The sequence below is a fragment of the Streptomyces sp. NPDC048523 genome (genome assembly GCF_043199815.1).
GTDB lineage: Bacteria > Actinomycetota > Actinomycetes > Streptomycetales > Streptomycetaceae > Streptomyces.
Genome location: NZ_JBICWQ010000002.1, coordinates 57,672 through 169,578 on the forward strand (window position 1 = coordinate 57,672; position 111,907 = coordinate 169,578).

General features: G+C 71.0%; 108 protein-coding genes and 1 tRNA gene (2 of these 109 only partly in view). 48 read left to right on the forward strand and 61 right to left on the reverse strand.

The window, feature by feature from the left end; translation table 11 throughout:
- On the forward strand, positions 1–58 hold the 3' end of the coding sequence (locus ACGFWE_RS09190; RefSeq protein ID WP_393599029.1) for a glutamate synthase subunit beta. It extends 1,430 nt beyond the left edge of the window; 58 of the gene's 1,488 nt are visible here — the last part of the coding sequence; the start codon falls outside the window, past its left edge; it ends in the stop codon at positions 56–58.
- A 78-nt stretch (positions 59–136) separates the two neighbouring features.
- Here ACGFWE_RS09190 and ACGFWE_RS09195 read toward each other — a convergent pair whose 3' ends face one another.
- Positions 137–616 (reverse strand): carboxymuconolactone decarboxylase family protein, encoded by a 480-nt coding sequence (locus tag ACGFWE_RS09195; protein WP_393599031.1) that lies wholly within the window; start codon positions 614–616, stop codon positions 137–139.
- Between the two features lie 46 nt (positions 617–662).
- Here ACGFWE_RS09195 and ACGFWE_RS09200 point away from each other — a divergent pair, with 46 nt between their 5' ends.
- A complete protein-coding gene (locus ACGFWE_RS09200; protein WP_393599033.1) occupies positions 663–2,087 on the forward strand; it encodes a PLP-dependent aminotransferase family protein in 1,425 nt (474 codons plus the stop codon).
- 98 nt (positions 2,088–2,185) lie between these two features.
- On the opposite strand, the gene ACGFWE_RS09205 is transcribed toward ACGFWE_RS09200, so the two are convergent.
- On the reverse strand, positions 2,186–2,440 hold the full coding sequence (locus ACGFWE_RS09205; protein WP_352382659.1) for a DUF397 domain-containing protein: 255 nt from the start codon (positions 2,438–2,440) through the stop codon (positions 2,186–2,188).
- The gene (locus ACGFWE_RS09210) at positions 2,441–3,301 is read right to left on the reverse strand and encodes a helix-turn-helix transcriptional regulator (RefSeq protein WP_352382661.1); all 861 of its coding nucleotides are present in this window, start codon (positions 3,299–3,301) and stop codon (positions 2,441–2,443) included.
- 269 nt (positions 3,302–3,570) lie between these two features.
- On the opposite strand from ACGFWE_RS09210, the gene ACGFWE_RS09215 reads away from it, so the two are divergent.
- The 3 genes from ACGFWE_RS09215 to ACGFWE_RS09225 all read left to right on the forward strand — a co-directional run bounded on the left by ACGFWE_RS09215 (position 3,571) and on the right by ACGFWE_RS09225 (position 6,802).
- Complete coding sequence (locus tag ACGFWE_RS09215) at positions 3,571–4,230, forward strand: ATP-binding protein (protein WP_393599035.1); 660 nt, start codon at positions 3,571–3,573, stop codon at positions 4,228–4,230.
- Positions 4,221–4,676, forward strand: a complete 456-nt coding sequence (locus ACGFWE_RS09220; RefSeq protein WP_393599037.1) for a hypothetical protein — start codon at positions 4,221–4,223, stop codon at positions 4,674–4,676. The genes ACGFWE_RS09215 and ACGFWE_RS09220 overlap by 10 nt, the downstream gene beginning before the upstream one ends.
- 182 nt (positions 4,677–4,858) lie before the next feature.
- The gene (locus ACGFWE_RS09225; RefSeq protein ID WP_352382666.1) at positions 4,859–6,802 is read left to right on the forward strand and encodes an ABC transporter ATP-binding protein; all 1,944 of its coding nucleotides are present in this window, start codon (positions 4,859–4,861) and stop codon (positions 6,800–6,802) included.
- Positions 6,803–6,804: 2 nt separating this feature from the next.
- On the opposite strand, the gene ACGFWE_RS09230 is transcribed toward ACGFWE_RS09225, so the two are convergent.
- The 3 genes from ACGFWE_RS09230 to ACGFWE_RS09240 form a co-directional block, all read right to left on the reverse strand.
- On the reverse strand, positions 6,805–6,990 hold the full coding sequence (locus ACGFWE_RS09230) for a hypothetical protein (protein WP_079141074.1): 186 nt from the start codon (positions 6,988–6,990) through the stop codon (positions 6,805–6,807).
- A 172-nt stretch (positions 6,991–7,162) separates the two neighbouring features.
- Positions 7,163–7,852, reverse strand: coding sequence for a DUF899 domain-containing protein (locus ACGFWE_RS09235; RefSeq protein ID WP_393599040.1), 690 nt, complete (start codon positions 7,850–7,852; stop codon positions 7,163–7,165).
- Between the two features lie 393 nt (positions 7,853–8,245).
- The gene (locus ACGFWE_RS09240) at positions 8,246–9,598 is read right to left on the reverse strand and encodes an amidohydrolase (RefSeq protein WP_393599042.1); all 1,353 of its coding nucleotides are present in this window, start codon (positions 9,596–9,598) and stop codon (positions 8,246–8,248) included.
- 136 nt (positions 9,599–9,734) lie between these two features.
- Here ACGFWE_RS09240 and ACGFWE_RS09245 point away from each other — a divergent pair, with 136 nt between their 5' ends.
- A complete protein-coding gene (locus tag ACGFWE_RS09245; protein WP_393599044.1) occupies positions 9,735–10,715 on the forward strand; it encodes an endonuclease/exonuclease/phosphatase family protein in 981 nt (326 codons plus the stop codon).
- A gap of 3 nt (positions 10,716–10,718) precedes the next feature.
- Here the strand turns inward: ACGFWE_RS09245 and ACGFWE_RS09250 are convergent, their stop codons facing one another.
- Together ACGFWE_RS09250 and ACGFWE_RS09255 are read right to left on the reverse strand one after the other, a co-directional pair.
- On the reverse strand, positions 10,719–12,650 hold the full coding sequence (locus tag ACGFWE_RS09250) for an FUSC family protein (protein ID WP_393600184.1): 1,932 nt from the start codon (positions 12,648–12,650) through the stop codon (positions 10,719–10,721).
- Positions 12,651–12,869: 219 nt separating this feature from the next.
- Positions 12,870–13,634, reverse strand: a complete 765-nt coding sequence (locus ACGFWE_RS09255; protein WP_352382674.1) for a nucleotidyltransferase domain-containing protein — start codon at positions 13,632–13,634, stop codon at positions 12,870–12,872.
- Positions 13,635–13,733: 99 nt separating this feature from the next.
- Between ACGFWE_RS09255 and ACGFWE_RS09260 the strand changes: the two genes are divergently transcribed.
- The 4 genes from ACGFWE_RS09260 (at position 13,734) to ACGFWE_RS09275 (ending at position 15,205) form a co-directional block, all read left to right on the forward strand.
- Positions 13,734–13,934 (forward strand): hypothetical protein, encoded by a 201-nt coding sequence (locus tag ACGFWE_RS09260; RefSeq protein WP_393599046.1) that lies wholly within the window; start codon positions 13,734–13,736, stop codon positions 13,932–13,934.
- Positions 13,935–13,969: 35 nt separating this feature from the next.
- Positions 13,970–14,254, forward strand: a complete 285-nt coding sequence (locus ACGFWE_RS09265; protein WP_393599048.1) for a hypothetical protein — start codon at positions 13,970–13,972, stop codon at positions 14,252–14,254.
- An 85-nt stretch (positions 14,255–14,339) separates the two neighbouring features.
- Complete coding sequence (locus ACGFWE_RS09270) at positions 14,340–14,753, forward strand: RidA family protein (protein WP_393599050.1); 414 nt, start codon at positions 14,340–14,342, stop codon at positions 14,751–14,753.
- Positions 14,750–15,205, forward strand: coding sequence for a GNAT family N-acetyltransferase (locus tag ACGFWE_RS09275; RefSeq protein ID WP_393599052.1), 456 nt, complete (start codon positions 14,750–14,752; stop codon positions 15,203–15,205). The genes ACGFWE_RS09270 and ACGFWE_RS09275 overlap by 4 nt, the downstream gene beginning before the upstream one ends.
- Positions 15,206–15,213: 8 nt before the next feature.
- Here the strand turns inward: ACGFWE_RS09275 and ACGFWE_RS09280 are convergent, their stop codons facing one another.
- Positions 15,214–15,933, reverse strand: a complete 720-nt coding sequence (locus ACGFWE_RS09280; protein WP_393599054.1) for an aspartate/glutamate racemase family protein — start codon at positions 15,931–15,933, stop codon at positions 15,214–15,216.
- A 5-nt stretch (positions 15,934–15,938) separates the two neighbouring features.
- Complete coding sequence (locus ACGFWE_RS09285; RefSeq protein WP_352382683.1) at positions 15,939–17,402, reverse strand: NCS1 family nucleobase:cation symporter-1; 1,464 nt, start codon at positions 17,400–17,402, stop codon at positions 15,939–15,941.
- A 175-nt stretch (positions 17,403–17,577) separates the two neighbouring features.
- Between ACGFWE_RS09285 and ACGFWE_RS09290 the strand changes: the two genes are divergently transcribed.
- Positions 17,578–18,246 carry a GntR family transcriptional regulator gene (locus tag ACGFWE_RS09290; protein WP_393599056.1) on the forward strand — a complete coding sequence of 223 codons (669 nt, stop codon included), beginning with the start codon at positions 17,578–17,580 and terminating at the stop codon, positions 18,244–18,246.
- On the opposite strand, the gene pip is transcribed toward ACGFWE_RS09290, so the two are convergent.
- Positions 18,243–19,211, reverse strand: a complete 969-nt coding sequence (gene pip, locus ACGFWE_RS09295; protein ID WP_393599058.1) for a prolyl aminopeptidase — start codon at positions 19,209–19,211, stop codon at positions 18,243–18,245. The two genes, ACGFWE_RS09290 and pip, sit on opposite strands and share 4 nt — an antisense overlap.
- Positions 19,212–19,220: 9 nt before the next feature.
- Positions 19,221–19,952 carry a uracil-DNA glycosylase gene (locus ACGFWE_RS09300; protein ID WP_393599060.1) on the reverse strand — a complete coding sequence of 244 codons (732 nt, stop codon included), beginning with the start codon at positions 19,950–19,952 and terminating at the stop codon, positions 19,221–19,223.
- 146 nt (positions 19,953–20,098) lie between these two features.
- On the opposite strand from ACGFWE_RS09300, the gene ACGFWE_RS09305 reads away from it, so the two are divergent.
- Positions 20,099–20,782, forward strand: coding sequence for an RNA-binding S4 domain-containing protein (locus tag ACGFWE_RS09305; RefSeq protein WP_352382689.1), 684 nt, complete (start codon positions 20,099–20,101; stop codon positions 20,780–20,782).
- Positions 20,783–20,912: 130 nt separating this feature from the next.
- On the opposite strand, the gene ACGFWE_RS09310 is transcribed toward ACGFWE_RS09305, so the two are convergent.
- The 3 genes from ACGFWE_RS09310 to ACGFWE_RS09320 all read right to left on the reverse strand — a co-directional run bounded on the left by ACGFWE_RS09310 (position 20,913) and on the right by ACGFWE_RS09320 (position 23,166).
- On the reverse strand, positions 20,913–21,380 hold the full coding sequence (locus ACGFWE_RS09310; protein ID WP_352382691.1) for a DoxX family protein: 468 nt from the start codon (positions 21,378–21,380) through the stop codon (positions 20,913–20,915).
- 110 nt (positions 21,381–21,490) lie between these two features.
- Positions 21,491–22,204, reverse strand: coding sequence for a class I SAM-dependent methyltransferase (locus tag ACGFWE_RS09315; RefSeq protein ID WP_393599063.1), 714 nt, complete (start codon positions 22,202–22,204; stop codon positions 21,491–21,493).
- Between the two features lie 62 nt (positions 22,205–22,266).
- Positions 22,267–23,166: an acyltransferase domain-containing protein gene (locus ACGFWE_RS09320; protein WP_352382695.1), complete on the reverse strand. Its 900-nt coding sequence runs from the start codon at positions 23,164–23,166 to the stop codon at positions 22,267–22,269.
- Between the two features lie 75 nt (positions 23,167–23,241).
- On the opposite strand from ACGFWE_RS09320, the gene ACGFWE_RS09325 reads away from it, so the two are divergent.
- Positions 23,242–23,508, forward strand: a complete 267-nt coding sequence (locus ACGFWE_RS09325; RefSeq protein ID WP_352384304.1) for a DUF6343 family protein — start codon at positions 23,242–23,244, stop codon at positions 23,506–23,508.
- A 149-nt stretch (positions 23,509–23,657) separates the two neighbouring features.
- Here ACGFWE_RS09325 and ACGFWE_RS09330 read toward each other — a convergent pair whose 3' ends face one another.
- The 4 genes from ACGFWE_RS09330 to rpsA form a co-directional block, all read right to left on the reverse strand.
- On the reverse strand, positions 23,658–24,038 hold the full coding sequence (locus tag ACGFWE_RS09330; RefSeq protein ID WP_352382696.1) for a tetratricopeptide repeat protein: 381 nt from the start codon (positions 24,036–24,038) through the stop codon (positions 23,658–23,660).
- A 50-nt stretch (positions 24,039–24,088) separates the two neighbouring features.
- Entirely contained in the window at positions 24,089–24,706 is a 618-nt protein-coding gene (gene coaE / locus ACGFWE_RS09335; protein WP_393599065.1) for a dephospho-CoA kinase, read from the reverse strand.
- 28 nt (positions 24,707–24,734) lie between these two features.
- Positions 24,735–25,673 carry a PAC2 family protein gene (locus ACGFWE_RS09340; protein WP_393599067.1) on the reverse strand — a complete coding sequence of 313 codons (939 nt, stop codon included), beginning with the start codon at positions 25,671–25,673 and terminating at the stop codon, positions 24,735–24,737.
- A 181-nt stretch (positions 25,674–25,854) separates the two neighbouring features.
- Entirely contained in the window at positions 25,855–27,366 is a 1,512-nt protein-coding gene (gene rpsA / locus ACGFWE_RS09345; protein WP_352382701.1) for a 30S ribosomal protein S1, read from the reverse strand.
- A 314-nt stretch (positions 27,367–27,680) separates the two neighbouring features.
- Between rpsA and ACGFWE_RS09350 the strand changes: the two genes are divergently transcribed.
- Together ACGFWE_RS09350 and hrpB are read left to right on the forward strand one after the other, a co-directional pair.
- Positions 27,681–28,574, forward strand: coding sequence for a class I SAM-dependent methyltransferase (locus ACGFWE_RS09350; RefSeq protein WP_352382703.1), 894 nt, complete (start codon positions 27,681–27,683; stop codon positions 28,572–28,574).
- 31 nt (positions 28,575–28,605) lie between these two features.
- Positions 28,606–31,080 carry an ATP-dependent helicase HrpB gene (gene hrpB / locus ACGFWE_RS09355; RefSeq protein WP_352382705.1) on the forward strand — a complete coding sequence of 825 codons (2,475 nt, stop codon included), beginning with the start codon at positions 28,606–28,608 and terminating at the stop codon, positions 31,078–31,080.
- On the opposite strand, the gene ACGFWE_RS09360 is transcribed toward hrpB, so the two are convergent.
- The 3 genes from ACGFWE_RS09360 to ACGFWE_RS09370 form a co-directional block, all read right to left on the reverse strand.
- Complete coding sequence (locus ACGFWE_RS09360; protein ID WP_393599070.1) at positions 31,070–32,056, reverse strand: DUF3068 domain-containing protein; 987 nt, start codon at positions 32,054–32,056, stop codon at positions 31,070–31,072. The two genes, hrpB and ACGFWE_RS09360, sit on opposite strands and share 11 nt — an antisense overlap.
- Positions 32,057–32,077: 21 nt before the next feature.
- Positions 32,078–32,212 (reverse strand): SPW_0924 family protein, encoded by a 135-nt coding sequence (locus ACGFWE_RS09365; protein WP_352382709.1) that lies wholly within the window; start codon positions 32,210–32,212, stop codon positions 32,078–32,080.
- A gap of 148 nt (positions 32,213–32,360) precedes the next feature.
- The gene (locus ACGFWE_RS09370) at positions 32,361–34,118 is read right to left on the reverse strand and encodes a lytic transglycosylase domain-containing protein (RefSeq protein ID WP_393599073.1); all 1,758 of its coding nucleotides are present in this window, start codon (positions 34,116–34,118) and stop codon (positions 32,361–32,363) included.
- 308 nt (positions 34,119–34,426) lie between these two features.
- Here ACGFWE_RS09370 and ACGFWE_RS09375 point away from each other — a divergent pair, with 308 nt between their 5' ends.
- A complete protein-coding gene (locus ACGFWE_RS09375; RefSeq protein WP_393599075.1) occupies positions 34,427–35,272 on the forward strand; it encodes a DUF4184 family protein in 846 nt (281 codons plus the stop codon).
- 722 nt (positions 35,273–35,994) lie between these two features.
- Here ACGFWE_RS09375 and polA read toward each other — a convergent pair.
- A complete protein-coding gene (polA, locus tag ACGFWE_RS09380) occupies positions 35,995–38,724 on the reverse strand; it encodes a DNA polymerase I (protein WP_393599077.1) in 2,730 nt (909 codons plus the stop codon).
- Positions 38,725–38,892: 168 nt separating this feature from the next.
- Between polA and ACGFWE_RS09385 the strand changes: the two genes are divergently transcribed.
- The 8 genes from ACGFWE_RS09385 to ACGFWE_RS09420 all read left to right on the forward strand — a co-directional run bounded on the left by ACGFWE_RS09385 (position 38,893) and on the right by ACGFWE_RS09420 (position 48,288).
- Positions 38,893–41,172: an FdhF/YdeP family oxidoreductase gene (locus tag ACGFWE_RS09385; protein ID WP_393599079.1), complete on the forward strand. Its 2,280-nt coding sequence runs from the start codon at positions 38,893–38,895 to the stop codon at positions 41,170–41,172.
- A 66-nt stretch (positions 41,173–41,238) separates the two neighbouring features.
- A complete protein-coding gene (locus ACGFWE_RS09390; RefSeq protein ID WP_352382721.1) occupies positions 41,239–41,700 on the forward strand; it encodes a hotdog fold thioesterase in 462 nt (153 codons plus the stop codon).
- A 67-nt stretch (positions 41,701–41,767) separates the two neighbouring features.
- Positions 41,768–42,574, forward strand: a complete 807-nt coding sequence (locus tag ACGFWE_RS09395; protein WP_393599081.1) for a hypothetical protein — start codon at positions 41,768–41,770, stop codon at positions 42,572–42,574.
- Between the two features lie 106 nt (positions 42,575–42,680).
- Positions 42,681–43,907 carry a branched-chain amino acid ABC transporter substrate-binding protein gene (locus tag ACGFWE_RS09400; protein ID WP_352384306.1) on the forward strand — a complete coding sequence of 409 codons (1,227 nt, stop codon included), beginning with the start codon at positions 42,681–42,683 and terminating at the stop codon, positions 43,905–43,907.
- Between the two features lie 133 nt (positions 43,908–44,040).
- The gene (locus ACGFWE_RS09405; RefSeq protein WP_352382725.1) at positions 44,041–44,970 is read left to right on the forward strand and encodes a branched-chain amino acid ABC transporter permease; all 930 of its coding nucleotides are present in this window, start codon (positions 44,041–44,043) and stop codon (positions 44,968–44,970) included.
- Positions 44,971–44,975: 5 nt separating this feature from the next.
- The gene (locus tag ACGFWE_RS09410; RefSeq protein ID WP_393599084.1) at positions 44,976–46,745 is read left to right on the forward strand and encodes a branched-chain amino acid ABC transporter permease; all 1,770 of its coding nucleotides are present in this window, start codon (positions 44,976–44,978) and stop codon (positions 46,743–46,745) included.
- A gap of 5 nt (positions 46,746–46,750) precedes the next feature.
- Entirely contained in the window at positions 46,751–47,575 is an 825-nt protein-coding gene (locus ACGFWE_RS09415; protein WP_352382727.1) for an ABC transporter ATP-binding protein, read from the forward strand.
- Positions 47,572–48,288 carry an ABC transporter ATP-binding protein gene (locus ACGFWE_RS09420; protein ID WP_352382729.1) on the forward strand — a complete coding sequence of 239 codons (717 nt, stop codon included), beginning with the start codon at positions 47,572–47,574 and terminating at the stop codon, positions 48,286–48,288. Before ACGFWE_RS09415 ends, ACGFWE_RS09420 begins: the two co-directional genes overlap by 4 nt.
- A 73-nt stretch (positions 48,289–48,361) precedes the next feature.
- Here ACGFWE_RS09420 and ACGFWE_RS09425 read toward each other — a convergent pair whose 3' ends face one another.
- The gene (locus ACGFWE_RS09425) at positions 48,362–49,018 is read right to left on the reverse strand and encodes an ANTAR domain-containing response regulator (protein WP_031041938.1); all 657 of its coding nucleotides are present in this window, start codon (positions 49,016–49,018) and stop codon (positions 48,362–48,364) included.
- A 96-nt stretch (positions 49,019–49,114) separates the two neighbouring features.
- Between ACGFWE_RS09425 and ACGFWE_RS09430 the strand changes: the two genes are divergently transcribed.
- Together ACGFWE_RS09430 and ACGFWE_RS09435 are read left to right on the forward strand one after the other, a co-directional pair.
- Positions 49,115–49,197: transfer RNA gene (locus ACGFWE_RS09430), tRNA-Leu, on the forward strand.
- Between the two features lie 87 nt (positions 49,198–49,284).
- A complete protein-coding gene (locus ACGFWE_RS09435; RefSeq protein WP_393599087.1) occupies positions 49,285–50,058 on the forward strand; it encodes a transcriptional regulator in 774 nt (257 codons plus the stop codon).
- Between the two features lie 6 nt (positions 50,059–50,064).
- Here the strand turns inward: ACGFWE_RS09435 and pyk are convergent, their stop codons facing one another.
- Together pyk and ACGFWE_RS09445 are read right to left on the reverse strand one after the other, a co-directional pair.
- Positions 50,065–51,501, reverse strand: a complete 1,437-nt coding sequence (pyk, locus tag ACGFWE_RS09440; RefSeq protein WP_393599088.1) for a pyruvate kinase — start codon at positions 51,499–51,501, stop codon at positions 50,065–50,067.
- 145 nt (positions 51,502–51,646) lie between these two features.
- Positions 51,647–52,342 carry an SIMPL domain-containing protein gene (locus tag ACGFWE_RS09445; RefSeq protein WP_393599089.1) on the reverse strand — a complete coding sequence of 232 codons (696 nt, stop codon included), beginning with the start codon at positions 52,340–52,342 and terminating at the stop codon, positions 51,647–51,649.
- A 127-nt stretch (positions 52,343–52,469) separates the two neighbouring features.
- Between ACGFWE_RS09445 and ACGFWE_RS09450 the strand changes: the two genes are divergently transcribed.
- The gene (locus ACGFWE_RS09450; protein WP_393599090.1) at positions 52,470–54,269 is read left to right on the forward strand and encodes a bifunctional metallophosphatase/5'-nucleotidase; all 1,800 of its coding nucleotides are present in this window, start codon (positions 52,470–52,472) and stop codon (positions 54,267–54,269) included.
- On the opposite strand, the gene ACGFWE_RS09455 is transcribed toward ACGFWE_RS09450, so the two are convergent.
- The 7 genes from ACGFWE_RS09455 to ACGFWE_RS09485 all read right to left on the reverse strand — a co-directional run bounded on the left by ACGFWE_RS09455 (position 54,266) and on the right by ACGFWE_RS09485 (position 62,208).
- Positions 54,266–54,415, reverse strand: coding sequence for a hypothetical protein (locus ACGFWE_RS09455; protein ID WP_393599092.1), 150 nt, complete (start codon positions 54,413–54,415; stop codon positions 54,266–54,268). The two genes, ACGFWE_RS09450 and ACGFWE_RS09455, sit on opposite strands and share 4 nt — an antisense overlap.
- Before the next feature lie 300 nt (positions 54,416–54,715).
- Positions 54,716–56,140 (reverse strand): SidA/IucD/PvdA family monooxygenase, encoded by a 1,425-nt coding sequence (locus tag ACGFWE_RS09460; protein WP_352382741.1) that lies wholly within the window; start codon positions 56,138–56,140, stop codon positions 54,716–54,718.
- Complete coding sequence (locus ACGFWE_RS09465; RefSeq protein WP_352382743.1) at positions 56,137–57,528, reverse strand: pyridoxal-dependent decarboxylase; 1,392 nt, start codon at positions 57,526–57,528, stop codon at positions 56,137–56,139. The genes ACGFWE_RS09460 and ACGFWE_RS09465 overlap by 4 nt, the downstream gene beginning before the upstream one ends.
- Positions 57,529–57,644: 116 nt before the next feature.
- Positions 57,645–60,131 (reverse strand): aminopeptidase N, encoded by a 2,487-nt coding sequence (gene pepN, locus ACGFWE_RS09470; RefSeq protein WP_393599095.1) that lies wholly within the window; start codon positions 60,129–60,131, stop codon positions 57,645–57,647.
- Between the two features lie 56 nt (positions 60,132–60,187).
- Entirely contained in the window at positions 60,188–60,742 is a 555-nt protein-coding gene (locus ACGFWE_RS09475; protein WP_352382750.1) for a response regulator, read from the reverse strand.
- A 138-nt stretch (positions 60,743–60,880) separates the two neighbouring features.
- On the reverse strand, positions 60,881–61,231 hold the full coding sequence (locus ACGFWE_RS09480) for a chorismate mutase (RefSeq protein WP_053852438.1): 351 nt from the start codon (positions 61,229–61,231) through the stop codon (positions 60,881–60,883).
- A gap of 104 nt (positions 61,232–61,335) precedes the next feature.
- A complete protein-coding gene (locus ACGFWE_RS09485) occupies positions 61,336–62,208 on the reverse strand; it encodes an AraC family transcriptional regulator (RefSeq protein WP_352382752.1) in 873 nt (290 codons plus the stop codon).
- A 98-nt stretch (positions 62,209–62,306) separates the two neighbouring features.
- Here ACGFWE_RS09485 and ACGFWE_RS09490 point away from each other — a divergent pair, with 98 nt between their 5' ends.
- The gene (locus ACGFWE_RS09490; protein ID WP_393599097.1) at positions 62,307–64,076 is read left to right on the forward strand and encodes a beta-galactosidase family protein; all 1,770 of its coding nucleotides are present in this window, start codon (positions 62,307–62,309) and stop codon (positions 64,074–64,076) included.
- 37 nt (positions 64,077–64,113) lie between these two features.
- On the forward strand, positions 64,114–64,995 hold the full coding sequence (locus ACGFWE_RS09495; RefSeq protein WP_352382755.1) for a hypothetical protein: 882 nt from the start codon (positions 64,114–64,116) through the stop codon (positions 64,993–64,995).
- A 28-nt stretch (positions 64,996–65,023) separates the two neighbouring features.
- Here the strand turns inward: ACGFWE_RS09495 and ACGFWE_RS09500 are convergent, their stop codons facing one another.
- Positions 65,024–65,929 (reverse strand): SDR family oxidoreductase, encoded by a 906-nt coding sequence (locus ACGFWE_RS09500; protein ID WP_393599099.1) that lies wholly within the window; start codon positions 65,927–65,929, stop codon positions 65,024–65,026.
- A 1-nt stretch (position 65,930) separates the two neighbouring features.
- Positions 65,931–66,680, reverse strand: a complete 750-nt coding sequence (locus tag ACGFWE_RS09505; protein ID WP_393599101.1) for an SDR family oxidoreductase — start codon at positions 66,678–66,680, stop codon at positions 65,931–65,933.
- Positions 66,681–66,734: 54 nt separating this feature from the next.
- On the opposite strand from ACGFWE_RS09505, the gene ACGFWE_RS09510 reads away from it, so the two are divergent.
- The 4 genes from ACGFWE_RS09510 to ACGFWE_RS09525 are packed head-to-tail and all read left to right on the forward strand — an operon-like array spanning position 66,735 to position 70,042.
- Positions 66,735–67,478 (forward strand): enoyl-CoA hydratase family protein, encoded by a 744-nt coding sequence (locus tag ACGFWE_RS09510; protein ID WP_393599103.1) that lies wholly within the window; start codon positions 66,735–66,737, stop codon positions 67,476–67,478.
- The gene (locus ACGFWE_RS09515; RefSeq protein WP_393599105.1) at positions 67,475–68,296 is read left to right on the forward strand and encodes a CoA transferase subunit A; all 822 of its coding nucleotides are present in this window, start codon (positions 67,475–67,477) and stop codon (positions 68,294–68,296) included. Before ACGFWE_RS09510 ends, ACGFWE_RS09515 begins: the two co-directional genes overlap by 4 nt.
- Entirely contained in the window at positions 68,277–68,993 is a 717-nt protein-coding gene (locus ACGFWE_RS09520) for a CoA-transferase subunit beta (RefSeq protein WP_393599107.1), read from the forward strand. Before ACGFWE_RS09515 ends, ACGFWE_RS09520 begins: the two co-directional genes overlap by 20 nt.
- The gene (locus ACGFWE_RS09525) at positions 68,993–70,042 is read left to right on the forward strand and encodes an NAD(P)H-dependent flavin oxidoreductase (RefSeq protein WP_393599109.1); all 1,050 of its coding nucleotides are present in this window, start codon (positions 68,993–68,995) and stop codon (positions 70,040–70,042) included. The genes ACGFWE_RS09520 and ACGFWE_RS09525 overlap by 1 nt, the downstream gene beginning before the upstream one ends.
- A gap of 141 nt (positions 70,043–70,183) precedes the next feature.
- On the opposite strand, the gene ACGFWE_RS09530 is transcribed toward ACGFWE_RS09525, so the two are convergent.
- Genes ACGFWE_RS09530 through ACGFWE_RS09540 form a run of 3 tightly spaced genes read right to left on the reverse strand, consistent with a single transcriptional unit; the run spans position 70,184 to position 72,783 of the window.
- The gene (locus ACGFWE_RS09530) at positions 70,184–71,341 is read right to left on the reverse strand and encodes an acetyl-CoA C-acetyltransferase (protein ID WP_352382769.1); all 1,158 of its coding nucleotides are present in this window, start codon (positions 71,339–71,341) and stop codon (positions 70,184–70,186) included.
- A gap of 17 nt (positions 71,342–71,358) precedes the next feature.
- Positions 71,359–71,982, reverse strand: coding sequence for a TetR/AcrR family transcriptional regulator (locus tag ACGFWE_RS09535; protein WP_352382771.1), 624 nt, complete (start codon positions 71,980–71,982; stop codon positions 71,359–71,361).
- Positions 71,983–71,997: 15 nt separating this feature from the next.
- Positions 71,998–72,783 (reverse strand): SDR family oxidoreductase, encoded by a 786-nt coding sequence (locus tag ACGFWE_RS09540; protein ID WP_352382773.1) that lies wholly within the window; start codon positions 72,781–72,783, stop codon positions 71,998–72,000.
- A 48-nt stretch (positions 72,784–72,831) separates the two neighbouring features.
- On the opposite strand from ACGFWE_RS09540, the gene ACGFWE_RS09545 reads away from it, so the two are divergent.
- From ACGFWE_RS09545 to ACGFWE_RS09560, 4 genes are all read left to right on the forward strand, one after another.
- Entirely contained in the window at positions 72,832–73,971 is a 1,140-nt protein-coding gene (locus tag ACGFWE_RS09545) for an acyl-CoA dehydrogenase family protein (protein WP_393599112.1), read from the forward strand.
- Complete coding sequence (locus ACGFWE_RS09550; RefSeq protein WP_393599114.1) at positions 73,971–74,936, forward strand: acyl-CoA dehydrogenase family protein; 966 nt, start codon at positions 73,971–73,973, stop codon at positions 74,934–74,936. Before ACGFWE_RS09545 ends, ACGFWE_RS09550 begins: the two co-directional genes overlap by 1 nt.
- Positions 74,937–75,081: 145 nt before the next feature.
- Positions 75,082–75,999, forward strand: coding sequence for a rhomboid family intramembrane serine protease (locus ACGFWE_RS09555; RefSeq protein ID WP_393599116.1), 918 nt, complete (start codon positions 75,082–75,084; stop codon positions 75,997–75,999).
- Entirely contained in the window at positions 75,996–76,937 is a 942-nt protein-coding gene (locus ACGFWE_RS09560) for a chitosanase (RefSeq protein ID WP_393599118.1), read from the forward strand. The genes ACGFWE_RS09555 and ACGFWE_RS09560 overlap by 4 nt, the downstream gene beginning before the upstream one ends.
- 102 nt (positions 76,938–77,039) lie before the next feature.
- On the opposite strand, the gene ACGFWE_RS09565 is transcribed toward ACGFWE_RS09560, so the two are convergent.
- From ACGFWE_RS09565 to ACGFWE_RS09575, 3 genes are all read right to left on the reverse strand, one after another.
- On the reverse strand, positions 77,040–78,500 hold the full coding sequence (locus ACGFWE_RS09565) for a glutamate synthase subunit beta (RefSeq protein WP_352382783.1): 1,461 nt from the start codon (positions 78,498–78,500) through the stop codon (positions 77,040–77,042).
- Positions 78,493–83,100 carry a glutamate synthase large subunit gene (gltB, locus tag ACGFWE_RS09570; protein WP_393599119.1) on the reverse strand — a complete coding sequence of 1,536 codons (4,608 nt, stop codon included), beginning with the start codon at positions 83,098–83,100 and terminating at the stop codon, positions 78,493–78,495. The genes ACGFWE_RS09565 and gltB overlap by 8 nt, the downstream gene beginning before the upstream one ends.
- A gap of 378 nt (positions 83,101–83,478) precedes the next feature.
- Positions 83,479–84,210: a VIT1/CCC1 transporter family protein gene (locus ACGFWE_RS09575; protein WP_393599121.1), complete on the reverse strand. Its 732-nt coding sequence runs from the start codon at positions 84,208–84,210 to the stop codon at positions 83,479–83,481.
- Between the two features lie 285 nt (positions 84,211–84,495).
- Between ACGFWE_RS09575 and ACGFWE_RS09580 the strand changes: the two genes are divergently transcribed.
- The 6 genes from ACGFWE_RS09580 to ACGFWE_RS09605 are packed head-to-tail and all read left to right on the forward strand — an operon-like array spanning position 84,496 to position 91,599.
- On the forward strand, positions 84,496–85,593 hold the full coding sequence (locus ACGFWE_RS09580) for an ADP-ribosylglycohydrolase family protein (protein ID WP_352382788.1): 1,098 nt from the start codon (positions 84,496–84,498) through the stop codon (positions 85,591–85,593).
- Positions 85,590–87,053, forward strand: coding sequence for an ADP-ribosylglycohydrolase family protein (locus ACGFWE_RS09585; RefSeq protein ID WP_393599123.1), 1,464 nt, complete (start codon positions 85,590–85,592; stop codon positions 87,051–87,053). Before ACGFWE_RS09580 ends, ACGFWE_RS09585 begins: the two co-directional genes overlap by 4 nt.
- Positions 87,054–87,060: 7 nt before the next feature.
- A complete protein-coding gene (locus ACGFWE_RS09590) occupies positions 87,061–88,227 on the forward strand; it encodes an ADP-ribosylglycohydrolase family protein (protein WP_393599125.1) in 1,167 nt (388 codons plus the stop codon).
- On the forward strand, positions 88,215–89,573 hold the full coding sequence (locus ACGFWE_RS09595; RefSeq protein ID WP_352382794.1) for an ADP-ribosylglycohydrolase family protein: 1,359 nt from the start codon (positions 88,215–88,217) through the stop codon (positions 89,571–89,573). Before ACGFWE_RS09590 ends, ACGFWE_RS09595 begins: the two co-directional genes overlap by 13 nt.
- A gap of 8 nt (positions 89,574–89,581) precedes the next feature.
- Entirely contained in the window at positions 89,582–90,772 is a 1,191-nt protein-coding gene (locus ACGFWE_RS09600) for a CoA transferase (RefSeq protein WP_352382795.1), read from the forward strand.
- Positions 90,769–91,599, forward strand: a complete 831-nt coding sequence (locus tag ACGFWE_RS09605; RefSeq protein ID WP_352382797.1) for a CoA ester lyase — start codon at positions 90,769–90,771, stop codon at positions 91,597–91,599. Before ACGFWE_RS09600 ends, ACGFWE_RS09605 begins: the two co-directional genes overlap by 4 nt.
- A 57-nt stretch (positions 91,600–91,656) precedes the next feature.
- Here the strand turns inward: ACGFWE_RS09605 and lgt are convergent, their stop codons facing one another.
- From lgt to hisI, 11 genes are all read right to left on the reverse strand, one after another.
- On the reverse strand, positions 91,657–92,610 hold the full coding sequence (gene lgt, locus ACGFWE_RS09610) for a prolipoprotein diacylglyceryl transferase (protein WP_352382799.1): 954 nt from the start codon (positions 92,608–92,610) through the stop codon (positions 91,657–91,659).
- A gap of 82 nt (positions 92,611–92,692) precedes the next feature.
- Positions 92,693–93,469, reverse strand: a complete 777-nt coding sequence (locus ACGFWE_RS09615; protein ID WP_352382801.1) for a thioredoxin domain-containing protein — start codon at positions 93,467–93,469, stop codon at positions 92,693–92,695.
- 105 nt (positions 93,470–93,574) lie between these two features.
- Complete coding sequence (trpA, locus tag ACGFWE_RS09620) at positions 93,575–94,399, reverse strand: tryptophan synthase subunit alpha (RefSeq protein ID WP_352382803.1); 825 nt, start codon at positions 94,397–94,399, stop codon at positions 93,575–93,577.
- A complete protein-coding gene (gene trpB, locus ACGFWE_RS09625) occupies positions 94,396–95,682 on the reverse strand; it encodes a tryptophan synthase subunit beta (protein ID WP_352382805.1) in 1,287 nt (428 codons plus the stop codon). The genes trpA and trpB overlap by 4 nt, the downstream gene beginning before the upstream one ends.
- A 115-nt stretch (positions 95,683–95,797) precedes the next feature.
- Positions 95,798–95,983, reverse strand: coding sequence for a tryptophan biosynthesis modulator TrpM (gene trpM / locus ACGFWE_RS09630; RefSeq protein ID WP_393599129.1), 186 nt, complete (start codon positions 95,981–95,983; stop codon positions 95,798–95,800).
- 22 nt (positions 95,984–96,005) lie between these two features.
- On the reverse strand, positions 96,006–96,815 hold the full coding sequence (gene trpC, locus ACGFWE_RS09635; RefSeq protein WP_352382807.1) for an indole-3-glycerol phosphate synthase TrpC: 810 nt from the start codon (positions 96,813–96,815) through the stop codon (positions 96,006–96,008).
- A 138-nt stretch (positions 96,816–96,953) separates the two neighbouring features.
- Complete coding sequence (locus ACGFWE_RS09640; protein ID WP_393599131.1) at positions 96,954–97,382, reverse strand: DUF2752 domain-containing protein; 429 nt, start codon at positions 97,380–97,382, stop codon at positions 96,954–96,956.
- Between the two features lie 83 nt (positions 97,383–97,465).
- The gene (locus ACGFWE_RS09645) at positions 97,466–97,723 is read right to left on the reverse strand and encodes an HGxxPAAW family protein (protein WP_352382810.1); all 258 of its coding nucleotides are present in this window, start codon (positions 97,721–97,723) and stop codon (positions 97,466–97,468) included.
- Positions 97,724–97,828: 105 nt separating this feature from the next.
- Positions 97,829–98,470, reverse strand: coding sequence for a TIGR02234 family membrane protein (locus ACGFWE_RS09650; RefSeq protein WP_352382811.1), 642 nt, complete (start codon positions 98,468–98,470; stop codon positions 97,829–97,831).
- 71 nt (positions 98,471–98,541) lie between these two features.
- Positions 98,542–100,020, reverse strand: a complete 1,479-nt coding sequence (locus ACGFWE_RS09655) for an anthranilate synthase component I (RefSeq protein ID WP_352382813.1) — start codon at positions 100,018–100,020, stop codon at positions 98,542–98,544.
- Positions 100,021–100,031: 11 nt separating this feature from the next.
- Complete coding sequence (hisI, locus tag ACGFWE_RS09660) at positions 100,032–100,427, reverse strand: phosphoribosyl-AMP cyclohydrolase (protein WP_352382815.1); 396 nt, start codon at positions 100,425–100,427, stop codon at positions 100,032–100,034.
- A gap of 82 nt (positions 100,428–100,509) precedes the next feature.
- Between hisI and ACGFWE_RS09665 the strand changes: the two genes are divergently transcribed.
- Positions 100,510–101,145 carry a TIGR03085 family metal-binding protein gene (locus ACGFWE_RS09665; protein WP_352382817.1) on the forward strand — a complete coding sequence of 212 codons (636 nt, stop codon included), beginning with the start codon at positions 100,510–100,512 and terminating at the stop codon, positions 101,143–101,145.
- A gap of 356 nt (positions 101,146–101,501) precedes the next feature.
- Here the strand turns inward: ACGFWE_RS09665 and hisF are convergent, their stop codons facing one another.
- Genes hisF through hisD form a run of 8 tightly spaced genes read right to left on the reverse strand, consistent with a single transcriptional unit; the run spans position 101,502 to position 107,221 of the window.
- Positions 101,502–102,257 carry an imidazole glycerol phosphate synthase subunit HisF gene (hisF, locus tag ACGFWE_RS09670; RefSeq protein WP_352382819.1) on the reverse strand — a complete coding sequence of 252 codons (756 nt, stop codon included), beginning with the start codon at positions 102,255–102,257 and terminating at the stop codon, positions 101,502–101,504.
- The gene (locus tag ACGFWE_RS09675) at positions 102,254–102,652 is read right to left on the reverse strand and encodes a RidA family protein (protein ID WP_352382820.1); all 399 of its coding nucleotides are present in this window, start codon (positions 102,650–102,652) and stop codon (positions 102,254–102,256) included. Before ACGFWE_RS09675 ends, hisF begins: the two co-directional genes overlap by 4 nt.
- Positions 102,649–103,377, reverse strand: a complete 729-nt coding sequence (priA, locus tag ACGFWE_RS09680; RefSeq protein WP_352382822.1) for a bifunctional 1-(5-phosphoribosyl)-5-((5-phosphoribosylamino)methylideneamino)imidazole-4-carboxamide isomerase/phosphoribosylanthranilate isomerase PriA — start codon at positions 103,375–103,377, stop codon at positions 102,649–102,651. The genes ACGFWE_RS09675 and priA overlap by 4 nt, the downstream gene beginning before the upstream one ends.
- On the reverse strand, positions 103,377–104,024 hold the full coding sequence (gene hisH, locus ACGFWE_RS09685; RefSeq protein ID WP_393599136.1) for an imidazole glycerol phosphate synthase subunit HisH: 648 nt from the start codon (positions 104,022–104,024) through the stop codon (positions 103,377–103,379). Before hisH ends, priA begins: the two co-directional genes overlap by 1 nt.
- Entirely contained in the window at positions 104,021–104,185 is a 165-nt protein-coding gene (locus ACGFWE_RS09690) for a hypothetical protein (RefSeq protein WP_007381382.1), read from the reverse strand. The genes hisH and ACGFWE_RS09690 overlap by 4 nt, the downstream gene beginning before the upstream one ends.
- A complete protein-coding gene (gene hisB, locus ACGFWE_RS09695) occupies positions 104,182–104,784 on the reverse strand; it encodes an imidazoleglycerol-phosphate dehydratase HisB (RefSeq protein WP_393599138.1) in 603 nt (200 codons plus the stop codon). Before hisB ends, ACGFWE_RS09690 begins: the two co-directional genes overlap by 4 nt.
- A complete protein-coding gene (locus ACGFWE_RS09700) occupies positions 104,781–105,899 on the reverse strand; it encodes a histidinol-phosphate transaminase (protein WP_352382827.1) in 1,119 nt (372 codons plus the stop codon). Before ACGFWE_RS09700 ends, hisB begins: the two co-directional genes overlap by 4 nt.
- Entirely contained in the window at positions 105,896–107,221 is a 1,326-nt protein-coding gene (gene hisD, locus ACGFWE_RS09705; RefSeq protein WP_393599140.1) for a histidinol dehydrogenase, read from the reverse strand. Before hisD ends, ACGFWE_RS09700 begins: the two co-directional genes overlap by 4 nt.
- Before the next feature lie 160 nt (positions 107,222–107,381).
- On the opposite strand from hisD, the gene ACGFWE_RS09710 reads away from it, so the two are divergent.
- From ACGFWE_RS09710 to ybaK, 4 genes are all read left to right on the forward strand, one after another.
- Positions 107,382–108,959, forward strand: a complete 1,578-nt coding sequence (locus ACGFWE_RS09710; RefSeq protein WP_352382830.1) for an oxidoreductase — start codon at positions 107,382–107,384, stop codon at positions 108,957–108,959.
- Positions 108,960–109,122: 163 nt separating this feature from the next.
- Positions 109,123–110,133, forward strand: a complete 1,011-nt coding sequence (locus tag ACGFWE_RS09715) for a hypothetical protein (protein WP_393599143.1) — start codon at positions 109,123–109,125, stop codon at positions 110,131–110,133.
- 11 nt (positions 110,134–110,144) lie between these two features.
- Entirely contained in the window at positions 110,145–110,885 is a 741-nt protein-coding gene (locus ACGFWE_RS09720) for an LON peptidase substrate-binding domain-containing protein (protein WP_352382832.1), read from the forward strand.
- A gap of 16 nt (positions 110,886–110,901) precedes the next feature.
- The gene (ybaK, locus tag ACGFWE_RS09725; RefSeq protein WP_393599145.1) at positions 110,902–111,402 is read left to right on the forward strand and encodes a Cys-tRNA(Pro) deacylase; all 501 of its coding nucleotides are present in this window, start codon (positions 110,902–110,904) and stop codon (positions 111,400–111,402) included.
- Between the two features lie 204 nt (positions 111,403–111,606).
- Here ybaK and ACGFWE_RS09730 read toward each other — a convergent pair whose 3' ends face one another.
- Positions 111,607–111,907, reverse strand: partial view of an AAA family ATPase gene (locus tag ACGFWE_RS09730; protein WP_393599147.1) — the end only. 377 nt of this gene lie beyond the right edge of the window; the window shows 301 of its 678 coding nt (coding positions 378–678); the start codon falls outside the window, past its right edge; it ends in the stop codon at positions 111,607–111,609.

A 111,907-nucleotide genomic window follows, 5' to 3' on the forward strand; every position in this document is an offset into this window, starting at 1 on the left:
GGGGAGTTCACGACTGCCGGCGCCGATCGGGCCGTACGACCGGCCGATGACGGTGTAGGGCGGCGCGCGAGGATCCCGTGCAAGGAAGCTCCATACGCCGCCCCCACCCACCGAACCCACCGAACTCCCCTCCCACTCACCCCCGCTCGTCCGTCCCCGCCACCTTCGCCGTCGCCAGGGCCACCCGGTTCCACGTGTTGATCGTGAGGATCAGGGACAGTACGTGGGCCAGTTCCTGCTCGTCGAAAACGGTCGCGGCCTGCGCGTAGACCGTGTCGGGGACTCCCCCGTCGGCCACCAGCGTCACCGCCTCCGTGAGGGCGAGAGCCGCCTGCTCCTTCTCCGTGAAGAAATGGCGGGCCTCGCGCCAGACCGGGACCATGTGGAGGCGGTCCTCCGACTCGCCGGCCTTGCGTGCGTCGTTGGTGTGCATGTGGAGGCAGTACGCGCAGTGGTTGAGGTGGGAGGCGCGGATCTGGATCAGCTCGACGAGAGCGGGATCGAGGCCCTCACGGGCCGCCGTGTCGAAGCCGACCAGAGCCCGGAACACCTTCGGGGCGGCCTTGGCGAGGTTCAGTCGAGCCGTACCTGTCACGTGCGTGTTCGTCGTGGTCATGCACTCAACCTACGGGGCGGAAAGACCGGCTGTAGGGTGCATTTCCGTGGCGGAATCATGGGTCAATTACGCGGAGCGGATCGGCTCCGACCTGCACCTGGAGCTCTCCGGTCCGGGGAGCAGACGGGCCGCGCTCATCGGCGCGCTGCGTGACGCCGTACGCAGCGGGCGGCTCGCCCCGGGGACCCGGCTGCCGCCCTACCGCTCGCTCGCCGCCGATCTCGGTGTCGCCCGCAACACGGTGGCCGACGCCTACGCCGAACTCGTCGCCGAGGGCTGGCTCACCGCCCGCCAGGGCTCCGGCACCCGCGTCGCCGAACGGACCGGGGCGCTCCAGCCGGCCGTACGCGGGACGGAGCCCGTGCACCGGCCCCGTGCGCGTTCCGCCCGCCACGACCTCCGGCAAGGCACCCCCGACGTCTCCGGCTTCCCCCGGTCCGCCTGGCTCGCCTCCTACCGCCGGGCCCTCAACCGGGCACCCAACGAGGTCTTCGGTCCCGGCGACCCCGCAGGACGGCCGGAGCTGAGGGCGGCTCTCGCGGCATACCTCGCCCGCGCGCGTGGAGTGCGGACGGAGCCGAACCGGATCGTCATCTGCTCCGGGTTCGCGCACGCCCTGCGACTGCTCTTCGGGGTGCTGCTCGGTCCGCTCGCCGTGGAGGCGTACGGACTGCCCTTCCACCGGGAGCTGCTCGCGGCCGAGGGTGTACGGACCGTGCCGCTCCCCCTCGACGAACACGGCGCGCGGGTGGACCGGTTGGCCCGCGAGCGGGCCGTGCTGCTCACGCCGGCCCACCAGTTCCCCACCGGGGGTCCGCTGCACGCGGAGCGCCGGGCCGCGGTGGTCGACTGGGCACGCGCGCGTGGCGCGGTGGTGCTGGAGGACGACTACGACGGGGAGTTCCGCTACGACCGCAAGCCCGTCGGCGCCCTGCAGAGCCTCGATCCCGAGCGGGTGATTCTGATCGGCTCGGTCAGCAAGAGCCTGTCGCCCGCGGTGCGGCTGGGGTGGATGGTGCTGCCCGAGCGGTACGTCGGCGACGTACTCGCGGCCAAGGGCGAGCGGGAGGCCTGGGCGAGCGTGCTCGACCAGCTGGCCCTCGCCGACCTGATCGTCTCCGGGTCCTACGACCGTCACGTACGGCGGATGCGACAGCGCTACCGGAGCCGCCGGGACCGGCTCGTCGCCGCGCTGGCCGAGCGCGCGCCGCACATCGAGGTCAGCGGGGTCGCGGCGGGGCTGCACGCGGTGCTGCGGCTGCCGCCGGGCAGCGAACGGTCCGCCGTCGAGGCCGCGGTCCGCCAAGGGGTCGCCCTCGACGGGCTCGCGGAGTTCCGCCACCCGGACACGGACATGCCGGCCCACGACGGTCTGGTCGTGGGGTACGCGACACCTTCCGAGCACGCCTACGGAGCGGCGCTGGAGGCGCTGTGCGGGGCACTGGCGCCGGGTGGGCCGTCAAGGGTGTGAGTGTGCCTCCGAGCTATGAGTCGTACATCCGCGCGGGATGTGGCTTGATGGTGTCCATCTCAATCTTTAAGTGACTACCGATCAATTCAGCACTGGGGTCAGGAGAGCAGGAAGTCGGCCACCCCCGCCTTCGCGCCCTCGATGAACGCGGTCATCTCGTCGGTGGTGTAGATCAGCGCCGGTCCGTCCGGATCGGTGGACTGGCGCACGGCGATCCGGCCGTCGGCGAGCTTCATCGCCTCCAGGCAGTTGCCGCCGTTGCCGCCGCTCCACGGCTTGTGCCAGCCCTCGCTCCCCAGCTCCCGGGCGGGCATGCCGTTGTAGACGGCGAGGCGTGGCTTGATGCGGTTCATTCACAGCTCCTTGCGGAGGTCCCGGAGGATCTCCTTCGTGCGATGTGCCGTAGCGGCCTGTGCCGCCATGCGGTCCATGACCTCGAGGTGGGTCGCCACCTCGACGCGCGCGTCCAGATAGATCGCGCCGGTCAGGTACTCGCTGTAGACCATGTCCGGAAGTTCGGGCACGGCGAATCGGAAGAGCACGAAGGGCCCGTACGTGCCGGGGTGCGGCCCGTTGGCGAACGGGGCGACCTGGAGCGTCACATTGGGCAGCTTCGTTGCCTCGAGCAGTTTGTCGATCTGCGCACGCATCACCTCCGGGCCGCCGACGGGGCGGCGCAGCACGGTCTCGTCCATGACCACCCACAACCGGGGCGCGTTCTGACGGGTGAGCAGTCCCTGCCGTTCCATGCGCAGGGCCACATGGCGTTCGATGTCCTCGGGGCTGGTCTGGCCGATGGCGCCCGAGCGCAGGACGCCACGCGCGTAGTCCTCGGTCTGGAGCAGACCGGGCACGAAGTGCGGCTCGTACTCGCGGATGAGCGCGGCCGCTCCCTCCAGGCTGACGTGCATCGAGAACCAGCCGGGCAGCACGTCGTGGAAGCGCTGCCACCAGCCGGGACGGTTGGCGTCCTCGGCGAGCTGGACGAAGTCCTCGGCCTCCTGGTCGGAGACGCCGTAGGCCTTCAGCAGCAGCTGGAGGTAGGGGATCTTGAGCCCCACCTCGGCCATCTCCATACGGCGGACGGTGGCGGGGGCGACACGGAGGATGCGGGCGGCCTCCTCGCGCTTGAGCCCGGCGCGTTCCCGCAGGTCCAGCAGGCGCCGACCGAGGACGACCTGGCCGACCGTCGGCGCGGACCGCGGTTCGCTCACGCTCCACCTCCACTGAGTCATGTACGGGCGTCGACGTCATGTACGGGCATCACGGCCACCAGCATGCTGACAGCCCAGCGGCGCCATTCGAAGACCTGATTCGAAGATTTGTACGGGTGCGAAATACCGCTGCGTACGGATCTCCGGTGATCCCAACTGGCGCCGCTCAACATGCTGTTGCGAGCAGTGTGCCACGGCCCTTCACCGCGTCACACAGCACTCTGCATTTTTCAGAGTGACACTTGCCAAGTGTTCACGACGGGGCGATAGTGGCAAGCGTGATTCCGTCCCCGCCCTTAGGAACAGACGCTACCGAAGGCCACCCCCAGGGTCTCGGTGTCGCGGGACCGGGGCCCGACAGGGCCGCCGCCCGGCGCCGGTTCCGTTTCGAGCTGGCCGCGCATCCGGGTTCTCCCGCGCAGGCCAGACGCCTGACGAGGGCGCGGCTGACCCATTGGTCGGTCTGTGAGGACACCTGCGACTCGGCCGCCCTGGTGGTCTCCGAGCTGGTGACCAACGCCATCGTGCACACCGCGAGCAGCCGTGTGGTGTGCGAGCTGCACGACAACGACGACCTGGTGCGGATAGCCGTACGTGACGAGGGCTGCGCGCCGGGTCAAGCGCACCCGTCCCCGCAGCGCGGCGAAGAGGAGCACGGGAGGGGACTGCTCCTCGTCGACTCCCTCTGTCACGCGTGGGGCGCCCATGAGCACGGCCCGGGTCTGCTGGTCTGGGCGGAGCTGCCGCGCAAGGCGGACGTGCCCCGCGAGGACCCCGGCCCGCGCAACGACCTTGGCTGGGGGGCCCGCCCCAAGCCGGTTCCCTCCGGGGAGCCGGGCCAGGGGGACGAGGCCGAGGAGCATCACAGAGCCCTCCCCGAGGGGGAAGCTCGCGAGCACGGAGCCGGGGGCGCGGGCGGATGGGCGTGAGGAGCGGCTCCGGCGGCCAGGTGCTGACCCTGGACACGCTGGTCCGCCTCGGACGCGGACTGCGGACGCCGGGGACGCCGGGGACGCCTCACAAGCTGGCCGTGCCGGAGGGGATGACGGTGCCGCTGGGCTGCGACGCCGTGGGAGTGCCGGTACTGCTGGCCGAGCAGCTGGTGTCCCGGTTGCCGCGGGTCGGGTGCGTGTACGCCGATGCCACGCACTGGTGGTGGCTCGTCCCCGCCGACTCCGACTACGCGCTCGAGTGGCCCGCGCCTGCCCAGTACGCCACCGGGGCGGTTGTTCCGGACGCCCCGGTGGTGCCCTCTCTCGTGCGTCGGGGCGAGGGGACGCTGCCGTACACGTCGCCGATACCGTTGTACTTGGCGTTGTGCCGGCTGACGGGGACCACCCCTGTCTGGTCCCGGCCGGTCAGTTCTGCTGGTTAGGTCGTCTTTCGAGTGCGGCCGAGTGGGGGCTTGTCGCGCAGTTCCCCGCGCCCCTGAGTGGGTCACCGCACCCGGCGCTCGAAAGTGTGCGCCCGCGCGTGCTGCGAAACCTTCCTCTGCGCCCTCCCTCCCCGCCGCCCACCCCGCCATAGTTGCCCCGTCCACGATCGGGGAGGTCCGCGGTGGGGAAACGGCGTGGCACCGAGCAGCCCGGGGTCTCCGAGTCGGAGCGGCTGCTCTTCGGGGGGCCGTTGCGGTACGACGCGGGGTGGAACTCGCACTCCGACGCCTTTCTGGAGCTGGGGTTCCGGGCCATGGTGGGGCGGTTGCCGTCCCTGCTGTCGGGGAGTCTCCGGCTGGCCTGGCAGGCCGACCGGCAGGCCGCGCGGATCGTGCTGGTCGCCGAGGTCGGCCGGGGACTGACGCAGGCCGTGAGCCTGCTCGCCGTCAACAGTGTGCTGGGGCGGCTGATCGGCACGGGTGCGCTGGAGGACCGGCTGCGGGGTGCCGTGCCCGCGCTGGTGACGATGGCCGCCGTCCTGCTCGTGGGGGCACTGCTGCGGGCGGCGTCCACGTACGCCACGGGACGCCTTGAGCCCAAGGTCGAGCGAGTGGCGACCGAGCGGTATCTGGAGCGGGCGGCCACCGTGGAGCTGGCCGCGATCGAGGACCACGCCTTCCACAAGCTGCTGGACACCGCGCAGTACGGCGCCACGTCGGCCCGCCGGATGATCTCGTTCGCGACACGCGTGGTGAACGGGATGATCTCGCTGATCGCGGCGGCGGGCGTGCTGACCGTGCTGCACCCCGCGCTGCTGCCGCTGCTGGTCACGATGACGATCCCGAGCGGCTGGGGCGCGCTGACGATCGCGCGCCGCCAGTACGAGTCCTTCCACACCTGGGTGCAGCACGTGCGGGCGGGCCGGCTGCTCGGCGCCCTGCTGATCGAGCCGGAGTCGGCGCCGGAGATCCGGGTCCACGGCGTCGGCCCGTTCCTGCTCAGGCACTACCGCGCGATGGCGGAGACGGCGGAGACGGAGCAGGCCCGGCTGGCCCGGCTCGCGGCCCGCACCGGACTGATCGCGGCGGCCTGGACGGGCCTGGCGACGGTGGCGACGTACGCGACCCTGGGCGGGCTGCTACTGGGGGGCGCGATGGCCCTGTCGGTGGCCGGAACGGCCGTGATCGCCGTGCGCACCGGCTCACAGAGTCTGAACACCCTGGTCATCGAGATGAACACGCTGCACGAGGAGGCCCTGTTCGTCGGCGACCTCCAGCGGCTCCACGAGGAGGGCGCCAAGTGGGCGATCCCGGCGGGCGGGGCCGCGCTCCCGGACGATCCGCGCGAGATCCGCTTCGAGAACGTCACCTTCGGCTACCCGGGTGACACGACCCGCCCCGCGCTCGACGACGTGACGCTCACCCTGCCGCTCGGCAAGATCGTCGCACTGGTCGGTGAGAACGGCTCCGGCAAGACCACCCTGGTGAAGCTGCTCGCGGGGCTGTACACCCCGGACCGGGGCCGCATCCTGTGGGACGACGTGGACGCGGCGCACGCGGACCGGCAGCTGCTCGCCGAGCGGGTGGCGATGGTCGCCCAGGACTTCAAGCGGTGGCCGTTCACCGCCCGCGTCAATGTGGCGGTGGGCCGTTCGTCGGTGCCGCTGACCGACGAACGGGTGTCCGGCGCGGTCGTGGAGGCCGGGGCCGGGGAGGTGCTGGCCGATCTGCCGCGCGGCCTGGACACGCTGCTGGCCCGCAACTTCAGCGGCGGACACGAGCTGTCGGGCGGGCAGTGGCAGCGGCTCGGGATCGCCCGGGCCGCGTACCGGCGCGGTCGCATCCTGATCGTGGACGAGCCGACGGCCGCCCTGGACGCCCGGGCCGAACTGGAGGTCTTCGACAAGATCCGCGCCCTGGCCGGCACCGGTCAGACGGTCGTCCTGATCACCCACCGGCTGGCGTCCGTACGCCACGCGGATCTGGTGCACGTCCTGGAGCAGGGGCGGCTCGTGGAGTCGGGCACGCCCGACGAGCTCCTGGCCTCCGGTGGTGTCTACGCGGAGCTGTATACGCTCCAGGCCGAACAGTTCGCGGCAAAGGTGCCCGCCCAGGAGGCGGGCTGACCTCATGCGACAGCGTCGATCGCTGCCTCTCCGCTGCGGACGATCACCAGGAACGTGTCGGTCGCGAGGTCCATGACAACCTCGGCCGGCAGTCCTTCGAGACGCCTCGCCTGCGCGAACTCCTCCGCCGGCCACGATCCACGCGGCCCGCCAGCGGGAAAGCGTTCGAGCACTGTTCGCCCGTTCACCACCCTGCACCTCCAGAAAGCGTTGCGCTCCCCGTAGGAGCGCTTGTAGGAGTTAACGCCTTCCGGGGCCGAAAAGCCTCGGTGAGTTGCCGTACTGAGACGTAGTTGACACGAGTTCAGCGCGAAGCGTGAGAGTTTGATTACTCAACGGTCACTTTGCTGACTCAATGTGTCAGTCCTCGTACTCATCGTGATAACGGATGCGTGCGCTCCCCGCAGGCGCCCCCAGAGCAGAGGCACGCCCCTTGGGTTCCTCCCACTCCTCCTGCCGTCCCAGCGCGGTGAGATCGAGGAAGCTGGTGGTCGAGCCGAGACCGTCGAGGCCGCGGTCGTGGGTCGAGTAGGTGTGGAAGACCCGGTCGCGGTCGCGCAGGAAGCAGCTGATGCCGGGCCGCTCGGCCGGCTCCCCCTCGATGTCCACGGTGGCCTCGAAGTCGCGGTTGAAGTCGCTGCCGCAGGACGAGTACCAGGGCACGGTCCATCCCATCCGCGCCTTGAACGGCAGGATCTTCGTGTACGGCGCTCTCGACACGGCCGCGAACGTCGTCCCCCTCGCCTTCAGATGGGCCAAATGCCCGATCTGGTCCAGGAAGGCGGAGCAGCTGCGGCAGCCCGCGTCCCACTCCGGCGCGAACATGAAGTGGTGGACGACGAGCTGGGCGCGCCCCTCGAACAGGTCGAGCAGGGTGGCCTTGCCGTCGCCGCCCTCGAAGACGTACTCCTCCTCCACCTCGACCATGGGCAGTCTGCGCCGCTCGGCATTGAGTGCGTCCCGCGCACGCGTGGCCGCCTTCTCTCTGACCAGCAGCTCCTCGCGCGCCGCGCGCCATTCGTCCCGCGAGACGATCTCCGGAAACGCCATGGGGTCCCTCCTGTGCAACGGTCCGTCAGGGGTGGTGACCGTGGGGAGGGGCGGAACTCATCGCTGTCGGGGAGATTTCTTCCGAACGACAGGATGCGGAAGCCGAGCATCCCCACGACCGCTTCCCCGACGACCCACGCACGATGAGGTCGGTCATCCATGGTCGCCGAGCGCACCGGGGAAGCGAGAGTGACAATCCAGGCGGGCGGGCACACGTCGTACGGCTGGCCGGGACGGCCCTCAGCAGGGCCCATTCGCATCTGCCCGGTGCCGACGCGATCACGGACTGCCCGACGCCGTGACCCCCTGCGCAAGTTGACCGACGACGTCCAGGACGCCCTGGCCGAAGGCGGACCGTCAGTTGGCACCAGAGTGCTCTTCCGGGGCCGGATTTCAGGTGTTGTAGTCCTGGATCCGTCTGCCGTGACTCCGGTCCAGCAGCGTGGGCATCCGCTCGCCCAACTCCCTTGCCACCGCGCCCACGTCGATGGTCAGCAGCTGCCGGTCCCGCATCAGTACACGGCCGTCGACGATCGTCGTGCGGACGTCGGAGGAGCGGGCGCTGTGGACGAGGGTCGCGGCGAGGTCGTGGACGGGCTGGGTGTGCGGGCCGGTGAGGTCGACCAGGATGATGTCGGCTCGGCGGCCGGGCGCGATGCTGCCGATCGCGTCACCGAGTCCGACCGCGCGGGCGCTCTGGAGACTCGCGTGGTGCAGTGCCTGGCGGGAGGTCAGCCAACGTGGGTCGCCGGTGGTGGACTTCTGGATCAGTGCCGTGAGCGCCATCGACTCCCATACGTCGAGGGAGTTGTTGGAGGCGGCGCCGTCCGTGGCGAGTCCCACGGGGATGCCGAGGTCGCGCAGGGCGCGGACGGGCGTGGTCGTGGGCCAGGCGAACTTGAGGTAGCCGCGGGGCGCGGTCGCAACAGCCGTACGGCCGGGGGCACTTGAGAGGATCGGCAGGTCGCGGTCGAGGATGCCGGTGCCGTGCGCGATCAGGACGTCCGTGTCGAGGATCCCGGTGCGCCGCAGCACCTCGATGGGCGTGACACCGTGCCGGGAGAGGCTCGTCTCGGCCTGGTCGCGGTTCTCGGCGGCGTGGAGGTGGACGGGGAGCCCGTGCTCCCGGGCGAGCGAGGCGGTCGCGGCGAGGTCGGTGTCGTCGACCGTGTAGGGCGCGTGCGGGGCGAGCGCCGTGGTGATGCGGCCACCGGCACCGCCGCGGTGCCGCAGCGCGAACTCCAGGGACTTCTCCCGCCCTTGGGGCCCCTGCGAGGAGAAGAACGCCTCCCCGAGGTGCGCCCGGATCCCGCACTCCTCGACCACCGCGGCGACGGCGTCCATCGAGAAGTAGTGGTCGGCGAAGCAGGTGACCCCGCCCCGGATCATCTCCGCGCAGGCCAGCCGGGCCCCCAACTCCACCATCTTCTCGGTGAGGTTGGACTCGATCGGCCAGACGACGTCGTTGAACCACTCCTCGGTCGGCAGGTCCTCGGCGATCCCGCGCAGGGCGACCATGGGCGCGTGGGTGTGGCAGTTGACGAGCCCGTGAAGGGCGATCTGCCCGCGCGCGTCGATGCGCTCCGCCGCGGGCAGTTCCTCGGCCTCCGCGCTGCTGGTCACCGACCCGATGACACCGTCCCGTACGACGATCGCGGCGTCGTGCACGAACTCGACCCGCTCTTGATCGTCGTGCGTGAGCACCGTGCACGGGGAGATGATGAGACCTGCGGGAGAAGGCGTCATACAGGCACCGTACGACGCGGTCGTGCCCTCGCAGTGGGTGAAGCGCGCATCCCGTCGCCGCCCTGCCGCGGCGGCGCCGGCGCGTGCACCCTGGCCTCACCACCGCTCGTCGTACGCCTTTTGGAAGGGGTCCGGCATGCTCGTCGGCACCTGGAATCTGGAGAATCTGATGCTGCCGCGCAGCGGCGACGGCGCCCCCAGGAGCGAGGCCGAGTACGAGGCGAAAGTGGAGGCCCTCGCCTCCGTGATCACCGCGCTCGACCCGACGCTGCTGGGCGTCCAGGAGGTCGGGCAGGAGGAGACACTCGCCGACCTCGTCAAAGCGATCGGCGGGCAGTGGCACACCGCGCTGTCCCGGCACGCCGACCACCGGGGCATCCGCGTCGGCTTCCTCAGCCGTACCCCGCTGCGGATACGGCGGGACATCCATGCGTTCGCGGACGGGCTGCGCCCAGTTCAGGTCAACGACCCCGACGAGCAGGAGGTGCAGGTACAGGAGACCAGCCGCGGCTTCCTCGCCGTGGAGACCGACGCAGGCGACGGGGTGCTCCAGGTCGCGGTCGCCCATTTGAAGTCGAAGCTGCTGTCGTATCCGGGCCGCGAGGGCAGGAGCCGCTTCCAGCCGGACGACGAGGCCGAACGGGCCCGCTACGGCGCGTACGCCCTCTACCGGCGGTCGGCCGAGGCGACGACCCTGCGCACCCTCGCGGACTTCCTGCTCGAAGGCGAAGGGACCGAACGGGACGTGATCGTCCTCGGTGACATGAACGACGTGGTGAACGCCGCCACCACACAGATCCTGCTCGGCCCGCCCGGCTCGGAGCTCGACAGACCGCGCGCGTTCCACCAGCCCGACGCGGGTGATCCATTCCGGCTGTGGGACATCGCGCCCTGCATACCCGAGGAACGGCGCTTCTCCCGGGTCAACTTCGGACGCGCCGAGCTGATCGACCACGTCCTGGTGAGCCACCGTCTGGCCCGCCGCATCACGGAGGCGGGGACGGGTCTGCCCGAGCACCGGGACGACACCCTCGTACTGCCGTCGGTGGACGAGGATCCGCGCAAGCGGGTGGGGACGCCCGGATCGGACCACGCCCCGGTGTGGGTGCGGGTGTAACTCCTAGCCGGCGAGGGGGACTTCGGGCAGCCGGATCTCCACGCGCCCCCGCCCCCCGTCGAGCCGGCCGAGTTCGTCGAGCAGTTCGGTGAGCCGGTGGACCTGTTCGCGGGTGAGCCGCCCGGAGTCGTCGAGGTGGACGGCGCACGCGGTGGTCGTGTCGACGATCCGTTCGAGCACGGCGACGATCTCGTCGGCGCCCTCGGAATGCCGGGCGAGCGAGGGGAGTTCGGCGGCGGCGAGGGCGATGGCGGTACGGGCCTCGGCGAGCGCGCGGTAGGCCTCGCGACGGAGGGTCCAGCGCGTGGCGCGGGTGTCTTCGGTGGGCGTGTCCTCGGTGCGGGTGTCCTCGGTGCGGGTGTCTCGTACGGTGGACCCGGCGCCTCGGGGGACAGGCCGCTCGGTCTCTCGCAGAACGTGCGCGAGGTACGCCTGTGCCGCCCCGCCCGCCGCGGCCAGCCGGGACCGCACTCCCCCGCCCCGCTGTCCCGGCATCGGCAGGTGCCCGACGATCAGCACGATGGCGCAGGCGAGCAGGGTCTCGGTGATCCGGCCGGCGGAGGCCTGCGGCTCACCGCCGACCATCACGAGCGCCAGGACGAGCACCGTGACGACGGCGGTCTGCGCGGCGAAGTGCCGGGTGGCCACGGGGATGAGGGCCCCGCTGACGGCGACCAGCGCGATGAGTCCTTCGGGCCGCGGCAGCACGAGCGCGAACCCGGCGAAGACCAGTGCGCCCAGAACGGTCCCGGCGGCCCGGCACAGCACCCGGGAGACGAGCGGTCCGAGGTCGGGCTTGACGAGGAAGACGGCGGTGGCGGGCAGCCAGTACCAGTGCTGGTGCTCCCCGTACCAGTGGGAGTGGTGCAGGGCCTGGGCCACGGCGGCGCTGGCCCCGAAGCAGAGGGCGACCCGCAGCCCGTACTCCCGCCCGCCGGCCCCGAAGACGGACCGCAGCAGGTCCCGGACGGTGAGCCGGCGCGTGTGCAGATCCCCGCCCCGCCCACGGTCGAAGGCCTCGGCGGCCCTCAGCAACGCGTCGTCGAGCGCCCGCAGCGCGGGCCCGGAGCGGCCCGGCGCGGGCAACGGCCCGGTGTGCGTGTTCTCCCGTACGGCGGCGGCGAGCCGCCGGGGCCCCGTGGCGGCCCGTCCGGGCACCGCTTCCTCCGCCCAGGCGAGCGCGGTGGCGGCCTCGGCGAGCGGCAGCGCGGCGGCGTACTGCGCGTGCAGCCGCCGCTCGGCGGCCGAGCTGGCGTACCGCCGCAGCCGGGGCCCGGCGAGCGCGTCCTGTGCGTGATCGAGAGCGGCGGTGAGCGCGACGCGGCGGGCGATGGCGTGCTCGGTGCCCGCTGCGGCGAGCAGGTCGGCCACGGCGTCGTACACCTCGGCGACGGCCTCCCGCTCGCCGTCGAACCGGAAGTCCCCGGCGAGGGCACCGGGGGTGGGCAGCACGAGCCGCAGCCCGAGCAGCCAGCAGGCCCCGCCGAGATAGGCGAGGGCCCGCAGCCACCCCTCCTCCGGCAACGGCATGCCCGCCCCGATCGCCGAGGCGACGAGCACCTGCGTACCGGCCCCGGAGGCGACGGGCCCGACGGCGCTGATACCGCCGGCGACCAGCCCGACGAGGGTGAGGACGACGGTGAGGGGCACGGCCCCCACGTACTCCCCCGCATACGTCCCGACCACCATGCCGACCGCACCCGCGAGCGCGGGCACCCCGATCCTCTTCACGGAGACCCGCCGGCTCCCGGGCCGGTCGTTGATCCCGGCCAGCATGGCGGCGATGGCGGCGACGACACCGAGGGAGGTCTGCTCGACGAGGACGGCGACGAGAAGGAGGGGCCCGGCGGACAAGGCCCCCCGCACCACGGCGCTCCAGGGAATCGGCCCCCGCTGAGCACGGAGAGCGTGCGCGAGCCAGGGCGGTAGGTGCATCCGTAGGGCGGGGCGGGACACGGGGCTCCTGTCGTCGGGGCGAGGCGGGGATGTGCCTCCGGGCGACGGCGACCGGGCGTTGGGCTGAGTTCCTACGGTAGAGCGGGTTCCCGGACGGTCCGGGGCACTTGTGTTACCCGCGTGTGAAGATGCATGCAAAAGCCACGTTCTTTATGAACGCAACCCGGGGACGTGAGTCGGCGGAGGCTTTGCGGCCGTTCAGCCCGCTCGGTCGAACAGCTCCCGCACCTCCGTGACCGCACGGACGGCCGATCCGGGTGATGCCGTCAGGGACTGGACGATCCGGTCGACGTCCCGCAGCCCCGCCCGCTCCAGCAGCCGCTTCTCATTGGTCACCCATTCCCCCCGGGCCGCCAGCACCGAGTGCCCCATCTGGACGGCGGCCGTGGCGAGCGCGCCGGCGGTCTCGGTGAGGCGGCCGGCCGGAGCGTGGTTGGCCTCGGTGTAGGCGAGGGTGAGGTGGGCGGTGTCCCGCCAGCGGGCGGCGGCGGAGGTGCGGAGCCTGGCCGGGTAGGCCGCCGGGCGTGGCAGGTCACCCCTGAGGACCCGGTTGATCGCGAGTTCGGCCACGATCAGGTAGGTGGGGATTCCCGCGAGGTGGAACAGCAGCGGCTCCACCCGGAACCGTCCCGCCTCCGCCTCCGTCAGTTCGCGTTCCACCACATCGAGGTCCCGGTAGTGGACGTCCACCCGGCGGCCGTCGATCGTCAGCCACGCGCCGCCGTTGAACACGCCGCCGCCCCAGCCGCCGACCTCGGACACCTCGCCCTCCCAGCCGACGGCGCGGAGATCGGCCGGGTCGAAGGCGCCCCGGTAGTAGACCGCCAGGTCCCAGTCGCTGTCCGGCCGGGCGGTTCCCTGGGCGCGGGAGCCACCTAGGGCCACGGCCCGGACGGCGGGGAGTGCGGCGAGGCGGTCGGCGGCGGTGTCGAGGAAGACGTCGTCGGAGAGCGTGGAGGACATGGGCTCAGCGTACGAAGGTGCCGCGCGAGGGCCCATTGTCAGTGGCACGCGTTATCAATGAAGTCGTCACTCAGTGTTACGGCGACGGGGGAACCGGCGATGACGACGTACGAGAAGGATCCGGACGCGGGGGCACACCGCACGCGCCTCTCCGCCGCCGGACTCCGGGCGCGCGGCTGGACGGCCGGGATGATCCGCCGGCTGCTCGGCGAGCCGGATCTGCGCCGGCCCGACCCGTTTTGCCGTGCCAGGAGTTCAGGGCCGCTTCGGCGGTGGTCGCCCGGCGGTCCGCCGCCGTGAAGGAGGCCGCGTCGCGCAGGCGGCGGGAGGTACCGGTGCTGGCCCCGGACCGGTTGGCGGCGCTGGCCGTCGAGTACCGCGATCGCCGGGAAGGGCCGCCACCGTCCCCGCCCGGCTGCGCGGACCTCGACCGCTGGAAGGTCGACTACCTCCGTCATCGGCCGGCCCGCTACGACGACATCCTCGCCGAGTTGTCCGGCCGCACCGGACGCGCGGCCGCGGAACAGCTGCTGCGGCGCAGGGTCTACGCGGCCATCTCCCAGGCGTGCCCCGCCCTCGCCCAGGAGTGCGAGCGCCGGTGCGGCCTCCCGGACCGGTGACGTGGGCTCCCGGAAATTCAGGTGCGGTCCCGTCCCCCGGCCCCCGATGATCGGAAGTCGTCCGCCGCTCGCCACAGGAGTCCACGTGATCCAGCGCGTCACCGTCCCGGCCCTTTTCCCGCCGCCGACCTACTCCCACGCCTCCGTAGTCGAGGCCGGCACGAAGCTCGCGTTCCTCGCCGGGTCCGTTCCGCTGGACGCCAAGGGCAACCTCGTGGGTGAAGGGGATCCCGCGCGGCAGGCCGAGCAGGTGATCGCGAATCTGCGGGAGCAATTGCACGCGGTGGGCAGCGACTTGGAGCACGTCCTGGCGACGGATGTGCATGTCGTGAGCAGCGAGCCCGCGGTGCTGTCCACCGTGTGGGAGGTCGTCGAGGCGTCCGGGCTGAGCACCGGTCCGCATGCGTCGACGCTGATCGGGGTCGCCTGCCTCGGTTACACCGGCCAGTTGGTGGAGATCACGGCGACGGCCGTGGTGCCGGAGGTGCCGGCACGGTGAGCGCGGTCGTCCTGCGCCGGGCCGCCGCCCGCGACGCGTCCGCCGCGGCGGAGGTGTATCTGCGCTCGTTCACCGCCGCGTTGCCGACGGTGGTACGGCCCCGGTCCGACGACGAGGTCCGCGCCTACTTCCAGGACGTGGTCGTGCCGCTGCGGGAGACCTGGGTCGCCGAGGACTCCGCAAGCGGCGCGGTCGTCGGGCTGATGGTCCTGGCCGGCGATCTGCTGTCCCAGCTGTATCTCGACCCCGACTGGCGGGGACGCGGCATCGGCGACCGGTTCGTCGCGCTCGCCAAGGAGCGCAGCCCGCAGGGGCTGAGCCTGTGGACCTTCCAGGTCAACAAGCCGGCCCACCGCTTCTACGCGCGGCACGGCTTCGTCGAGGCCGAACGCACCGACGGCAGCGGCAACGAGGAGCGGGAGCCGGACGTGCGGTACGTCTGGCGGCCCTGAGCACGCGGTCAGCGCGACCGCGGTCCCCACACCCGCCTCTTCGGCACCGGCTTCGCATAGCCGCCCGCCCGGCTGGTGTTCAGCCCCAGCCCCACCAGCGACTCCGCCAGCTTCACCGCCGCCCCCACCCCGTCGACGACAGGAAGCCCCAGCTTCTCGCCCATCGTCCGCTGCAGCCCGGTCATCCCCGCGCACCCCAGTACCAGGACCTCGGCGCCGGCCTCCCGTGCCCGCTCGGCCGCCGCCACGAAGGCGGCCTCCGTGCGGTCGGCGTCGCCCAGGTCGAGAACGCCCAGTCCGGTCCCGACGACGGCCGCGCAGTTGCGCCCCACTCCCGCCAGCTCCAGGCTGTCCTCGATCTGCCCGCAGGACCGCTCCAGCGTGGTCACCACGCCGTAGCGCCGACCGAGCAGACAGGCCAGATGGGCGGCGGCCTCGGTGATGTCGACCACCGGTACGTCCACCAACTCCCGGACGCCCTCCCGTCCGTGCTCGCCGAAGCCGGCCATGACGACGGCGTCGTAGGGAGGCCCCTCGTAGGTGCGCAGCAGGTCGATGACCGCCGCCGCGGACAGGTAGCTGTCGAGCCAGCCCTCCGCGGACTCGGGACCCCACGCCGGGGTGAGCCCGAGCACGGTGGTGCCCGGGCCTGCCGCGGCCCGGGCACCTCGTACGATCTCCTCGGTCATCTCCTGCGTGGTGTTGCAGTTGGTGACGGCGATCCGCACGTCTCTCAGACCTCCACAGCCTCAGCGGGAGCTGCCCGCTCGCTCCGGCACAGCAGCGCGTACAGGCCGGCCGCGAGGGCCGTCCCGATGAACCAGGAGTACGGGGCCACGTCGCTGAACGTCTTCACCAGGGCGAGGACACCCGCGACCGCGGCCGCCGGCAGGAACGCCCACAGGGCCTTGGGGTTGACACCCTTGCGGTAGTAGTAGCGGGAGCCGGGCTCGGCCTTGAACAGCTCGTCGACGTCCACGCGGCCCTTCTTGACCCAGTAGTAGTCGAGCATGATCACACCGAACAGCGGGCCGAGGAAGGCGCCGAGGCCGCCGAGGAAGTAGTTGACGACCGTGGGGTTGGAGAAGAGGTTCCACGGGGTCACGAGCAGTGCGGCGACCGTGCTGATCATGCCGCCGACCCTGAAGGTGATCTTCTGCGGCCAGACGTTGGCGAGGTCGTACGCCGGTGAGACGAAGTTGGCGACGATGTTGACGCCCATGGTGGCGACGGCGAAGGTGAGCGCGCCCAGCACCATCACCCAGGTGTTGCCGACCTTCGCGACGAGTTCCGCGGGGTCGGTGATGGCCTGGCCCCAGACCTCCAGCGAGCCCGCGGTGACGATCACGGAGACGACCACGAAGGCCGTGGAGTTGATGGGCAGGCCCCAGAAGTTGCCGCGGCGAACAGTCTTGTAGTCCGGGGCGAAGCGGGAGAAGTCGCAGAAGTTGAGCATCAGCGTGCCGTACGTGGCGAGGATCAGTCCGATCGCGCCGAACCACTGGCGCCACTGCTCGCCGACGGAGACCGGGTGCGGGGTGCTGGTGAGCGAGATGCTCCAGCCGGCCTTGGCCAGCACCCAGATCGCCAGCGCGATCATGACGAGCCAGATCGCCGGCCCGCAGAAGTCCTGGAACTTCCTGACCGACTCCATGCCCTGACTGATGATCAGCGCCTGGATCAGCCACAGGGAGAGGAAGGAGACCCAGCCGAGCGCGTCGAGGCCGAGGAAGGAGCTGTGCGTCCAGGACTCCAGGCCCGGCCAGGCGGCCAGCAGCATCACGTTGACCGCGACGGAGGCGAGGTAGGTCTGGATGCCGTACCACATGATGGCGATCACGGCCCGGATCAGGGCCGGGATGTTGGCGCCCCACACACCGAAGCTGATGCGGCTGACGACGGGGAACGGCACGCCGTGGCGCTGGCCGATCCTCCCCATCCAGTTCATGCCGATGTAGATGATCACGAAGCCGACGAGCAGCGACGTGAAGACCTGCCACACGTTCATGCCGAGGACCAGCAGACCGGCCGCGAAGGTGTAGTTGCCCAGGTTGTGGACGTCGGACATCCACATGGCGAAGAGGTCGAAGACCTTCCAGTTCCGCTTGCCGGCGGGCGCCAGGTCTTCGTTGGTGAGCCGGGGATCGGGGACGAACGCTGGTGTGCCGGTGGCTTCGACACTGTCGGCGAGGGACACAGGGCCTCCAAGGACGGGGGACAGGAGGATGGCGGCCGCCTGGCATCCAGTTTTGGTATACCAAACTGCGGACATGGTCTCCCCGTCAAGAGATCCGACCGATGTCGCGTTCGTTAAGGCTCCGTAAAACAGCTCCGGCGCCGACGACGGCTCCAGCGTCGGAGAAGATGGCTCCATGAGCTCCACGACGAACATCGAGCCTCTCGGCGCCGTCCGCGAACGCGTCCTGGCCACCCTGCGCCAGGAGATCATCGCGGGCGGGCTGCGCCCGGGTGACCGGCTGGTCGAGCGGGAGCTCGCCGACCGTTTCGGGGTCTCCCGGGTACCGGTCCGCGAGGCGATCCGCGCGCTGGTCGCCGAGGGTTTCGTCCACTTCGAGACGCCCCGCCGCACGGTCGTACGGCGCCTGACCCCGCACGACGTCAAGGAACTCTTCGAACTGCGCGAGGCGTTGGAGGTGTACGCCGCCGGTCTCGCCGCGGCCCGAGCGACCCCGGAGGATCTCGCCGAGGTGGAGCGGCTCCTCGACGTCGCGGCGACCGCGACCGAGGCGGGCGACGCGGAGACCATCACGGACGTCAACAGCCGTCTGCACGACAGCATCGTGGCGATGGCCCGCAACAGCCTGCTGGTCGAGGCCCTGGATCCGGTTGCGGGTCGGCTGCGCTGGATGACCCGGCGCAACGAGGAGTGGCCCCAACTCCTCGTCGAACACCGCGATCTGTACGAGGCGATCGCCTCCGGCGACCCGGACCGGGCCCGTGCGCACGCCCTGGCGCACGTGCGCACCAACTACGAATCGACGGTACGGCAGCTGTTCGGGGACTCGGCGGAGACGATCTAACGGGTCCAGCCGCGCGCGTACCTGTCCGTCGCCGCCACCATCGCGTCCACACCCCCGTCCCCCGCGAAGTGTCCGCCATCGTCGATCACCGTCAACTCGCTGCCGGACCAGGCGTGGTGGAGCCGCCAGACGATGCCGAGGAGGTTGCCGAAGTCGAGGCTGCCCTGGACGAGGGTGCCGGGGATGTCCTTGAGGAGGGGCGCGTCGCGCAGGACGACACCCTCGTCGTTGCCCTCGCCCAGGAAGTGGTCGTTGCCCCAGTAGTGGGTGACGGTACGGGCGAAGCCCTGGCGGAAGACCGGGTCCTCGTAGCGGGGCACCGACCGCGGCGGCGCGGACTCGATCGCGGTCTCCCAGTCGGTCCACGCCCGTGCCGCGCGCTGACGCACCTCGGCGTCGGGTGACTCCAGCAACCGGTTGTACGCGGCGGCCACGTTCCCGGCCCGCTCCCCGGCCGGCAGCTCGCCGACGAACCGCTCGAACGCCGCCGGGAAGATCTTCCCAAGTCCCCTGGTCATCAAGGCCACTTCGGGGTTCGCGCCGGTCGCGACCCCGGTCAGCGCCAGCTCCGTCACGGCCTCCGGATGCGTCTGCGCGTACCGCAGCCCGAGCACCGACCCGAAGGAGATGCCCCACACCAGCCACCGCTCGATCCCCAGATGCCGACGCAGCAGTTCCAGGTCCGCGATGAGATGCGGGGTCGTGTTGACGCTCATGTCGGTGTCGTACGCGCTCGCGTGCGGCGTCGACCGCCCGGCGCCCCGCTGGTCGAGGAGCACGACCCGATACGCAGCGGGGTCGAACAGCCGACGCATCCACGGCGTGCAGCCGGACCCCGGCCCACCGTGCAGCACCACGGCGGGCTTGCCGTCCGGATTCCCGCAGGTCTCCCAGTACACGCGGTTGCCGTCGCCGACATCGAGCATGCCGTGGTCGTACGGTTCGATCTCCGGGTAAAGAGGCATCCGGCGACCCTAACCGTCGTACGGGAGCCCCGTCGCCTCGTTTTCGGCGGTACGGCCCCGCAGTCCCGCGGCTTTTGCCGCCGTGCCCAGCACCTCCCGCAGCATCTGGGGCGTGAGCTTGCCGGTGAAGGTGTTGCGCTGGCTGACATGGAAGCAGCCGAAGAGTTCCAGGCCGTCGAGCGGGACGCGCACCCCATGTCCGAAGGCGGGCCGCGGCCGGGGCACGCTCCAGCCGGCCTCCGCGAAGGCGGGCAGCGCGGCCTGCCAGCCGAAGGCGCCGAGCACGACCACGGTACGGAGCGTCGGCCGCAGCAGGTTCAGCTCCTGGACCAGCCAGGGCCGGCAGGTGTCGCGCTCGCCGGGGGTGGGCTTGTTGGCGGGCGGGGCGCAGTGCACGGGCGAGGTGACCCGCACGCCGTACAGCTCCAGTCCGTCGTCCGCGGTCAGGGCGGTCGACTGCGAGGCGAGCCCGATGTCGTACAGCGCCTGGTACAGCACGTCCCCGGAACGGTCTCCGGTGAACATCCGCCCGGTACGGTTCCCGCCGTGCGCGGCCGGAGCGAGCCCGACGATCAGCATCCGCGCGTCCGCCGGGCCGAAGCCGGGCACCGGCCGCCCCCAGTACGTCCAGTCGGCGAACGCGGCCCGCTTGGTCCGGGCCACCTCCTCCCGCCACTCGACCAACCGCGGGCAGGCACGGCACCCCGAGATCCGACGGTCGAGATCGGCCAGCGCGTCCATGGCCCTACGGTACGGGCAGGTCGCCGGGGCGGTGGCAGGGGTGCCGGGGCAATGGTGGCCCGGGCGGTGCTGGTCGGGCCGTACGACGGGCACCGCCCCGGAAAACCCACCCGGCGCACACGGCCCCGGGTACTAAGGTCGGAGCCATGGCTGTGGAACCTACGGACGACAACGAGACCGGTGGGACGGGCCAGGCCGGCACGACGGCCGACGGTCCCGGAGCGAACGCCGTCGACCCGGACCCCAAGATCGCCGCCGCCGTCGCCGCCGCGGAGGCCGCCGGACCGCAGAACGGCGAGACCGTGCGGATCGACAGCTGGATCTGGTCCGTACGCCTGGCCAAGACCCGTTCCGCGGGAGCCACCGCCTGCCGGGGCGGGCATGTGCATGTGAACGGCGAGCGTGTGAAGCCCGCCCACTCCCTGCGCGTCGGCGACGAGGTCCGGGTCCGGCAGGAGGGCTGGGAGCGGGTCGTCATCGTCAAGCGCCTGATCCGCAAGCGGGTCGGCGCCCCTGTGGCCGCCCAGTGCTACGTCGACAACTCTCCCCCGCCCCCGCCCCGCGTGGGCGTCGCCCCCGCCGGCATCCGCGACCGCGGCACCGGCCGCCCCACCAAGCGCGACCGCCGCGAACTGGAACGCCTGCGCGGCCTCACGGAAGGCAGCCGCCGAAGCCGCTTCGCCGGACCGGGCGGCCCGGGCGACCTGAGCGGCCCGAGCGGATCCGACGGTCCGGAAGCCGCAGGCGGCTCGGAGCCGACAGACGCCTCGGACAAGGCACACCGTTCGGGCAGGGGCGGGAACTCAGGCAGAGGCGGGCGCTCCCGCTGAGCACGCACACCGAGCGCCCTGACGGCACCCGGCACCAGCAAGGCCCCCATCGGTCACCGCACTGAGGCCGGCCCCCTCCCCGAAGGACAGGGCGCCGACCTCAGTGCGGTGACCGTGGGGTCCCGTCTCCTCACGCCCGTCGTCGCACCAGCCGCAGCAGGTCCGCATTGTGCCGACGGCGGGCCCAGGCGATCAGGACCAGCGGGACGATCAGGATGAGCGGCGTCGCCGCGTTCTCCCCGTCGAAATAGGTCAGCTGGACGACGAACGCGCCGACCATCAGCCCGCTGAGCGCCACCGCCGCCACCGACTGCAGCACCGGGATCAACAGGGCGATCCCGCCGGCCAGTTCGAGCACGCCGATGGTGTACATCCCCGCGCTGCCCCAGCCCATCCTGTCGAAGCTCTCGACGGCCGCGGGGTACGCGATCAGCTTGGGGAGCGCGCTGGCGATCACGTAGAAGAGGGCGAGCACGACCTGCAGGGTGCGCAGGGCGATCCGGGCCCGGCGGCCGCGGGCGGTCGGGGACTCGGCGATGACCGGGGAGGCAGCGGTGGAAGCGGCGGTGTGGGCGACGGGGACGGTGGTCTCGGACATCGGGGTCTCCTGTGGGAAGCGGTCCGTGTTGCTGTCACAGAGGTAGACCCACGCCCGCACCCGAACTCATCGCCGCCACGCGACCGAACTTTTCCCGCCGACGCCGGGCCTCAGTCCGTCACCGGCGCCGGCACCGACACCGGCACCGCCCGCACCCATATCCGGTCCTCCGTCAGATACCGGTCCACTCTCAACCCCGCCTCCTCCAGCGCCTCCTCGAACTGTTCCCGCGTCAGGGGACGGGCCCTGAACGTCTGGGTCCAGGTGGCGTCCGGGAAGTCGTACTCCACATGCACCGAGTTGACGCCCTCCGCCACCGGTTCCGACGACACGATCCGCACGGTCAAGCCGCTGGGGTCGATCCGCTCGCGCGGCACACGGGTGTGGTAGTCCTCGCCCTCCCGCTGGACCAGCACACAGCCGCCCGCCGCGACATGCCGGGCGCAGGCGCGCAGCATCCGGCGCCGCACGTCCAGGTCGGCGTTGTGCACGAGGAACGACGCGAGCAGCACCACGTCGAACGTCTCGCCCAGATCGAGGTCCTCGATGGGACCGCATATCGTGCGGGCCCCCCGCACGTGCTCGAGCATCTCGGCGGACTCGTCGACCGCGGTCACCGTGAACCCCCGCTGCAGCAGCGGGCCTGTCATGCGCCCCACGCCACAGCCCAGCTCCAGGATGCTCGCTCCCGCCGGCACCGCCCCGGCGATGATCTCCGGTTCCGCTCCCGGGGGCAGTCGCTTGTACAGCTCGACCGCGCATCCGTCCGGGGTGATCGGCCCCGGTCCCGTCCCTTGGTGTCCCGCTCGCATCTTCAGCTCCATGCCCGTCCAACGGCCCGTCTCCGCACGGCCGTTCCCCCATCGCACAGGTTCACCCGTCCGAGCTACAGGGGAAACCAGCCGTGCCCGATGTACCAGTGCCGCCCGGCCCGCAGGTGGTCGCCGACGGCCCGCTCCAGCGCGGTCCGCCGCGGCAGGCTCTCGACCGGCAGTTCCGGGTCCCCGAACACGAACTGCACGGGCTCCTTGTCCTCCGGCTCCGGGTCCTGGGGGGCCAGCCGGAAGCGCTCCTGGAAGCGGACGATGTTGGAGTCCGCGGGCAGGTACTCCTTCAACTGGGGGTCGAGCAGCCAGGAATGGCACAGCGCGGCGCCATAGGGCTCTTCCGGGAAGTGCCGGGCGAAGAACTCGGCGGCCAGGGCCAGCGAGCGATCGCAGGCCTGCGGTGACAGCGGGCCGAGGAAGTCGGGGATGTGCAGGCTCAGACAGGGCGTGCCGGGAGCGAGGTCGAGTCCGGCCGCCCCGAACGTCCGGTTGTTCCACGGCCCGTACCGCGTCCGCTCGTACTGGAGTCGGCCCAGCTGGTACAGCTCGCCCCGCGAGTGCCGGGTCAGCCAGCGCGGTGACTGCACGCCCGCCCTGCCGTACCGCCTGCGGTGCACGGCCATGTTCCGGCCGAGGTCGGCGAGGGTGTGCCAGGACACCTCGGCCGGGATGCCGCGTGAGCGGTGGTACGCGCGCGTGTGGGGCAGCGCCGCCACGAACACGTAGACGGGGAAGCAGCGTTGGAGGGCGCCGGCCGGCCAGTCGAGCTCGGGCAGGACGACCGGGTCGTCGGCCCTGCCCATGTCCCGGACCAGTTCGTCGACGGAGTGTTCGAGGAATCGCCGTAGCTCCGGGTCGTCCATGACCCGTCGGCCCATCCGTACGAGTTCGTTGACGTCCTCATGCGGCACGGCGAGTTCCACCAGCACCTCGGCGAGTTCGTCGGCGTCCGGAAGCATGCGGTGACCCCTCTTCGGCCCTTTGGTCAACGTCCGTTCCGAAGAGTACGTTGCAAAGGAGGAGTGGTGATCTCGATGCGTACGGGCAGTGAGCCGACGACCGCGCGCAGTGCACTGCGGGCGCGGTTCTGGCTGAGCGTGTGGGGGCTGGTCTGGGCGGTCTTCGGCACCGTCGCGTTCGCGCTGGCGGGACGCCCCGGGTGGGCCATCGCCTGCGGAGTGCTCTGGCTGGTGATCACCGTCGACACGGCGATGATCCTCCGGCACATCCGTCAGGGCCCGCACTACCAGCCGGGCCCCGACATCCCGCCGTACCGGCCCCCGGAGAACCGCCGCCGCTAGGGCCCTTCCGATGGATCCGCGCGGCGTCGCGACGCCCGGCACGCACGCCTGTCACACGCACCGAACGCCGCTCCGTCTTCCACGGCGATCCATCAGAACGGCCCTGGTCGCCCCGGACAGCGGTCGAGCCGGCACGTCTCGGCAGCCGGTCAGGAGTCGAAGCGTGCCGCCTTCAGGAACTCCGGCTTGGGGTCCAGGGCGGCCGCCAGCCGGAAGTGCCGCCTGGCCTGGTCGGGCCGCCCTTGCCGCTCATAGGTGCGGGCGAGCGCGAAGTGGGCGAAGGCGTTGTCCGGCTCGCGCTCCAGGACGATGGCGAACTCCAGCTCGGCGGGTCGCAGTTGCGCGGCGGCGAAGAACGCCCGCGCGCGCAGCAACCGGGCCGCGGTGTTCTCCGGGTGGGCGGCGATGACGGAGTCGAGCAGCTTCACCGCGCCCCGCGGGTCCCGCGCGGAGAGCAACTGCTCGGCTGCGCGGTAGTCGATGACATGCGTCTCCGGAGTACGTCCGGTCGATCCGCTGGTCTCGGGCACGGCACAGTCCTTCCCTCACTGGAAGGGTTCAACGCCCGCAGCGGGGGACGCTATTCCTGAGACGTCCGCGAGGCGCGAGCCCGGCGCAGGAGATCGCCCCACACCTCCTGCACGCGTCGGCGCAGCTCTTCCAGGGGTATGTCGTTGTCGATCACGATGTCCGCGATCTCCAGGCGCTTCTCGCGGGTCGCCTGGGCGGCCATACGCGCGCGTGCGTCCTGTTCGGTCATGCCGCGCAGCCCGACGAGCCGGTGGAGCTGGGTCTCGGAGCTCGCGTCGACGACGACGACGAGGTCGTAGAGGGGCGCGAGGGCGTTCTCCGTGAGGAGCGGGACGTCGTGGACGACGACGGCGTCCTCGGCGGCGGCTGATTCGAGCTCGCGGGAGCGGGCGCCCACCAGGGGATGCACGATCGAGTTCAGCACGGCGAGCCGGTCCGGGTCGGCGAAGACGATGGAGCCCAGCCTGGGGCGGTCGAGGCTGCCGTCCTCGGCGAGTACGTCCTCGCCGAATGCCTGCACGACCGCGGCGAGACCGGGCGTGCCCGGCGCGACGACCTCGCGCGCGATGCGGTCCGCGTCGATCAGGACGGCGCCGTGCTCCACGAGGAGCTTCGACACCTCACTCTTGCCGGCGCCGATACCGCCGGTCAGGCCCACCTTCAGCATGACCGGAAGCCTAGACGTTCCCCGCGCGTCAGTTGTCGCCTTCGCGTTCCGCCAGGAAGCGCTCGAACTCGAGCCCGATCTCGTCCGCCGACGGAATGTCCACGGGCTCGGCGAGCATGTTGCCCCTGGTCTCCGCGCCGGCCGCCGCGTCGTACTGGTGTTCCAGGCCCTGGACGAGGGCCACGAGGTCCTCGTCGCCCTCCTGGATCTGGCGCTCGATCTCGGTCTGGGTGCGGTGGGCGTCGGTGCGCAGGGCGTGGGCGATGCCGGGCAGGACCATGCCGGTGGCGGCCGTGATGGCCTCCAGGACGGTCAGGGCCGCGTCCGGGTAGGTCGAGCGCGCGATGTAGTGCGGGACGTGTGCCGCGACGCCCAGGACGTCGTGGCCGGCCTCCATGAGCCGGTATTCGACCAGGGCCTCGGCGCTGCCGGGCACCTGGGCCTCCTCGAAGGGGCTGCCGTGGCCGGGGACGAGGTCGTGGCGGTTGCCGTGCGGGGTGAGGCCCACGGGGCGGGTGTGCGGGACGCCCATGGGGATGCCGTGGAAGTTCACGGACAGCCGGACGCCGAGCCGTTCCACGATCTGCTGGACGGCCGCGGCGAAGCGCTCCCACTCCACGTCCGGCTCCGGGCCCGACAGCAGCAGGAAGGGTGCTCCGGTGGCGTCCTGGACGAGCCGCACGTCGATCGTGGGCTCCTCGTAGTCCGTCCAGCGGTCGCGCTTGAAGGTGAGCAGCGGACGGCGGGCGCGGTAGTCCACGAGCCGGTCGTGGTCGAACCGGGCCACGACCTGGTTCGGCAGCGTGTCGAGCAGCCGGTCGACGATCTGGTCGCCGGTCTCGCCCGCGTCGATGTATCCGTCGAAGTGGTAGAGCATGACCAAGCCGGCCGACTCCTGGGCGAGCGCCATGTCTACGACGGCGAGGCCCTTGGGCTCCCATGCGTACAAACCCTGCGGATCAAGCACTGTGACCGCTCCTCCTCGTGTTCATACGCTTCAACGCGCCCTGGAACAGCGGCATTCCCACCCGAGCGCTTGATCAGGCCATCTCTTACGCCCTTTTCATGACCGGCTGTCGGACAAACACTGAGGGACCGTACCCCGAAAGGTACGGCCCCTCAGTCAAGAGCTACTGCTCAGTGGGCGTTCAGCTCTGCCCACCCGCCAGCTTCTCGCGGAGCGCGGCGAGCGCCTCGTCCGAAGCCAGCGCGCCGGAGGTGTCCGCACCCTCGGAGGAGTACGAACCGCCACCGCCACCGCCACCACCGGCGGCCGGAACCGCACCAGCGGCGTCCCCGCCCTCGGCCGCAGCAGCGGCGTCGGCCTCGCGGGACTTGATGACCTGCTGCTGGTGCTGCTCGAAGCGGGTCTGCGCCTCGGCGTACTGGTTCTCCCACACCTCACGCTGGGACTCGTAACCCTCGAGCCAGTCGTTGGTCTCGGGGTCGAAGCCCTCGGGGTAGATGTAGTTGCCCTGGTCGTCGTACGACGCGGCCATGCCGTACAGGGTCGGGTCGAACTCGACCGACGCCGGGTCCGAACCAAAGGCCTCGTTGGCCTGCTTCAGCGAGAGGCTGATGCGACGGCGCTCGAGGTCGATGTCGATGACCTTGACGAAGATCTCGTCGTTGACCTGGACGACCTGCTCCGGGATCTCCACGTGGCGCTCGGCCAGCTCGGAGATGTGGACCAGACCCTCGATGCCCTCGTCCACGCGGACGAACGCACCGAACGGAACCAGCTTCGTGACCTTGCCGGGCACGACCTGGCCGATCTGGTGGGTGCGGGCGAACTGCTGCCACGGGTCTTCCTGGGTCGCCTTCAGCGACAGGGAGACACGCTCGCGGTCCATGTCGACGTCGAGAACCTCGACGGTGACTTCCTGGCCGACCTCGACAACCTCGGAGGGGTGGTCGATGTGCTTCCAGGAGAGCTCGGAGACGTGAACCAGACCGTCGACGCCACCGAGGTCCACGAACGCACCGAAGTTGACGATCGAGGAGACGACGCCGGAGCGGACCTGGCCCTTCTGCAGGGTCGTGAGGAACGTCTGGCGAACCTCGGACTGGGTCTGCTCGAGCCAGGCACGGCGGGACAGGACCACGTTGTTGCGGTTCTTGTCCAGCTCGATGATCTTGGCCTCGAGCTCCTTGCCCACGTAAGGCTGGAGGTCGCGAACGCGGCGCATCTCGACGAGGGAGGCCGGCAGGAAGCCACGGAGGCCGATGTCGAGGATGAGACCACCCTTGACGACCTCGATGACGGTACCGGTGACGATGCCGTCTTCTTCCTTGATCTTCTCGATGGTGCCCCAGGCACGCTCGTACTGGGCGCGCTTCTTCGAGAGGATCAGGCGGCCTTCCTTGTCCTCCTTCTGGAGAACAAGGGCCTCGATCTCATCGCCCACGGCGACGACCTCGTTGGGGTCGACGTCGTGCTTGATGGAGAGCTCGCGGCTCGGGATAACGCCTTCGGTCTTGTAACCGATGTCGAGCAGGACCTCGTCCCGGTCGACCTTCACGATGACGCCGTCGACGATGTCGCCGTCGTTGAAGTACTTGATCGTCTCGTCGATCGCGGCGAGGAAGGCTTCCTCGTTACCGATGTCGTTGACCGCTACCTGCGGAGTGGTAGAGGTGGTCTCGGTGCTGCTCGTCATGTGGGAAAGGGCTCCGGTACGGACAGTGAGTCGTAGGTACTGCTTACGCCGGGAGCCTGTTTCGCTCTGAAGAAGCCGGACAGCCAAGGAAGCGCCACACAAACCACTGGTGGCGCCTCGACAACCGAGGGGACTACAACAGATGCGAGCGCAGCCTGCTACGTCTGAGGAGCGCAGGCCCGCAGCGCAACTTGTAGCATACGGGGGCAGCCAGGCAGGGTCAATGCGCGAAGGCGCACACCCGGGGCGGATCGCCGCATACCCGGCACAAAACCTGTCTCACGAGGCCACGCGCGCGTGACGGCGCCCCATTTATGACGGCCGTCACGACGGGTCGGACGGAAGAGCCGCAGACTAATACGAGGGAGCCGATCATCCAAGAGCCCGCATCACACCCGCAGGAGTCCGGCCCGGACGCCGAGTCGCAGGCCACGCGCCGCGACGCCGACATCACCGAGAGTGTCCGGGCCAACCGGGGCTGGTGGGACCGCAACGCCGACGACTACCAGGTCGAGCACGGCACGTTCCTCGGCGACGACCGTTTCGTGTGGGGCCCCGAGGGTCTCGACGAGGTGGAGGCCGAGCTGCTGGGCCCGCCCGAGGACCTCAAGGGCAGGGACGTCCTGGAGATCGGCGCCGGCGCCGCCCAGTGCGCGCGCTGGCTGGCCGAGCAGGGTGCTCGCCCGGTCGCCCTGGACATCTCCCACCGCCAGCTCCAGCACGCTCTGCGCATCGGGACGTCCTTCCCCCTGGTGTGCGCCGACGCCGGCGCGCTGCCCTTCGCGGACGGCTCCTTCGACCTGGCGTGCTCGGCGTACGGCGCGCTGCCGTTCGTCGCCGACCCGGTACTGGTCCTGAAGGAGGTGCGCCGCGTCCTGCGCCCGGGCGGCCGCTTCGTCTTCTCGGTGACCCACCCCATCCGCTGGGCCTTCCCGGATGAGCCCGGCCCCGAGGGCCTGTCGGTCTCCGCCTCCTACTTCGACCGCACGCCCTACGTCGAACAGGACGAGGAGGGCCGCGCGGTCTACGTCGAGCACCACCGCACGATCGGCGACCGGGTCCGTGACGTGGTGGCCGGCGGCTTCCGCCTGGTCGACCTGGTGGAGCCGGAGTGGCCGGTCTGGAACACCTCGGAGTGGGGCGGCTGGTCCCCGCTGCGCGGCAACCTGATCCCGGGCACCGCGATCTTCGTGTGCGAACGCGACTGAGGCACTGCGGCAGTCGTACGACACTGGGGGCGTGATCCGTTACGACGCCCTGGACGCCCTTCCCGTCCGCAGTGCCCTGCCCGCGCTGGGCGACGCCCTGGAGGAACACGGCACGGCGGTCCTCGTGGCACCGCCCGGCACCGGCAAGACGACCCTCGTCCCGCTGGTGCTCGCGGGCCTGCTGGACTCCGGCGCACCCGCGCGGAAGGTCGTCGTGGCCGAACCCCGCCGTATCGCCGCCCGCGCGGCCGCCCGGCGGATGGCGTGGCTGCTGGGCGAGAAGGTCGGTGAGAGCGTCGGCTACACCGTGCGCGGCGAGCGGGTGGTCGGGCCGCACGCGCGCGTGGAGGTCGTCACGACGGGTGTGCTGCTCCAGCGGCTCCAGCGCGACCAGGAGCTGACGGGTGTCGACGTGGTGGTGCTCGACGAGTGCCACGAACGGCATCTGGACGCGGACACGACGGCGGCCTTCCTGTGGGACGTACGGCAGGCGCTGCGGCCGGAGCTGCGGCTGGTGGCCGCGTCCGCGACGACCGACGCGCAGGGGTGGGCACGGTTGCTGGGCGACGCGCCCGTGGTCGAGGCGGCGGGTGTCGCGCATCCGGTGGAGGTCGTGTGGGCGCCCCCGACGCGTCCCGTACGCCCGCCGCACGGCATGCGGGTCGATCCCGTGCTGCTCACGCACGTGGCCTCGGTCGTACGGCGGGCGCTGTCCGAGCGGGCGGGGGATGTGCTGTGCTTCCTGCCGGGCGTGGGCGAGATCGCGCGCGTGGCCGGGCAGCTGGGCGGTCTCGGTGACGTGGAGGTGCTCCAGGTGCACGGGCGGGCGCCGGCGGCCGTACAGGACGCGGTGCTGGCGGGCGGGGAGCGGCGCCGGGTGGTGCTGGCGACCGCCGTGGCCGAGTCGTCCCTGACCGTGCCCGGGGTGCGGGTGGTCGTCGACTCGGGGCTCGCGCGGGAGCCGCGGGTCGACCACGCGCGCGGGTTGAGCGCGCTCGCGACCGTGCGGGCCTCGCAGGCTGCCGGGCGGCAGCGGGCGGGGCGGGCCGGACGAGAGGCGCCTGGTGCGGTGTACCGGTGCTGGGCGGAGGCCGAGGACGCCCGGCTGCCGCGTTTCCCGTCGCCGGAGATCAAGGTCGCCGACCTGACGGCGTTCGCCCTGCAGGTGGCCTGCTGGGGCGATCCGGACGCGTCCGGGCTCGCCCTGCTGGATCCGCCGCCGGGCGGGGCGATGGCGGCCGCGCGGGACGTGCTGACGGCCGTGGGAGCGGTGGACGCGGACGGCCGGGCGACCGAGCGGGGGGCGCGGCTGGCCCGCCTGGGCCTGCATCCCCGGCTGGGACGGGCGCTGCTGGACACCTCCGGCACGGGCGCCGAGACGGTCGCACTGCTGTCGGAGGAGCCGCCCAGGGAGTACGGCGACGACCTGGCGGCCGCCGTGCGGACCGCTCGGCGGGGCGGCGACGCCTACGCGGGACGGTGGCGGACGGAGGTGCGGCGGCTGCGGTCCGCCTCGACGCGGTTCACCGGGGCGGACACCGGCGGCGAGGGTCTCGTCGCCGCGCTCGCCTTCCCCGAGCGGGTCGCCAGGGCCGACTCGGGCTCCTACCTCATGGCCTCCGGAACCCGCGCCGAACTCTCCGAAGGCTCCCCGCTGCGGGGCTCGCCCTGGATCGCGGTGGCCGTGGCGGACCGGCCCCTGGGAAAGGGGCACGCGCGTGTGCGGCTCGCCGCCGTGATCGACGAGGACATGGCCCGGACGGCGGCTGCGTCCCTGTATTCCGAGCGCCAGGAGGTGCACTGGGGGGACGGGGACGTCGTGGCACGCCGGGTGCAGCGGCTCGGCGCGATCGAACTCGCGGTACGGCCGCTGAAGGACGCGGACCCCGCCCTCGTACGCGAGGCCCTGCTCGAAGGGCTGCGCCAGGAAGGGCTGCGGCTGCTGCGGTGGACGCCCGACGCGGACGTCCTGCGGCAGCGACTGGCCTTCTTGCGCCATCACCTCGGCGAGCCGTGGCCCGATGTCTCCGAGGACGCGCTCCACGCGCGCGTGGACGAATGGCTGGAGCCCGAGCTGAGCCGCGCCCGCCGACGGGCCGACCTGGCCCGCATCGACGCCGGCCAGGCACTCCAAAGGCTCCTGCCCTGGGCCTCCGGCGAGGCCACGCGCCTGGACGAGCTTGCGCCCGAACGGATCGCCGTACCGAGCGGGTCCAGAATCCGGATCGACTACGGCACGCCCGAACAGCCCGTCCTGGCGGTGAAGTTGCAGGAGATGTTCGGGCTGCAGGAGTCGCCCCGGATCGCCGGGGTGCCGCTCCTGGTCCATCTCCTGTCCCCCGCCGGGCGCCCCGCCGCGGTCACCGCCGACCTCGCCTCCTTCTGGAAGGACGGCTACAAGGGCGTACGGGCGGAGCTGCGCGGCCGGTATCCGAAGCATCCGTGGCCGGAGGACCCGACGGGCGCCGAGCCGACCCGGTACACCAGCGCGCGGCTCAGGCGGTGACCGGTTCGGGTTCGTCGACCTTGGCGGGGGCCGGGCGGCGGCCGCGGGCTTCGAGCAGCAGCGCGAGCGCCAGCAGCAGCAAGCCCAGGAGCAGGAAGCCCCACGGCAGGTACGAGGTCATGAGGAGGACGAGGGTGCGGTTCGACTTGACCAGGTCGACCGTGTGCCTGATGTAGTCCTCGCGCATCTTCACGTCGCCGGCGAAGACCGTCACCTTGTCGCGGCCGCCGAGCAGGGTGCCGCCGCGCAGTTCCTCCTTGTGGAGTTCCTCGCCGTAGACGGGGGCGCCGGTGAGGGGTTCGACCCAGAACTTGCGGACCGTGGTGTACCAGCGGGTGGTGCCGGTCTTGGCGAGGGACTGGGGGGTGATGCCCTGGACCGGCATGGTCTTGGGGAAGGGCACCTTGGTCCAGGGGATGGTCTGCTCGAAGTAGTAGACGTCGACGCCGCGGAAGTTCTGGGTGCCCTTGTAGTGGATGGGGGCCGTGGTGCGGGCCTGGGCGTCGAAGTACTGGTAGTCCCGTTTCTCGGTGAGGAAGGGCCACTTGAACTCGATGCCCTCACGCTTGACGGGGTCGCCGTCGACCGACTCGCCGGTGGCGTGGACGGGGTCCTGGGTGTGGGCGTCGAAGATGTAGCGCTCGGGGACCTTGGAGACCATCTTGCCGTCGGGCCCGACGACATAGGACAGGCCGTCCCAGACGACGACGTCCTTCCCGGCCGTCCTCTCGATCTTCTCCGATGCCTCCACGTTGCCCTTGAGGGTCTGCACGATGGTGATCTTTGGGACCTTCTTCGCCTTCAGTCCGTCGTTGTAGTCGATGAGGGTCGCGTCCTTGGCCTCCAGGACCATGTCCTGGTACTGGTTCGCGGGGACCTTGGCCAGGCGCGGGAAGGCGTACCAGCGCAGCAGCGGGGACAGCGCCGCGAAGAACACGGCGAGGGCGAGCAGGACCAGGCTGGTCTTGCGGCGCATCTCGGCCTCCCGGGCGGACGGTTACGGGTGTGCGGGCACCGTGGTCAGCAGCGGCTTGGGCGATGTCCCGCCGGCAGGCGTGCCCAGCGCGGTGATCGTGAGGACCAGCGCGAACGCGAGGGCGAGGCCGGTCACGGCGGCGATCAGGGCGCGCATGTCTGCCTCCCGGCGGGCGGGAACTGATACATCGTCAGGTCCGGCACCGTAGCAACGCCCGGGCGAGATGAGAACAGCTCGTACACGCACGGAGGGCGCCTTGTCCGCCGTAGCGGAGAAGACGCCCTCCGGGGCTGGGTCTCGCGCCCTACGAACTGGCGCCGGGGCTCGGCGAGGGGCTCGCGGAGGTCTCCGTGGCCGCGGCCACGGTCAGCGTCACGTCGAGGGTGGCGCCGCCCGCGGTGGTGATGCGGAGCACGAAGGTGCCGGTGGTGTCGTCGGCGTAGAGCTGCGGCAGCTTCAGCAGGCCGTCCGCGTCGGTGGTGAGGCCCGTCAGGGTGCGGACGGTCTTGCCGTCGGCGTCCTTGAAGTAGGGGCCCTTGTCGTTCTCGGTCGCGTCGTCGGCCGACTTGATCAGGGTGGCGGTGGCGGTGACCTTGTCGGCGACGGCGTCCTTGTAGGTGGCCTTGAGCTGGACCGCGTCGGCGAACTGACCGCCGGGGACACACGTCAGGGCGGTGTCGGCGGTGCGCACGAGGGTGTCGGCGACGCGCTGGGTGACGGTGGCCGTGTAGTCCGGGCCGGTGACGGTACGGCCGATGAGGGCGGCGCGGACCGTGAAGGTGCCGGTGGTCTCGCCCGCCTGGAGCGCGGGCGCGGTGGCCACACCGGAGCTGCCCGTCAGAGCGGTGGCGACCTTCTCGCCGCCGGTGAAGGTGGCGTCGGTGTCGCCGACGATCGTGAAGCGGATCCGGACCTTGGCGACGCCCTTGCCCGCGGCGTTCTCCGCCTTGGTGCTGATCTGCTCGGCGAACGCGTCGCCCGCCATGGCGGTGAGCTTGGCGGTGCCCGAGTCCTCCAGGTGGTCCACGGACTGGGTGGGGGTGACCGGGGTCGTCGGGGGCGGAGTGGTGGGGTTCCCCGACGGGGGCGGGGTCGTGGACGGCGGGGTGGTCGACGGCGGGGTCGGGCTCGGCGAGCCGGGCCTGTTCGGCTTCGACGGGTGCGGCGTCGAGGGCGACGACGGCGAGGAGTACGGACCCCCGCTGCCACCGTTGCCGTTGCTGCCGTCGCTGCGGCTGTCCGGGATCGTGCCGGTGCCGTCGGGGACCTCGTAGGTGCCCTTGCGGTAGTACTCCAGCCACGACCGGACGGTGTTCAGGTAGGCCTGCGACTTGTTGTAGCTGAGGATCGCCTTGTCGAGGTCACCGTCGGTCGACAGGTCCCAGCCGTTGCGGCACAGGTAGTGACCGGCGGCGAGAGCGGCGTCGTAGACGTTGTTCGGGTCCTTCACGCCGTCGCCGTTGCCGTCACGGCCGGCCCACGCCCAGGTGGACGGGATGAACTGCATGGGCCCGACGGCCGAGTCGTAGGCGCTGTCACCGTCGTAGGCACCGTTGTCGGTGTCCTTGATGAGCGCGAAGCCATTGCCGTCGAGCTGCGGACCGAGGATCTTGGAGGTCGTGGTGCCGTCGGCGTCGACGCGGCCGCCGCGGGCCTGGCCCGACTCGACCTGCCCGATGGCGGCGAGGAGTTGCCAGGGCAGGTTGCAGCCGGGCTTGGACTCCTGGAGTTCGGCCGCGGCCTGCTTGTAGGCGGCGAGGACGGTCGCGGGTATGCCCGCCTCGGACTCCACCGGAGAGAGGGGCGAGGCGGTGCCGTCGGTCGGCGCGGGGCTCGGGGTGTTCAGCGGCGGCAGGTCCGTGTAGTACGGCGAGTTGCCGGTGGCGCCGCCGTCACCGGTGGCCGCGTCGGGAGAGGGCTGGGCGTCGGCGGCGGTCGATCTGCCGTTGTCGTCGACCGTGGCCCCCGGGGCCTGGGAGGCGGACAGTGCCGCGACCGCGGCCGCGGCCACAGCGGTGGTCACCGCTCCCTTGCGCAGCCTCCTGCCGAATTGCGCCGCCATAAAGTGAACCCCTCCTGTGGACGCCCGAGCGCCCTTGTCCGTCTGTCGCTCTCGTCCGGTTGAGACAGTCGAGCCACCCTGGAGGTTGCCCCTGTGACGCACGGCAATTCCTGATTCTCGCGTTCGACCGAGCTCCCCAGCACGGTGACCCGTGTGACCCTACGACAACTTCCTTTTCGCGGACACCGGTTCGTGCCCGGTATTCACCGGTTGGCCATGTTCGATCGGCGCGGGTCCACGTCGCTCATACTGGACGGGACCGATCACCCGGGCCGCCGCCCGCCCAACAGCCGCCGCGAGGAGCCCCGTTGCCGTTCACCCTGAGCCATGCGGCGGCGGTACTGCCCGCGGTGCGCACCGACGGAACGGGCCGGGGCCGACTGGTTCCGGCCGTGCTCGTGGCCGGATCCTTCTCGCCCGACATGACCTATTACGCGGCAAGTGTCGTGCCGGGGGCGATGGAGTTCGGCACCGTCACACACTCCTTCCCGGGCGTCTTCACGATCGACGTGCTCGTCGCCTGGGCACTGGTGGGCCTGTGGCTGCTGCTGCGAGAGCCGCTGGTGGCCCTGTTGCCCCGAGGGCGACAGGGCGGCGTGGCGACACTGCTGCGGTGCGGGGTGCCACGCGCGCGCGTGCGTACGGGTCTGGTCGCACGGTGGTACGTCTCCGCCGCACTGGGGGCGCTGACCCATGTCGTGTGGGACGCGTTCACGCATCACGACCGATGGGGGATGCGGCTGTTCCCGGTCCTCGGCCGGGAGCTGGCCGGGTCCCCTCTGTACTGGTATCTGCAGTACGGCGGTTCGGCGCTGGCCGCGGTGGTGATCGCCGCGTTCTGCGCGCACGCGCTGCGCCGGGCGCCCTGGGTGGCCGAGCCACCCGGTGTCCCCGTGCTGTCGGGGCGGGACAGGTGGTGGGCCGTGGTCGTGATCGGCGGGTGCGTGACGGTGGGCGCGCTGCGGCGGGCCTCGCAGTGGTGGGCGTACGGGGGCTCCACCGCGAAGCCGTGGGAACTGATCCCGACCCTCTGCTTCGGCGCGGGCGCCGGCCTGGTGCTCGGAATAGTGCTCTACGCCGCGGGGGTCAGGCTGTGGCGCCCGGCCCCGGCGCCCGACGCCCGGGAAGAGGCCGGTCTCCCGCTCGCTCGCTGACGGCGTCCACGGCCGCGATGAACACCGTCATGGTGGGCATCGGACGGGACCGGGGCAGCAGGGTGAGGGCGAGAGCGAGGTAACTGAGCGCCAGCTCGGCCCACAGCGCGGCGTCCCGTTCTGTGGCGGCGTGACGCAGGGTGGTGAGGCGGACCCTGCCTCGCGTCCGACGCAAAAGTGTCGCCAGGTCGAAGGGAATGCGGGCCGTGCTTGCGGCGGTCGCGTGGACCGGAACCGGGGATCGTCGCCCGGACGGGGCCCTGTCGGCGTGCGCCTGTGCCTGCGTCCGTCCGGGACCCGCCCGGCGGTGAAGCATGCGTATACCCATGACGGCATCCTGGCCGGGGGTCGGGGCGGGGGCGCGGTTGCGGGGGCCACGCGAGTGACGAACGCTGCGCTGGGCTCGGACGGGGCGCCCAGGGGGGTGCCGGGTGAGGTTGCCGGGCGGGGTGCGGGCCCGGTCGCGCAGTTCGAGGTGCCGGGTCGGGTTGTCGGGCGGGTGCGGGCCGGTGGGGGCTGGTCGCGCAGTTCCCCGCGCCCCTGGGGGGTTGCGGTCACCTGCACCAGGACGGACCGTTCGCCAGCCACCGAACCGCACTCGCCCCCACCGGACCGGAACAGGCCGCCGCAGGCATCCAGGGGCGCGGGGAACTGCGCACAACGCCCGCCCCCACCGAACCCGCAGCCGAACCAGAACCCGACCCCGCCTCGACAGCCGGAGGCTAGTGCGCTGCGGACTCCCAGTCCGGACCGGACCCCACCGAAACACCCAGCGGCACGCTCAGACGTACCGCGTCGGACATCTCCCGTCGGACGATCTCCTCCGCGGCCTCCCGCTCCCCCGGCGCGATCTCCAGCACGATTTCGTCGTGGACCTGGAGCAGCATGCGGGACGCGAGACCGGCCTCCCGCAGCGCGCCGTCCACCTTGAGCATCGCGATCTTGACGATGTCCGCCGCCGTCCCCTGGATCGGCGCGTTGAGAGCCATCCGCTCGGCCGCCTCGCGCCGCAGACGGTTGTCGCTGTTGAGGTCGGGCAGATACCGCCGGCGCCCGAAGAGCGTCGCCGTGTACCCCGTGGCCCGCGCCTCGTCGACCGCCCGCCGCAGATAGTCCCGCACCCCGCCGAACCGCTCGAAGTACGCGTCCATGAGGGCCCGCGCCTCCCCCGCCTCGATGTTCAGCTGCTGCGAGAGCCCGAACGCGGACAACCCGTACGCCAGCCCGTACGACATCGCCTTGATCTTCCGCCGCATCTCCGCGTCGACCGCACCGGGCTCCACGGCGAACACCTGCGACGCGGCGGTCGTGTGCAGGTCCTCCCCCGAGGTGAACGCCTCGATGAGTCCCTCGTCCTCGGAGAGGTGGGCCATCACCCGCAGTTCGATCTGGCTGTAGTCCGCGGTCATGAGGGATTCGAAGCCGTCCCCCACCACGAATCCGCGCCGGATCGCCCGCCCCTCGTCCGTACGGACCGGGATGTTCTGGAGGTTCGGGTCCGTCGACGACAGCCGGCCCGTCGCCGCGACCGTCTGGTTGAACGTCGTGTGGATACGGCCGTCCGCGGCGACCGTCTTGATCAGCCCCTCGACGGTCACCCGCAGCTTGGCCTGCTCACGGTGCCGGAGCATGATCACCGGCAGTTCGTTGTCCGTCTGGGTCGCCAGCCAGGCGAGCGCGTCGGCGTCCGTGGTGTAGCCGGTCTTCGTCTTCTTCGTCTTCGGCAGGCCCAGCTCGCCGAAGAGGACTTCCTGGAGCTGCTTGGGCGAGCCGAGGTTGAACTCGTGCCCGGCCGCCGCGTGCGCCTCCTTCACGGCCTGCTGGACCGCCCCGGCGAACATCTGCTCCATGGCCTCCAGGTGCGCCCGGTCGGCCGCGATGCCGTGCCGCTCCATGCGGGCCAGCAGGGCGGAGGTGGGCAGCTCCATGTCCCGCAGCAGATCCGCGGACCCGACCTCCTCCAGGCGGCCCTCGAACGCCACGCCCAGATCGAGCACGGCCCGCGCCTGGATCATCAGCGCCTCCGCCTCGGCCCCGTCGTCCGCGCCGAAGGCGAGCTGCCCGTCGGCCGCGGCGGCGGGCGCCAGCTCCCGGCCCAGGTACTCCAGCGACAGCGCGTCCAGGTCGAAGGACCGGCGCCCCGGCTTGACCAGGTACGCGGCGAGCGCGGTGTCCATGGTGGCGCCGGCGATGCTCCAGCCGTGCTCGGCGAAGACCCGCATGGCGCCCTTGGCGTTGTGCAGCACCTTGGGCCGGCCGGCGTCGGCGAGCCAGGCCACCCAGGCCCTCTCGTCGGCCTCGTCCAGCTCGGACGGGTCGAACCAGGCGGCGGCCCCGCCGGACGCGGCGAGCGCGACCTCGGCCACCGAGCCGGTACCGAGTGCCCAGGTGTCGACCGTGGCGAGGCCGAGGGGCTGCTGTGCGCCGTGCTCGGCGAGCCAGCCGGCCAGCTCGCCGGTGCCGAGCACCGTCCCGTCCAGCTCCACGCCCGGCGCGACGACCGGAGTCCCCTCGGCCTCCTCGGCACCCGGGTCGACGGCAAGGAGCCGCTCCCGCAGGGAGGGGTTCCTGATCTCCAGGGTGTCGAGGATCATCGCGAGCGTCTTGCGGTCGTACGGCAGCCGCTCCAGGTCGGTGACCGACTTCGGCAGCTCCACCGTGCGCACCATCTCGGTGAGGCGGCGGTTGAGCTTGACGGCCTCCAGGTGATCGCGGAGGTTCTGCCCGGCCTTGCCCTTGACCTCGTCGACGCGCTCGACCAGCTCCGCGAACGAACCGAACTGGTTGATCCACTTCGCGGCGGTCTTCTCGCCGACGCCGGGAATGCCGGGAAGGTTGTCGGACGGGTCGCCGCGCAGCGCCGCGAAGTCGGGGTACTGGGCGGGCGTCAGGCCGTACTTCTCGAAGACCTTCTCCGGGGTGAACCGGGTCAGTTCCGAGACGCCCTTCGTCGGGTACAGCACGGTGGTGCGCTCGCTGACCAGTTGGAAGGAGTCGCGGTCACCGGTGACGATCAGCACGTCGAAGCCCTCGGCCTCGGCCTGCGTGGCGAGCGTGGCGATGACGTCGTCGGCCTCGAAGCCGTCGATCGCGAAGCGCGAGACGTGCATCGCGTCGAGGAGCTCGCCGATCAGCTCGACCTGGCCCTTGAACTCGTCCGGGGTCTTGGAGCGGTTGGCCTTGTACTCCGTGAACTCCTCGGAGCGCCACGTCTTGCGGGACACGTCGAAGGCCACCGCGAAGTGGGTGGGGGCCTCGTCGCGCAGGGTGTTGGCCAGCATCGACGCGAAGCCGTAGATCGCGTTCGTCGGCTGGCCGGTCGCGGTGGTGAAGTTCTCCGCGGGCAGCGCGAAGAACGCGCGATAGGCCAGCGAGTGCCCGTCCATGAGCATCAGACGCGGGCGGCTGCCGCCGGGGCTGTTGTCGGTCTTCTTCGCTGCTGTCTCTGCCACGCCCCCGATCCTGCCACGCCCCACTGACACTCAGACCCGCTCGCCGCCGGCGGCACCGAAGGGGCAAGCCCTGCCGCCGCTTTCCGCAGGCCCGGCAAAGCCCGTTGTCACCGGCGCGTGCGAGGATCGGAGACCTACCTCACAGGTGTGTGCGAAGGAGACAGTCCGATGGCCACGAAGCCGCCCAAGGGTGATCCGGTTCAGGACGCTCCGCAGGTCACCGAACCGAAGCACGCGGCGGCCGGCCTCCCGGCCATCGGCCACACCCTGCGGATCGCCCAGCAGCAGATGGGCGTCAAGCGCACCGCGCTCACACTGCTGCGCGTCAACCAGAAGGACGGATTCGACTGCCCCGGCTGCGCCTGGCCCGAGCCCGAGCACCGGCACGCGGCGGAGTTCTGCGAGAACGGCGCGAAGGCGGTCGCCGAGGAAGCCACCCTGCGCCGGATCACCCCCGAGTTCTTCGCCGCGCACCCGGTCGCCGACCTCGCGACCAGGAGCGGCTACTGGCTGGGCCAGCAGGGGCGGCTCACCCACCCCATGTACGTCCCCGAGGGAGGCACCCACTACGAACCGGTGACCTGGGAGCGCGCCTTCGACATCATCGCCGAGGAGATCGCGGCCCTGGGCTCCCCCGACGAGGCCGTCTTCTACACCTCGGGCCGCACGAGCAACGAGGCCGCGTTCCTCTACCAGCTCTTCGCCCGCGAACTCGGCACGAACAACCTGCCGGACTGCTCCAACATGTGCCACGAGTCGTCCGGTTCGGCGCTCAGCGAGACCATCGGCATCGGCAAGGGCAGCGTCCTGCTCGACGACCTCTACCAGGCCGACCTGATCATCGTCGCCGGCCAGAACCCGGGCACCAACCACCCCCGCATGCTCTCCGCCCTGGAGAAGGCAAAGGCGAACGGCGCCAAGATCATCAGCGTCAACCCGCTGCCCGAGGCCGGCCTGGAGCGCTTCAAGAACCCGCAGACCCCCCAGGGCATGCTCAAGGGCGCCGCGCTCAACGACCTCTTCCTCCAGATCCGCATCGGCGGCGACCAGGCCCTGTTCCGCCTCCTCAACAAACTGATCCTGGAGACGCAGGGCGCCGTCGACGAGGCCTTCGTCCGCGAACACACCCACGGCTACGAGGAGTTCGCCGAGGCGGCCCGCGCCGCCGACTGGGACGAGACGCTCACCGCGACCGGCCTGTCCCGGGGGGAGATCGAGGAAGCCCTCTCCATGGTCCTCGCCTCCGAGCGGACCATCGTCTGCTGGGCCATGGGCCTCACCCAGCACAAGCACTCCGTGCCGACCATCCGCGAGGTCGTCAACTTCCTCCTCCTGCGCGGCAACATCGGCCGCCCGGGCGCCGGCGTGTGTCCGGTCCGCGGCCACTCCAACGTCCAGGGCGACCGCACGATGGGCATCTTCGAGCGCCCCGCACCCGCCTTTCTGGACGCCCTGGAGAAGGAGTTCGGCTTCGCCCCGCCGCGCGAGCACGGCTTCGACGTCGTGCGCGCCATCCGCGCCCTGCGCGACGGCGAGGCCAAGGTCTTCTTCGCCATGGGCGGCAACTTCGTCTCCGCCTCCCCCGACACCGACGTCACCGAGGCCGCCATGCGGCGCGCCCGGCTGACCGTGCACGTCTCGACCAAGCTGAACCGTTCGCACGCGGTCACGGGCGCGCGTGCCCTGATCCTGCCCACCCTGGGCCGCACCGAGCGCGACCTCCAGGGCAGTGGCGAGCAGTTCGTGACCGTGGAGGACTCCATGGGCATGGTGCACGCCTCCCGGGGCCGACTGGAGCCTGCCAGCGGGCAGCTGCTGTCCGAGCCCGCCATCGTGTGCCGCCTGGCCCGCCGGGTGCTCGGCGAGAAGAGCCGGGTGCCGTGGGAGGAGTTCGAGAAGGACTACGCCACCATCCGCGACCGCATCGCCCGCGTGATCCCCGGCTTCGAGGACTTCAACGCGCGCGTGGCCCGCCCCGGCGGCTTCACCCTGCCGCACGCCCCGCGCGACGAGCGCCGCTTCCCCACCGCCACCGGCAAGGCCAACTTCACCGCCGCGCCCGTCGAATACCCCGAGCTGCCCGAGGGCCGGCTGCTGCTGCAGACACTGCGCTCGCACGACCAGTACAACACCACGATCTACGGCCTCGACGACCGCTACCGGGGCATCAAAAACGGCCGCCGGGTCGTCCTGGTCAACCCCGAGGACGCCGACCGGCTCCGGCTCGCCGACGGGTCCTACGTCGACCTCGTCAGCGAGTGGAAGGACGGCGTGGAGCGGCGGGCCCCGGGATTCCGGGTCGTGCACTACCCGACCGCCCGGGGATGCGCGGCCGCCTACTACCCCGAGACCAACGTCCTGGTGCCGCTGGACGCCACCGCCGACACCAGCAACACCCCGGCCAGCAAGTCCGTCGTCGTCCGTCTGGAACAATCGGCAACCGACTGAGCGTTTGCTCAGCGCAGGCAGTCGTAACAGGCAGTCGTAGCGACCAGGACGAACGGAGCCCGCCCCATGGGTGAGCAGCAGCACGCCACGTTTCCCCAAGAGGTCATCGACGAGTACGCGGCGCTCGGCGTCGACCTCGTCGCCATGTTCTCGGCCGGCCACCTCGGCACCCGCATGGGCGTGCAGATCGTCGAGGCCTCGGCGGACCGCGTCGTCGGGACCATGCCCGTCGAGGGCAACACCCAGCCGTACGGGCTGCTGCACGGAGGCGCCTCGGCCGTGCTCGCCGAAACCCTGGGCTCCGTCGGCTCCATGCTGCACGCCGGAAGCTCCAAGATCGCGGTCGGCGTGGACCTGAACTGCACACACCACCGCGGAGCGCGCTCCGGACTGGTGACCGGAGTGGCCACACCGGTACACCGCGGGCGGTCCACCGCGACGTACGAGATCGTGATCAGCGACGAGGAAGGCCGACGCGTCTGCACCGCCCGGCTCACCTGCCTGCTGCGGGACGCCCCCGGCCGCTAGGGCCCTGGGCCTGTCCCAGGGCGCACGCCGGCTGGGCACGAGCCCCCACCGCCCCTACCGTTCTCCCATGACCGGCATCGGCCCCGTCGAACCCGTCAACTCACCCGAGACGGGGCAGAGTCACGACGTCATCGGCGCCGACCAGGCACGCCTGACGGACCGCTGGACAGCGCGGTGGGAGAGGCTGTCGCCCCGCGCCCGCAGGACCGCACTGGGAACGGCCGCGCTCACCCTGCTCGCGGCCGGAATCCTCCTGCCCCGCGTCCTGGCCGACGAGCACCGCGCCGAACTCCCCGACACCCCCGCCCCCTGGCCCGCCAACGTCACCACCTGGCGCTACCTGGGGCCCGCCGGACTCCCCCAACCCTCCGGCACCCACCCCACCAGCGCCCGCTTCCGCTTCGCCGTCGACGTCCACAGCGGGCCCCCCGTCACCCTCCAGGTCACCGGCGCCGCCTTCCCCGGCCTCACCGCCCACGCCCTGCCCGCCGCCTTCACCGTGCACCCCGGCACGACCCGCCGCGTCACCGTGGAGATATCGGTTTCCGACTGCTCGGGTCTGCCCCTGAATGCCGACCTACCCTTTCTTGACGTAACGCTCCGTAACACGCGCGCAATACAGCATCACAGCTTCATCTTCGGCCGGGCCTACTCCCACGACCTTTTCCGGCTCCTTCGGGCCGCCTGCGCCACGCCATCGGCGTCACAGCCCGGACGGCCAAGCGGAAGTGCAGCTTCTCAAAATGCGGACGGAGGGGATTATCCGCCAAACCGGTCGAGAGCGCCCACCGCGGAAGCCCGCCATCCATCACGTCATAACAAGAAAGTCACAAGCCCGCACACAGCGATGCCCCTGCCTGCAAACCGGGCTTAGAGTCACGGCCAGTCACCGCTCCATCGGGAGTTCGGTAAAGCGCGGGCACCAGCCGCACCCATCAGGGCGCGCGAGCCTGCGGAAAGGAATGATTGTGCGACGTTCCATGGTGATCCTGACCTCCGTCATGGCGACGGGGGCTCTCACACTCACCGCCTGCGGCTCCCGTGACGACAAGGGCGGCGACAGTGACAGCGGGGGTGGCACCACCCTCACCATCGGCGTGGACGCCCCGCTCTCCGGCGAGAACTCCACCACTGGTCTCGGCATCCAGTACGGCGCCCAGATCGCCGTCGACGACGCCAACAAGAACAAGCTCGTCCCCGGCGTCACCTTCAAACTGAAGGCCTACGACGACAAGGCGCAGCCGGCCACCGGCCAGTCCAACGCCACCACCATCACCGGTGACAAGACCGCCGTCGGCGCCGTCGGCCCGCTGAACTCCGGCGTGGCCCAGTCGATGCAGCAGGTGTTCGCCTCGGCCAACATGGTCCAGATCTCCCCCTCGAACACCAACCCCGCCCTGACCCAGGGCAAGGACTGGCAGACGGCCAAGAAGCGGCCGTACAAGACGTACTTCCGCACCGCCACCACCGACGAGCTCCAGGGCAGCTTCGCCGCCGACTACGCGTACAACGGCCTCAAGAAGAAGAAGGTCTTCGTCGTCGACGACAAGCAGACCTACGGCGCCGGCCTCGCCAAGATCTTCAACGACAAGTTCAAGGCGCTCGGTGGCACCGTGGTCGGCACCGACCACATCAACACCGGCGACAAGGACTTCGGCTCCCTCGTCACCAAGATCAAGAACGCCAAGGCCGACCTGCTCTACTACGGCGGCCAGTACGACGAGTCCTCGCTGATCACCAAGCAGCTCAAGGGCGCCGGCGTCAAGATCCCGCTCTTCGGCGGCGACGGCATGTTCGCCTCCACCTACATCGAGACCGCCGGCGCCACCTCCGAGGGCGACCTCGCCACCGCCGTCGGTGTCCCCGCCGACACCCTGCCCGCGGCCAAGACGTTCATCGAGACGTACAAGTCCAAGGGCTACAAGGGTGACTACGGCGCCTACGGCGCGTACTCCTACGACGCCGCCACCGCCATCATCAAGGCCGTGAAGGCCGCCGTCGACGCCAACGGCGGCAAGGTCCCCAGCGACATCAACGCCCTGCGCTCCTCCGTCGTCGACGGTGTCCAGAAGTCCGACTTCGAGGGCATCTCCGGCAAGGTCGCCTTCGACCAGTACGGTGACACCACCAACAAGCAGCTCACCGTCTACCAGGTCACCAAGGGTGCGTGGAAGGCTGTGAAGACCGGCACCGCCGACCTCGGCTAGTCCAGGCCCCAGCAGCACACAGCACCACCACACGGGCCGCGCGGGAGGGGACCCCGACCGCGCGGCCCTTGCCACACCCCACCCCGGCACGCGATACGTGCACACGACCACCAGCGACAATGGAGGCCACGCGGTGAACACCCTGCCGCAGCAGCTGGCCAACGGGCTGCTTCTAGGCTCGATGTACGGGCTGATCGCCATCGGCTACACGATGGTGTACGGCATCGTCCAGCTCATCAACTTCGCGCACGGCGAGATCTTCATGACCGGGGCCTTCGGCGCCTTCACGGTCTACTTCTACATCCTGCCCGACGGCGTCTCGATGGCCCTCGCCGTCCCCCTGATGCTGATCGGCGGCGGCATCGTCGCGATCCTCATCGCCGTCGGAGCGGAACGGTTCGCCTACCGGCCCCTGCGCGGAGCCCCACGGCTCGCACCGCTCATCACCGCGATCGGTCTCTCCCTGGCCCTCCAGGAAGTCGTCCGCAACTTCTACCCGGGCGCCGACCGCGCCGTCGCCTTCCCCGGCCTCGACGCCACCCACGAGATCGGCTCCGTCACCATCAAGGACGCCGACATCTTCCTGATCGTCGCCGCGATCGTCTGCATGTCCGCCCTCGCCTTCTTCGTCCGCAAGTCCCGCACCGGCCGCGCCATGCAGGCCACCGCCCAGGACCCGGACACCGCACAGCTCATGGGCATCGACACCAACCGCATCATCGTCATCGCCTTCGCCATCGGCGGCTTCTTCGCCGCCGTCGCCGCCGTCGCCTACGGCATGAAGTACGGCAGCATCGACTACCGCATGGGCTTCCTGATGGGCCTCAAGGCCTTCACCGCAGCCGTCCTCGGCGGCATCGGCAATATCTACGGCGCCATGCTCGGCGGCCTGGTCCTCGGCGTCGCAGAAACCCTCGCCTCCGCCTACATCGACGACATCCCCGGCATGCACCTCTTCGGCGGCGGCTCCTGGAAGGACGTCTGGGCCTTCTGCCTGCTCATCCTCGTCCTCCTCGTCAGGCCACAAGGCCTGCTCGGCGAACGCGTAGCGGACAGGGCGTGATCACGATGACCGACACCACCACTCGCGGCCTCATCCCCCTGCCCCTCGCCGCGGCCCGCGCACTCCTCCTCGCCGGAGGCATCGCCACCGCCGCCTCCGCCTTCCTCGCCTGGACCTGGACCAGCGAGTTCCCCGGCGACCTCACCATCAGCGGTTACCCCGGCGGCCTCCAGTGGCTCACCTTCATCGCCGGCCTCCTCACCACCGTGTTCGCGCTCGCGGCGTACGACATCCGCGGCCTGCGCGGACTCATCCCCGCGCGCAACAACGCACCCCTGGTGCTCACCGCCGTCGGCGCCTTCGGCGTCACCTGGTACACGATCGTCTCGATCGCCGTCGAACTCGGCGGACTCGCCAACCTCGAACCGGGCGGCTGGGTCGCGGCCATCGCCTCCCTCCTCCCGCTCATCGGCGCCCTCGCCCTGCCCGAACCCCGCACCGCGAGCGCCAAGGGCAACCTCAAGGCCTACATCGCCAAGCCCGACGCCATCCCCGCACCCGCACCCATCAGCCCCTGGGTCGAGCGCGCGATCATCACCCTCGCCACCATCGTCGGCCTGGCCGTCTTCGCCTACGGCATCGACACCGAGTACGGCGAACTCTTCGTCGGCTTCCTCATCGTCGTCGTCTTCGCCGTCTGGGCCCTGCACACCGCCGGCCTCAACGACCGCTTCTCCCGCATCGTCGCCCGCAACCGCAGCTTCACGCTCGCCATGGGCTTCGCCGCGGCCATCGCGTTCCCCTTCACCCAGACCAACGACCACTACGCCAACATCGGCGTCAACATCCTGATCTTCGGGACCGTCGCCCTGGGCCTCAACATCGTCGTCGGCCTCGCGGGCCTCCTCGACCTCGGATACGTCGCCTTCCTCGGCGTCGGCGCCTACACCGCCGCGCTCGTCTCCGGCTCCGAGTTCTCCCGCTTCTCCGGCGTCCACTTCCCCTTCTGGGCCGCCGCCCTCACCGGCGCCGCCGCATCGCTCGTCTTCGGCGTCCTCATCGGCGCCCCCACCCTGCGACTGCGCGGCGACTACCTCGCCATCGTCACCCTCGGCTTCGGAGAGATCTTCCGCATCGCCGTCAACAACATGGACGGCGACTCCGGCCCCGACCTCACCAACGGCCCCAACGGCATCCCGGCCATCCCCGACCTCAACTTCTTCGGGTACAACCTCGGCGAAGCCCACGACGTAGCAGGCTTCACCCTCGGCCGCTTCGCCAACTACTACCTGCTCATGGTGCTGATCATGGCCATCGTGGTCCTGGTCTACACCCGCGCCGCCGACTCCCGCATCGGCCGCTCCTGGATCGCCATCCGCGAAGACGAGACCGCCGCCACCGCCATGGGCATCAACGGCTTCCGCGTCAAACTCATCGCCTTCGCCCTCGGCGCCACCCTCGCCGGCCTCGCCGGCACCGTCAGCGCCCACGTCACCTACAGCGTCGTCCCGACGCCGTACCAGTTCGCCGGCTCGACACCCCCCAACTCCGCCTTCCTGCTCGCCGCGGTCGTCCTCGGCGGCATGGGCACGGTGGCAGGACCCATCCTCGGCGCGGCACTCCTGTACCTGCTCCCGGAGAAGCTCGTCTTCCTCCAGGACAAGTCACTGCTCGCCTTCGGCATCGCCCTGATCCTGCTGATGCGCTTCCGCCCCGAAGGCATCATCGCCAACCGCCGCCGCCAGCTCGAATTCCACGAGACCGGCCAACTCGACGTACCAGAAACCACAACCCTGACCGGCGAACCCGCCGCCGTCACCAAGACGGGGGCCTGAGCATCATGACGACACCTGTACTCGAAGCCCGCAACGTCACCATGCGCTTCGGCGGCCTCACCGCCGTCCGCTCGGTCGACTTCACCGTCAACGCCGGCGAGATCGTCGGCCTCATCGGCCCCAACGGCGCCGGCAAGACCACCTTCTTCAACTGCCTCACCGGCCTCTACGTCCCCACCGAAGGCTCGGTCACCTACAAGGGCACCGTCCTTCCCCCCAAGCCCCACCTGGTGACCAAGGCCGGCATCGCCCGCACCTTCCAGAACATCCGCCTCTTCGCCAACATGACGGTCCTCGAGAACGTCCTCGTAGGCCGCCACACGCGGACAAAGGAAGGCCTCTGGTCCGCCCTCCTGCGCGGCCCCGGCTTCAAGAAGGCGGAGAAGGCCAGCGAAGAACGCGCCATGGAACTCCTGGAGTTCATCGGCCTCGCCGGCAAGCGCGACCACCTCGCCCGCAACCTCCCCTACGGCGAACAGCGCAAGCTGGAGATCGCGCGAGCGCTGGCCTCCGAGCCCGGCCTGCTCCTCCTCGACGAGCCCACCGCCGGCATGAACCCCCAGGAGACGCGAGCCACCGAAGAGCTCGTCTTCGCCATCCGCGACATGGGCATCGCCGTCCTCCTCATCGAGCACGACATGCGCTTCGTCTTCAACCTCTCCGACCGCGTCGCCGTCCTCGTCCAAGGCGAAAAACTCGTCGAAGGCACCTCCGAAGTCGTCCAGGCCGACGAACGCGTCATCGCCGCCTACCTCGGCGAACCCTTCGACGGCGACCCCGGCGCGGCCGAAGCGCAGAGCACCACCAGCACCAAGGGAGAAGGCCAGTGACCGCACTCCTCGAAGTCGAGGACCTCCGGGTCTCCTACGGCAAGATCGAAGCCGTCAAAGGCATCTCCTTCAGCGTCGAAGCCGGCCAGGTCGTCACCCTCATCGGCACCAACGGCGCCGGCAAGACGACCACCCTCAGGACACTCTCGGGTCTCCTGAAGCCGACTTCCGGCAAGGTCCTGTTCGACGGGAAACCCCTCAGCGGCGTCCCCGCCCACAAGATCGTCTCCTTCGGACTCGCCCACTCCCCCGAAGGCCGGCACATCTTCCCCCGCCTCACCATCTTCGAGAACCTCCAGCTCGGAGCCTTCCTCAGGAAGGACAAAGAGGGCATCGAAAAGGACATACAGCGCGCCTACGAGCTCTTCCCGATCCTCGGCGAACGCCGCAACCAGGCGGCAGGCACCCTGTCCGGCGGCGAACAGCAGATGCTCGCGATGGGCCGCGCCCTGATGTCCCAGCCGAAGCTCCTCATGCTCGACGAGCCCTCCATGGGCCTCTCCCCGATCATGATGCAGAAGATCATGTCGACCATCGTCGAGCTGAAGTCCCAGGGCACGACGATCCTGCTGGTCGAGCAGAACGCCCAGGCCGCCCTGTCCCTGGCCGACCAGGGACACGTCATGGAAGTCGGCAACATCGTCCTGTCCGGCACCGGCCAGGACCTGCTGCACGACGAGTCGGTCCGCAAGGCGTACCTCGGCGAAGACTGATTTTCCGGCCGTACGACAAGGGCCCGCGCCCCCTGCTGGGGACGCGGGCCCTTGTCTTGTACGGCCTCTGAGCTCAGCCCTTGTTGGCCTTCTTCTCGTCAGCGTCCTGAATGACAGCCTCGGCGACCTGCTGCATCGACATACGCCGGTCCATCGAGGTCTTCTGAATCCACCGGAACGCGGCGGGCTCGGTCAGCCCGTACGACGTCTGAAGAATCGACTTCGCCCGGTCGACCAGCTTGCGCGTCTCCAGACGCAGGGTGAGGTCCGCGACCTCGTTCTCCAGCTCCCTCAGCTCCGTGAACCGCGAGACGGCCATCTCGATCGCCGGCACGACATCACTCTTGCTGAACGGCTTCACGAGGTACGCCATCGCACCGGCGTCCCTCGCCCGCTCCACCAGGTCCCGCTGCGAGAACGCGGTGAGCATCAGCACCGGGGCGATCCGCTCCTCGGCGATCTTCTCGGCCGCGGAGATGCCGTCCAGCTTGGGCATCTTCACGTCGAGGATCACGAGGTCGGGCTTGTGCTCACGGGCGAGCTCCACGGCCTGCTCGCCGTCACCGGCCTCGCCTACGACGCTGTAGCCCTCTTCCTCCAGCATCTCTTTGAGGTCGAGCCGGATCAGGGCCTCGTCCTCGGCAATGACGACACGGGTCGTCAGCGGAGGCACGTGCGACTTGTCGTCGTCGGGCGCGTCTACGGGCTGGGGCGACTCGGGGGCGGTCACGGGGGCTCCTCGTTCAGGGGCGGGGTACTGCTCCTCAGCAGCCTACCTAGCTGCGACTAGGTAAGGTCACCCGGTACACTCCTCTCGGGTTGGCCAGCCGGGTTGATGGAAGGGCAGACATGATCGCCTCAAAAGCGATTGCCTGAAAGGGCGTGCGGGTTCGAATCCCGCACCCGGCACTTCTGATCCGGAAGCGGATGTCCACGTTCTCGTGAACATCCGCTTTTCGCTGCGTGTCATCGCGATCACTCGCACAGAGTGACCGCATGTACGACGTCAGCACACGCAAGCGAGCCTTGGCCCTCGTCGCTCAAGGGCGCAGCCTGAACTCCGTGAGCAAAGAAGTCGGCGTCTCGCGATTCGCGATCCGCTCCTGGCAAACACGCATTGATCCCGTCAGGCGCAGTGGCAATCCATGCCCGCGATGCCAGGAATTCCCCGGGCCCCCGGACGCACCCGAGATGTACTCGTATCTGCTGGGCCTCTATCTCGGCGACGGGTGCATCAACCTCCACCGGCGCGGGGTCTACTTCATGCGCATCGTGCTCGACAACGCCTGGCCGGGCGTGATCGACGAGTGCGAGGCCGCGATGCGCTCCGTCCGCCCCGACAACAGCGTGTGCCGTGTCAAGAAGCAGGGCTGCGTCGCTGTCACGGGCTCCAGCAAGCACTGGCCCTGCCTCTTCCCCCAGCACGGCCCCGGCAAGAAGCACGAGCGCGCGATCACCCTGACCCCTTGGCAGCAGACCATCGTCGACGCCCACCCCTGGGAGTTCATCCGGGGCCTCATCCACTCGGACGGATGCCGCATCACCAACTGGACGACGCGCCTCGTGGCCGGTGAACGCAAGCGCTACGAATATCCTCGGTACTTCTTCTCCAACAAGTCCGACGACATCCGGCGGCTCTTCACCGACACCCTCGACAAGGTCGGTGTCGAGTGGACCACTCTCGCTCGCGGCAGCGACCCCTTCAACATCTCGATCGCCCGCAAAGCCTCAGTCGCCCTCATGGACACCCACGTAGGCCCCAAACACTGACCACAACTACTTCGGACTGTCGTCCTCACCGATGTGGTGCACCCGGACCAGGTTCGTCGAGCCTGACACACCGGGGGGCGAGCCGGCCGTGATCACCACCACGTCGCCCTTCTCGCAGCGGCCGTATCGCAACAGCAGCTCGTCCACCTGGTCCACCATCGCGTCCGTGGAGTCGGCATGCGGGCCGAGGAACGTCTCCACACCCCACGTCAGGCTCAGCTGAGACCGAGTCGCCGGCTCCGGGGTGAAGGCGAGCAGTGGGATCGGGGACCGGTAGCGCGACAGCCGCCGAACCGTGTCGCCGCTCTGCGTGAACGCGACCAGGAACTTCGCGCCCAGGAAGTCACCCATCTCCGCCGCCGCCCGAGCGACAGCTCCCCCTTGCGTCCGCGGCTTGTTGCGTTCGGTCAGCGGAGGCAGTCCCTTCGCGAGGATGTCCTCCTCCGCCGCCTCGACGATCTTCGCCATCGTCCGGACCGTCTCGACGGCGTACTTCCCCACGCTCGTCTCGCCCGACAGCATCACCGCGTCCGTGCCGTCGATGATCGCGTTCGCGACGTCCGATGCCTCAGCCCTCGTCGGACGAGAGTTCTCGATCATGGAGTCGAGCATCTGGGTCGCCACGATCACCGGCTTGGCGTTCCGCTTGGCCAGTTTGATCGCTCGCTTCTGGACGAGCGGGACCTGCTCCAGCGGCATCTCGACGCCCAGGTCGCCGCGGGCGACCATGATGCCGTCGAAGGCGGCCACGATGTCGTCGATGGCGTCCACCGCCTGCGGCTTCTCCACCTTGGCGATGACCGGGAGCCGACGTCCCGACTCGTCCATGATCCGGTGGACGGCCTCGATGTCCTGCCCCGATCGGACGAAGGACAGGGCGATCACGTCGAAGCCCATGCGCAGGGCCCAGCGGAGGTCTTCCTCGTCCTTCTCCGAGAGTGCCGGGACCGACACCGCCACACCCGGCAGATTCAGGCCCTTGTGGTCCGACACCATGCCGCCCTCGATCACCCTGGTGTGGACGCGGGGGCCCTCCACCGAGGTGACTTCGAGGCAGACCTTGCCGTCGTCGACGAGGATGCGTTCACCCACAGTGACATCCGCGGCCAGTCCGCTGTACGTCGTCCCGCAGGACCGCTGGTCTCCCTGCGCACCCTCTTCCACCGTGATGGTGAAGGAGTCGCCGCGTTCGAGGAGTACGGGTCCTTCGGTGAAGTGGCCGAGCCGGATCTTCGGGCCTTGAAGGTCGGCGAGCAGGCCGACGCTGCGGCCGGTTTCGTCGGAGGCCTTGCGGACGTGGTGGTACCGCTCCTCGTGTTCGGCGTAGCCGCCGTGGCTGAGGTTGAAGCGGGCTACGTCCATTCCGGCGTCGACCAGGGCTTTGATCTGGTCGTACGAGTGGGTGGCGGGTCCCAGGGTGCAGACGATTTTTGCTCGGCGCATGTTTCGACCCTAGACCTTACCGGCGGGTAGGGAATTGGGAGGGAATGTCGGCTCAACATCCTTTGGGTGAAGGGCTGTTGACAAGTGTTGAAGTGTGCGCCACCCCGCTCTGATGAGCATTTCGTCTGCACACGCCGGCGGTCGTTCACAGTCTCGGTGGTGCCATGGTGAAGCGTGCGGTGACCTGGGCGTGGACGTGCTGGCGTTGGGGTTCGAGGTCGAGCGGGGCGGCGGAGGTGTCTCCCGCGGCCTCGTAGGCCATGGAGCGGGCGCGGCTCGCCTTGCCCACGAAGCGCGGCTCGGGGTCCTCGGCGCCGATGTCCGCCAGTTCGACCAGGGCGGCCAGTGTGGTGCCCAGGGCCTCCGCGTACTCCCTGGCCCGCTGGACCGCTTCCCGTACCGCCTGCTGGCGGGCTTCCCGGTGGGCGGGTGAGTCGCGGCGCAGGGCCCACCAGGGGCCGTCGACCGTCGTCAGGTCGAGGTCGGCCAGCCGGGTGGTCAATTCGCCCAGTGCGGTGAAGTCGGTCAGTTCCGCGGTGACGTGGACGTGGCCGTGGTAGGCGTGGACGCGTTCGCTGCGGCCGTGTTCCTTGAGTTCCGGGGTGACCGAGAAGGAGCCGGTTTCCAGGTGTTCGACTGCGTCTCCGTAGCTCTTCAGCAGGTCGAGGACGTTCGCGTTGCGGCGGGTGAGGTCGTCGAGGGCGGTGCGGCGGTCCTTGCCGCGGGCGGCGACGGTGATGCCGAGGCGGGCGATCTCGGGGTCGACTTCGAGGTGGGCTTCGCCGCGGACGGCGATGCGGGGTGCGTCGGGGGTGCCGTAGGGGACGGAGTCGGTGGCCATAACGCCCCACTGTGTCAGTTTTCACGGGTGGGGTCATCAGATCGAAACCTGTGGGGTCTGTTGCCGTTCGGCATGGCCGGGTCAGAATCTACGCGCGTTGTTGACCGTTCCCCGAGGAGATCAAGAGATGGCCTTGAACCGCAGGAAGTTCCTGGAGAAGTCCGCCGTGACCGGTGCGGGGGTGGCCCTGGCCGGTGCCGTGGGCGCTCCGGCCGCCCAGGCCGCGGAGGCCGGGAAGGGGCGTGTGAAGCGGTATTCGCTGACGGTGATGGGCACCACCGATCTGCACGGTCATGTCTTCAACTGGGACTACTTCAAGGACGCGGAGTACAAGGACGCGGCGGGCAACGCGCAGGGTCTGTCGCGGATCTCGACGCTGGTGAACCAGGTCCGTGCGGAGAAGGGCCGCTGCAACACGCTGCTGCTGGACGCGGGCGACACGATCCAGGGGACGCCGCTGACGTACTACTACGCGAAGGTCGACCCGATCACGGCGAAGGGTGGTCCGGTCCATCCGATGGCCGCGGCCATGAACGCGATCGGGTACGACGCGGTGGCGCTGGGCAACCACGAGTTCAACTACGGCATCGAGACGCTGCGGAAGTTCGAGGAGCAGTGCGACTTCCCGCTCCTTGGCGCGAACGCGCTGGACGCGAAGACGCTGAAGCCCGCGTTCCCGCCGTACTTCATCAAGACGTTCCACGTGAAGGGCGCGCCGCCGGTGAAGGTCGCGGTGCTGGGTCTGACGAACCCGGGTATCGCGATCTGGGACAAGGCTTATGTGCAGGGCAAGTTGACGTTCCCGGGGCTTGAGGAGCAGGCGGCGAAGTGGGTGCCGAAGCTGCGGTCGATGGGTGCGGACGTGGTGGTCGTGTCGGCGCACTCGGGTTCGTCGGGGACGTCGTCGTACGGTGACCAGTTGCCGTACGTGGAGAACTCGGCGGCGCTGGTGGCGCAGCAGGTGCCGGGGATCGACGCGATTCTGGTGGGGCACGCGCATGTGGAGATTCCGGAGTTGAAGGTCACCAACGCGAAGACCGGGAAGACGGTCGTGCTGTCGGAGCCGCTGGCGTATGCGGAGCGGCTGTCGTTGTTCGACATCGAGCTGGTCTTCGAGAAGGGGCGTTGGGCCGTCGAGTCGGTCTCGTCGAAGGTGCTCAACTCGAACTCGGTGGCGGACGACCCGAAGATCACCAAGCTGTTGAAGGCCGACCACGACGTCGTCGTGAAGTACGTCAACCAGGTGGTCGGTACGGCGACGCAGACGTTGACGACGGTCGAGGCGCGCTACAAGGACGCTCCGATCATCGACCTGATCACGAAGGTGCAGGAGGACGTGGTCAGGGCGGCGCTGGCGGGTACGGAGTACGCCTCGCTGCCCGTGATCGCGCAGGCGTCGCCGTTCTCGCGGACCTCGGAGATCCCGGCGGGCAAGGTGACGATCCGGGATCTGTCGAGTCTGTACGTGTACGACAACACGCTGGTGGCGAAGCTGCTGACGGGTGCGCAGCTCAGGGCGTACCTGGAGTACTCGGCGGAGTACTTCGTGCAGACGGCGGCGGGTGCGGTCGTGGACGTGGAGAAGCTGACGAACGCGGGCAACCGTCCGGACTACAACTACGACTACGTGTCGGGCCTCCAGTACGACATCGACATCGCGCAGGCGGCGGGTTCGCGGATCAAGAACCTGACGTACAACGGTGCGGCGCTGGACGACGCTCAGAAGTTCGTGTTCGCGGTGAACAACTACCGGGCGAACGGTGGCGGGGCGTTCCCGCACGTGGCCTCTGCCACCGAGGTGTGGTCGGAGTCGACGGAGATCCGGACGCGGATCGCGGAGTGGGTGACCGCGAAGGGTGTGCTGGACCCGAAGGACTTCGCGTCGGTGGACTGGAGGCTCACGCGCGACGGTACGCCGGTGTTCTAGAGGTCCGGCTGGAGGTTGAGGAGTGTGACGTCCACGGCGTCGGCGATGGCTTTCGCGCCGGCGTCGTTGACGTGCAGGCCGTCGCCGGCGTTGAACTCGTCGCGGATCCCGTCGGGTTGGCCGGGGTCCGCGACGGCGGCGGCCACGTCGACGATCGCGTCGAAGGGGTGGTCGTCGCCGAGGAGCCAGGTGTTGACCTCGGCGCGTACGGCCTGGCCGCGCGGGGTGTCGTAGCCGGCGTGGACGGTGCCCTTGTAGGGGCCGATGGTGGAGCCGATGACAGTGAGTCCGGCGGTGTGGAGGCGGTCGGCGAGGGTGGTGAGGCCGGCCGTGAACTCGGCTGCGGTGGGGCCTTCGGCGGGTTCGGGGTGGGCGAAGTGGCCGGGCAGGCCGAGGTCGTTGAGGCCAACCCTCGGTGTCCGGGTTCTTCCGCCGCCGCCGGTTCTTTACCGTCCTTCGACGAGGGGGGTCAGGACGGGGGCGGTGCGGGCGGGTGGGATCCGTGGCAGCCGGTCTTCGAGGCCGAAGGTGGTGAAGGCGGTCCGGGTGGGGAGGGGGTAGGTGTTCTTGCCGGTGAGGGTGTTGAGGATGGTGGCGCTGCGCCAGGCGGCGAGGCCGAGGTCGGGGGTGCCGATGCCGTGGGTGTGGCGTTCGGCGTTCTGGACGTAGACGTGGCAGTCGGCGCCGGTGACGGAGGGGTCGAGGACGAGGCGGAAGTGTTCGTCGACGCGGGGGCGTTCGCGGCTGTCGCGGCGCATGTAGGGGTCGAGTCCGGCGAGGATGCGGTCGAGGGGGCGTTCGCGGTGGCCGGTGGCGAGGACGACGGCGTCGGTGGTGAGGCGGGAGCGGGTGCCCTGCTGGATGTGTTCGAGGTGGAGTTCGATCTTCGTGGTGGCGATTCGGCCGGCGGTGCGGACGCGGACGCCGGGGGTGAGGACGGTGTCGGGCCAGCCGCCGTGCAGGGTGCGGCGGTAGAGCTCGTCGTGGATGGCGGCGATGGTGTCGGCGTCGATGCCGCGGTGGAGCTGCCACTGGGTGGTGGTGAGGCGGTCGCGGACGCTTTCGGTCAGGGCGTGGAAGTAGCGGGTGTAGTCGGGGGTGAAGTGTTCGAGGCCGAGCTTGGAGTACTCCATGGGGGCGAAGGCTTCGGTGCGGCCGAGCCAGTGGAGTCCTTCGCGGCCGGTGGGGCGGTTGCGGAGGAGGTCGAGGAAGACCTCGGCGCCGGACTGTCCTGAGCCGACGACGGTGACGTGGTCGGCGGCGAGGAGGGTCCGGCGGTGGTCGAGGTAGTCGGTGGCGTGGATGACGGGCACGCCGGGGGTCTCGACGAGGGGCTTGAGGGGTTCGGGTACGTAGGGCTGGGTGCCGATGCCGAGGACGATGTTCTTGGTGTAGGTGCGGCCCAGCGCTTCGGCTTCGCCGTCGGTGTCGAGCTGGGTGAAGTCGACCTCGAAGACGTCGCGTTCGGGGTTGAAGCGGACGGCGTCGACCTGGTGGCTGAAGTGGAGTCCGGGGAGGCTCTCGGCGACCCAGCGGCAGTAGGCGTCGTATTCGGTGCGCTGGATGTGGAAGCGCTCGGAGAAGTAGAAGGGGAAGAGGCGCTCGCGGGCCTTGAGGTAGTTGAGGAAGGTCCAGTGGCTGGCGGGGTCGGCGAGGGTCACCAGGTCGGCGAGGAAGGGGACTTGGATGGTGGCGCCGTCGATGAGGAGCCCGGGGTGCCAGCCGAAGGCGGGGCGCTGTTCGTAGAAGACGGCGTCGAGTGAGGTGAGGGGCTGGGCGAGGGCGGCGAGGGAGAGGTTGAAGGGTCCGATGCCGATGCCGACGAGGTCGCGGGGTGCGTCGGGCTCGTGGTGTGGGGGGTGGGGGTTCATCGGGGGGTGGTTCCTTCCACGAGGTGCAGGAGTCCGGCGAGGTCGGCCGGCCGGGTGGTGGGGTTGAGGAGGGTGGCCTTGAGCCAGAGCCGGTTCGCCGCGCGGGCTCGGCCGAGGACGGCGCGGCCGTCGGTGAGGAGTTTTCGGCGTACGGCGGCTACGGCGTCGTCGGTGGCGTTCGCCGGTCGGAACAGGACCGTGCTGATGGTGGGCGGTTCGTGGAGTTCGAACCCGGGGTGTGCGTCGATGAGTTCCGCGAACTGCCTTGCCTGATCGCAGACTTGGTCGACGAGAGCGCCGAGTCCTGTCCGTCCCAGGGTTTTCAGGGTGACGGCGATCTTGAGGATGTCGGGTCGGCGGGTGGTGCGCAGGGAGCGGCCGAGGAGGTCGGGGAGGCCGGCTTCGGTGTCGTCGTCGGCGTTGAGGTAGTCGGCGCGCTGGTTCAGGGCGGTGAGGTCGTTGCTGTCGCGGACGGCGAGGAGTCCTGCGGCTACCGGCTGCCAGCCGAGTTTGTGGAGGTCGAGGGTGACGGTGTCGGCGGCGGTGAGTCCGTCGAGCCTGCCTCGGTGCCGGTCGCTGAAGAGGAGGGGCCCGCCGTAGGCCGCATCGATGTGGAGCCGTGCCTTGCGCGCTGCGGAGAGGCGGGCGATCTCGGGCAGGGGGTCGATGTGGCCGGTGTCCGTGGTGCCGGCGGTGGCGGCGATGAGCAGGGGCCCTTGGAGGGTTGTGAGGGCGTTTTCCAGGGCTGCGGGGTCGAGGGTGGGGAGGGTGACGGGGTGGGGCATCCCCAGCAGCCAGGCGGCGCGTGGGAGCGAGTGGTGGGCGTTGGCGCCGCAGATCAGCTGGACACCGGGGCCGTGGATTTCGCGGGCCAGGAGGAGGGCGAGCTGGTTGGATTCGGTTCCACCGGTAGTCACCAAAGCGTCGGGCCGGTGGGGGCTGGTCGCGCCGTTCCCCGCGCCCCCAAGGGCCTGACCATAGACCTCGTTCGCCAGTGCCCGTGTTACCTGGGCCTCGAGCTCTGACGCCGCCGGGGCCTGGTCCCACGAGTCCATCGAAGGGTTCAAAACGCTGACGGCGAGGTCTGCCGCTGCGGCCACCGCGAGGGGCGGGCAGTGGAGGTGGGCTGCGCACAGGGGGTCGGCCGGGTCCGCGGAGCCTTCCGCCAGGGCCTGCACCAGGTGTCGTAGGGTCTCCGGATCACCCTGGTCCGGGAGTACGTCGCCCAGTGCGGCCCGCACTCGCGCCGCCACCTCGGCCGGGCCGCCCGCCGGAAGTGGTCCCCGGCGCGACCGCGCCCCCTCCCCCAGCGCCTCCAGGACCGTGTCGAGCAGTGGGCGCAGCGAGGTGGGGCCTTCGGGGCCCGAGGCCAGGGGCGGCGTGTGCATCGTCGACCTCCGGGGGCGCTGGTGGCTTCCAGCTTGGACGCGGTTGCTTGGGCGCGCCCGGAGAGTTCAACGATTCTGACCCGAAAGGGGGTACTCCCGTACGGGGAAAATCCGCTCTACGCCTGCCTCACCCGCAACGCCCGTCCCAGGTCGTCGAGTTGGTCGACGAGTTTGCGGCGCAGGGCGGGGATGGGGTCGGCGTCGCGCAGGCAGGCCTCGCCGAGGTGGAGGTTGTCCTCGTCGATGGCGTAGTCCGGGAAGGCGGAGCGGCCGGCGGCGACGGCGATCGCGGGGCCCCGTCGGGCGGCGAGGGCGACGGCGTCCTGGTAGTAGCGGGGCACGTACTGCCGTACGAGGTCGGTCTGTTCGGGTTGCCAGAAGCCCTGGGCGGTGGCGGTGAACAGGTAGTTGGAGAGGTCGTCGCGGGTGAACATCGCTTCCCAGGCCTGTGCTTTGGCCTCTTCGGTGGGGAGGGCGGCGCGGCAGCGGGCGGCGCCTTCCTGGCCGGCGGCGGAGGGGTCGCGTTCGAGTTCGGCGGCGATGGCGGTCTCGTCGGTGGCGCCGAGGACGGCGAGGCGGGCGAGGACGCGCCAGCGCAGTTCGGGGTCGAGTTCGGGACCGCCGGGGACGGTGCCGTCGGCGAGCCAGGCGGCGATGGTGTCCGGGTGGGCGGCGACGTCGATGCAGTGGCGGACGGCGATCAGGCGCAGGCCGGGGTGGTCGCCGTCCTCGGTGCGGCGGATGAGGTCGCGGCACAGGGAGGAGAGGGTGGTGAGGGCGGCGGGGCGCTGTTCGGGGGTGACGTAGCGGTCGGCGACGTAGGCGGAGGCGAAGGCGAGGACGCCCTGCACGAGGGCGAGGTCGGTCTCGTGCGGGAGGTGGGCGCGGGCCGCGTCCAGGTAGGCGGTGGGCGCCAGTTCGCCGTCGCGGACGGCGTCGCGCAGGGCGTTCCAGACGACCGCGCGGGTCAGGGGTGAGGGCAGGCCCGAGAGGCTCTCGGTGACCGCTTCGAAGGAGTCGGGGTCGAAGCGGACCTTGGCGTAGGTGAGGTCGCCGTCGTTGAGGAGGAGGAGGGTGGGGCGCTTGCCGATGGGCTGCGGGGTGCTCTGCGGGATGTCGAGGTCGAGGCGGTCGCGCAGGACGAGGTGGCGGCCCTCGTCGGCGACGTCCTGGTCGTAGAGGCCGACGGCGATGCGGTGCGGGCGGCTGCCCTTGTGCTCGACCTGGAGGGTGTACGTGCCTTCCTCGCCGCGGGTGACCACGGGCCGCAGGGTGTCGACGCCGGTGGTGCGCAGCCAGGTGTCGGCCCAGGCGTGGACGTCGCGTTCGGTGGCGGAGGCGAGGGAGTCGATGAAGTCGGCGAGGGCGGCGTTGGCGAACTTGTGGCGGGCGAAGTGGGTGTTGATGCCGGCGAGGAAGTCCTTCTCGCCGAGCCAGGTCACCAGCTGTCGCAGGGCGGAGGCGCCCTTGGCGTAGGAGATGCCGTCGAAGTTCAGGAGGGCCGATGCCGTGTCGTCGACGGCTTCGGGGGCGACGGGGTGGGTGGAGGGGCGCTGGTCGGCGTCGTAGCCCCAGCCCTTGCGTACGACGCCGAAGTCGACCCAGGTGTCGGTGAAGCGGGTGGCTTCGGTGAGGGTCTGGTAGCCCATGTACTCGGCGAAGGACTCGTTCAGCCAGATGTCGTCCCACCAGCGCAGGGTGACGAGGTCGCCGAACCACATGTGGGCCATCTCGTGGGCGATGACCATGGCGCGGGTCTGGCGTTCGGTGTCGGTGACGGCGGAGCGGTAGACGAACTCGTCGCGGAAGGTGACGAGCCCGGGGTTCTCCATGGCGCCGGCGTTGAACTCGGGGACGAACGCCTGGTCGTAGGAGTCGAAGGGGTAGGGCTCCTCGAACTTCTCGTGGTAGCGGTCGTAGCACTGCTTGGTGATCTCGAAGAGTTCGTCGGCGTCCGTGTCGAGGTGGGGCGCGAGAGAACGGCGGCAGTGGATGCCGAAGGGCAGGCCGCGGTGTTCGGTGCGGACGGAGTGCCAGGGGCCGGCGGCGACGGCGACGAGGTAGGTGGAGATCAGGGGGGTGGGGGCGGCCTGCCAGAGGCCCTCGCCGAGGTCGGTGGTGATGCCGTTGGCGAGGACGGTCCAGTCCTCGGGTGCCTTCACGGACAGGTCGAAGACGGCCTTGAGGTCGGGTTGGTCGAAGGCGGCGAAGACGCGTTGGACGTCGTCCATGAACAGCTGGGTGTAGACGTAGGTCTCGCCGTCGGTGGGGTCGGTGAAGCGGTGCATGCCCTCGCCGGTGCGGGAGTACCGCATGACGGCGTCGATGCGCAGTTCGTGCTCGCCGGCGGTCAGGCCCGTGAGGGGCAGCCGGTTCTCCTCGAGGGTCTCCGGGTCGAGGGGGCGGCCGTCGAGGGTGGCCTCCCGCAGTTCGGCCGGCTTGAGTTCGACAAAGGTGTCCGCCTCGGTGCGCGCGGTGAACCGGATGACGGTCTGTGACGCGAAGGTCTCGTCGCCGGTGGTGAGGTCGAGCGCGATGGTGTAGCGGTGGACGTCGAGGAGCTTGGCACGGGTCTGCGCTTCGTCGCGCGTCAGTACGGACATGCAGGACATGCTGCCTGATGGCCGGGGCAACTCACAGAGGCGGATCGGTACACGCCTTATGTCCGGTCCTGTTCGAGCTCCCCGGTGTGCGCCCCGTTGGCGCGCTGCACCGGTACCCGGGCGTCCGGGTGGGACAGGGCCCCGTGGGGAGCGCTGTCCTTGTCGTTGTCGCCGTGGTCCTTGACGAGGGCGCGTAACTCCCGCACCTCGTGTTCGAGGGCGAGGTGGCGGCGGTGGGTCTCGAAGAGGTAGCGGACCTTGGTGCGCAGGGCCCAGGGGTCGATGGGTTTCATCACGAGGTCGGCGACGCCGAGGGCGAAGGCGGCGGAGGTGAGGTCGTGGTCGGGGCCGAAGCCGGTGAGCAGGATGACGGGGATGTGCTGGGTCTGTTCCAGGCGCCGCATGTAGCGGACCACGTCGAGGCCGCTGACGCCGGGCATCCGTACGTCGAGGAGCAGGAGGCCGACCTGGCCCCGGAGCACCTGCTTGAGGGCCTCGTCACCGCTGGTGGCGCGGCTGAGCCGGTAGCCCAGCGGGGCGAGGGCGCTCTCCAGGGCGTAGAGCGTGTCCTCGTGGTCGTCGACGATCAGGATCTTGGCATCCGAAGGCATGGCCCGACGTCCCTCCCTCGCGGACAGCCAGCCTACGCCCGTGCGCTGACACGCAGTGCTCGTGGGCTGACAAGGAGTGCACAGCGCAGCATGCCGGGTGCGGGCGGCCGTGTCACCTCCCCGCGGGGTCGGCCGAGGTCAATCGGCCAGGGGGGCGGAGCCGTTGACGGTGTCCTCGGCGATGCGCTCGTGGTGCCTGATCACCTCGGCGATGATGAAATTCAGGAACTTCTCAGCGAAGGCCGGGTCGAGTTTGGCGTTCTCGGCGAGGGTGCGCAGCCGCTCGATCTGGCGGGCCTCACGGGCCGGGTCGGCGGGCGGCAGCTGGTGGCGGGCCTTGAGGTGGCCGACCTGCTGGGTGGCCTTGAACCGCTCGGCGAGCATGTGGACGACGGCCGCGTCGATGTTGTCGATGCTGTCGCGCAGCCGGTTGAGCTCTTCGCGGACAGCGGGGTCGACGTCACCGGATCCGGTGTTGCTGGTGGTCATGGGCGACAACCCTAAGGGGACGGGGTGGTTGCTTCCGCGGCGGATGGGCCGGACCGGGGGCCCGGTCCCCAACCGCGCCCGACCACTCAACCCACCCCCGCCCCTCAAACCCTCGGCAGATCCTCCGGATCAGGCACCCGGTTGCTCCAGCCGCCCGGTACCGTCCGGCTTTCCTGGGCGCGGAAGCGGATCGGGGGCATGCCCACTCGGCGGGTGAAGAGGCGGGAGAAGTAGGCGGGGTCGTCGTAGCCGACGCGGCGGGCGATGGAGGCGACGGGGAGTTCGGTGGTGGCGAGGAGTTCCTTGGCGCGGTCGAGGCGGATGCCGAGGAGGTAGTCCTTGGGGCTGCAGCCGGCGCCGCGGCGGACGGCGGTGCGCAGTTCGGCGAGGGTCATGCCGTGCCGGGTGGCGTGGTCGGCGACCGACAGGGGGGTGAAGGCGTCGCGGGCGAGGGCCTTGAGGACGGGGTCGCCGTCGGGGGCGAGGTCGGCGCGGGCGCGGCGCAGGGCGACGAGGAGTTCGTGGACGGCGGCGCCGGTCTCCACTTCTAGGAGGGGGTTGTCGCGGCGGGCGGCCCGTGCGATGCGGGCGATCACCGCGCGCGGGCCGGTGGCGTCGGACAGGGGCACGACGGGCCGGTCGGGTTCGATGTAGCCGAGTTCGGTGTAGGTGGCGGTGGCGGGCCCGGTGAAGCCGACGAACCCCTCGTCCCAGCCGTCCCCCGGGTCGGGCGCGTAGTGGTGGGGGATGCCGGGGGTGAGCCACAGCAGTGAGGGCGCGGTGACCGTCGTACGGCGGCCGTCGGGGGTTTCGTACCACCCGGTGCCGGTGCTGATGACGACGGCGACGTGGCTGTCGAGGGTGCGGGGACCGACGGTGGGCAGCTCGCCGTACTGGAGTCCGACGCCGAGGCAGACCAGGCCCAGGCGGTGATGGACGGGGCTGGGCGTGAGGAACCGCATCCACGTGTGGTACATCGCGCTCCTTGCCTGCGCTTGCTCGCCTGCGCTTCGGTCCAAGCAGCGACGATCTTTGTCCATGGACCTGGCCGTCGCCAGTGGTGAGGGTGGAGCCTATGAGCGAGTTCACGGTGGGTGAAACCGATTTCCTGCTGGACGGACGGCCGGTGCGGCTGCTGTCCGGCGCGCTGCACTACTTCCGGGTGCACGAGGCCCAGTGGGGGCACCGCCTGGCGATGCTGCGGGCGATGGGTCTCAACTGCGTGGAGACGTACGTGCCGTGGAACCTGCACGAGCCGCACCCGCGTGAGTTCCGGGACGTGGAGGCGCTGGGCCGGTTCCTGGACGCGGCCCGGGAGGCGGGGCTGTGGGCGATCGTCCGCCCGGGCCCCTACATCTGCGCGGAGTGGGAGAACGGCGGTCTGCCGCAGTGGCTGAAGGGTCACGCGCGTACGAGCGACGAGGTATACCTGGGGCAGGTGGAGCGCTGGTTCCGGCGGCTGCTGCCGCAGGTCGTGGAGCGGCAGATCGACCGCGGCGGCCCGGTGATCATGGTGCAGGCGGAGAACGAGTACGGCAGCTACGGTTCGGACGCCGCGTATCTGCAGCGGTTGGCGGACCTGGTGCGCGCCGTGGGCGTCACGGTGCCGCTGTTCACCTCGGACGGCCCCGAGGACCACATGCTCACCGGCGGCTCGATCCCGGGCGTTCTCGCCACGGTCAACTTCGGTTCCGGCGCGCGGACGGCCTTCGAGACGCTGCGCCGGTACCGGCCGGACGGTCCGCTGATGTGCATGGAGTTCTGGTGCGGCTGGTTCGAGCACTGGGGCGGCGAGCATGTCGTACGGGATGTTGAAGACGCGGCCGCGGCGCTGCGGGAGATCCTTGAGTGCGGTGCCTCGGTGAACCTGTACATGGCGCACGGGGGCACGAACTTCGCGGGCTGGGCGGGTGCCAACCGGGGCGGGGGCGCGCTGCACGACGGTCCGCTGGAGCCGGACGTGACGTCGTACGACTACGACGCGCCGATCGACGAGTACGGCAGGCCGACGGAGAAGTTCTGGCGGTTCCGGGAGGTGCTGGGCGAGTACGGTCCGGTGGCCGACCTGCCGCCCGCGCCCGCGGTGCTGGAGGCGGACGGTGACGTGGACCTGTCCGGGTGGGTGTCCCTGTCCGCCGTGTTGGAGGAGCGCGGCGGTCCGCTCCACGAGGGGCCCGTGCCGCCGGCCTTCGAGGAGCTGGACGTCGACCGGGGGCTGGTGCGGTACGAGGTGACCGTGCCGGGGCCGCGGCAGCCGTATCCGCTGATCGCGCGGGGGCTGCGGGATCTCGCGGTGGTGTACGTCGACGGGGTGCGGGCCGGGGTGCTCACCGAGGAGGACGTGCAGCTCAAGGAGCCGGTGGCGGGGTACGCGCGCGTGGAGCTGTGGGTGGAGTCGCTGGGGCGGGTCAACTACGGGCCCAGGAGCGGGGAGGCCAAGGGGATCACCGGGGGGCTGCTGCACGAGCGGCAGTTCCTGCACGGGGTGCGGGCGCGGGGGCTGCGCCTGGACGCGCTGGACTCGGTGACGGGGATCGGCTTCGGGGCGGTCCCGCGGGACGGCTCTCCGGGGCTGTACCGGGGCGAGGTGGGCGTGCGGGGCGCCGGGGACGCGGTGCTGGAGCTGCCGGGCTGGACCCGGGGGTTCGTGTGGGTCAACGGCTTCAACCTCGGCCGGTACTGGTCGGCGGGCCCGCAGCGGTCGCTGTACGTGCCGGGTCCGGTGTTGCGGGAGGGCGGCAACGAGGTGTGGGTGCTGGAGCTGGAGGAGGCGCCGGCGAACGGGACCGGGCTCCGGCTCCGTGCGCCCGTTCCGGCCCACGAGAATCCGCTCACGACCTCGTAGAGTGGAATCGGGTTCAGGGCGTCTTGGGGGTACGGGCGTGACGAACGACGGACCGGTCCAGCACGGCTACCCGCACCTGGAGACGGTGCGGGCCTCGATCAACGCGCTCTACAAGCGGCTCTCCTACGACACCGTGCAGGCGTTCGCGACGAGTGTGGCGCCGGTGGACGTGGCGTTCTGCGACACGGACGATCTCTATCTCGGCGCGCAGCGGGTGGCGCGGGAGCTGGTGCGGCACTACCGGCTGCCGGACGCCCGGTTCGTCGTGAGCTTCCGGGAGATGACCCACGCGGCGAACGTCGAACTCACCGCGGGGCCCGAGTACTTCGTCGAGCTGAACGACCGGTTCCGGACGCATCGGCGGGACATCGGCGCGGCGCTGGCCCACGAGGTCATGCACGTGTATCTGCACCGGCTGGATCTCTCCTTCCCCGGGGTGCGGGAGAACGAGATCCTCACGGACACGGCGGCGACGTATCTGGGGGCGGGATGGCTGCTGCTGGACGCGTACCGGGAGGACGCGGCGTCGTCGCAGAAGCTGGGGTATCTCACGCCGGAGGAGTTCGGGTACGTGCTGGCGAAGCGGTCGCTGGTGTTCGGGGAGGATCCCTCGGTGTGGTTCACCAGCGCGCAGGCGTACACGGCGTATGTGAAGGGGATGGCGCTGGCCCGGGAGGACTCCGAGCAGCCGCCCCTCACGGCGGCGGGCTGGGTGGGCCGGCGCCGCTACGCGCGGGACCGCCGCCACGTCCCCGGCCCGCAGCCGGGAGTCCCTTACACCTTCACCCCGGACGGCCCCGGCCGGCTGCGGGTCTCCTTCCCGTGCCCCACCTGCCACCAGCGGATCCGGGTCCCGGTGCGGGGGCGGGTGCGGGCGCGGTGCGCGTTGTGCCGGACGGTGCTGGAGTGCGACACCTAGCGGTGTGCTCGGGTGCGCTCGAGTGTGCTCAGGTGCCGTACACCGGCCTGGGTGTCCCGGCCTCCTCCACCAGCTTGCGTGCTGTCTCTCCGGCCTCCGCCGGTGTCCACCTCGCGCCCCTGTCGGCCGTGGGGCCCGGCCGCCAGCCCTCCATCACCGTGATCCGGCCGCCTTCCGCCTCGAAGACCCGGCCCGTCACCCCCGCGCTCGCCCCGGAGCCCAGCCAGACCACCAGCGGTGACACGTTCTCCGGGGCCATGGCGTCGAAGCCGTCGGCCGGGGCGGCCATGGTGCCGGCGAACGTCTGTTCCGTCATCCTCGTCCGGGCCGCGGGGGCGATCGCGTTGACCTGCACGCCGTAGCGTGCGAGTTCGGCCGCCGCGACCAGGGTGAGGCCCACGATCCCCGCCTTCGCGGCGCTGTAGTTGCCCTGCCCGACCGAGCCCAGCAGTCCTGCTCCGCTGGAGGTGTTGACGATCCTGGCCACCGGCGTACGGCCCGCCTTCGTCTCCGCCCGCCAATGTGCCGCCGCGTGCTTCAGCGGCAGGAAGTGCCCTTTCAGGTGGACGCGCATCACCGCGTCCCAGTCGTCCTCGTCGAGGTTGACCAGCATCCGGTCGCGCAGGAACCCGGCGTTGTTGACGAGGGTGTCGAGGCGGCCGTACGTCTCTAGGGCGGCCTGGACGAGGGAGGCGGCACCGTCGGGTGTCGCGATGTCGCCGCCGTGGGCGACCGCCTGGCCGCCGGCCGCGCGGATCTCCTCGGCGACGAGGTAGGCGGGGCTGTCGGGGCCCGATGTGCCGTCGAGGCCGACGCCGAGGTCGTTGACGACGACCCGTGCTCCCTCGGCGGCGAAGGCGAGCGCGTGGGCGCGGCCCAGTCCACGGCCCGCGCCGGTGACGACGACGACCCGGCCGTCGCAGATTCCGGTCAACTCATGTCTCCTTGTCGGCAGTTGCGGCATTGGCTGCGTCGAGGAAGGCGGGCCGTTCCCCGCCGCCGTGCACCAGCAGTGAGGCCCCGCTGATGTAGGCGGCGGCGTCGGAGGCGAGGAACACGGCTGCCGCGCCCACGTCGGAGGGCTCGGCGAGGCGCCCGAGCGGGACGGTGCGGGAGACGGCGGCGATGCCCGCCTCGTCGCCGTAGTGCAGGTGCGACTGCTCGGTGCGGACCATGCCGACGACCAGGGTGTTCACGCGGACGTCCGGCGCCCACTCCACGGCCATCGAGCGGGCGAGGTTCTCCAGGGCCGCCTTGGCGGCCCCGTACGCGGCCGTGCCGGGCGAGGGCCGGCCGCCGCTGACGCTCCCGATCATGACGATCGAGCCGCGGGTCCGCCTCAGCTGCTCGTACGCGGCCAGGGACACCGTCAGCGGGGCGAGGAGGTTCAACTCCAGGACACGCAGGTGCCGTTCGGGGCTCGCGTCGGCGAGAAGGCGGTAGGGCGTACCGCCCGCGTTGTTGACCAGCACGTCCAGGCGCGGCAGTTCGGCGAAGAAGTGCCGTACGGCGTCGGCGTCCCGGACGTCCAGCCTCGCGAACCGGGTCTTCGGCAAGGGGGCTTCGGGCGGCCTGCGCGCACAGACGACGACGTCCGCCCCCGCCTGTGCGAAGGAGCGGGCGATCCCGGCGCCCACTCCCCGCGTCCCGCCGGTGACGACCACGGCCCTCCCGCTCAGCTCCATTCACCGCTACCCTTCACCTAACAAACGTTTGGTGGAAAGGTAGCTGATGCGGCCATGGGTGTCTCCACCTCGTCCCCGGAAAAGGGGATCGTCCTGGTCGGGGTCGACTTCCCGCCGGTGAACGCCCTTCCGGCGGACGGCTGGTTCGCCCTGGCCGACGCCGTGCGCGCGGCGGGCCGTGACCCGGAGGTCAGGTGCGTGGTCCTGGCGGCCGAGGGGCGGGGCTTCAACGCGGGCGTGGACATCAAGGAGATCCAGCAGCGCGGCTCGGCCGCCCTCGTGGGTGCCAACCGCGGTTGCTTCGAGGCCTTTTCCGCGGTGTACGACTGCGAGGTGCCCGTGGTGGCGGCCGTGCAGGGATTCTGCCTGGGCGGGGGCATCGGCCTGGTGGGCAACGCGGATGTGATCGTGGCGAGCGAGGACGCCACTTTCGGCCTGCCCGAACTCGACCGGGGGGCGCTCGGCGCGGCCACGCACCTGGCCCGCCTGGTCCCCCAGCACCTCATGCGCGCCCTGTACTTCACCTCCCGCACGGTCACCGCCGCCGAACTGCAGCGGCACGGAGCGGTGTGGAAGGTCGTGCCGAGGGAGGAACTCGCCGCCGTGGCCCTGGAGTCGGCCCGTGAGATCGCCGCCAAGGACGGCGAACTGCTGCGCCTCGCCAAGGCAGCGATCAACGGCATCGACCCGGTCGACGTCCGCCGCAGCTACCGCTACGAGCAGGGCTTCACCTACGAGGCGAGCGTCAGCGGGGTCGCCGACCGGGTCCGTGACAGGTTCGGCAGGGAGGCCGAGTGAGCGACAAGACCATGACGGCCGACGAGGTCGTCTCCCGGCTGCGCAGCGGCATGACGCTCGGCATCGGCGGCTGGGGCTCGCGCCGCAAGCCGATGGCCCTGGTCAGGGCGTTGCTGCGGTCACGGATCACCGACCTCACGATCGTCTCGTACGGCGGCCCCGACGTCGGCATGCTCACCGCCGCCGGACGCATCCGCAAACTCGTCGCCGCCTTCGTCACCCTCGACTCGATTCCCCTGGAGCCGCACTACCGGGCGGCCCGCGAGGCCGGTGCCTTCGAGCTGATGGAGATCGACGAGGCGATGTTCATGTGGGGCCTGCACGCGGCCGCGAACCGGCTGCCGTTCCTGCCGGTGCGGGCCGGCGTCGGGTCGGACGTCATGCGGGTCAACCCGGTCCTGCGGACGGTGACCTCGCCGTACGACGACCAGGAGACGTTCGTGGCCATGCCCGCGCTCGCCATGGATGCCGCCCTGGTGCACGTGAACCGCGCCGACCGGCTGGGCAACGGCCAGTGTCTGGGCCCCGACCCGTACTTCGACGACCTGTTCTGCGAGGCGGCCGACGCCGCTTACGTCTCCTGCGAACGGATCGTGGACACCGCGGAGTTGACGAAGGAGGCGCCGCCGCAGTCGCTGCTGCTCAAACGGCACACGGTCACCGGCGTGGTCGAGGCCCCGGGAGGCGCGCACTTCACCTCCTGCGTCCCCGACTACGGCCGGGACGAGGCCGTACAGCGGGAGTACGCGACCACGCCCTGGCCGGAGTTCGCCGCACGCCATCTCGGGGGAGGACTTGATGAGCGCGACCCGGAGTGAGTACTGCGTGATCGCCTGTGCCGAGGCCTGGCGGGACGCGGGCGAGATCCTGGCGAGCCCCATGGGCCTGATCCCCTCGGTCGGTGCCCGGCTCGCCCGCCTCACCTTCTCCCCCGACCTGCTGCTGACCGACGGCGAGGCCCTGCTGGTCCGCCCGGACGGCACGCCCGAGGGCTGGCTGCCCTACCGGCAGCACCTGACCCTGGTCACGAGTGGCCGTCGGCACGTGATGATGGGCGCGAGCCAGATCGACCGGTACGGCAACCAGAACATCTCGTGCATCGGCGACTGGGCGCGGCCGAGGCGACAGCTGCTCGGGGTGCGGGGGGCGCCGGTCAACACCCTCAACAATCCGACCAGTTACTGGGTGCCGAGGCACTCCCGGCGGGTCTTTGTGGAGAAGGTCGACATGGTGTGCGGGGTGGGGTACGACCACGCGGACGGCGCCCCTTATCACCGTATCCCCCGGGTCGTCTCCGACCTGGGTGTCTTCGACTTCGCGACGCCGGACCACTCGATGCGGCTGGCGTCGCTGCATCCGGGGGTCACCGTGGCACAGGTGCGGGAGGCCACGGGCTTCGAGCTGGTGGTCCCGGACGAGGTGCCGTACACGCGCGAACCGACCGTGCGGGAGCTCGAGTTGATCCGCGAGGTGATCGATCCGCAGGGCACCCGGTCCAGGGAGGTCGGCGGCTGATGGAGACGGCGCTCACCCGGCTGGTCGGGGTCCGGCATCCGATCGTGCAGACCGGGATGGGGTGGGTGGCGGGGCCCCGCCTGGTCTCCGCCACGGCGAACGCGGGCGCGCTGGGCATCCTGGCCTCGGCGACCATGACGATCGACCAACTCCGGGATTCGGTAAGGGAGGTGAGGTCCCGTACCGAGGCGCCCTTCGGGGTCAATCTGCGGGCGGATGCCGCGGACGCCGGTGACCGGGTGCGCGTGATCATCGACGAGGGGGTGCAAGTGGCGTCCTTCGCCCTCGCGCCCTCCGCCGAGCTGATCGGCGCGCTCAAGGAGGCGGGGGTGGTCGTCGTCCCGTCCGTCGGGGCCCGGCGGCACGCCGAGAAGGTCGCGGCCTGGGGCGCGGACGCGGTGATCGTGCAGGGCGGGGAGGGCGGCGGGCACACCGGGGAGGTGGCGACGACGGTCCTGCTGCCGCAGGTGGTCGACGCGGTGGACATCCCGGTCGTGGCGGCGGGGGGCTTCTTCGACGGGCGGGGTCTGGTCGCGGCGCTGGCGTACGGGGCGGCGGGCGTCGCCATGGGGACCCGTTTCCTGCTCACCTCGGACTCGACGGTGCCGGACGCGGTGAAGGCGCGGTATCTGGCGGCGACGGTGAGGGACGTGACGGTGACCCGGGCGGTCGACGGCCTCCCGCACCGCATGCTCCGCACGGACCTGGTGGACTCCCTGGAGCGCGCGGGCCGTACCCGCGCCCTGCTGCGGGCCGCCCGGCACGCCGCCGCCTTCCGCGAGCTCTCCGGCCTGACCTGGCGGCAACTGGTCCACGACGGCCTCGCCACGCGCCACGGCAAGGACCTCACCTGGAGCCAGGTCCTCCTCGCCGCCAACACCCCCATGCTGCTCAGATCGGCGATGGTGAACGGCCGTACGGACCTGGGCGTCATGGCCTCCGGGCAGGTCGCCGGGGTGATCGACGACCTGCCGTCGTGCGCGGAACTGGTGGAGCGGATCATGAAGGAGGCGGAAGAGGTCCTGACCGGCCTCACAGCCTCTCGATGATCGTCACGTTCGCCTGTCCCCCGCCCTCGCACATCGGCACCATCCCCGACGGCCCCCTCGCACCGCTCGGCCCCTGGGGGCCTCACGGGCTTCGGGAGCCTGCGCCGGACTCCGTCCGCCGGAGCGGGTGGCCTGCCGTCGTCACAGCCTCTCGATGATCGTCACGTTCGCCTGTCCCCCGCCCTCGCACATGGTCTGGAGGCCGAACCGGCCGCCCGTGCGCTCCAGTTCGTGCAGCAGGGTCGTCATCAGTTTGACTCCCGTCGCCCCCAGCGGGTGTCCCAGGGCGATGGCGCCGCCGTTGACGTTGACCTTCTCCGGGTCCGCGCCGGTCTCCTTCAACCAGGCCAGGACGACCGGGGCGAAGGCCTCGTTGATCTCGACGAGGTCGATGTCGTCGATGGTGAGGCCGGTCTTCTTCAGGGCGTGCGCGGTGGCCGGGATGGGCGCGGTGAGCATGCGAATGGGGTCCTCGCCGCGCACGGAGAGGTGGTGCACGCGTGCGCGTGGCGTGAGGCCGTGTTCGCGCACCGCCCGCTCCGAGGCCAGCAACATGGCCGCCGCCCCGTCGGAGACCTGCGAGGAGCAGGCCGCGGTGATGGTGCCGCCCTCGATCACCGGCTTCAGACCGGCCATCTTCTCCAACGAAGTGTCCCGGCGCGGGCCCTCGTCGACCGCGACCGGGCCGTAGGCCACCGTCTCGCGCTCGAAGCGGCCCTCGTCGATGGCCCGCAGGGCCCGCCGGTGGGACCGGAGCGCGAACTCCTCCTGGTCCTCGCGGCTGATCCCCCACTTCCCGGCGATCATCTCGGCGCCGGCGAACTGGTTCACCGCCCGGTCCCCGTACCGCGCCCGCCACCCCTCGCTGCCCGCGAAGGGCCCCTGGGTCAGCCCGAGCGGCTCGGCGGCCTGCCGGGTCGCGAAGGCGATCGGGATCATCGACATGTTCTGCACGCCGCCGGCGACCACCAGGTCCTGTGTCCCGGACAGCACGCCCTGCGCGGCGAAGTGCACGGCCTGCTGCGAGGACCCGCACTGCCGGTCCACGGTCACCCCGGGCACCTCCTCGGGCAGCCCGGCGGCGAGCCACGAGGTCCGCGCGATGTCCCCGGCCTGCGGCCCGACCGCGTCCAGGCAGCCGAAGACGACATCCTCCACGGCGGCCGGATCGACCCCCGCCCGCTCCACCAGCGCGACCAGCACCCGCGCACCCAGATCGGCCGGGTGGACCTGGCTCAGTCCTCCCCCGCGCCGCCCGACGGGCGTACGGACCGCTTCGACGATGTAGGCCTCGGCCATGGCAACTCCCCAGTGAGTTACGTACGTACGGCGATCCCGTCCAGCACCATCGACAGGTACTGCCGGGCGATCTCCTCCGGGCTGTGCTGTCCGCCGGGCCGGTACCAGGACGCGGCGACCCACACGGTGTCGCGCACGAACCGGTAGGTCAGCCGTACGTCGAGGTCGGCCCGGAACACCTCGGCCGCGACCCCGCGCTCCAGCGTGGACAGCCAGGCCTTCTCGAACCTGCGCTGCGAGTCGGCGAGGAACGCGAACCGCTCCTGCGCCACCAGTTGCCTGCTCTCCTTCTGGTAGATCGCGACGGCCGCGCGGTGCCGGTCGATCTCCCGGAACGACTCGGTGACCAGGGCCTCCAGCGTCTCGCGCGGGCCGAGTTCGGCGCCCAGGACGGCGTCGTAGCCGCCCCAGAGCTCGTCGAGGAAGGTCCGCAGGATCTCCTCCAGCATCGATTCCTTGGAGTCGAAGTGGTAGTAGAGGCTGCCCGCGAGCATGCCCGCGTGGTCCGCGATCTTGCGTACGGTCGTGGCGTTGTAGCCCTGTTCGGCGAAGACCTCGGCGGCGGTGTCGAGGAGTTCACGACGGCGCGCGGGCGCGGCGGCGCTCACCTGGGGCTTCTTCTTGGTCGGCTTGGTCGGCACGGAGTCATTGTCGTCCTATGCGTGCTGGCTGCTGACGGCGACGACCTCGCCTGTCATGTACGAGGAGTAGCCGGACGCCAGGAACACGATCACGTTGGCCACCTCCCAGGGTTCGGCGTACCGCCCGAAGGCCTCCCGCGCGGTCAGTTCCTCCAGCAGCTCGGCCGAGGTCACCTTCACCAGGTGCGGGTGCATGGCGAGGCTCGGGGAGACCGCGTTGACGCGTACGCCGTACTCGGCGGCCTCCACCGCCGCGCACCGGGTCAGGGCCATGACTCCCGCCTTCGCGGCGGCGTAGTGCGCCTGTCCGGCCTGGGCGCGCCAGCCGACGACGGAGGCGTTGTTGACGATCACGCCCGCGCGTGCGTCCCGCATCAGCCGCAGGGCGGCCCTGGTGCACCGGAAGGTGCCGTTCAACGTGACGTCCAGGACGCGGGTCCACTGCTCGTCGGTCATGTCGGCGAGGGAGGAAGTGCCCCCGAGGCCCGCGTTGTTGACGACGACGTCCAGCCGGCCGTGCTCCTCCACGGCCGCGTCGAACAACGCGCGCACCTGTGCCTCGTCGGTGACGTCACACGGTACGGCGGTCACCGCTCCCGGGAACTCCCGCCCCAGCTCGGCCTCGTACTCCTTCAGCCGCCTCGCGTGCGCGTCGCTGATCAGGACGCGCGCGCCCTCCTCCAGGAAGCGGCGCGCGGTCGCCCCGCCGATGCCCGCGCCGGCGGCGGCGGTGATGACGGCGGTGCGTCCCTTCAGCAGCCCGTGCCCCGGTTCGTACACCGGACTCTCGACGCCTGTCATAGCGCCACGCTAACCTACCAAACACTTGTTAGGGAAGGACGGGTGTCCATGGATCTGGGGTTCACGCAGGAGGAAGAGGCCTTCCGCGCCGAGGCCCGCGCGTGGCTGCGCGCGCATGTGCCCGCCTGTCCGCTGCCCTCCCTGGAGACCCGGGAGGGCTTCGCGGCCCATCGCGCGTGGGAGGCGGAGCTCGCGGCGGACCGCTGGTCGGTGGTCAACTGGCCCGTCCGGTACGGCGGCCGGGACTGCGGGCTGATCCGCTGGCTGGTCTTCGAGGAGGAGTACTACGCGGCCGGTGCGCCCGGACGGGTGGGCCAGAACGGCGTCAGCCTGCTCGCCCCGACCCTCTTCGACCACGGCACACCGGAACAACGCGCGCGCGTGCTGCCGCCGATGGCCACCGGTGAGGTGATCTGGGCGCAGGCCTGGTCGGAGCCGGAGGCGGGCTCGGACCTGGCGTCCCTGAAGTCCAGGGGCGTGCGCACGGACGGGGGCTGGCTGCTCAGCGGGCTGAAGACCTGGTCCTCCCGGGCCGCCTTCGCGGACCGTGCCTTCGGGCTCTTCCGCACCGACCCGGACACCCCGAGACCCCACCAGGGCCTGACCTACCTGATGTTCGACCTGCGGGCCCCCGGTGTCACCGTCCGCCCGATCCGCCGCCTCGACGGGAAGCCGGCCTTCGCCGAGCTCTTCCTGGACGAGGTGTTCGTGCCGGACGAGGACGTCATCGGCGAGCCCGGCCAGGGCTGGCGGATCGCGATGTCGGCGGCGGGCAACGAACGGGGGCTGATGCTGCGCTCACCGGGCCGTTTCCTGGCGGCCGCCGACCGGCTGTGCGCGCTGTGGCAGGCCCAGGGCAGCCCCCCTGCGGCCCGGACCCGCGTGGCGGACGCCCTGATCGGCGCCCGCGCCTACCAGCTCTTCACCTACGCGGCCGCCGCCCGCTGCCTGGCCGGGGACACACTCGGCCCCGAGTCCAGCCTGAACAAGGTCTTCTGGTCCGAGTACGACATCGCGCTCACGGAGACGGCCCTGGATCTCCTGGGGGAGGAAGGTGAGTTGGCCGACACGGACTGGTCCGAGCGGTACGTCTTCTCCCTCGCCGGCCCCATCTACGCGGGCACGAACGAGATCCAGCGCGACATCATCGCCGAACGCCTGCTGGGCCTCCCGAAGGGCCGCCGCTGATGGACTTCCTCCTCGACACCGAACAGCGCGACTTCGCCGTCTCCCTGCACGCGATGCTGACGGCCGCGGACACCCCGTCGGTCGTACGGGACTGGAGCCGGGGGGACCACGCGAGCGGGCGCGCGCTGTGGAGCCGTATCGCCGAGGCGGGGGTGTTCGCGCTCGCGGTACCGGAGGTGTACGAGGGGTTGGGACCGCGGCCCTTGGAACTCACCCTGGCGTTCGTGGAGTTGGGACGGCACGCGGTACCGGGCCCGCTGGTGGAGACGGTGACGGCGGCGGCACTGCTCACCTCACTGGACGACACGGGCCCGGCGAAGCGGCTGCTCCCGGCGCTGGCCGCGGGCGAGACGATGGCCACGGTCGCCCGCGCCCCGGGCTACGCCCTGGACGGCGAGGCGGCCGGCATCCGTCTCTCCCTGACGGCCGAGGGCCTGCGCCTGGCCCCCGGCCACGGCCCCGTGCGCCCCTCGCTGGACCCCGCCCGCCGCCTCACCCCGCTGGACCCCGGCGGCGAACTGCTCACCGCGCACCCTCCGACGGCGGCCGCCCTGACCACCGCCCGCCTCACCACCGCCGCCCAGGCTCTCGGCGTAGGCCTCGCCCTCCTCGACAGGACCGTGGCCTACGTCAAGCAGCGCACCCAGTTCGGCGCCCCCATAGGCTCCTTCCAGGCGGTCAAACACCAACTCGCCGACGTGAAGATCGCGTTGGAGTTCGCGCGCCCCCTGGTCTTCGGCGCCGCCCTGACGATGGCCGAGGAGGACGTCGCCGCCGCCAAGGTCACGGCGTGCGAGGCGGCGTACCGGACGGCCCGTACCGCGCTCCAGCTCCACGGCGCGATCGGGTACACGGCGGAGTACGACCTGTCCCTGTGGCTCACCAAGGCGCGCGCCCTGCGCACCGCCTGGGGCAGCCCCGACGAGTGCCGCGACACCGTCCTCAGTGGCGGTCGCCGCCGGTGAGCTCCCGGACTCCGTGAGGCCAACGGGGTGTGCGACCACCTGAATCCGGCCCCTCCGCTCCTCTCCCCCACCGGCGTTCGATATTTTGTTCGCCGCCGTCCCCACCGGCTCACGATCACCCCTGTCACTCCGAGGAGAGCCGGCCGTGGAACCCGAGTCCGCCGTCACCACCTGCTATCGCCATCCCAAGGTGGAGTCCCACGTCCGCTGCACCCGCTGCGAGCGGTACATCTGCCCCGACTGCATGCGGGAGGCGGCCGTCGGCCACCAGTGCCCGGAGTGCGTGCGGGAGGGGGCCCGGTCGGTACGGCAGGCCCGGACCGTGTTCGGCGGGCGGATCACGGCCGTTCCCCTGGTGACGTACATCCTGATCGGCCTCAACGTGCTCGCGTACGCCGGCGAGCTCGTGCGCCCGGCGATCGTGGACCGCTTCGAGATGCTGGGCGTCGGCCTGCGGGGCCCGGACGGCGGCCACTACGCGTGGCAGGACACCTACCCCTCCGGCTTCCACGCCGAGGGTGTCGCCGACGGCGAGTGGTACCGGCTGCTGACCGGCGCGTTCCTCCATCTGCCGCCCACCGAGGGCACGTTCGGGATCCTGCACATCGTGATGAACATGGTGTCGCTGTGGAACATCGGCCGGGTGGTGGAGGTCCAGCTCGGCCGCCTCAGGTACGCCGTCCTCTATCTGCTCTCGGCGCTCGGCGGCTCGGTCCTCGTCCTGCTGGTCGCGCCCACCCAGCCCACGCTCGGCGCGTCCGGCGCGATCTTCGGGCTCGGCGCGGCGTACTACGTGATGGCCCGCCGCCTCGGCGCCGACATGACCCAGGTGAACCGCTTCATGGGGGGCCTGCTGCTGTGGCTGGTGATGTCGGCGTGGCTCACGTCCTGGCAGGGCCACCTCGGCGGCCTGCTCGCCGGAGCCCTCGTCACCCTCGCCTACGCGTACGCCCCCCGGGACAACCGTCGCGCCCTGGTGCAGGCGGGAGTGTGCGCCGTACTGCTGGCGGTGCTCCTGGTGTGTACTTGGGCCAAGGTCACCGAACTGACGGGAGTTCAGTGAAACGGGTCCGCGCGCTGCTCCTCGCGGCCGTCCCCGTGCTCGTCACGGCGTCGGTCTACCTCCTCGCGCCCGAGGACGCCGGCGCGGAAGGCGCGGGGCCCGACCTCTCCGCCGCCTACCGGTCGCAGGCGGCCCAGGACGCCAAGGGCGCCGAGGGAGCCAAGGCCTGGGCCGAGCGGTCCGAGGGGGCCGGGAGCGCGGAGGTCCAAGAGGCCCTCGCCGGCCTGCCGGCCGGACTGGACGCCCCCGCCGAGAAGGAACTCGCGCAGCAGCTCGTGGCGAGCGCCGAGAACTCCACGCTCGACTGGCGCAGCGCCTACTCCTACATCGAGGACATCGATGACGGCCAGGGCTACACGGCCGGCATCATCGGCTTCTGCACAGGCACCAACGACCTGCTCACGCTCGTCAAGGGCTACACGAAGGCCCACCCGGACAACGGCCTCGCGACCTACCTCCCGGCCCTGCGCGCGGTCGACGGCACAGACTCCCACGAGGGCCTGGACCCCGGTTTCACGGCCGCGTGGAAGGCGGAAGCCGAGGTCCCGGCCTTCCGGAAGGCCCAGGACACGGCCCGCGACCGCGTCTACTTCGCCCCCGCGGTCCGGCTCGCCAAACTCGACGGTCTCGGCACGCTCGGCCAGTTCGTCTACTACGACGCCATGGTCTTCCACGGCCCCGGCACCAGCCCCACCGGCTTCTACGGCCTGCGCGCACGCGCCCTGGAGAAGTCCGACAGCCCGACCGAGGGCGGCTCGGAGAAGGCCTACCTGGACACCTTCCTCGACCTCCGCGAGGACGCCATGCGAACCCGCGACCCGGACATCGACACCACCCGCGTCGACACCGCGCAACGACGCTTCCTGGACGAGGGGAACCTGGACCTCAGGACACCGCTGGAGTGGCAGGTGTACGGGGAGACGTACAAGGTGCCGTAGGACGACATGCGACGGCGCCTGCCATCCGGTCCGGTCGGGGACGTGGAGGGCAGGCGCCGTCAGCGTTCCGTACGCCTTTGTACGGGACGTTTTCTGTGACCGTCAGACCATCAGCGAACGGTCCGTCGGCCGGATCGGCGCCGGCAGCTCGCTCGCACCGGTCAGGAAGCGGTCGCAGCCGCGGGCGGCCGAGCGGCCCTCGGCGATCGCCCACACGATGAGCGACTGACCACGGCCCGCGTCACCGGCGACGAAGACACCCGGCACGTTGGTCTGGAAGTCCTCGTCACGGGCGATGTTGCCGCGCTCGTCGAGCTCCAGGCCGAACTGCTCGACCAGGCCGTTCTCCCGGTCGGTGCCGGTGAAGCCCATCGCGAGGGTGACCAGCTGGGCGGGGATCTTGCGCTCCGTGCCCGGCTTCGGGGTCAGCTTGCCGTCGACGAACTCGACCTCGGTGAGGTGCAGCCACTGGACGTTGCCGTCCTCGTCGCCCTCGAAGTGGGTGGTGTTGACGGAGTAGACCCGCTCACCGCCCTCCTCGTGCGCGGAGGTGACCTTGTAGAGCATCGGGAAGGTCGGCCACGGCTGGTGCGGGGCACGGTCCTCGCCGGGCCTCGGCATGATCTCCAGCTGGGTCACCGAGGCCGCGCCCTGGCGGTGGGCGGTGCCCACGCAGTCGGCGCCGGTGTCGCCACCGCCGATGACGATGACGTGCTTGCCCTCGGCCGTGATGGGGGGCGCCACGTAGTCGCCCTCCTGCACCTTGTTGGCCAGCGGCAGGTACTCCATGGCCTGGTGGATGCCCTTGAGCTCGCGGCCGGGGACCGGCAGGTCACGGGCGGTCGTGGCACCGGCGGCGATGACGATCGCGTCGTACCGCTTCTTCAGGTCGGTCGCCCGGAGGTCGCGGCCGATCTCGATGCCGGTACGGAAGCGGGTGCCCTCCGCGCGCATCTGCTCGATACGGCGGTTGATGTGCCGCTTCTCCATCTTGAACTCGGGAATGCCGTACCGGAGGAGGCCTCCGACGCGGTCCGCGCGCTCGTAGACGGCGACGGTGTGACCGGCCCGGGTGAGCTGCTGCGCGGCGGCGAGACCGGCGGGGCCGGACCCGATGACCGCGACGGTCTTGCCGGACAGGCGCTCGGGGGCCTGCGGCGCGACATCGCCGCTGTCCCACGCCTTGTCGATGATCGAGACCTCGACGTTCTTGATGGTGACCGGCGGCTGGTTGATGCCGAGCACACACGCCGACTCGCAGGGAGCGGGGCACAGACGACCGGTGAACTCCGGGAAGTTGTTGGTCGCGTGCAGCCGCTCGGAGGCGGCGGACCAGTCCTCGCGGTAGGCGAAGTCGTTCCACTCGGGGATGAGGTTCCCGAGCGGACAGCCGTTGTGACAGAAGGGGATGCCGCAGTCCATGCAGCGGCTGGCCTGCTTGCTGATGATCGGCAGCAGGGAGCCGGGGACGTAGACCTCGTTCCAGTCCTTCAGCCGTACGTCGACGGGGCGGGACTTGGCGACCTCGCGCCCGTGGTTCAGGAAGCCCTTCGGGTCAGCCATTGATCGCCGCCTCCATCATCTTCTCGGTGATCTCGGACTCGGAGAGTCCCGCCTGCTCGGCGGCGTCCTTGGCGGCGAGCACTGCCTTGTACGTACTGGGGATGATCTTGCTGAAGCGCTCGACCGCGGTGTCCCACTCGGCCAGGAGCTTCTCGGCGACCGTGGATCCGGTCTCCTCCTGGTGGCGGCGCACCACGTCGTGCAGCCACTGCTTGTCGGCGTCGTCGAGCGCCTCCACGGCGTTCACGTTGCCGACATTGACGTTGTCCCGGTCGAGGTCGATCACGTAGGCGACACCGCCGGACATGCCGGCCGCGAAGTTGCGGCCCGTCTCACCGAGGACCACCGCGTGACCGCCGGTCATGTACTCGCAGCCGTGGTCGCCCACGCCCTCCGAGACGACCAGCGCGCCGGAGTTGCGGACACAGAACCGCTCACCGGTACGACCGCGCAGGAACAGTTCTCCGCCGGTCGCGCCGTAGGCGATGGTGTTGCCGGCGATCGTCGAGAACTCGGCGAGGTGGTCGGCGCTCCGGTCCGGGCGGACGATCACGCGGCCACCGGAGAGGCCCTTGCCGACGTAGTCGTTGGCGTCGCCCTCCAGGCGCAGCGTGACACCGCGCGGCAGGAAGGCACCGAAGGACTGGCCGGCCGAGCCGGTGAAGGTGATGTCGATGGTGTCGTCGGGCAGGCCCGCACCGCCGAACTTCTTCGTCACCTCGTGGCCGAGCATGGTGCCGACCGTGCGGTTGATGTTGCGGATGGCGACCTGGGCGCGCACCGGCTGGGCGTCGGTCGCCGAGTCGGCGGCCAGGGCGTCGGCGGCGAGCTTGATGAGCTCGTTGTCGAGCGCCTTCTGCAGACCGTGGTCCTGCTCGATGACCTGGTGCAGCGGGGTGCCCTCGGGCAGCTCGGGCACGTAGAAGAGCGGGGACAGGTCCAGGCCCTGCGCCTTCCAGTGGTTGACGGCCCGCTCGACGTCGAGCGTCTCGGCGTGGCCGACGGCCTCCTCGATGGAGCGGAAGCCCAGCTCGGCGAGGATCTCGCGGACCTCTTCGGCGATGAACTTGAAGAAGTTCACGACGTACTCGGCCTTGCCCGTGAACCGGTCGCGGAGCACCGGGTTCTGGGTGGCGATGCCGACCGGGCAGGTGTCCAGGTGGCAGACGCGCATCATGACGCAGCCGGAGACGACGAGCGGAGCGGTCGCGAAACCGAACTCCTCGGCGCCGAGCAGCGCGGCGATGACGACGTCACGGCCGGTCTTGAGCTGGCCGTCGGTCTGGACGACGATCCGGTCGCGCAGCCCGTTGAGCAGCAGGGTCTGCTGGGTCTCGGCGAGACCGAGCTCCCAGGGGCCGCCCGCGTGCTTGAGGGAGGTCAGCGGGGAGGCACCGGTGCCACCGTCGTGACCGGAGATCAGGACGACGTCCGCGTGGGCCTTGGACACACCCGCCGCGACCGTGCCGACGCCGACCTCGGAGACCAGCTTGACGTGAATCCGCGCCTGCGGGTTCGCGTTCTTCAGGTCGTGGATCAGCTGGGCCAGGTCCTCGATCGAGTAGATGTCGTGGTGCGGCGGCGGGGAGATCAGACCGACACCCGGGGTGGAGTGCCGGGTCTTGGCGACCCACGGGTACACCTTGTGGCCGGGCAGCTGGCCGCCCTCGCCGGGCTTGGCGCCCTGGGCCATCTTGATCTGGATGTCGTCCGCGTTGACCAGGTACTCGGAGGTCACACCGAAGCGGCCGGAGGCGACCTGCTTGATCGACGAACGCCGCGCCGGGTCGTACAGCCGGTCCGCGTCCTCGCCGCCTTCACCGGTGTTGGACTTGCCGCCCAGCTGGTTCATGGCGATGGCGAGGGTCTCGTGCGCCTCCTTGGAGATGGAGCCGTACGACATGGCGCCGGTGGAGAAGCGCTTGACGATCTCGGAGACCGGCTCGACCTCGTCCACGGAGATCGGCTGCCGGTCCGACTTGAAGCCGAACAGGCCGCGCAGCGTCATCAGCCGCTCGGACTGCTCGTTCACGCGGTCCGTGTACTTCTTGAAGATGTCGTAGCGGTTCGCGCGCGTCGAGTGCTGGAGGCGGAAGACCGTCTCCGGGTCGAACAGGTGCGGCTCGCCCTCGCGGCGCCACTGGTACTCGCCGCCTATCTCCAGGGCACGGTGGGCCGGCGCGATGCCGCTCGCCGGGTACGCCTTGGCGTGCCGGGCGGCGACCTCCTGGGCGATGACGTCGATGCCGACGCCGCCGATCTTGGAGGCCGTACCGCTGAAGTACTTCTGCACGAAGCCCTCTTCGAGACCGACGGCCTCGAAGACCTGGGCGCCGCGGTAGGAGGCGACGGTCGAGATGCCCATCTTCGACATGACCTTGAGGACGCCCTTGCCCAGGGCGTAGATCAGGTTGCGGATGGCCTGCTCGGCCTCGATGTCCGACAGGAAGGTGCCCGCGCGGACCAGGTCCTCGACGGACTCCATGGCGAGGTACGGGTTCACGGCCGCGGCGCCGAAGCCGATCAGCAGGGCGACGTGGTGGACCTCGCGGACGTCACCGGCCTCGACCAGCAGGCCCACCTGGGTGCGCTGCTTGGTGCGGATGAGGTGGTGGTGGACGGCCGCGGTGAGCAGCAGCGACGGGATCGGCGCGTGCTCGGCGTCGGAGTGCCGGTCGGAGAGGACGATCAGCCGGGCGCCGTTGGCGATGGCGGCGTCGGCCTCGGTGCAGATCTCCTCGATGCGCGCGGCGAGGGAGTCGCCGCCGCCGGAGACCCGGTACAGGCCGGAGAGCGTCGCGGCCTTGAAGCCGGGCATGTCGCCGTCGGCGTTGATGTGGATGAGCTTGGCCAGCTCGTCGTTGTCGATCACCGGGAAGGGCAGCACGACGGAGCGGCAGGAGGCGGCGCTCGGGTCGAGCAGGTTGCCCTGCGGGCCGAGGGCCGAGCGCAGCGAGGTGACGAGCTCCTCGCGGATCGCGTCCAGCGGCGGGTTGGTGACCTGTGCGAACAACTGGGTGAAGTAGTCGAAGAGCAGACGCGGACGCTCGCTCAGTGCGGCGATCGGCGAGTCGGTGCCCATCGAACCGATCGGCTCGGCAGCGGCCTTGGCCATCGGCGCGAGGAGGATGCGCAGCTCTTCCTCGGTGTAGCCGAAGGTCTGCTGGCGGCGGGTGACCGAGGCGTGGGTGTGCACGATGTGCTCGCGCTCGGGCAGGTCGCCGAGCTCGATCTCGCCGGCCTCCAGCCACTCCGCGTACGGCTGCTCGGTGGCCAGGCCGGCCTTGATCTCGTCGTCCTCGATGATGCGGTGCTCGACGGTGTCGACGAGGAACATCCGGCCGGGCTGCAGACGGCCCTTGCGGACCACCTTGGCGGGGTCGATGTCGAGGACGCCGACCTCGGAGCCGAGGACGACGAGGCCGTCGTCGGTGACCCAGTAGCGGCCGGGGCGGAGGCCGTTGCGGTCGAGGACCGCGCCGACCTGCTTGCCGTCGGTGAAGGTGACACAGGCCGGACCGTCCCAGGGCTCCATCAGGTTGGAGTGGAACTGGTAGAAGGCGCGGCGGGCCGGCTCCATGGAGTCGTGGTTCTCCCACGCCTCCGGGATCATCATCAGCACGGAGTGCGGCAGCGAACGGCCGCCCAGGTGCAGGAGTTCGAGGACCTCGTCGAAGGACGCCGAGTCGGAGGCGTCCGGCGTACAGATCGGGAAGACGCGCTCGAGGGCCTTGCTGTCGTTGCCGAACAGGTCGGAGACCAGCTGCGATTCGCGGGCCGCCATCCAGTTGCGGTTGCCCTTGACGGTGTTGATCTCACCGTTGTGCGCGACGAAGCGGTACGGGTGTGCGAGCGGCCACGAGGGGAAGGTGTTCGTGGAGAACCGGGAGTGCACGAGCGCGATCGCGGAGGCGAAGCGGCGGTCGGACAGGTCCGGGAAGAAGGGCTCCAGCTGACCGGTGGTCAGCATGCCCTTGTAGACGATGGTCCGCGCGGACAGCGAGGGGAAGTAGACGTCGACCTCACGCTCGGCGCGCTTGCGCAGCACGAAGGCCTTGCGGTCGAGGTCGATACCCGTGGAAGGCACTGCGGCGCCGTCGGTCACGAAGACCTGGCGGAAGGCGGGCATCGTCGAGCGGGCGGTGGCGCCGAGCAGCCCGGGGGCGACCGGGACCTCGCGCCAGCCGAGAACGGTGAGGCCCTCCTCGGCGGCGATCGTCTCGATCTTCGAGACGGCGTCCTCGATACCGTCCTCCGGCAGGAAGGCGGTACCCACGGCGTACCCGCCGGCCGTCGGCAGCTCGAAGCCGACGACCTCACGGAAGAAGGCGTCCGGAACCTGGGACAGGATGCCCGCGCCGTCACCCGAGTCGGGCTCGGCGCCGGTGGCACCTCGGTGCTCCAGGTTGCGCAGAACCGTGAGCGCCTGCTCGACCAGCGCGTGGCTCGCCTCGCCGGTGAGGGTGGCCACGAAGCCGACGCCACAGGCGTCGCGCTCGTTGCGGGGGTCGTACATACCCTGCGCAGCAGGGCGAGCATCCATGAAGGACCACTTCTGGCCATTCGTGGAGTGCTGGGACGGCTGGCGCGGCGTACGCATCGGCTCTCCCGTCGTCGTCAACTGGCATATGCAATTGCCGAGGGACGACGTTGGCCCTCTGCGTGTGTGCAAAATTTCGTGCAGGTTACATGATGGAGCGGATCTCGGGAACCGGATACTCCGTTCCAACATGCGGACGCCACGCGGTACGAGGGGGGTGTCGCACACGTGGCCTGAAGTATGTGGGGACCGATCCGGACTGATCGGTCAGATCATCGTCCGTCGGCCCGGGGGGCGGCGAAGGCGTCGTCGCCGACCCCGCGAGTGCGCCGCAAGCGTCATTGCCCACAGTGCTTACGGCTCATGCCCAGTGGTTAAGCACTCGAAACCAGCGGGTAACGACTACTTATGCGACCCGTCGCATAAGTAGCAGCCGATCTATCCTACGGCCGTTCCGAACAAACTGCCCAGGGCGTACGTCACACCGGCCGCCGCACCTCCCAGGGCGAGCTGCCGGAGCCCGCTGTACCACCAGGTCCGCGCGGTCACCCTGGCCACGACCGCACCGCACGCGAACAGCCCGAGAAGAGCGAGCAGCAGAGCGGGCCACAGCGTGGTCGCACCGAGCAGGAACGGCAGTACGGGGAGCAGGGCACCCAGGGCGAAGGACCCGAAGCTGGACACGGCGGCGACCAGCGGCGAGGGCAGGTCGCCCGGGTCGATCCCCAGTTCCTCGCGGGCGTGGATCTCCAGGGCCTGCTCGGGATCCTTCGACAGCTGCCGGGCGACCTCCCTGGCCAGCTCGGGCTCGACGCCCCGCCCCTCGTACAGGGCGGCGAGCTCGGCCTCCTCGTCCTGCGGGTGCTTGCGCAGTTCCCGGCGCTCCACGTCCAGCTCGGCCTCGACCAGCTCTCGCTGGGAGGCGACGGAGGTGTACTCACCGGCAGCCATGGAGAAGGCGCCGGCGGCGAGCCCGGCGAGTCCGGTGATCACGATGGTGTGCTGGCCGATGGCCCCACCCGCGACGCCGGACATCAGGGCGAGGTTGGAGACCAGCCCGTCCATGGCACCGAAGACGGCGGGCCTGAGCCAGCCGCCGTTCACATCCCGGTGCGTGTGATTGTCACGGTGCGCCTCGTGCAGGGGCGCTTCGATGTCGAGGATGGCCATTCCGGTCCCCCAGGGAAGCTAAGCCAAAGCTAACTTTGGACACGTTCTAATTCTTAACAACGAATACAGTACGTCGGGCCATTCCCCTCTGCCAGCAAGGAAAGGCTCCGCTAACCTGCGGGTTTACCGTCGGATGCGCAGACGATCATGGGGTCGCTCAGATGTCGACCGGGTGACGTTGAGGGCAGGGAGGCTGAGGTCAACCGCCGATGGTGGGACATATGCGGCAAAAGGTTCCGCGTCCCGCGCGAACCTCCTCTGCTCCCTGTTGTGGAGAGGCCGGCTATGACATCGATCGCCCGCGTTTCCTCGGTCCCGGCACCCCAGGACGCCGCCGAACTCCGTGAGCGGGCCCGCGGCGCCCTGCTGGGCCTGGCGGTCGGGGACGCCCTCGGAGCCCCCGCCGAGAACCTGAAGCCGTCGCAGATCCGTGCCCGCTGGGGCCGTATCGAGGGCTATGTCGTGGACGAGCCGGCCGGCACGGACGACACGGAGTACGCGATCTTCTCGGGTCTGCTCCTCGCCCGTCACGGCTCGGCCCTCACCCCCTCCCATGTGGAGACGGCCTGGCACACGTGGATCGCGGACCGCGACGAGGGCCCGTTCCGGGGCGCCGGCTTCAGCGAACGCGGCACGCTGGAGAACCTCCGCCGAGGTCTGGCGGCCCCCATCTCGGCCCAGCACCGCCACGCCTGGAGCGACGGCCTGGCCATGCGGGCGGCCCCCTTCGGCGTCTTCGCGGCGGGCCGCCCCGCGGAGGCGGCCCGCCTGGTGGCCGTCGACGGCTCGGTGAGCCACGACGGCGAGGGCATCTACGGCGGCCAGGCGGTCGCGGCGGGAGTGGCGGCGGCCATGGCGGGCGCCCCGACGATCGCCGTCGTCGCCTCCGCGCTGGCGGTGATCCCGGACGACAGCTGGACGGCCCGCTCCCTGCGCCGCGCCGTGGCGGTGGCCCACCGGGGCGAAAGAGCGGTCCGCTCCGCGGTGGTGATCGGCGGCTATCCGTGGACCGACCTGGCCCCGGAGGCGGTGGCCCTCGCCTTCGGCGCGTACGCGGCGGCGGACGGCGACTTCCGTGAGGCGGTCCTGACGGCGGTGAACATGGGGAGAGACGCGGACACGACGGCGGCGGTGGCCGGGGCCCTGGCCGGCGCGACGCGGGGAGCGTCGGCGATCCCGGCCGAGTGGGCATCGGCGATCGGCCCGGCGAGAGGCAGCTGCCTGCCCTCCATGGCGGGCCATCACGTGCTGGACGTGGCGGAGTTGCTGGTGACGGGGGAGGACGGAAAGTGGGCCACGACCGGCCTCACCCGGGAATGGCCCCCACCCGATCTGGACGCCTTCACACTGGCGGCGGGCGATGAGTCGGGGACGGACAGGTGAGGCCGCCGGGTCCCTGGGCGGAGCCCCCGGCCCCCACTCCCACGGCGAGCGACTCGGCCCCGACAGCCCCACCGAACGCCGAGGACGCCACAACCCGACCGACCACGTCCGCGACGACGGCTCTACGGACCACGTCCGCGAGCACGGCCGCACCGCCCACGTCCGAGCCCACCGCCCTACTGACCACCCTCGGCCCCGCCGAACCCGCGCTCACGGCAACGGTCGCCCAACCCGCGCCCGCCGACGGCGAGTTCGCCCCACTGGGGCCACCCGCACCCGACGACGAAAGCTGCACAGGCGGTGCGGGTGGGAACACAAAGGCCGAAGGCGAAGCCGAGGCCGGGGCGGGACAAAGAGTGCACGGCCTCCTCCTCGGCCTCGCCGCGGGTGACGCCGCCGGCTGGCCCGCCGCCCGCCACAGAGCCGCCCGCATGCCCGAATGGACCCGCCGCCTCACCCGCGAACTGGACACCTTCGCCGAACAGAACGCCACCACCACCCTCCCCGTCCCCATCGCCCTCAACCAACCCCCCGAGCCCCTCCGCCTCGGCCCCTCCGACGACGCCGAATGGGCGGCCTTCACCGCGGAAGCCCTGCTGCGCGCAGGCGACGACACTGCCCTGGGCGACCTGACCCGGGAACGCCGTACCAGAGCCGCCATCGACCTCACCTGGAACGCCCTGGCCGGCGAGGTGGCCGCGGCGGCGGACCGCGCCCCTGAGATCGAGTCCGCCGACATCCCCCTCCGCGCCCGCATCTCCGTCAGAGCGGGACTCGGCAACCTCGCCACCGGCCTGCGCCCACCCGCCACCGGCCACGACAACCCGCACTACTTCGACGACGCGGCCTGCATCAGGGCCTGCGTCCTCGCGGTCGCCCACCCCGGCGCCCCCCGGCCCGCCGCGGACCTCGCCGAGTTCGACGCCCGCTACACCCAGGACGGGGACGGCGTGCACGGAGCGAGGGCGATGGCCGCGGCCGTCTCCCTCGCCCTGATCGGCGCTCCCGTCGAAGCCTGCGTGACAGCGGCGCTCACCGAGCTGCCCGCGGAGACGGAGATCGGCCGCAACGCCCGCCACGCCCTGCGTCTCGCCGAGGCCGCCGGAAACGCCTTCGCGCTGATCCCCGTCCTGGAACACGAGATCGTCGACCACGTCTACAGCTACGGCGTCGCGGCCGCCGAAACGGTCCCCGTGGCCCTCGCTCTGGCCACCGCCGCCCAGGGCCGTATCGCGGAGGCGGTCCCCGCCGCGGCCTGTCTGTCCCGCGTCGCCGACTCGGCCCCCGCCCTGACCGGCGCGCTGACCGGCGCACTGGGCGGCGCCGCCGCGATCCCCGCCTCCTGGCGCGACACCTGCCGGACACTCTCCGGCTGCGCCCTCCCCCGCCTCACCGGCACGGACCTCGTGGAACTCGCCGAACTCCTGGTAGCCGCACAACCACCCCTCCCGGGAGGATGATTCCGGCATGACGCCCAAAAACTCTGAAATCAGCCTTGAGGACCGCATCACCGGGGCCCTCGTGGGCGCGGCGGTGGGCGACGCCCTCGGCGGTCCCGTCGAGGGCTACTCCCCCGACCAGATCCTCGAACGCCACGCCGGCCGCGTCCACGGCATCGTCGGCCCCTGGAACGGCGACGACTGGCGCACCGCCCGCCCCATCGCCCCGTACCACAAGGGCGACGGACACGTCACCGACGACACCTTGATGACCCACGCGCTGATCCGTGTCTACGACCGGGTCAGGGACCACCTCGACGCCTACGCGATCGCCGACCACCTGGTCCCCGACCTGATGACGAACCCGCGCTGGATCCCGGAACTGGAGGCCGAGGCCCTCCCCCTGCACCGCATCTTCCTGGCGGAGAAGTGGCTGGTCACCCGCCTCCACTACGGCCACATCGACCCCCGCGAAGCAGGCGTGGGCAACATCGTCAACTGTGGCGCGGCGATGTACATGGCCCCGGTCGGCCTGGTCAACGCGGCCAACCCGCGGGCCGCGTACACCGAGGCCCTGGACATCGCGGGCGCCCACCAGTCGTCGTACGGCCGGGAGGCGGCGGGCGTCTTCGCGGCGGCGGTGGCGGCGGCGGCCGCACCGGGAGCGACTCCGGAGTCGGTGGTGACGACCTGCCTGTCCCTGGCGAAGGACGGCACCCGTGCGGCGATCGAGCAGGTCTGCGAAGTGGCCGTCCGTCACACGGATTTCGAATCGGCCCTACGACCCCTGCGGGACGCCGTGGCTCCCTACGACACGGTCGGCCCCGACTACCGCGCCCCCTCGCTCGGTGCCCGTCGCCCCTCCCGCCTCCACGCGATCGAGGAACTCCCCGTCGCCCTGGGCATGTTGCTCGTGTCCGCGGGCGACTACCGGCAAGCCGTGCTCGGGGCGGTGAACTACGGCAGGGACTGCGACTCGATCGCCACGATGGCCGGTGCCCTGTCCGGCGCCCTGGGCTTCCCGGTCCCGGACGACTGGTCGAAGACGGTCTCGGAGGCGAGCCGCCTGGACCTGTGGGAACCGGCGGCGACACTGACCGCCGTGACCCGGGAGATCTTCGAGCGGGACATCACCCACCGCAGGACCCACGAGGCGGCGTTCGCCGAGCTCGGAGGCCCGAGATGCTCCGACTGACCTGGGTCCAGCCGGAGGACCTCATCGGCCACGAACTCCGCCAGGCGGCCCAGGACGGCAGGGAGCCGTCGGCGATCGCGGCGAGATGGCGAGCGGCGGGTGGCAAGGAGGCGCCGGTTCGCGCGGGCGCCTCGACGGAGCCCGCGTCCAGGTATCTGCGGCAGCTCGCGGACGACCTGCTGGACGAACTGGCGGACCTCCCGAGCGCGTTGGAGGACGACGAGCCCACCGACCTGGCGAGGATCAAGGCCCGCTGCCGGACGTGGCCCGCGCACGCCTCCACGGCACCTCTCACCCGGGCCGGCCTGGAAGCGGCCTGGCTGGGCCGGGCCGTGGGCTGTCTCCTGGGCAAACCCGTGGAGAAGCTTCCCCTCGAAGCCATCCGCGGGCTCGCCGCGGCCACCGGAAACTGGCCCCTGAACACCTACTTCACCGCAAAGGGCGTCCCCGCCGAACTCCTCGCCGCCCACCCCTGGAACCGGCGCTCCGCCACCACCTCGCTCGCCGAGAACATCGACGGCATGCCCGAGGACGACGACCTCAACTACCCCTTGCTGAACCTCCTGTTGCTGCAACGCCATGGCAGGCACTTCACCACCACGGACGTGGCGGGACTCTGGCTCGACGAGCTCCCCGCCGGCCGCACCTTCACCGCCGAACGCATCGCCTACCGCAACCTCCTCCAGGGCCTGGAGCCCCCGAGGACCGCCCGCCACCGCAACCCCTTCCGCGAATGGATCGGTGCCCTGATCCGCGCGGACGTCCACGGCTGGACCAACCCCGGCGACCCGGCGGCCGCGGCCGAACAGGCCCACCGGGACGCCACCCTCACCCACACGGCGAACGGCGTCTACGCGGCGATGTTCACGGCCGCCGTGATCGCCCAGGCGGCGGCGACCCCCGACATCCACACCTGCCTGCGCACCGGCCTCACCGTGATCCCCCCGAACTCCCGCCTCGCCAGGGCCATCACCCACGCCATCCAACTGGCCGGCCGGCACGACGACTTCGACAAGGTCGTGGACGAACTCCACGCCACCCACGCGGCGACCCACCACTGGGTCCACGCCATCCCCAACACCGCGCTGATCGCCGCCGCCCTCACCCACGCGGACGGTGACTTCACCGCATCCGTCTGCAAAGCGGTGAGCGGTGGTTGGGACACCGACTCCAACGGCGCCACGGCGGGCAGCATCGCGGCCCTCCTGACCGGCGCCCCGGAAAACCTCCCCGACCGCTGGACCACCCCCCTCAAGAACCGCCTGGCCACCTCCGTCGCCGACTTCAACGGCAGCGGCTTCGACACCCTGGCCCACCTCACCCACCGGGAGGCTGCCCGCCCATGACCCACGTCATGACCGAGACCCCCCTGAAGGGGCTGCGCGTGCTCGACGCGGCCACCCTCTTCGCCGGCCCCCTCGCCGCCACCCTGCTCGGCGACTTCGGCGCGGACGTCGTCAAGATCGAGCACCCCACGAAACCGGACCCCTCCCGCGGCCACGGCCCCTCGAAGGACGGCATCGGCCTGTGGTGGAAGGTCCTGGGCCGCAACAAGCGCACGATCACCCTGGACCTGTCCAAGCCGGGCGGGCGGACCACCTTCCTGCGGCTGGCCGCCGCCGCGGACGTGGTCATCGAGAACTTCCGCCCCGGCACCCTGGAGAAGTGGGACCTCGGCTGGCCCGAACTCTCCGCCGCCAACCCCCGCCTGGTCCTCACCCGCGTCACCGGCTTCGGCCAGTTCGGCCCCTACGCCCACCGCCCCGGCTTCGGCACCCTCGCCGAGGCGATGAGCGGCTTCGCGGCGATCACCGGCGAACCGGACGCACCCCCGGTGCTGCCGCCCTTCGGCCTGGCCGACTCCATCGCGGGCCTGGCCACGGCGTACGCGGTGATGACAGCGCTCGCGGCCCGGGACCGCACGGGCGAGGGCCAGGTCGTCGACATGGCGCTCATCGAGCCGATCCTGACGGTCCTCGGCCCCCAGCCGACCTGGTACGACCAGCTCGGTCACGTCCAGGAGCGCACCGGCAACCGCTCCGCCAACAACGCCCCGCGCAACACCTACCGCACGGCCGACGGCACCTGGGTCGCCGTCTCCACCTCGGCCCAGTCGATCGCGGAACGCGTGATGCACCTGGTGGGCCGCCCCGAGCTGATCGACGAACCGTGGTTCGCGACCGGCGCCCAGCGGGCCGCCCACGCCGACGTCCTCGACGCGGCGGTCGGCGACTGGATCGCCACACGCACCCGCGCGGACGTCCTCGCGGCCTTCGAGAAGGCGGAGGCCGCGGTCGCCCCGATCCAGGACGTCCGGGACGTGATGGCCGACCCGCAGTACCAGGCACTCGACACCGTCACCACGGTCGACGACCCCGAGCTCGGCCCGCTGCGCATGCAGAACGTCCTCTTCCGGCTCTCCTCGACCCCCGGCGCGATCCGCTGGGCGGGCCGCCCGCACGGCGCGGACACGGACGAGATCCTGACGGAAGCGGGCCTGACCGAGGCCGAGTTGACGGCGCTGCGCGCGGAGGGCGCGCTATGAGGCCGTACCCTCTGACCTGGCTCTACGTCCCCGGCGACCGCCCCGAGACCGTCACCAAGGCCCTCGTGGCCGGCGCCGACGTCGTGGTCGTCGACCTGGAGGACGCGGTCGCCCCCGACCGCAAGCGGTACGCCCGCGAGGCCACCGCCGAACGTCTCGGCGACCCCCAGCCGGTCCCGGTCCACGTCCGGGTCAACGCCCTGGACAGCCCCCTGGCGGCAGCGGACCTCGCGGCGATCGCCCCCCTCCCGGGCGTCTGCGGGCTGCGCCTGCCCAAGGTCACCGCCCCCGCCCAGATCACCCGCGTCGCACAGACGACGGCCCGGGCCGAAGGAGGCGCCCCACCCCTGTACGCCCTCCTGGAATCGGCCCTGGGCATCGAGCACGCCTACGCCATCGCCACCGCCCACCCGAGCCTGCGAGGCATCGCCCTCGGCGAGGCGGACCTGCGAGCCGACCTGGGCGTACGACACGACGGGGGCCTGGACTGGTCCCGCTCCCGAGTGGTCGTGGCGGCGAGAGCGGCGGCCCTGCCTCCCCCGTCCCAGTCCGTCCACCCCGACATCCGGGACCTGGAGGGCCTGCGGGCCTCCTGCGCCCACGGCCGTGCCCTGGGCTTCCTGGGCCGGGCAGCCGTCCATCCCCGCCAACTCCCGGTGATCGAGCGGGCCTACCTGCCCACGGAGGAGGAGATCGAGCAGGCGGAGACGGTCCTCAAGGCGGCGCAGGCCCACCAGGGGGCGCAGGCCCTCCCGGACGGCACGTTCATCGACGCGGCGGTGGTGACCCAGGCCCACCGCACCCTCTCCCTCGCCGGCCGCGCCTGACATACGACGAGGGCGCCCCGACCACTCGGGGCGCCCTCGTCGACGTACGGCCGATCGTCAGGTCTTCTTCGCGGACTCGGCCTCGTCGGCGGCCTCGCGGGAGTCGGCCTCGGACTCGCCGGAGTCGGAGTCGGCCTCGGCCTTCTCGGCGGTGCCGGACTTGTCGGCCGCTTCCGCCTCATCGTCGGCGGCATCCGCGCCCGGCTCGACGACGTCCTCGCGTCCGGGCCGCTTCTTCGCCGACACCACGAGGTACGTCACCGCGAGCAGGAACACGACGATCGCGGTCCAGACGTTGAGCCGGACCCCCAGGATGTGGTGGGCGTCGTCGATGCGCATGTACTCGATCCAGCCGCGCCCCGTGCAGTACGCGGCGACGTACAGCGCGAACGCCCGGCCGTGTCCCAGCTTGAAGCGGCGGTCGGCCCAGATGACGAGCAGGGCGACGCCGACGCACCACAGCGACTCGTAGAGGAAGGTCGGGTGGTAGTAGCCCGGTACCCGGCCGTCCGTGGAGGACGTGATGTGCAGGGCCCACGGCAGGTCGGTCGGCTTGCCGTACAGCTCCTGGTTGAACCAGTTGCCCCAGCGGCCGATGGCCTGTGCGAGGGCGATACCGGGGGCAATGGCGTCGGCGTAGGCCGGCAGCGGGATGCCCCGGCGGCGGCAGCCGATCCACGCGCCCACCGCACCGAGCGCGATCGCGCCCCAGATGCCGAGGCCGCCCTCCCAGACCTTGAAGGCGTCGACCCAGTCACGGCCCTCGCTGAAGTACAGCTCGTAGTCCGTGATCACGTGGTAGAGGCGGCCGCCGAGCAGTCCGAACGGCACGGCCCAGACCGAGATGTCGGCCACCGTGCCGGCTCGCCCGCCACGGGCGATCCAGCGCTTGTTGCCGAGCCAGACGGCAACGAAGACGCCGATGATGATGCAGAACGCATAGCCACGCAGCGGGATGGGACCGAGGTGGATCACCCCGCGCGACGGGCTGGGAATGTAGGCAAGTTCCATGGCAGGGTCGACGCTACCCTGCCCGGCCGGACCCACGGCAGGCGGTCCGGCAACGGGTCCATAACAGGCGGGCCTGAAATCCTTACCCCTTGGCCGCTTCCAGTACCTGCTGCTTCAGCTTCGCCGGCGTCATCGTCCGGTCCTGGTAGATGTTCTTGCCGTTCAGCAAAACCGTCGGCGTCCCGCTGAAGCCGCCGTTGCGGAAGGCCGCCGCGGACTTCTCGACCCAGCTGTTGTGCGTGCCCTTCTCCACGCACGCACGGAACGCGGGGGTGTCGAGCCCGTCGGTCTTCTCCGCCAGGTCGAGGAGCTTGCTGTTCTCGGCGAAGGCGTCGTCGGTCTCGTCGGGCTGGTTCTCGTAGAGGACGTCGTGGTAGCCCGGGAACTTCCCGGCGTCCTGGGCGCAGGCCGCGGCATTGGCCGCGTTGCGGGAGCCGGTGCCGCCCATGTTGCCGTCGATGATCGTCGCCAGGTGGTACTCGGCCTTGAGCTGCCCGGATTCGGTGAGCTCGTGGACGACCGGGCGGTACGCCGTCTCGAAGGCCTTGCAGGCCGGGCAGCGGAAGTCCTCCCAGACGACGAGCGTCGACTTGGCGCCCTCCTTGCCGACCGGAATGGCGAGGCTGTCCTGGCCCTCGGCGCCCGAGGGCGCCACGACCGGGCCCGCGGAGTCGCTGTCCTTGTCCTTGCCGGAGTTGGCGGCGACGACGCCGATCACCGCCGCGAGACCGAGGACGCACACCACACTCGCGCCCACGATCAGCACTCGGCGCCGCCTGTCCGCGGTCTTCTGCTTCGCGCGCTCCTCCGCCAGCCGCTCCCGGGCGGTGCGCTTTCCCTCACGGTTCTTCTCGCTCACACCCGCAGAACGAACCGGGGAGGCGCACCGCGCCTCCCCGGCCCCAGGTCCACCCGTTCGAGTGACCGCGGTTTCCGTCACGCCGTGACCGGCGTGCGGCCGGGCCTACGCCTGTCGGCGCACGCCCTTCGCCAGCTCACCGGCGAGCTCGCGGACGCCCTCGACGCCGGCCTTGTCGTCCGGCGCGTCCAGCATCCGCTTGACGAAGGCGGATCCGACGATCACGCCGTCGGCGAAGCCGGCCACTTCGGCGGCCTGTGCGGCGTTGGAGACGCCGAGCCCGACGCAGACGGGCAGACCGGCCCCGGCATCGGCGGCCCGGGTGCGCTCGACGAGGTCCTGGGCCTGCGCCCCGACCGACTCACGGGTGCCCGTGACGCCCATCAGCGAGGCGGCGTACACGAATCCGCTGCCGGCCGCGGTGATCTCGGCGAGCCGCGCGTCCTTGCTGCTGGGCGCGACCACGAAGACCGTGGCGAGCCCGTGCTTGTGCGCGTGCTCCCTCCACAGCGCCGACTCCTGCACCGGCAGGTCGGGCAGGATGCAGCCCGCGCCGCCCGCCGCGGCGAGCTCGGCGGTGAAGCGCTCGACGCCGTAGCGGTCGATGGGGTTCCAGTACGTCATCACGAGCACCGGCTTCCCGGTGGCCTCGTAGGTCTCCTTGACCGTCCGCATGACGTCCGCGATCTTGACGCCGCCGCGCAGGGCGATGTCGTCGGCGGTCTGGATGACGGGGCCGTCGAGGACGGGGTCGCTGTGCGGCAGACCGACCTCGACGACATCGGCACCGCCGTCGAAGGCGGCCTTGATCGCCGCGATGCCGCCGTCCACGGTCGGGAACCCGGCCGGGAGGTAGGCGATCAGTGCGGCGCGGCCCTCGGCCCTGGCGCCGGCGAGGGTGTCCGACAGCAGCTGAATGTTCCCGCTCACTTCGCGTCCCCCTCGATCTCGGCGCCGGTACCGGCCTCGTCCGCCGCGACGGCGGCGTCGGTGTCGTACAGGCCGAAGTAGCGTGCGGCCGTGTCCATGTCCTTGTCGCCGCGGCCGGACAGGTTGACGACGATCAGCCCGTCCTTGCCGAGCTCCCTGCCGACCTCCAGGGCGCCGGCCAGCGCGTGGGCGCTCTCGATGGCCGGGATGATGCCCTCGGTGCGCGACAGGAGGCGCAGGGCCTGCATGGCCGCGTCGTCGGTGATCGCGCGGTACTCGCCGCGGCCGGAGTCCTTGAGGTAGGAGTGCTCGGGGCCGATGCCCGGGTAGTCGAGGCCGGCGGAGATGGAGTACGGCTCGGTGATCTGGCCCTCCTCGTCCTGGAGGACGTAGGAGCGGGAGCCGTGCAGGATGCCGGGCTCGCCCGCGGTGAGGGTGGCCGCGTGCTCGCCGGTCTCCACGCCGTGCCCGGCGGGCTCGCAGCCGATGAGGCGTACGCCGGTGTCCGGGATGAAGGCGTGGAACAGGCCGATGGCGTTCGAACCGCCGCCGACGCAGGCGATGGCCGCGTCGGGCAGCCGGCCGGCCCGCTCCAGGAGCTGGCGGCGGGCCTCGACGCCGATGACCCGGTGGAAGTCGCGGACCATGGCCGGGAAGGGGTGCGGTCCCGCGACCGTTCCGAAGAGGTAGTGCGTGCGGTCGACGTTGGCGACCCAGTCGCGGAAGGCCTCGTTGATGGCGTCCTTCAGCGTGCGGCTGCCGGACTTCACGGCGATGACCTCGGCGCCGAGCATGCGCATCCGGGCCACGTTGAGGGCCTGGCGCTGGGTGTCGATCTCGCCCATGTAGATGGTGCACTCGAGGCCGAAGAGCGCGCAGGCGGTGGCGGTGGCGACGCCGTGCTGGCCGGCGCCCGTCTCCGCGATCACCCGGGTCTTGCCCATGCGCCTGGTGAGCAGGGCCTGACCGAGGACGTTGTTGATCTTGTGAGAGCCGGTGTGGTTGAGGTCTTCCCGCTTCAGGAAGATCGTGGCGCCACCCGCTTCGGCGGCGAAACGGGGGACCTCGGTGAGCGAACTGGGACGGCCGGTGTAGTGGACCAGCAGGTCGTCGAGCTCACGGGCGAACTCGGGGTCGTGCTTGGCCTTGTCGTACTCGACGGCGACCTCGTCCACGGCGGCGACGAGGGCCTCCGGGATGAACTTGCCGCCGAACGCGCCGAAGTAACCTTCGGCGCTGGGGATTTGACCGTCGGGGTCGGGGATGAAGAACTCGCTGGGCATGGCAATACCTCACGGTGAGTGCGTTGAAAAGACACTATTCGCCGTGGGGGCAGGGATTATCAGTTGGCTGCGGGACCTTTGTGGCTGGTCGCGCCCGCACGGCGGTAGCCGCTGATCAATACAGCCCCGCGCCCCTGACGGGGCGCTGCCATCGCATGCCGTTCACCTGGCCGGGTTCGTCACCGATCACATACCGGACCCGACGGCCGTGCACCCTGCGTGCGGGCGCGCGGCAGCCACGGGGGCGGCAGCCGCGCGCGAGGCGGGCGTACCTGTCCATGGCTGTCGTCATGAGGGTCATCGGGGCCGATCCTATCGGGTGATCAGCCGCGGCCGTGTCGCAGTGCCGGGTGTTCGCCCGCCGCGACCAGGTCGGAGACGGCCGTCTTCGGGTCCTTGCCCGTCACCAGGGACTCGCCCACCAGGACCGCGTCGGCGCCGGCGTTGGCGTAGGCGATCAGGTCGTGCGGGCCGCGGACGCCGGACTCGGCGACCTTGACCAGGTGGGCGGGGATCTCGGGGGCGATGCGCTCGAACGTGCCGCGGTCGACCTCGAGGGTCTTGAGGTTGCGCGCGTTGACGCCGACGATCTTCGCTCCGGCGTCCACCGCGCGCTCGACCTCGTCCTCGTCGTGGACCTCGACGAGCGGGGTGAGGCCGATGGACTCGGCACGCTCGATCAGGGACTCCAGGGCGGGCTGCTCCAGGGCCGCGACGATGAGCAGCACGAGGTCGGCACCGTAGGCCCGGGCCTCCCACAGCTGGTACGACGTGACGATGAAGTCCTTGCGCAGGATCGGGATGTCCACCCGCGCGCGGACAGCCTCCAGGTCGGCCAGCGAGCCGCCGAAGCGGCGCTGTTCGGTGAGGACGGAGATGACGGCGGCGCCGCCCGCCTCGTAGTCGGCGGCGAGGCCCGCCGGGTCGGCGATCGCGGCCAGCGCGCCCTTGGAGGGGCTGGAGCGCTTGACCTCGCAGATGACCTTGACGCCGTCGCCGCGCAGTGCGGCCACGCCGTCCTTGGCCGCAGGAGCCTTCGCCGCGCGCTCCTTGAGCTCGTCGAGGCTGACGCGCGCCTGCCGTTCCGCGAGGTCGGCACGGACTCCGTCGATGATCTCGTCGAGCACACTCACGCGAGCGGCCCCCTTCCAGACGGTTGACAGTTCCAGCGACCGATGAAAACAGGTGGTCACTGCGATGGTATCCGCAGGAGGGCGTAGCCCTCGCATCCGGTTGACGCCGGTCCCACTACCTGGACGTTCATCAGTTGATCAAGGATGAAGCCAGCCACCGAACGGCAGGTTCCGGACAACCGTGAAGACCAGCAGCAATGTCCCCGCCGTCCACAGGTGCACCGGCCCGAGGCCGAGCTTCAGCGGCCGGCCGCGCGCGGTGCGGACCACCCAGACGGTCCACAGCACGGCGAAGGCCAGATAGCCCAGCACAGCCGGCGCGTTGGCCTGGAGCGCGGCCAGGAAGTCGCCGTGGACGAACGCGTGCGCGCTGCGCAGTCCGCCGCAGCCGGGGCAGTACAGGCCGGTGATCCGGTAGAGCGGGCAGACGGGGTAGTGCCCGGGCTGGTTGGGGTCCACGGTCCCCACGTACGCGAAGGCCCCGGCGACGGCCGCGAGGATTCCGCCCGGGACCGCGAGCCCGGTGAGCCGGGAGGCGCGCTGGGTGTCGGCTTTCACGCCTCGCATTGTGCCCTGCGGGGTCCCACGCACGCGTGAGGGGCGGCCCCGGCGCTCTCGCCGGTCCGCCCCTCCACGAAGTTCTGCGCGCGTCAGCTCTTGGCCTCGGCCGTCTCGACCTCGGGCTGCTGCGAGGTGGCGAGCGGCTTGTGGGCGTCCTTGGGCATGCCCATCCCCATCGCGCTCATGATCCAGCCGACGACACCGCCGACGACCACGATCGCCATACCGGCCCAGAAGCCCGCCGGCTGGGCCATCACCATGAAGGCGCCCGCGACGCAGAACCCGATGAAGGCGATAGTGACACCGGTCCAGGCGGCCGGGGTGTGACCGTGGCTGCTGCCCGCCATTGCTTGCTCCTAGTGCTGAAGTACGTGTCTGAGCCGGACGCTCGAAGTCATTGTCCCGCACGCGAGGGCACGAAGTGATCCGGGGTCGCGCTTCACGGGCGACCGCTAGGCCCCCGTCGGGTCTTCTCCTCGGTCGAGCGCCTTCCAGATGTCCTCGGGCCGGTCGGGATCCACGACAGCGGCCTTACGGCGGACCCGGGGCGCCCCGTCCCGCTCGTAGCGCCCGGACATCGCGGGCCACAGCCGCCCGTACCGCAGGGCGAGCAGCCCGGCGAGAAGGATCAGCGCACCCCCGACCACGGCGACGTACGGCCAGGGGGTGTGCGAGAGGGAGGCGACCGTCGCCGAGGTGTCGCCGGAGGCCTGGGCGGCCTGCTCGTCCAGCGCGGACGAATCGCTCGCCCCGACCAGCGCGGCGGCGACGATTCCCGCGCCGGAGAGCGCGAGCAGCGCGGCCACCAGGAAGCGCCCGGCCTTGCGGACGGCGAAGACGGCGACGAGCGCGGCGAGGCCCACTATGGCCAGGGCGGCGGGGACGCCGGTGACGTCACTGCCCTTGGCGGTCAGGGGAAAGGCGCCGCCTGCCACGGTCGCGGTGCCCTCGGACCACCTCTGGCGGGTGGCCAGCAGCGCCACGGCGGCGCCGAGCGCGCCGCACAGCAGGGCGACGGCGAGACTCAGACGTCCGGCCCTGGCGGGTCCGGCGGCTTCGGAACGGGGGTGCGGTACAGCAGTCACGTACCCCACTATCACCCGAACCCCGGGCGAACGGTGACCCGGGGTTCCGTGAGAAGCGCCCCATTCCTCGGTGAAGACCCCTACTTGCCGAGCCGGTTCGCCGTGTGGACCGCCCGCAGGACCGCCGCCGCCTTGTTGCGGCACTCCGTGTCCTCGGCGACCGGATCGGAGTCGGCGACGATGCCGGCGCCTGCCTGGACGTAGGCCGTGCCGTCGCGGAGGAGGGCCGTGCGGATGGCGATCGCGGTGTCGGAGTCGCCCGCGAAGTCGAGGTAGCCGACGCAGCCGCCGTACAACCCGCGCCGGGACGGCTCCAGTTCGTCGATGATCTGCATCGCGCGGGGCTTGGGGGCGCCGGAGAGGGTGCCCGCGGGGAAGCAGGCGGTCAGGACGTCGAAGGCGGTACGGCCCGGCGCGACCTTGCCGGTGACGGTCGACACGATGTGCATCACGTGGGAGTACCGCTCGACGGACATGAAGTCGACGACCTCCACGGAGCCCGGCTCACAGACGCGCCCCAGGTCGTTGCGGCCCAGGTCCACCAGCATCAGGTGCTCGGCGCGCTCCTTCGGGTCGGCGAGCAGTTCGTCGGCGAGGGCCTGGTCCTCCTGCGGGGTGGCCCCGCGCCACCGGGTGCCGGCGATGGGGTGGACCATGGCGCGCCCGTCCTCGACCTTGACCAGGGCCTCGGGGGACGAGCCCACGACGTCGAAGCCGTCGAAGCGGAACAGGTACATGTACGGGGAGGGGTTGGTGGCCCTCAGGACCCGGTAGACGTCCAACGCGCTCGCCGTGCACGGCGTCTCGAAGCGCTGGGAGGGAACGACCTGGAAGGCCTCGCCGGCCCGGATGCGCTCCTTGATGTCCTCGACGGCCTCCTGGAAGTCGGGGCCGCCCCAGAGGGCGGTGTACTCGGGCAGCTCGGAGGGCGGCAGGACGGCGGCGGGCTGGGCGACCGCCCTCGACAGGTCGGCCTCCATCGCGTCCAGGCGGGCCACCGCGTCCGCGTGGGCCTCGTCGACGCCGGTGTCGAGGTCGTTGTGGTTGATCGCGTTGGCGATCAGCAGGACCGAGCCCTCCCAGTGGTCCATGACGGCGAGGTCGCTGGTCAGGAGCATGGTCAGCTCGGGGAGCTTCAGGTCGTCGCGCTCACCGGGGCCGATCTTCTCCAGGCGGCGGACGATGTCGTAGCCGAGGTAGCCGACCATGCCGCCGGTGAAGGGCGGCAGGCCCTCCTGGTGCGGGGTGTGCAGGGTCTCAACCGTGGCGCGCAGGGCGGCGAGCGGGTCGCCGTCGACGGGGACGCCGACCGGTGCGGTGCCGAGCCAGTGGGCCTGGCCGTCGCGTGCCGTCAGGGTCGCGGACGAGCGCACGCCCACGAAGGAGTAGCGGGACCAGGAGCGGCCGTTCTCCGCGGACTCCAGCAGGAAGGTGCCGGGGCGCTCGGCGGCGAGCTTGCGGTAGAGGGCGACCGGGGTGTCGCCGTCGGCCAGGAGCTTGCGCGTGACGGGGATGACACGGCGGTCGGTGGCCAGCTTGCGGAAGGTCTCGAGGTCCATGGCGGCTGACCTTACTGATCCGAGGCGGCGGTGCCGGAATCAGCGCCGTCCTTGAGGAGCACGTCCGCGTCGAAGCAAGTGCGCGCGCCGGTGTGGCAGGCGGCGCCGACCTGGTCCACCTTGACCAGCACGGTGTCGGCGTCGCAGTCGAGGGCGACGGACTTGACCCACTGGAAGTGGCCGGAGGTGTCGCCCTTGACCCAGTACTCCCGGCGGCTGCGCGACCAGTAGGTGCAGCGGCCGGTGGTCAGCGTGCGGTGCAGCGCCTCGTCGTCCATCCAGCCGAGCATGAGCACCTCACCGGTGTCGTACTGCTGGGCGATGGCGGGGACGAGCCCGTCGGCGCTGCGCTTGAGACGCGCGGCGATCTCCGGGTCGAGGCTGCTGGACTGGGGCGTGCTGGTCATGGGGCCATTGTGCCGCGCGCCACCGACAAGCCCGGCGCGGTGTCCACTGTGCGGACCCGGGCGGCGGTCGTACGCTGACTGCATGTCGACTTTCGCCAAGCGTGAACGACTTCTGCTCGCCGATCTGTTGGAGGCCGAGGGCCCGGAGGCCCCCACCCTCTGCGACGGCTGGCTCACCCGCGACCTCGCCGCCCACGTGGTGGTGCGCGAGCGCCGGCCCGACGCCGCGGGCGGTCTGCTGATCAAGCAGCTCGCGTCCCGTCTGGACCGGGTGATGACCGAGTTCTCCGAGAAGCCCTACGAGGAACTGATCCAGCTCATCCGCACCGGCCCGCCGCGCTTCTCGCCGTTCCAGCTCAAGCAGGTCGAGGAGCTGTCGAACACGGTGGAGTTCTACGTCCACACCGAGGACGTGCGCCGGGCCCGCCCCGACTGGACGCCGCGCGAGCTGGACTCCGTCTTCCAGGACGCCCTGTGGTCCCGTCTGGAGCGCACCGCCCGACTGATGGGCCGCAGCGCCCCCACCGGCCTGGTGCTGCGCCGACCGGACGGCCAGACGGCGGTCGCGCACCGGGGCACACCGGTCGTGACGGTGACCGGCGAGCCGTCGGAACTCCTGCTGTTCCTGTACGGCCGGCAGAGCGCGGCCAAGGTGGAGCTGGACGGCGACAAGGAGGCGATCGCCAAGCTGCACGAGGCGAAGGAGCTCGGGATCTGACGGGCCCGGTTGGTCACACGGCCCAGGCCGACGAGGTCGGCCTGGGCCTACGGCGCGCGCCGCACAGGGCGCCGCTGAGCCCGGCGAACGGTCCGATCGGCAGGGCGACCCCGGCGGCTCCTGGTGGGCCGTTCGTCGAGGTGGCGGGGGTACATGCCGGCGCACTGCTCGTGGCATAGCCGGGTGGCCGCCAGCTGCGCGGCCGCCCGCCCCGGCGCGTCCTGGAAGTCCACGTCGCGGAGGCTCACACCCTGCGACGAGGGCTCCGCGGCCGGCTGACCCCGGCCCGCTCAAGGCCCTCGCCCAACCCGCGGGTGCAGCTCTACGGGGTGTGTGCGTGGCCCCGGGTCCGATGGTCAGCGGACCGGGTGCCCCGCCCCCCGCAGCGTCTCCTTCACCTCGCCGATCCGCAGATCGCCGAAGTGGAACACCGAGGCCGCCAGCACCGCGTCCGCGCCCGCCGCGACGGCCGGCGGGAAGTGGTCGAGCTTGCCCGCGCCGCCGGAGGCGATCAGCGGGACGGTCACGTGCTTGCGGACGGCCTCGATCATCTCCAGGTCGTAGCCGTCCTTGGTGCCGTCCGCGTCCATCGAGTTGAGCAGGATCTCACCGGCGCCCAGCTCGGCGGCCCGGTGCGCCCACTCGACGGCGTCGATGCCGGTACCGCGACGGCCTCCGTGGGTGGTGACCTCGAAGGTGCCCGCGGAAGTGCGCCGCGCGTCCACCGACAGCACCAGCACCTGCCGGCCGAACCGCTCGGCGATCTCGCGGATCAGGTCGGGACGGGCGATGGCCGCGGTGTTCACGCCCACCTTGTCCGCCCCGGCCCGCAGCAGCTTGTCCACGTCCTCGGCCGTGCGGACACCGCCGCCGACCGTCAGCGGGATGAAGACCTGCTCGGCGGTGCGGCGCACCACGTCGTAGGTCGTCTCGCGGTTGCCGGAGGAGGCGGTGATGTCCAGGAACGTCAGCTCGTCGGCGCCCTCGGCGTCGTACACCTTGGCCATCTCGACGGGGTCGCCCGCGTCGCGCAGGTTCTGGAAGTTGACGCCCTTGACGACCCGGCCGTTGTCCACGTCCAGGCAGGGGATCACTCGTACGGCGAGGGTCATGCTGCGGTGTCTCCTCGGAACGCCTCCACCTCGACCTCGACGACCAGGCTGGGGTCCACGAAGCCGGAGACGATGATCAGGGATGCGGCGGGCCGGACGGTGTCGAACAGCTCCTTGTGGGCGCGTCCGACCTCGTCGACGTCCCGGGCGTGGGTGATGTACAGGCGGGTGCGCACCACGTCGTCCCGGCCGAGCCCCAGCTCCTTCAGAGCCGCGAACGCGACGTTGAAGGAGTTGATGGTCTGCTCGTACGGGTCGCCCGCGACGATCTCACCGTCCACCACCGAGGTGCAGCCGGAGACCAGCACCAGGCCGTTGGGCAGCTCCACCGCCCGGGAGTACCCGAAGGTGTCCTCCCAGGGCGCACCGGTCGTGACGCGTCGCAGATCGCTCACTGAGCCACCGCCTCCAAAGCCTCTTCCAGGGTGAACGCCTTCGCGTACAGCGCCTTCCCGACGATGGAGCCCTCGACACCGAGCGGGACCAGCTCGGCGATGGCCCGCAGGTCGTCCAGGGAGGACACCCCGCCGGAGGCCACCACCGGGCGGTCTGTCGCCGCGCAGACGTTGCGCAGCAGCTCCAGGTTCGGGCCCTGGAGCGTGCCGTCCTTGGCGATGTCGGTGACGACGTACCGCGCGCAGCCCTCCTTGTCGAGCCGCTCCAGCGCCTCGTACAGGTCGCCGCCCTCGCTGGTCCAGCCGCGGCCCTTGAGGGTCGTACCGCGCACGTCCAGGCCCACCGCGATCCTGTCGCCGTGCTCGGCGATGACCTTGGCGACCCACTCCGGGCTCTCCAGGGCGGCGGTGCCGAGATTGACCCGGGTGCAGCCGGTGGCGAGGGCGGCGGCCAGTGAGGCGTCGTCGCGGATGCCGCCGGACAGCTCGACCTTGATGTCCATCGCCTCGGTGACCTGCCGGACCAGCTCCCGGTTGTCGCCGGTGCCGAACGCCGCGTCCAGGTCGACCAGGTGCAGCCACTCGGCGCCCGCCCCCTGCCAGGACAGGGCGGCCTCCAGGGGGGAGCCGTACGACGTCTCGGTCCCGGACTCGCCGTGCACGAGGCGGACGGCCTGGCCGTCGCGGACGTCCACGGCGGGGAGGAGTTCGAGCTTGGTGGGCATCAGAGGGTTCCGATCCAGTTGTTCAGCAGCTGCGCACCGGCGTCGCCGGACTTCTCGGGGTGGAACTGGGTGGCCCACAGGGCGCCGTTCTCCACGGCGGCCACGAAGGGCTCACCGTGGGTCGACCAGGTGACCTTGGGCGCGGTCATCGCCTTGTTGTGCGTCTCCAGCGACCAGTCCTGGACGGCGTAGGAGTGCACGAAGTAGAAGCGGGCGTCGGCGTCCAGGCCGGCGAACAGCCGGGAGCCGGCCGGCGCGTCGACGGTGTTCCAGCCCATGTGGGGCACGATGTCGGCCTTGAGCGGCTCGACCGAGCCTGGCCACTCGTCGAGGCCCTCGGACTCCACGCCGTGCTCGATGCCGCGCGCGAAGAGGATCTGCATGCCGACGCAGATGCCCATGACCGGGCGCCCGCCGGACAGCCGACGGTCGATGATCCAGTCGCCGCGGGCCTCGCGCAGGCCCTTCATGCAGGCGGCGAAGGCGCCGACGCCGGGCACCAGCAGGCCGTCGGCGTTCATGGCCTTGTCGTAGTCGCGTGTTATCTCGACCTCGGCGCCCGCGCGCGCGAGGGCGCGCTCGGCGGACCTCACATTGCCGAAGCCGTAGTCGAAGACGACGACCTTCTTCGAAGACGGAGTACTCAATTCCACACCTCCAGCCTCATGACACCGGCGACGAGACACATCCCCGCGGCGATGGACAGCAGCACGATCAGGCCCTTGGGCATCTGCTGCTTGACGAAGGAGTAGATCCCGCCGGCCAGGAAGAGGCCGACGACGATCAGGAGGGTCGAGAGGCCGGTCACAGCGCGCCCTTCGTGGAGGGGAGGATGCCCGCCGCGCGCGGGTCACGCTCGGAGGCATAGCGCAGGGCCCGGGCCAGCGCCTTGAACTGGCACTCCACGATGTGGTGGGCGTTGCGCCCGTAGGGCACGTGCACGTGCAGGGCGATCTGCGCCTGGGCCACGAAGGACTCCAGGATGTGCCGGGTCATGGTGGTGTCGTACTCGCCGATCATCGGCGCCATGTTCTCGGGCTCGGTGTGCACGAGGTACGGGCGGCCGGACAGGTCGACGGTGACCTGCGCGAGGGACTCGTCCAGGGGGACCGTGCAGTTGCCGAAGCGGTAGATGCCCACCTTGTCGCCGAGCGCCTGCTTGAAGGCGGCGCCGAGCGCGAGGGCGGTGTCCTCGATGGTGTGGTGCGAGTCGATGTGCAGGTCGCCCTCGGTCTTCACGGTCAGGTCGAACAGACCGTGCCGGCCGAGCTGGTCGAGCATGTGGTCGTAGAAGCCGACGCCCGTCGACACCTCGACCTTGCCGGACCCGTCGAGATCGATCTCGACCAGGACCGAGGTCTCCTTGGTCACTCGTTCGACCCTGCCAACGCGACCATCGCGAGTCATGTGCTCTGCTCCTTCTTCAGTTCACGGACCGCGTCGAGGAACGCGTCGTTCTCGTCGGGGGTTCCGGCGGACACCCGCAGCCACCCCGGAATGCCGTTGTCCCGGACCAGGACACCCTGGTCGAGGATCTTCTGCCAGGCCGCGTGCGAGCCCCCCGGGCCGTCGAAGAGCCCGAACTGCACGAAGTTCGCGTCCGAGTCCACGACCTGGAAGCCGATCGCGCGCAGCTCGCTCACCAGCCGGTCCCGCTCGCCCTTCAGCTGCTCGACGTACTTGAGCAGCGTGTCGGTGTGCTCCAGGGCGGCCAGCGCGGTCGCCTGCGTGACGGCCGACAGGTGGTAGGGCAGCCGTACGAGCTGGACGGCGTCCACGACCGCCGGGTGCGCGGCGAGGTAGCCGAGGCGCAGGCCCGCCGCCCCGAACGCCTTGGACATCGTCCGCGAGACGACGAGCTGAGGCCGTCCCTCGATGAGCGGCAGCAGCGAGTGGCCGTGGCTGAACTCGATGTACGCCTCGTCGACCACGACCATGGACGGCTTCGCCGCCTGCGCGGCCTCGTACAGCGCGAGGACCGTCTCGGGCGGGACCGCGTTGCCGGTGGGGTTGTTGGGGGTGGTGATGAAGACGACGTCCGGCTTCCGCTCGGCGATCGCCCGCACGGCCGCCTCGACGTCGATGGTGAAGTCCTCGTTGCGCGGACCCGAGATCCAGCCCGTGCCGGTGCCGCGCGCGATCAGGCCGTGCATCGAGTACGACGGCTCGAAGCCGATCGCGGTACGGCCCGGTCCGCCGAAGGTCTGCAGCAGTTGCTGGATGACCTCGTTGGAGCCGTTCGCCGCCCAGACGTTGGCGAGGCCGACCTCGTGTCCGGAGGTGTCCGTGAGGTACTTGGCGAGTTGCGTGCGCAGCTCGACCGCGTCCCGGTCCGGGTAGCGGTTGAGGTCGCGGGCGGCCTCGCGGACGCGCTCGGCGATGCGCTCGACCAGCTCGTCGGGGAGCGGGTAGGGGTTCTCGTTGGTGTTCAGCCGTACGGGGACGTCCAACTGGGGCGCGCCGTAGGGGGACTTGCCGCGTAGCTCGTCCCGTACGGGGAGATCGTCGATTCCGAAGTTCACTTGCCCGCCGGTACCTTCCACCCGAACCTCGCCTTGATCGCCGCGCCGTGCGCGGGCAGATCCTCCGCCTCCGCCAGCGTCACCACATGGTGCGCGACCTCGGCCAGCGCTTCCTTCGTGTAGTCGACGATGTGGATGCCCCTCAGGAAGGACTGCACGGACAGTCCGGAGGAGTGGCAGGCACACCCGCCGGTCGGGAGCACGTGGTTGGACCCGGCGGCGTAGTCACCGAGGGACACCGGCGCCCAGGGCCCGATGAAGACCGCGCCCGCGTTGCGGACCCGGTCGGCCACCGCGGCGGCGTCGGCCGTCTGGATCTCCAGGTGCTCGGCGCCGTACGCGTCGACGACCCTGAGGCCCTCGTCGATGCCGTCGACGAGGACGATCGCGGACTGCCTGCCCTTGAGGGCGGGCACGATCCGGTCCTCGATGTGCCTGGTGGCCACGACCTGCGGCTCCAGCTCCTTCTCGACGGCGTCCGCGAGTTCGACGGAGTCGGTGACCAGGACGGCCGCGGCCAGCGGGTCGTGCTCGGCCTGGCTGATCAGGTCCGCCGCCACGTGCACGGGATCGGCGGAGGAGTCCGCGAGGACCGCGATCTCGGTCGGGCCCGCCTCGGCGTCGATGCCGATCCTGCCGGTGAAGTAGCGCTTGGCGGCGGCGACCCAGATGTTGCCGGGGCCGGTGACCATGTTGGCGGGCGGGCAGGACTCGGTGCCGTACGCGAACATCGCGACGGCGGTCGCGCCACCGGCGGCGTAGACCTCGTCGACGCCGAGCAGGGCGCACGCGGCGAGGATCGTCGGGTGCGGGAGGCCGCCGAACTCGGCCTGGGCCGGGGAGGCGAGGGCGATCGACTCGACGCCCGCCTCCTGCGCGGGCACCACGTTCATGATCACGGAGGACGGGTAGACCGACCGGCCACCCGGCGCGTACAGCCCGACCCGGTCGACCGGCACCCACTTCTCGGTGACGGAACCGCCGGGCACGACCTGGGTCGTGCGGTCCGTGCGCCGCTGTTCGCGGTGGACGATACGGGCGCGGCGGATGGACTCCTCCAGGGCCGCGCGGACGTCCGGGTCGAGCTCCTCCAACGCGCGCGTGAGGGCCTTCGCGGGCACCCGCACCTGCTCAAGGCGCACGCCGTCGAACTTCTCGGCGAAGTCGATCAGCGCCGCGTCGCCCCGATGATGCACGGCCTCGCAGATCGGACGCACCTTCTCCAGGGCGGCCGAGACGTCGAAGTCGGCTCGGGGCAGCAGGTCGCGCAGGGCGGGGCCCTCGGGGAGGGCGTCGCCGCGCAGATCGATTCGGGAGATCACGTGGTCAATTCTCTCAGACCCTCGTCAGAGCCCGTTCGCGCATTCCAATGGCTGATACGCAACCCGGAAGATCCGCCTCACGTCTAGTGTTCCGTACGTCACTCAACGGGCATGAACGGTTGTACGAAACCCGTGAGTAGATGAGGGGGATGAAAGAGACGTGACCGAGGGGGCCGGCATCCGCAGCGGGGACCTGCCGGACGATCTGACCGCCGCCGAGGCCGGCATGTGGCAGGCCTTCCGCAACGGCACCGTGTACGACCTGAGCAGCGGCGACACCGTCGTCGACGATCCGCACGGCGGGCACCCCTGGGGCTCCGAGCGGACGGTACGCGCGCGGATCGTGTGCTGGCTGCTCCTGGACGGTCCACCCGCGCTCGCGGGCCGGGTCTCGTCCCTGAAGCTCACCGGCGTGCAGATCAGCGGCACCCTGGATCTCGCGGGCGGCACGGTGGTGCCGTACGTGGAGATGAAGGGCTGCCGCTTCGAGCGGGAGATCCTGCTGCCGGAGGCCCGCTTCACCACCGCGCGGTTCGTGGACTGCTCGGTGCCGCGCCTGGAGGCCGCCCGGTTGCACACGGAGGGCGATCTGCATCTGCCGCGCTGCCGCTTCCACAACGGCGTACGGCTGACCGACGCGCACATCGGCACCGACCTGCTGATGAACCAGGCGATCGTCTACCGCGACCGCAGCGGCCGTTCGATCGCCGCCGACGGCATGACCGTGGGCCAGGACCTGCAGGCCGAGCTGCTGGAGTCGCACGGTGAGCTGAGCCTGCGCAGCGCGACGATCGGGGTCTCGCTGAGCCTGCGCGGCGCCCGGCTGAACAACCCGTACACCCGGCTCGCGCTGAACGCCCCCCAGCTGACCGTCGAGCGCACGCTGTACCTGACCCCCGCGGGCGTCGGCGCCGCCATGCTGAGCGGGGCGACTCCCGCGCGCGGGACGCGGATCCAGCGCTTCGAGTGCCAGGGCGGGGTACGGCTGGACGACGGGCGGTTCGGGGACGCCGTGGACCTGGAGCGGGCCCGCTTCACCTTCACCGACGAGCAGGAACTGTCGCTGCGCCGCATCCAGGCGCCCGAGCTGCGCTTCCTCGGTGAGAAGCCGCAGCGCGGCAAGGTGGTGTTGTCCGGCGCGCGCGTGGGCAACCTCGTGGACCGGGCGAGCGCCTGGCCGGGACCCGGCAATCTGCACATGGGCGGCTTCGTCTACGAGAACCTCGTGCCGCACGGCCCCTTCCCGCTGGCCGAGCGCCTTGAGTGGGTGGCGGCGGCGACCGCCGAGTACAACCCGGAGCCGTACGAGAGGCTCGCCGCCGTGCTGCGGGCCGGCGGCGAGGACGAGGACGCGCGCGAGGTGCTGCTCGCCAAGCAGCGCCGGCGTCGCGAGAGCCTGCCGCCGGCCGCCAAGCTGTGGGGATACGCGCAGGACTGGACGGTCGCCTACGGGTACCGGCCGGGGCGGGCCGCCGTATGGATGGCGGTGCTGTGGGCCGCGAGCTCCTTGGCGTTCGCACACGCGAGCCATCCGCCGCTCAAGGGCGGCGACCATCCGGCCTGGAATCCCGCGCTGTTCGCTCTCGACCTGCTGCTTCCGGTGATCGATCTGGGGCAGGTGGGTTTCTGGCAGTTGCGCGGCGGCTGGCAGTGGCTGGCCGCGGCGATGGTCCTCCTCGGCTGGATCCTGGCGACCGCCGTGGCGGCGGGGGCCTCGAGGCTGCTGCGGCGGAGCTGACGGCGCCTGTGAAGAAATCGGCAGGGCGCCGGGAGGAACTGGTGAGACCGCTGGTCAGAGAGTTGTTGAACGGTCACCTTTTTAACTTCCCTTGACCCTGCGGCGTACAACTTTCCACGAGTTGCACGTTCGCACTGGCGCAGCCTCCTCCTGCCGACCTTCAATGGTCGACACCATGGCTCTGCTGCCCCCCTTCATCCGCGCGTCACGGATGCCCGCGTACCTCACCGGCGGGCTGCCCGCCGACAACGAGGTTCTGCTCGACGTACCCGACGACCGGCTCGGCCCCGCCCTGGTCGCCGCCGGACAGGGCGAGTACGGGCGCGCGGCCGAGCTGCTCTCCGCGACCCGCGAGGACGCCGCCTGGGAGCTGCGCGACCGGTACGTCCGGCGGCTCTCCGCCTTCGCCCGCTCGCGCTCCGAGTGGTACGACGCCTGGCGCGCGGAAGCCCCGTACGACCCGGACCAGCTGCTCCTGGGCGCCCAGCTCGCGGTGGACCGCGCATGGGACTCACCGGCCCGTATCGAGCTGCTGCGCGAGGTGAGCCCGCTGATCACGGCCGCGGCTCGCGGCGAGGACCGCGACCCGGTGCCGTGGCGGATCGCGCTGGACCACGCGCGCGGCTCGCAGGCCGGGCCCACCTACTTCGGTGAGCTGTGGGAGGCAGCCCTCAGGCGCGCCCCGCTCCACTACGGCTGCCACGTCGCCGCCCTGCGCTATCTGGCGGCCTCCTGGCGCGGTTCGTACCGCGAGTGCTTCGACTTCGCCGAGCGGGCCGCGCAGGACGCCCCGGCCGGTTCCCTCATCCAGGCGCTGCCCGCGCGGGCAGCGCTGGCCTGGCTGACCGGGCCCGGCGGTGACGCGGTGCCGCGCGAGCGGCTGGACGCGGCGGCCGACCGGGCGATCGAGCTGTCCGCCACGTTCGCGGCGGCCGACCCCTGGCCGGCCGAGATCCGCAACAAGCTGGTGTTCGTCCTGGTCCGCCTCGGCCGCTGGACGGACGCCCTGGAGCAGCTGCGCATGCTCGGCCCGTACGCGACCTCGTTCCCGTGGAGCCGGGAGTCCGAGGACCCGCTGGGCCGCTTCCTGGAGGTCCGTGAGGAGGTCCGGCGGCACGCCTTGATCCATCCACGGAGTGAGCACCGGGGACGTGTGCGCTCCGCGGGCCATTAGGCTTTGGCGCCGTGACCACCGTGCGGCTCCCGCTCTTCCCCCTGAACTCCGTACTGTTCCCGGGGCTCGTGCTTCCTCTGAACGTCTTCGAGGAGCGCTATCGCGCCATGATGCGCGAACTGCTGAAGACCCCCGAGGAGGAACCGCGCCGGTTCGCCGTCGTGGCGATCCGGGACGGCCACGAGGTGGCGCCCAGCGCCCCCGGCCTGCCGGACCGGACGGCCGTGCCCGACGGCGGCCCCGCGGCCGGCTTCGGTGACGATCCGCTCAAGGCGTTCCAGGCGGTGGGCTGCGTGGCGGACGCGGCGACCGTACGGGAGCGGGCGGACGGCACGTTCGAGGTCCTGGCGACGGGCACGACCCGGGTTCGCCTGGTGTCCGTCGACGCGTCGGGCCCGTATCTGACGGCCGAGCTGGAGGAGCTGCCGGAGGAGGCGGGCGACGAGTCGGGGCCGCTGGCGGAAGGGGTCCTGCGGGCCTTCCTCCAGTACCAGAAGCGCCTGGCGGGGGCCAGGGAACGCTCCCTGTCGTCCGGCACGGAACTCCCGGACGAACCGTCCGTGGTCTCGTACCTGGTGGCCGCCGCGATGATGCTGGACACCCCCACCAAGCAGCGCCTGCTCCAGGCCCCCGACACCGCGTCCCGGCTCCGCGACGAACTGAAACTCCTGCGCGCGGAGACGGCGATCATCCGTAATCTTCCGTCGTTGCCGGCGTCGGAACTGACGCGCGGCCCGACGAGTCTGAACTGAGGCCGGAACCCGTCAGATGGCGAAGAAGTCGAAGAAGCAGCAGCCGGGCGGCACCCCCGCGACCGTGGCCCTGACCACAGCAGACGTGCCCTTCACGGTGCACGCCTACGACCACGACCCCTCCCACCCCTCCTACGGCGAGGAGGCGGCCGAGGCGATGGGGGTCTCCCCGGACCGTGTCTTCAAGACACTGGTCGCGGACGTGGACGGCACACTGACGGTGGCGGTGGTCCCGGTGGCGGGCTCCCTGGACCTGAAGGCCCTGGCCACGGCCGCGGGCGGCAAACGGGCGGCGATGGCGGACCCTACGCTCGCCGAACGCACCACGGGCTATGTCCGGGGCGGCATCTCCCCCCTGGGCCAGCGCAAAAGGCTCCCCACGGTCCTCGACGCCTCCGCCGTCGCCCACGACACGATCTGCGTCTCGGCCGGCCGCCGGGGCCTGGAGGTGGAACTCGCGCCGAAGGACCTGACCCGCCTCACGGACGCGGTCCTGGCGCCCATCGCCCGCGCGTGACCCCTCGACGAGTGCCCCTTCCTGGACTAAGCAGAAGGGGCATGTCGAAGAGAACACGCAAGCGCAGGTGGCGCATGAAGAAGGGCCGCTCGAACCACGGCAGGCGCCCGGCCTAGGGGCCGTTCGCAGGCACGGCCACCAAGGGGCTTCGGGGGGCATCCCTACGGCACGGGAGCCCCGGACCCGGGCACCGGTACCCCGGACCTACGGCGCGGGTGCCCCGTACCCGTCCCCCGGAGCCGCCGCCCCGTACACCGGCTCGGGATCCCGGGGACCGAACAACGCCGTGAGCCCCAGATGCACGACCAGGCCGGCCAACGACCAGGCGAGCAACGCCCCCTTGGCGCCCAGCTTCAGCGGCGCGGAGAAGGTGACTCCCTTGCCCACGGCCTTCGCGTGGGCGATCACATCGGACGAGGGCCCGAGCCACATCCCCACCCGCCACGCGAGGAAGGATCCCAGCAGTCCCCCGACGGCCAGCCCCACCACCAGCGGCGCCCCGCCC

Excerpts from the sequence above, each read along its gene's own strand:
- ACGFWE_RS09485 (WP_352382752.1), bottom strand. The coding sequence starts at position 62,208 with ATGTACCACACGTGGATGCGGTTCCTCACGCCCAGCCCCGTCCATCAC.
- ACGFWE_RS09450 (WP_393599090.1), top strand. The coding sequence starts at position 52,470 with ATGGCCTTGAACCGCAGGAAGTTCCTGGAGAAGTCCGCCGTGACCGGT.
- ACGFWE_RS09580 (WP_352382788.1), top strand. The coding sequence starts at position 84,496 with ATGACATCGATCGCCCGCGTTTCCTCGGTCCCGGCACCCCAGGACGCC.
- hisF (WP_352382819.1), bottom strand. The coding sequence starts at position 102,257 with ATGACCCTCGCCGTACGAGTGATCCCCTGCCTGGACGTGGACAACGGC.
- ACGFWE_RS09360 (WP_393599070.1), bottom strand. The coding sequence starts at position 32,056 with ATGCGCCGCAAGACCAGCCTGGTCCTGCTCGCCCTCGCCGTGTTCTTC.
- ACGFWE_RS09605 (WP_352382797.1), top strand. The coding sequence starts at position 90,769 with ATGAGGCCGTACCCTCTGACCTGGCTCTACGTCCCCGGCGACCGCCCC.
- ACGFWE_RS09320 (WP_352382695.1), bottom strand. The coding sequence starts at position 23,166 with ATGCTTCCGGACGCCGACGAACTCGCCGAGGTGCTGGTGGAACTCGCC.
- ACGFWE_RS09575 (WP_393599121.1), bottom strand. The coding sequence starts at position 84,210 with ATGGCCATCCTCGACATCGAAGCGCCCCTGCACGAGGCGCACCGTGAC.
- ACGFWE_RS09445 (WP_393599089.1), bottom strand. The coding sequence starts at position 52,342 with ATGGCCACCGACTCCGTCCCCTACGGCACCCCCGACGCACCCCGCATC.
- ACGFWE_RS09525 (WP_393599109.1), top strand. The coding sequence starts at position 68,993 with ATGGAGACGGCGCTCACCCGGCTGGTCGGGGTCCGGCATCCGATCGTG.
- ACGFWE_RS09460 (WP_352382741.1), bottom strand. The coding sequence starts at position 56,140 with ATGAACCCCCACCCCCCACACCACGAGCCCGACGCACCCCGCGACCTC.
- ACGFWE_RS09640 (WP_393599131.1), bottom strand. The coding sequence starts at position 97,382 with ATGCGAGGCGTGAAAGCCGACACCCAGCGCGCCTCCCGGCTCACCGGG.
- ACGFWE_RS09510 (WP_393599103.1), top strand. The coding sequence starts at position 66,735 with ATGGGTGTCTCCACCTCGTCCCCGGAAAAGGGGATCGTCCTGGTCGGG.
- ACGFWE_RS09365 (WP_352382709.1), bottom strand. The coding sequence starts at position 32,212 with ATGCGCGCCCTGATCGCCGCCGTGACCGGCCTCGCCCTCGCGTTCGCG.
- ACGFWE_RS09220 (WP_393599037.1), top strand. The coding sequence starts at position 4,221 with ATGGGCGTGAGGAGCGGCTCCGGCGGCCAGGTGCTGACCCTGGACACG.
- ACGFWE_RS09260 (WP_393599046.1), top strand. The coding sequence starts at position 13,734 with ATGACGACGTACGAGAAGGATCCGGACGCGGGGGCACACCGCACGCGC.
- ACGFWE_RS09240 (WP_393599042.1), bottom strand. The coding sequence starts at position 9,598 with ATGACGCCTTCTCCCGCAGGTCTCATCATCTCCCCGTGCACGGTGCTC.
- trpM (WP_393599129.1), bottom strand. The coding sequence starts at position 95,983 with ATGACCCTCATGACGACAGCCATGGACAGGTACGCCCGCCTCGCGCGC.
- ACGFWE_RS09435 (WP_393599087.1), top strand. The coding sequence starts at position 49,285 with ATGTACGACGTCAGCACACGCAAGCGAGCCTTGGCCCTCGTCGCTCAA.
- ACGFWE_RS09310 (WP_352382691.1), bottom strand. The coding sequence starts at position 21,380 with ATGTCCGAGACCACCGTCCCCGTCGCCCACACCGCCGCTTCCACCGCT.
- pepN (WP_393599095.1), bottom strand. The coding sequence starts at position 60,131 with ATGTCCGTACTGACGCGCGACGAAGCGCAGACCCGTGCCAAGCTCCTC.
- ACGFWE_RS09465 (WP_352382743.1), bottom strand. The coding sequence starts at position 57,528 with ATGCACACGCCGCCCCTGGCCTCGGGCCCCGAAGGCCCCACCTCGCTG.
- ACGFWE_RS09645 (WP_352382810.1), bottom strand. The coding sequence starts at position 97,723 with ATGGCGGGCAGCAGCCACGGTCACACCCCGGCCGCCTGGACCGGTGTC.
- ACGFWE_RS09235 (WP_393599040.1), bottom strand. The coding sequence starts at position 7,852 with ATGGCGTTTCCGGAGATCGTCTCGCGGGACGAATGGCGCGCGGCGCGC.
- ACGFWE_RS09540 (WP_352382773.1), bottom strand. The coding sequence starts at position 72,783 with ATGACAGGCGTCGAGAGTCCGGTGTACGAACCGGGGCACGGGCTGCTG.
- ACGFWE_RS09490 (WP_393599097.1), top strand. The coding sequence starts at position 62,307 with ATGAGCGAGTTCACGGTGGGTGAAACCGATTTCCTGCTGGACGGACGG.
- ACGFWE_RS09385 (WP_393599079.1), top strand. The coding sequence starts at position 38,893 with ATGGCCACGAAGCCGCCCAAGGGTGATCCGGTTCAGGACGCTCCGCAG.
- ACGFWE_RS09195 (WP_393599031.1), bottom strand. The coding sequence starts at position 616 with ATGACCACGACGAACACGCACGTGACAGGTACGGCTCGACTGAACCTC.
- ACGFWE_RS09565 (WP_352382783.1), bottom strand. The coding sequence starts at position 78,500 with ATGGCTGACCCGAAGGGCTTCCTGAACCACGGGCGCGAGGTCGCCAAG.
- ACGFWE_RS09665 (WP_352382817.1), top strand. The coding sequence starts at position 100,510 with ATGTCGACTTTCGCCAAGCGTGAACGACTTCTGCTCGCCGATCTGTTG.
- ACGFWE_RS09505 (WP_393599101.1), bottom strand. The coding sequence starts at position 66,680 with ATGGAGCTGAGCGGGAGGGCCGTGGTCGTCACCGGCGGGACGCGGGGA.
- hisI (WP_352382815.1), bottom strand. The coding sequence starts at position 100,427 with ATGACCAGCACGCCCCAGTCCAGCAGCCTCGACCCGGAGATCGCCGCG.
- ACGFWE_RS09530 (WP_352382769.1), bottom strand. The coding sequence starts at position 71,341 with ATGGCCGAGGCCTACATCGTCGAAGCGGTCCGTACGCCCGTCGGGCGG.
- ACGFWE_RS09595 (WP_352382794.1), top strand. The coding sequence starts at position 88,215 with ATGCTCCGACTGACCTGGGTCCAGCCGGAGGACCTCATCGGCCACGAA.
- ACGFWE_RS09390 (WP_352382721.1), top strand. The coding sequence starts at position 41,239 with ATGGGTGAGCAGCAGCACGCCACGTTTCCCCAAGAGGTCATCGACGAG.
- ACGFWE_RS09475 (WP_352382750.1), bottom strand. The coding sequence starts at position 60,742 with ATGCCTTCGGATGCCAAGATCCTGATCGTCGACGACCACGAGGACACG.
- ACGFWE_RS09400 (WP_352384306.1), top strand. The coding sequence starts at position 42,681 with ATGGTGATCCTGACCTCCGTCATGGCGACGGGGGCTCTCACACTCACC.
- pyk (WP_393599088.1), bottom strand. The coding sequence starts at position 51,501 with ATGCGCCGAGCAAAAATCGTCTGCACCCTGGGACCCGCCACCCACTCG.
- ACGFWE_RS09590 (WP_393599125.1), top strand. The coding sequence starts at position 87,061 with ATGACGCCCAAAAACTCTGAAATCAGCCTTGAGGACCGCATCACCGGG.
- ACGFWE_RS09250 (WP_393600184.1), bottom strand. The coding sequence starts at position 12,650 with ATGCACCTACCGCCCTGGCTCGCGCACGCTCTCCGTGCTCAGCGGGGG.
- priA (WP_352382822.1), bottom strand. The coding sequence starts at position 103,377 with ATGCCCACCAAGCTCGAACTCCTCCCCGCCGTGGACGTCCGCGACGGC.
- ACGFWE_RS09395 (WP_393599081.1), top strand. The coding sequence starts at position 41,768 with ATGACCGGCATCGGCCCCGTCGAACCCGTCAACTCACCCGAGACGGGG.
- ACGFWE_RS09305 (WP_352382689.1), top strand. The coding sequence starts at position 20,099 with ATGGCTGTGGAACCTACGGACGACAACGAGACCGGTGGGACGGGCCAG.
- ACGFWE_RS09205 (WP_352382659.1), bottom strand. The coding sequence starts at position 2,440 with ATGAACCGCATCAAGCCACGCCTCGCCGTCTACAACGGCATGCCCGCC.
- ACGFWE_RS09290 (WP_393599056.1), top strand. The coding sequence starts at position 17,578 with ATGAGCTCCACGACGAACATCGAGCCTCTCGGCGCCGTCCGCGAACGC.
- pip (WP_393599058.1), bottom strand. The coding sequence starts at position 19,211 with ATGCCTCTTTACCCGGAGATCGAACCGTACGACCACGGCATGCTCGAT.
- ACGFWE_RS09550 (WP_393599114.1), top strand. The coding sequence starts at position 73,971 with ATGGACTTCCTCCTCGACACCGAACAGCGCGACTTCGCCGTCTCCCTG.
- ACGFWE_RS09410 (WP_393599084.1), top strand. The coding sequence starts at position 44,976 with ATGACCGACACCACCACTCGCGGCCTCATCCCCCTGCCCCTCGCCGCG.
- trpB (WP_352382805.1), bottom strand. The coding sequence starts at position 95,682 with ATGCCCAGCGAGTTCTTCATCCCCGACCCCGACGGTCAAATCCCCAGC.
- ACGFWE_RS09600 (WP_352382795.1), top strand. The coding sequence starts at position 89,582 with ATGACCGAGACCCCCCTGAAGGGGCTGCGCGTGCTCGACGCGGCCACC.
- ACGFWE_RS09350 (WP_352382703.1), top strand. The coding sequence starts at position 27,681 with ATGACGGCCGTCACGACGGGTCGGACGGAAGAGCCGCAGACTAATACG.
- ACGFWE_RS09520 (WP_393599107.1), top strand. The coding sequence starts at position 68,277 with ATGAGCGCGACCCGGAGTGAGTACTGCGTGATCGCCTGTGCCGAGGCC.
- ACGFWE_RS09315 (WP_393599063.1), bottom strand. The coding sequence starts at position 22,204 with ATGGAGCTGAAGATGCGAGCGGGACACCAAGGGACGGGACCGGGGCCG.
- ACGFWE_RS09480 (WP_053852438.1), bottom strand. The coding sequence starts at position 61,231 with ATGACCACCAGCAACACCGGATCCGGTGACGTCGACCCCGCTGTCCGC.
- ACGFWE_RS09255 (WP_352382674.1), bottom strand. The coding sequence starts at position 13,634 with ATGTCCTCCACGCTCTCCGACGACGTCTTCCTCGACACCGCCGCCGAC.
- ACGFWE_RS09415 (WP_352382727.1), top strand. The coding sequence starts at position 46,751 with ATGACGACACCTGTACTCGAAGCCCGCAACGTCACCATGCGCTTCGGC.
- rpsA (WP_352382701.1), bottom strand. The coding sequence starts at position 27,366 with ATGACGAGCAGCACCGAGACCACCTCTACCACTCCGCAGGTAGCGGTC.
- gltB (WP_393599119.1), bottom strand. The coding sequence starts at position 83,100 with ATGCGTACGCCGCGCCAGCCGTCCCAGCACTCCACGAATGGCCAGAAG.
- ACGFWE_RS09655 (WP_352382813.1), bottom strand. The coding sequence starts at position 100,020 with ATGGACCTCGAGACCTTCCGCAAGCTGGCCACCGACCGCCGTGTCATC.
- ACGFWE_RS09715 (WP_393599143.1), top strand. The coding sequence starts at position 109,123 with ATGGTCGACACCATGGCTCTGCTGCCCCCCTTCATCCGCGCGTCACGG.
- ACGFWE_RS09300 (WP_393599060.1), bottom strand. The coding sequence starts at position 19,952 with ATGGACGCGCTGGCCGATCTCGACCGTCGGATCTCGGGGTGCCGTGCC.
- coaE (WP_393599065.1), bottom strand. The coding sequence starts at position 24,706 with ATGCTGAAGGTGGGCCTGACCGGCGGTATCGGCGCCGGCAAGAGTGAG.
- ACGFWE_RS09545 (WP_393599112.1), top strand. The coding sequence starts at position 72,832 with ATGGATCTGGGGTTCACGCAGGAGGAAGAGGCCTTCCGCGCCGAGGCC.
- ACGFWE_RS09325 (WP_352384304.1), top strand. The coding sequence starts at position 23,242 with ATGCGTACGGGCAGTGAGCCGACGACCGCGCGCAGTGCACTGCGGGCG.
- hisB (WP_393599138.1), bottom strand. The coding sequence starts at position 104,784 with ATGACTCGCGATGGTCGCGTTGGCAGGGTCGAACGAGTGACCAAGGAG.
- ybaK (WP_393599145.1), top strand. The coding sequence starts at position 110,902 with ATGGCGAAGAAGTCGAAGAAGCAGCAGCCGGGCGGCACCCCCGCGACC.
- lgt (WP_352382799.1), bottom strand. The coding sequence starts at position 92,610 with ATGGAACTTGCCTACATTCCCAGCCCGTCGCGCGGGGTGATCCACCTC.
- ACGFWE_RS09370 (WP_393599073.1), bottom strand. The coding sequence starts at position 34,118 with ATGGCGGCGCAATTCGGCAGGAGGCTGCGCAAGGGAGCGGTGACCACC.
- ACGFWE_RS09245 (WP_393599044.1), top strand. The coding sequence starts at position 9,735 with ATGCTCGTCGGCACCTGGAATCTGGAGAATCTGATGCTGCCGCGCAGC.